General features: G+C 71.5%; 67 protein-coding genes and 1 riboswitch (1 of these 68 only partly in view). Of the genes, 42 read left to right on the top strand and 25 right to left on the bottom strand.

The window, feature by feature from the left end:
- Positions 1-136 precede the first annotated feature (136 nt).
- From ACFO60_RS28445 to ACFO60_RS28415, 7 genes are all read left to right on the top strand, one after another.
- On the top strand, positions 137-2,290 hold the full coding sequence (locus tag ACFO60_RS28445) for a putative cobaltochelatase (RefSeq protein ID WP_380845872.1): 2,154 nt from the start codon (positions 137-139) through the stop codon (positions 2,288-2,290).
- A gap of 1 nt (position 2,291) precedes the next feature.
- The gene (gene cobO, locus ACFO60_RS28440) at positions 2,292-2,894 is read left to right on the top strand and encodes a cob(I)yrinic acid a,c-diamide adenosyltransferase (protein WP_380845869.1); all 603 of its coding nucleotides are present in this window, start codon (positions 2,292-2,294) and stop codon (positions 2,892-2,894) included.
- A complete protein-coding gene (locus ACFO60_RS28435) occupies positions 2,888-4,546 on the top strand; it encodes a cobyrinate a,c-diamide synthase (protein WP_380845866.1) in 1,659 nt (552 codons plus the stop codon). The genes cobO and ACFO60_RS28435 overlap by 7 nt, the downstream gene beginning before the upstream one ends.
- Positions 4,533-5,921 (top strand): precorrin-6y C5,15-methyltransferase (decarboxylating) subunit CbiE, encoded by a 1,389-nt coding sequence (gene cbiE, locus ACFO60_RS28430; protein WP_380845863.1) that lies wholly within the window; start codon positions 4,533-4,535, stop codon positions 5,919-5,921. The genes ACFO60_RS28435 and cbiE overlap by 14 nt, the downstream gene beginning before the upstream one ends.
- Before the next feature lie 34 nt (positions 5,922-5,955).
- Positions 5,956-6,699, top strand: a complete 744-nt coding sequence (cobM, locus tag ACFO60_RS28425) for a precorrin-4 C(11)-methyltransferase (RefSeq protein WP_380845860.1) — start codon at positions 5,956-5,958, stop codon at positions 6,697-6,699.
- Positions 6,700-6,850: 151 nt separating this feature from the next.
- Complete coding sequence (locus ACFO60_RS28420) at positions 6,851-7,477, top strand: precorrin-8X methylmutase (RefSeq protein WP_380845857.1); 627 nt, start codon at positions 6,851-6,853, stop codon at positions 7,475-7,477.
- 274 nt (positions 7,478-7,751) lie between these two features.
- The gene (locus ACFO60_RS28415; protein WP_380845887.1) at positions 7,752-9,368 is read left to right on the top strand and encodes a precorrin-2 C(20)-methyltransferase; all 1,617 of its coding nucleotides are present in this window, start codon (positions 7,752-7,754) and stop codon (positions 9,366-9,368) included.
- Here ACFO60_RS28415 and ACFO60_RS28410 read toward each other — a convergent pair.
- Positions 9,343-10,272, bottom strand: coding sequence for a cobalt-precorrin-6A reductase (locus ACFO60_RS28410; RefSeq protein ID WP_380845854.1), 930 nt, complete (start codon positions 10,270-10,272; stop codon positions 9,343-9,345). The two genes, ACFO60_RS28415 and ACFO60_RS28410, sit on opposite strands and share 26 nt — an antisense overlap.
- Positions 10,273-10,319: 47 nt before the next feature.
- Here ACFO60_RS28410 and ACFO60_RS28405 point away from each other — a divergent pair, with 47 nt between their 5' ends.
- Positions 10,320-10,598, top strand: coding sequence for a cobalt-precorrin-5B (C(1))-methyltransferase (locus ACFO60_RS28405; RefSeq protein ID WP_380845851.1), 279 nt, complete (start codon positions 10,320-10,322; stop codon positions 10,596-10,598).
- On the opposite strand, the gene ACFO60_RS28400 is transcribed toward ACFO60_RS28405, so the two are convergent.
- Together ACFO60_RS28400 and ACFO60_RS28395 are read right to left on the bottom strand one after the other, a co-directional pair.
- Positions 10,532-11,080 carry a hypothetical protein gene (locus tag ACFO60_RS28400; protein ID WP_380845848.1) on the bottom strand — a complete coding sequence of 183 codons (549 nt, stop codon included), beginning with the start codon at positions 11,078-11,080 and terminating at the stop codon, positions 10,532-10,534. The two genes, ACFO60_RS28405 and ACFO60_RS28400, sit on opposite strands and share 67 nt — an antisense overlap.
- Positions 11,081-11,103: 23 nt before the next feature.
- Positions 11,104-12,822: a precorrin-3B synthase gene (locus tag ACFO60_RS28395; RefSeq protein ID WP_380845845.1), complete on the bottom strand. Its 1,719-nt coding sequence runs from the start codon at positions 12,820-12,822 to the stop codon at positions 11,104-11,106.
- Positions 12,823-12,866: 44 nt separating this feature from the next.
- Positions 12,867-13,040, top strand: a riboswitch (cobalamin riboswitch).
- A gap of 48 nt (positions 13,041-13,088) precedes the next feature.
- Between ACFO60_RS28395 and cobN the strand changes: the two genes are divergently transcribed.
- The 3 genes from cobN (at position 13,089) to ACFO60_RS28380 (ending at position 19,550) form a co-directional block, all read left to right on the top strand.
- Positions 13,089-16,901, top strand: a complete 3,813-nt coding sequence (gene cobN / locus ACFO60_RS28390) for a cobaltochelatase subunit CobN (protein WP_380845884.1) — start codon at positions 13,089-13,091, stop codon at positions 16,899-16,901.
- Positions 16,902-17,022: 121 nt separating this feature from the next.
- Positions 17,023-18,855 carry a glycoside hydrolase family 15 protein gene (locus tag ACFO60_RS28385; RefSeq protein ID WP_380845842.1) on the top strand — a complete coding sequence of 611 codons (1,833 nt, stop codon included), beginning with the start codon at positions 17,023-17,025 and terminating at the stop codon, positions 18,853-18,855.
- 104 nt (positions 18,856-18,959) lie between these two features.
- Positions 18,960-19,550 carry a nucleotidyltransferase domain-containing protein gene (locus ACFO60_RS28380; protein ID WP_380845839.1) on the top strand — a complete coding sequence of 197 codons (591 nt, stop codon included), beginning with the start codon at positions 18,960-18,962 and terminating at the stop codon, positions 19,548-19,550.
- A gap of 61 nt (positions 19,551-19,611) precedes the next feature.
- Here the strand turns inward: ACFO60_RS28380 and ACFO60_RS28375 are convergent, their stop codons facing one another.
- The 3 genes from ACFO60_RS28375 to ACFO60_RS28365 form a co-directional block, all read right to left on the bottom strand.
- Positions 19,612-20,709 (bottom strand): cation diffusion facilitator family transporter, encoded by a 1,098-nt coding sequence (locus tag ACFO60_RS28375; RefSeq protein WP_380845836.1) that lies wholly within the window; start codon positions 20,707-20,709, stop codon positions 19,612-19,614.
- Positions 20,702-21,106, bottom strand: coding sequence for an ArsR/SmtB family transcription factor (locus ACFO60_RS28370; protein WP_380845833.1), 405 nt, complete (start codon positions 21,104-21,106; stop codon positions 20,702-20,704). Before ACFO60_RS28370 ends, ACFO60_RS28375 begins: the two co-directional genes overlap by 8 nt.
- Before the next feature lie 81 nt (positions 21,107-21,187).
- Positions 21,188-21,772, bottom strand: coding sequence for a carbonic anhydrase (locus ACFO60_RS28365; protein WP_380845830.1), 585 nt, complete (start codon positions 21,770-21,772; stop codon positions 21,188-21,190).
- A gap of 724 nt (positions 21,773-22,496) precedes the next feature.
- Here ACFO60_RS28365 and ACFO60_RS28360 point away from each other — a divergent pair.
- The gene (locus ACFO60_RS28360) at positions 22,497-23,735 is read left to right on the top strand and encodes an esterase-like activity of phytase family protein (protein WP_380845827.1); all 1,239 of its coding nucleotides are present in this window, start codon (positions 22,497-22,499) and stop codon (positions 23,733-23,735) included.
- 7 nt (positions 23,736-23,742) lie between these two features.
- On the opposite strand, the gene ACFO60_RS28355 is transcribed toward ACFO60_RS28360, so the two are convergent.
- Entirely contained in the window at positions 23,743-26,031 is a 2,289-nt protein-coding gene (locus ACFO60_RS28355) for a sialidase family protein (protein ID WP_380845824.1), read from the bottom strand.
- Positions 26,032-26,230: 199 nt separating this feature from the next.
- Positions 26,231-27,346: a lytic polysaccharide monooxygenase gene (locus ACFO60_RS28350; protein WP_380845821.1), complete on the bottom strand. Its 1,116-nt coding sequence runs from the start codon at positions 27,344-27,346 to the stop codon at positions 26,231-26,233.
- Between the two features lie 439 nt (positions 27,347-27,785).
- Here ACFO60_RS28350 and ACFO60_RS28345 point away from each other — a divergent pair, with 439 nt between their 5' ends.
- Together ACFO60_RS28345 and asnB are read left to right on the top strand one after the other, a co-directional pair.
- A complete protein-coding gene (locus tag ACFO60_RS28345) occupies positions 27,786-28,415 on the top strand; it encodes a nucleoside/nucleotide kinase family protein (protein ID WP_380845818.1) in 630 nt (209 codons plus the stop codon).
- A 140-nt stretch (positions 28,416-28,555) separates the two neighbouring features.
- Positions 28,556-30,412 carry an asparagine synthase (glutamine-hydrolyzing) gene (asnB, locus tag ACFO60_RS28340; protein ID WP_380845815.1) on the top strand — a complete coding sequence of 619 codons (1,857 nt, stop codon included), beginning with the start codon at positions 28,556-28,558 and terminating at the stop codon, positions 30,410-30,412.
- A 150-nt stretch (positions 30,413-30,562) separates the two neighbouring features.
- Here the strand turns inward: asnB and ACFO60_RS28335 are convergent, their stop codons facing one another.
- Both ACFO60_RS28335 and ACFO60_RS28330 read right to left on the bottom strand, forming a co-directional pair.
- Positions 30,563-30,988: a hypothetical protein gene (locus ACFO60_RS28335; RefSeq protein WP_380845812.1), complete on the bottom strand. Its 426-nt coding sequence runs from the start codon at positions 30,986-30,988 to the stop codon at positions 30,563-30,565.
- 60 nt (positions 30,989-31,048) lie between these two features.
- The gene (locus tag ACFO60_RS28330; protein WP_380845809.1) at positions 31,049-31,501 is read right to left on the bottom strand and encodes a Fur family transcriptional regulator; all 453 of its coding nucleotides are present in this window, start codon (positions 31,499-31,501) and stop codon (positions 31,049-31,051) included.
- A 272-nt stretch (positions 31,502-31,773) separates the two neighbouring features.
- Here ACFO60_RS28330 and ACFO60_RS28325 point away from each other — a divergent pair, with 272 nt between their 5' ends.
- On the top strand, positions 31,774-32,259 hold the full coding sequence (locus tag ACFO60_RS28325; RefSeq protein WP_380845806.1) for a hypothetical protein: 486 nt from the start codon (positions 31,774-31,776) through the stop codon (positions 32,257-32,259).
- Positions 32,260-32,321: 62 nt separating this feature from the next.
- Here ACFO60_RS28325 and ACFO60_RS28320 read toward each other — a convergent pair whose 3' ends face one another.
- Positions 32,322-32,906, bottom strand: a complete 585-nt coding sequence (locus tag ACFO60_RS28320) for a DUF6461 domain-containing protein (RefSeq protein WP_380845803.1) — start codon at positions 32,904-32,906, stop codon at positions 32,322-32,324.
- Positions 32,907-33,053: 147 nt separating this feature from the next.
- Here ACFO60_RS28320 and lysS point away from each other — a divergent pair, with 147 nt between their 5' ends.
- The 12 genes from lysS (at position 33,054) to murQ (ending at position 50,806) form a co-directional block, all read left to right on the top strand.
- Complete coding sequence (lysS, locus tag ACFO60_RS28315; RefSeq protein WP_380845800.1) at positions 33,054-34,787, top strand: lysine--tRNA ligase; 1,734 nt, start codon at positions 33,054-33,056, stop codon at positions 34,785-34,787.
- A gap of 774 nt (positions 34,788-35,561) precedes the next feature.
- On the top strand, positions 35,562-40,916 hold the full coding sequence (locus ACFO60_RS28310) for a DUF4082 domain-containing protein (protein ID WP_380845797.1): 5,355 nt from the start codon (positions 35,562-35,564) through the stop codon (positions 40,914-40,916).
- Positions 40,917-40,981: 65 nt separating this feature from the next.
- Positions 40,982-41,608 (top strand): hypothetical protein, encoded by a 627-nt coding sequence (locus tag ACFO60_RS28305; RefSeq protein ID WP_380845794.1) that lies wholly within the window; start codon positions 40,982-40,984, stop codon positions 41,606-41,608.
- Positions 41,609-41,723: 115 nt separating this feature from the next.
- Positions 41,724-41,945 carry a helix-turn-helix domain-containing protein gene (locus ACFO60_RS28300; RefSeq protein WP_380845881.1) on the top strand — a complete coding sequence of 74 codons (222 nt, stop codon included), beginning with the start codon at positions 41,724-41,726 and terminating at the stop codon, positions 41,943-41,945.
- Between the two features lie 15 nt (positions 41,946-41,960).
- On the top strand, positions 41,961-42,767 hold the full coding sequence (locus ACFO60_RS28295; protein WP_380845791.1) for an SAM-dependent methyltransferase: 807 nt from the start codon (positions 41,961-41,963) through the stop codon (positions 42,765-42,767).
- 209 nt (positions 42,768-42,976) lie between these two features.
- Entirely contained in the window at positions 42,977-44,761 is a 1,785-nt protein-coding gene (locus ACFO60_RS28290; protein ID WP_380845788.1) for an ABC transporter substrate-binding protein, read from the top strand.
- Between the two features lie 3 nt (positions 44,762-44,764).
- Positions 44,765-45,802 (top strand): ABC transporter permease, encoded by a 1,038-nt coding sequence (locus ACFO60_RS28285; RefSeq protein WP_380845785.1) that lies wholly within the window; start codon positions 44,765-44,767, stop codon positions 45,800-45,802.
- Positions 45,799-46,707 (top strand): ABC transporter permease, encoded by a 909-nt coding sequence (locus tag ACFO60_RS28280; protein ID WP_380845782.1) that lies wholly within the window; start codon positions 45,799-45,801, stop codon positions 46,705-46,707. The genes ACFO60_RS28285 and ACFO60_RS28280 overlap by 4 nt, the downstream gene beginning before the upstream one ends.
- A gap of 3 nt (positions 46,708-46,710) precedes the next feature.
- Positions 46,711-47,904, top strand: coding sequence for an oligopeptide/dipeptide ABC transporter ATP-binding protein (locus tag ACFO60_RS28275; RefSeq protein ID WP_380845779.1), 1,194 nt, complete (start codon positions 46,711-46,713; stop codon positions 47,902-47,904).
- Positions 47,901-48,908: an ABC transporter ATP-binding protein gene (locus ACFO60_RS28270; RefSeq protein ID WP_380845776.1), complete on the top strand. Its 1,008-nt coding sequence runs from the start codon at positions 47,901-47,903 to the stop codon at positions 48,906-48,908. The genes ACFO60_RS28275 and ACFO60_RS28270 overlap by 4 nt, the downstream gene beginning before the upstream one ends.
- On the top strand, positions 48,905-49,837 hold the full coding sequence (locus tag ACFO60_RS28265; protein ID WP_380845773.1) for a GNAT family N-acetyltransferase: 933 nt from the start codon (positions 48,905-48,907) through the stop codon (positions 49,835-49,837). The genes ACFO60_RS28270 and ACFO60_RS28265 overlap by 4 nt, the downstream gene beginning before the upstream one ends.
- Positions 49,838-49,894: 57 nt before the next feature.
- Positions 49,895-50,806: an N-acetylmuramic acid 6-phosphate etherase gene (gene murQ / locus ACFO60_RS28260; RefSeq protein ID WP_380845770.1), complete on the top strand. Its 912-nt coding sequence runs from the start codon at positions 49,895-49,897 to the stop codon at positions 50,804-50,806.
- A gap of 5 nt (positions 50,807-50,811) precedes the next feature.
- Here murQ and ACFO60_RS28255 read toward each other — a convergent pair whose 3' ends face one another.
- Positions 50,812-52,059 (bottom strand): NAD(P)/FAD-dependent oxidoreductase, encoded by a 1,248-nt coding sequence (locus ACFO60_RS28255; RefSeq protein ID WP_380845767.1) that lies wholly within the window; start codon positions 52,057-52,059, stop codon positions 50,812-50,814.
- Positions 52,060-52,232: 173 nt separating this feature from the next.
- On the opposite strand from ACFO60_RS28255, the gene ACFO60_RS28250 reads away from it, so the two are divergent.
- Together ACFO60_RS28250 and ACFO60_RS28245 are read left to right on the top strand one after the other, a co-directional pair.
- Positions 52,233-52,877, top strand: a complete 645-nt coding sequence (locus tag ACFO60_RS28250) for a GNAT family N-acetyltransferase (protein WP_380845764.1) — start codon at positions 52,233-52,235, stop codon at positions 52,875-52,877.
- Between the two features lie 64 nt (positions 52,878-52,941).
- A complete protein-coding gene (locus ACFO60_RS28245) occupies positions 52,942-53,316 on the top strand; it encodes a DUF488 domain-containing protein (RefSeq protein WP_380845761.1) in 375 nt (124 codons plus the stop codon).
- Between the two features lie 171 nt (positions 53,317-53,487).
- Here the strand turns inward: ACFO60_RS28245 and ACFO60_RS28240 are convergent, their stop codons facing one another.
- A complete protein-coding gene (locus tag ACFO60_RS28240; RefSeq protein WP_380845758.1) occupies positions 53,488-53,937 on the bottom strand; it encodes a DUF4383 domain-containing protein in 450 nt (149 codons plus the stop codon).
- Positions 53,938-54,251: 314 nt separating this feature from the next.
- Here ACFO60_RS28240 and ACFO60_RS28235 point away from each other — a divergent pair, with 314 nt between their 5' ends.
- The 3 genes from ACFO60_RS28235 to ACFO60_RS28225 all read left to right on the top strand — a co-directional run bounded on the left by ACFO60_RS28235 (position 54,252) and on the right by ACFO60_RS28225 (position 56,546).
- Positions 54,252-54,665 carry a DUF2795 domain-containing protein gene (locus tag ACFO60_RS28235; protein WP_380845755.1) on the top strand — a complete coding sequence of 138 codons (414 nt, stop codon included), beginning with the start codon at positions 54,252-54,254 and terminating at the stop codon, positions 54,663-54,665.
- A gap of 130 nt (positions 54,666-54,795) precedes the next feature.
- A complete protein-coding gene (locus ACFO60_RS28230) occupies positions 54,796-55,365 on the top strand; it encodes a hemerythrin domain-containing protein (protein WP_380845752.1) in 570 nt (189 codons plus the stop codon).
- Between the two features lie 89 nt (positions 55,366-55,454).
- The gene (locus tag ACFO60_RS28225) at positions 55,455-56,546 is read left to right on the top strand and encodes an NAD-dependent epimerase/dehydratase family protein (protein ID WP_380845749.1); all 1,092 of its coding nucleotides are present in this window, start codon (positions 55,455-55,457) and stop codon (positions 56,544-56,546) included.
- A gap of 56 nt (positions 56,547-56,602) precedes the next feature.
- Here ACFO60_RS28225 and ACFO60_RS28220 read toward each other — a convergent pair whose 3' ends face one another.
- From ACFO60_RS28220 to ACFO60_RS28210, 3 genes are all read right to left on the bottom strand, one after another.
- On the bottom strand, positions 56,603-57,577 hold the full coding sequence (locus tag ACFO60_RS28220) for a YbgA family protein (RefSeq protein WP_380845746.1): 975 nt from the start codon (positions 57,575-57,577) through the stop codon (positions 56,603-56,605).
- Positions 57,578-57,699: 122 nt separating this feature from the next.
- Entirely contained in the window at positions 57,700-58,566 is an 867-nt protein-coding gene (locus ACFO60_RS28215; protein WP_380845743.1) for an alpha/beta fold hydrolase, read from the bottom strand.
- A complete protein-coding gene (locus ACFO60_RS28210; RefSeq protein ID WP_380845740.1) occupies positions 58,563-58,997 on the bottom strand; it encodes a helix-turn-helix domain-containing protein in 435 nt (144 codons plus the stop codon). Before ACFO60_RS28210 ends, ACFO60_RS28215 begins: the two co-directional genes overlap by 4 nt.
- 375 nt (positions 58,998-59,372) lie before the next feature.
- Between ACFO60_RS28210 and ACFO60_RS28205 the strand changes: the two genes are divergently transcribed.
- Complete coding sequence (locus ACFO60_RS28205) at positions 59,373-60,800, top strand: RICIN domain-containing protein (protein ID WP_380845737.1); 1,428 nt, start codon at positions 59,373-59,375, stop codon at positions 60,798-60,800.
- Between the two features lie 488 nt (positions 60,801-61,288).
- On the opposite strand, the gene ACFO60_RS28200 is transcribed toward ACFO60_RS28205, so the two are convergent.
- Positions 61,289-61,453, bottom strand: a complete 165-nt coding sequence (locus tag ACFO60_RS28200; protein WP_380845734.1) for a hypothetical protein — start codon at positions 61,451-61,453, stop codon at positions 61,289-61,291.
- A 213-nt stretch (positions 61,454-61,666) separates the two neighbouring features.
- On the opposite strand from ACFO60_RS28200, the gene ACFO60_RS28195 reads away from it, so the two are divergent.
- Positions 61,667-62,689, top strand: coding sequence for a hypothetical protein (locus ACFO60_RS28195; RefSeq protein WP_380845731.1), 1,023 nt, complete (start codon positions 61,667-61,669; stop codon positions 62,687-62,689).
- A 183-nt stretch (positions 62,690-62,872) separates the two neighbouring features.
- Positions 62,873-63,670, top strand: a complete 798-nt coding sequence (locus ACFO60_RS28190; RefSeq protein ID WP_380845728.1) for a pentapeptide repeat-containing protein — start codon at positions 62,873-62,875, stop codon at positions 63,668-63,670.
- A gap of 132 nt (positions 63,671-63,802) precedes the next feature.
- On the opposite strand, the gene ACFO60_RS28185 is transcribed toward ACFO60_RS28190, so the two are convergent.
- Positions 63,803-64,771 (bottom strand): ArsR/SmtB family transcription factor, encoded by a 969-nt coding sequence (locus tag ACFO60_RS28185; protein WP_380845725.1) that lies wholly within the window; start codon positions 64,769-64,771, stop codon positions 63,803-63,805.
- Positions 64,772-65,300: 529 nt separating this feature from the next.
- Between ACFO60_RS28185 and ACFO60_RS28180 the strand changes: the two genes are divergently transcribed.
- Together ACFO60_RS28180 and ACFO60_RS28175 are read left to right on the top strand one after the other, a co-directional pair.
- A complete protein-coding gene (locus ACFO60_RS28180; RefSeq protein WP_380845722.1) occupies positions 65,301-66,863 on the top strand; it encodes a phenylacetate--CoA ligase family protein in 1,563 nt (520 codons plus the stop codon).
- Positions 66,860-67,915: a hypothetical protein gene (locus ACFO60_RS28175; RefSeq protein WP_380845719.1), complete on the top strand. Its 1,056-nt coding sequence runs from the start codon at positions 66,860-66,862 to the stop codon at positions 67,913-67,915. The genes ACFO60_RS28180 and ACFO60_RS28175 overlap by 4 nt, the downstream gene beginning before the upstream one ends.
- A gap of 24 nt (positions 67,916-67,939) precedes the next feature.
- On the opposite strand, the gene ACFO60_RS28170 is transcribed toward ACFO60_RS28175, so the two are convergent.
- Both ACFO60_RS28170 and ACFO60_RS28165 read right to left on the bottom strand, forming a co-directional pair.
- Entirely contained in the window at positions 67,940-69,304 is a 1,365-nt protein-coding gene (locus ACFO60_RS28170) for a glycosyltransferase (protein ID WP_380845717.1), read from the bottom strand.
- On the bottom strand, positions 69,301-71,517 hold the full coding sequence (locus ACFO60_RS28165) for a glycoside hydrolase domain-containing protein (RefSeq protein ID WP_380845878.1): 2,217 nt from the start codon (positions 71,515-71,517) through the stop codon (positions 69,301-69,303). Before ACFO60_RS28165 ends, ACFO60_RS28170 begins: the two co-directional genes overlap by 4 nt.
- Positions 71,518-71,854: 337 nt before the next feature.
- On the opposite strand from ACFO60_RS28165, the gene ACFO60_RS28160 reads away from it, so the two are divergent.
- Positions 71,855-72,376: a TrmH family RNA methyltransferase gene (locus tag ACFO60_RS28160; protein ID WP_380845714.1), complete on the top strand. Its 522-nt coding sequence runs from the start codon at positions 71,855-71,857 to the stop codon at positions 72,374-72,376.
- 71 nt (positions 72,377-72,447) lie between these two features.
- Here the strand turns inward: ACFO60_RS28160 and ACFO60_RS28155 are convergent, their stop codons facing one another.
- From ACFO60_RS28155 to ACFO60_RS28140, 4 genes are all read right to left on the bottom strand, one after another.
- Complete coding sequence (locus ACFO60_RS28155) at positions 72,448-75,639, bottom strand: ATP-binding protein (protein WP_380845711.1); 3,192 nt, start codon at positions 75,637-75,639, stop codon at positions 72,448-72,450.
- 253 nt (positions 75,640-75,892) lie between these two features.
- Positions 75,893-76,852 (bottom strand): AraC family transcriptional regulator, encoded by a 960-nt coding sequence (locus ACFO60_RS28150; RefSeq protein WP_380845708.1) that lies wholly within the window; start codon positions 76,850-76,852, stop codon positions 75,893-75,895.
- Between the two features lie 300 nt (positions 76,853-77,152).
- A complete protein-coding gene (locus ACFO60_RS28145) occupies positions 77,153-78,445 on the bottom strand; it encodes a PepSY-associated TM helix domain-containing protein (protein WP_380845705.1) in 1,293 nt (430 codons plus the stop codon).
- Between the two features lie 268 nt (positions 78,446-78,713).
- A complete protein-coding gene (locus tag ACFO60_RS28140) occupies positions 78,714-79,358 on the bottom strand; it encodes a CHRD domain-containing protein (RefSeq protein WP_380845702.1) in 645 nt (214 codons plus the stop codon).
- Positions 79,359-79,822: 464 nt separating this feature from the next.
- On the opposite strand from ACFO60_RS28140, the gene ACFO60_RS28135 reads away from it, so the two are divergent.
- Entirely contained in the window at positions 79,823-80,512 is a 690-nt protein-coding gene (locus tag ACFO60_RS28135; RefSeq protein ID WP_380845699.1) for a type 1 glutamine amidotransferase domain-containing protein, read from the top strand.
- Here ACFO60_RS28135 and ACFO60_RS28130 read toward each other — a convergent pair.
- A complete protein-coding gene (locus ACFO60_RS28130) occupies positions 80,486-81,334 on the bottom strand; it encodes a GNAT family N-acetyltransferase (protein ID WP_380845696.1) in 849 nt (282 codons plus the stop codon). The two genes, ACFO60_RS28135 and ACFO60_RS28130, sit on opposite strands and share 27 nt — an antisense overlap.
- Before the next feature lie 603 nt (positions 81,335-81,937).
- Between ACFO60_RS28130 and ACFO60_RS28125 the strand changes: the two genes are divergently transcribed.
- The 3 genes in view from ACFO60_RS28125 to ACFO60_RS28115 are tightly spaced (at most 53 nt apart) and all read left to right on the top strand, a layout consistent with a single transcriptional unit that may run on beyond the window.
- Positions 81,938-82,804 carry a copper resistance CopC family protein gene (locus ACFO60_RS28125; RefSeq protein WP_380845693.1) on the top strand — a complete coding sequence of 289 codons (867 nt, stop codon included), beginning with the start codon at positions 81,938-81,940 and terminating at the stop codon, positions 82,802-82,804.
- Positions 82,805-82,857: 53 nt separating this feature from the next.
- Entirely contained in the window at positions 82,858-83,235 is a 378-nt protein-coding gene (locus ACFO60_RS28120; protein ID WP_380845690.1) for a cupredoxin domain-containing protein, read from the top strand.
- Between the two features lie 9 nt (positions 83,236-83,244).
- A protein-coding gene (locus ACFO60_RS28115) for a hypothetical protein (protein ID WP_380845687.1) crosses the window boundary here: on the top strand, positions 83,245-83,639 show its start. 925 nt of this gene lie beyond the right edge of the window; 395 of the gene's 1,320 nt are visible here — the first part of the coding sequence; it begins with the start codon at positions 83,245-83,247; its stop codon lies beyond the right edge, outside the window.

Here is an 83,639-nt window from a genome sequence, read left to right as displayed (position 1 = left end):
TCCCGGCCAACCAGCGGGGGCACTGTCTTTCGGCAGGACTCGAAGTCCAGGACACGCAAGTGCTCACCCACCGGACGGCTACCAACACCGAGTCTGCCGCAAGGCGACTCGCTAACACTGATTAGGACACCGAGACATGCCGGACCGGCGCGAGACGGCCGTACGCCACGTCCACTACCCGTTCACCGCGGTCGTGGGGCACGACGACCTCAAGCTGGCCCTGATCCTCAACGCGGTGTCCCCGCGCAGCGGCGGGGTGCTCGTCCGGGGCGAGAAGGGGACGGCGAAGTCCACGATCGTCCGCGCGCTGGCGGCGCTGCTGCCGCCTGTGGCCGTCGTCGCGGGATGCCGCTTCTCGTGCGACCCGGCCGCGCCCGACCCGGACTGCCCGGACGGGCCGCACGACACGGAAGGCCCGCACACCCTGGTCCGGCCGGCCCGGCTGGCGGAGCTGCCGGTCGGCGCCTCGGAGGACCGCCTCGCCGGATCGCTGGACCTGGAACGGGCGCTGACCGAGGGGGTCAAGGCGTTCGACCCGGGACTTCTCGCGGCGGCGCACCGGGGGGTCCTGTACGTCGACGAGGTGAACCTGCTGCATGACCACCTCGTGGACCTGCTCCTGGACGCCGCCGCGCTCGGCGTCTGCTACGTCGAACGCGACACCGTGTCCGTCCGGCACGCCGCCAGGTTCCTCCTGGTGGGCACGATGAACCCCGAGGAAGGCGAGCTGCGTCCTCAGCTTCTCGACCGGTTCGGCCTGACCGTCGAGGTCGTGGCGTCCCGCGACCCGGCCGAGCGGGCCGAGGTGATCCGCCGGAGGCTCGCGTTCGAGGACGACCCGGAGGGCTTCACCCGCCGGTGGCGGAAGGACGAGGAGGCCCTCGCCGCGCGCATCGCCGAGGCGCGCGCCGGCCTGGGCCGAGTGGTCCTGCCCGACGCCGCGCTTCACGTGATCGCCACCGTCTGCGCCGGGTTCGGGGTGGACGGGATGCGCGCCGACCTTGTCACCGCCCACGCCGCCGTGGCGCACGCGGCCTGGCGAGGAGGCACCCGGGTCACCGGGGACGACATCCGGCAGGCCGCGCGGCTCGCCCTGCCGCACCGCCGCAGGCGTGATCCGTTCGACGCTCCCGGTCTCGACGAGAACGAGCTCGACGAGCTGCTCCGCGACGCGGCCTCCGCCCTGGAGGAGGAACCGGACCTCGACCCAGACCCCGACACCGGGTCCGGCCCGTCCGGTGAGGGACCGGACGCCGAGCCGGGCTCCCCGGCGGACGGCAGTCACGACGGCACCCATGACGACACCCATGACGGTGCTCGTGACGACGCCCATGATGGCGCTCGTGACGGTGCCGCCTCGCCCGGCCCCGCGCGGGCCCAGGACGACGAGCCCCGCCAGGGGCCCGAGCCTGACCAGGAGGCGCGCGATGCCGGGACGGGCCCGGCGCCGCGGGACGAGGCCGCGCCGGCCCCCGGGCGGCCGACGCCGCCGGCCGGCGAGCCGTACCGGGTGCGGGCGCTGACCGTGCCGGGGCTCGGAGCGGGCGCGCCGGGGCGGCGGTCCCGGGCCCGCACCACCCACGGACGCGTCGCTGGGGCGCGGGCTCCGTCCGGGCGCCTCGGCTCGCCGCACCTGACGGCGACCCTGCGCGCCGCGGCCCCGTACCAGCGGGAACGTGGCAGGACCGGGCCCGGGCTCATCGTGCGGCCGGGCGACCTGCGCGAAGCCGTGCGCGAGGGGCGGGAGGGCAACCTCGTGCTGTTCGTCGTGGACGCGAGCGGATCCATGGCGGCCCGCCGGCGCATGGGCGCGGTCAAGGGGGCCGTGCTGAGCCTGCTGCTGGACGCCTACCAGCGCCGCGACAAGGTCGGGCTCGTCACCTTCCGCGGCGCGGGAGCCGAGCTGGTGCTGCCGCCCACCTCGTCGGTGGAGGCCGGAGCGGCACGCCTGCGTGAGCTGCCGACGGGCGGGCGCACGCCGCTGGCCGCAGGGCTGCGCAGGGCCGCACGGGTGGTGCGCGCCGAACGGTTGCGGGACCCCGCGCGCAGGCCGCTGCTCGTCGTCGTCACCGACGGGCGCGCCACCGCCGGCACGGACGCCGACGTGCGCCGCGCCGCCTCGACGCTCAAGGACGTCGCCGCGGTCGTGGTCGACTGCGAGACCGGCCCGGTGCGCCTCGGACTCGCCACGCGCCTCGCGGCGCTGCTCGGCGGCGAGGCCGTGGGGCTGGACCACCTGGCGGCAGGCGGTCTGCGTGATCTCGTCCGCGAACGACGGAAGGTGGCCTGAGGTGCCGCAGGGGAAGCCGGAGCTGGTGCCGGAGGACGGCCTGACCACGCGGCAGCGCCGGGCCAGGCCGCTCGTGCTCGTGCACACCGGCCCTGGCAAGGGGAAGTCCACGGCCGCCTTCGGGCTGGCGCTGCGGGCCTGGAACCAGGGCTGGCCGATCGGCGTGTTCCAGTTCGTCAAGTCCGCCAAGTGGCGCGTCGGCGAGGAGCACGCCCTCACGGTGCTCGGCGCGTCCGGCGCCGGGGGCACGGTGGCATGGCACAAGATGGGCGACGGCTGGTCCTGGGTCAGGAAGCCGGGCACCGAGGCCGACCACGCGGCCGACGCCCGCGAGGGCTGGGAACAGGTCAAGCGGGACCTCGCCGCCGAGACGTACCGGCTGTACGTGCTGGACGAGTTCACCTACCCGATCACCTGGGGGTGGATCGACGTGGAGGACGTCGAGGCCGCGCTGGTCGCTCGGCCGGGCACGCAGCACGTCCTGATCACCGGGAGGGACGCCCACCCGCGCCTGCGGGAGATCGCCGACCTGGTCACCGAGATGACCAAGGTCAAACACCCCATGGACGCGGGCCAGAAGGGGCAGAAGGGTATCGAATGGTGACCGGGCTTCCGCGCCTCGTGATCGCGGCGCCCGCTTCGGGGGCGGGCAAGACCACGGTGGCCACCGGCCTGATGGCGGCCTTCGCCGCCAAGGGGTTGTCGGTCTCGCCGCACAAGGTCGGGCCCGACTACATCGACCCCGGCTACCACGCCCTCGCGACGGGCCGCCCTGGCCGCAACCTCGACCCGTGGCTCGTCGGAGAGGAGCTGATCGCCCCTCTGTTCCTGCACGGCGCCGAGGGCGCCGACATCGCGGTCATCGAGGGGGTGATGGGCCTCTTCGACGGCTCCAGCACCCCGGACGACTCCACCGCGGACGCCTCCCCGACGTACGCCTTCACGTCGGACGCCTCCTCGACGGGTGTGTCCACGACGGACGCCTTCACCTCAGGCGCCTTCACCCCGGAGGCCTCCACGACGGGTGTCTCCATGAGAGAGGACTCCACGAGGGGTGCGTCCAGCCGGGCCGATTCCATCGAGGGGGACGTCGCGTCCACCGCGCATGTCGCCCGTCTGCTGGACGCTCCGGTCGTCCTGGTCGTGGACGTGTCCGGGCAGGGAAGGTCGGTCGCGGCGCTCGTCCACGGGTTCATGTCCTACGACACGCGGGTCCGCATCGGCGGGGTCATCCTCAACCGGGTCGGGTCCGCGCGCCACGAACGGATCTGCCGGGACGCGCTGGCCGAGACGGGCGTCGAGGTGTACGGCGCGATCCCGCGTACGGCCATGGTCTCGACGCCGTCCCGGCACCTCGGCCTGGTGCCCCCGGCGGAGCGGGCGGGCGCGGCCGTTGAGGCCGTCGCTGCGATGGCCGACCTGGTGGCCACGACCTGCGACCTCGCCGCCATCGCCCGCCTCGCCGACAGCGCGCCCCGGCTCGCCGCGCCCGCCTGGGACGCCGGCGAGGCGCTCAGCGGCCTCGGTGGCCTTGGCGGGCTCGGTGGCCTCAGCGGGCTCGACGGGCCTGACGGGCGCGACGGGCCTGACGCGGGTGGCGGGCGGCGGCGCGCCGGGCGCGGCAGGGACGTCGTGATGGCGGGCGACGGGCGGCGGCGCACCGGGCGCGGCGCGGACGTCGTGGTGGCCGTGGCCGGGGGCAAGGCGTTCACGTTCGGGTACGCCGAGCAGGCCGAGCTGGTCGAGGCGGCGGGCGGCACGATCGCCGTCTTCGACCCGTTGCGCGACGAGAGCCTTCCCGCGGGGACGCGCGCCGTCCTGCTGCCCGGCGGGTTCCCCGAGGTGTACGCGGTGGAGCTGTCGGCCAACGAGCCGCTGCGCCGCGAGATCGCCGCGTTCGGCGGGCCCATCGTCGCCGAGTGCGCGGGGCTGCTCTACCTCTGCCGCGAACTGGACGGGCGTCCCATGTGCGGGCTCGTGGACGCGAACGCGGCGATGACCGGCCGGCTGACGCTGGGATACCGCAGCGCCGTGTCGGTGCGGGACTCCGTGGTGACGCGCGAAGGCGAGAGGTACCGAGGACACGAGTTCCACCGCACCCAGGTCACCCCCGTAGGCGACCCCGAACCGCTGTTCCGGTGGCGGGGCGGCGCCGACGGGTACGGGGGCCCGAAGCTCGCGGCCTCGTACCTGCACCTGCACTGGGCCGGAAGCCCGTACATGGCCGCGAGGCTGGTGGACGATGCCGGCCTCTGACGCCATGCCCACCGGGCACGCGACCACGCCGTTGACCGGCGTCGACGCGGGCACGCCGGTGCCCCTCGCCGGCGCGGGCATGAGCGCGCCGACGGTCGGCGTCGGGGCCGGCGCGGGCACGTCCGCGCCGACGGCCGGCGCGGACGTGAGCGTGCCGGTGACCGTCGTCGGCGTCGGCGCGGACGGCTGGGACGGACTGTCACCCGCCGCGCGGGCGCGGATCGCCGGGGCCGACGTGCTCATCGGCGGCCCCCGGCAGCTCGCGCTCGTGCCCGCGGAGGCGGACGCCGAACGCGTCGCCTGGCCCTCGCCGCTGGTGCCCGCCGTCCGCGAGCTGCTGTCCCGGCACGCGGGCAGGAAGGTGTGCGTGCTGGCCAGCGGCGATCCCATGTTCCACGGCGTGGGCTCGACCCTCGTCCGGCTGCTCGGCCCCGAGCGGGTGCGCGTCGTGCCGCATCCGTCGTCGGTCTCGCTCGCCTGCGCCCGGATGGGCTGGCCGGTCGAGGACACCGCCGTCGTCAGCCTGGTGGGGCGGCCGGTGGAGCGGCTGAACCGGGTCCTGTGGCCGGGAAGCCGTGTGCTGGCGTTGAGCGAGGGCGCGACGACGCCCCGCCTGGTCGCGGAGCTGCTTCGCGCGCGCGGGTACGGCGCGAGCACGATGACCGTGCTCGAACGGCTTGGCGGCCCCGCCGAGCGTTCGGCGACCGGCACGGCGGACGAGGCGGACGCGTGGGCGGCGGACGCGGGCCCGCTCAACGTCGTCGCCCTGGAGGTCCGCGCCGACCCCGCCACGGTGCCGGCCCCGATGCCGCTTCCCCTGGTCCCGGGCCTGCCGGACGAGGCGTACGAGCATGACGGGCAGCTCACCAAGCGGGAGGTCCGCGCGGTGACGCTGGCGTGGCTCGCTCCGCTGCCCGGCCGGCTGCTGTGGGACGTGGGGGCGGGCGCGGGCAGCGTGGCGATCGAATGGATGCGCGCGGCCTCCGGCTGCCGGGCGATCGCGGTGGAGCGCCAGGCGGAGCGTTCCGGCCGCATCGCACGCAACGCCGCCGCGCTGGGCGTGCCCGAGCTGCGGGTCGTCACCGGCACGGCGCCCGCCGCGCTGGCGGGCCTCGACCGTCCCGACGCCGTCTTCATCGGCGGCGGCGCGACGGTCCCCGGCATGGTCGAGACCTGCTGGGACGCGCTGCGTCCCGGCGGCCGGCTGGTGGTCAACGCGGTGACGGTCGAGTCCGAGGCCGTCGTGGCGGCGTGGCACGCCAAGGCGGGCGGCGATCTGGCGCGCGTCGCCGTACAGCGCGCCGGGCGGCTGGGCGGGTTCACCACCTGGCGACCGGCGATCCCGGTGACCTTGTGGACGGCGGTGCGCCCATGACCCCGATGGGCGGGAGAAGAAGGGAAAAGACGGCGTGACCGTGCATTTCATCGGAGCCGGGCCAGGCGCGGCCGACCTCATCACCGTGCGCGGGCGCGACCTGCTGGCCGCCTCGCCGGTGTGCCTGTACGCCGGGTCCCTGGTGCCGAAGGAGCTCCTTGAGTACGCGCCCCAGGGAGCGCGGCTGGTCGACACCGCCAGGATGACGCTGGACGAGATCGTGGCCGAGATGCTGGAGGCGCACGCGGTGGCGTCGGACGTCGCCAGGCTGCAGTCGGGCGACCCGTCGATCTTCAGCGCGATGGCCGAGCAGATGCGCCGCCTGGACGCCGCCGGCGTGCCCTATGACGTGACGCCCGGTGTGCCGGCCTTCGCGGCGGCCGCGGCCTCCCTCCGCCGGGAGCTGACGGTCCCGGGGGTGGGTCAGACGATCGTGCTGACCCGCACGTCCGCCCGCGCCACGGCGATGCCCGAGGGCGAGGATCTGGCCGGCCTGGGCCGGAGCCGGTCCACGATGGTGCTCCACTTGGCGGTCCAGCGGATCGAGGCCGTGGTCGAGGAGCTGATCCCCAACTACGGGGCCTCCTGCCCCGTCGCCGTCGTCGCCCGTGCCAGCCGCGACGACGAGATCGTCCTGCGCGGCACCCTGGCCGGCATCGCCGAGCAGGTGCGCGAGGCGGGTGTCGTCCGCACGGCCGTGATCGTCGTCGGCGGCGTGCTGACCGCTTCGGAGTTCCCCGACAGCCACCTGTACTCGCCCGCCCGCGTCCGTGACTGACGCGGCGGGGTCCCTTCCTCAGGACGGGGCGCCGGCGGCGGGCGTCCATGGGGGAGTGGGGAGGGCGAAGGGGCCGGAGGAGAACGCGCCTGAGTACGTACGTGACGGGACGGAGATCGTGCCTGAGCACATACGTGACGGGACGGGGACCGTGCCTGAGTACATACGTGACGGGGCGGAGATCTACCGCAGGTCGTTCGCGACGATCCGGGCCGAGGCGCGGCTGGGCGATCTGCCGGACGACGTCGCGCGCGTGGCGGTCCGCATGATCCACGCGTGCGGCATGGTCGATCTCGTGGACGATCTGGCCTGGTCGCCGGGGGTAGTGGCGCGCGCGAGAGTCGCGCTGAACGCCGGAGCGCCGGTGCTGTGCGACGCGTCCATGGTCGCGTCAGGGGTGACGCGCCGGCGGCTGCCCGCCGGCAACGACGTGATCTGCACGCTCGGCGACGCGAGGGTGCCAGGACTGGCCCGCAGGCTCGGCACCACGCGCAGCGCCGCGGCGCTGGAGCTGTGGCGCGACCGGCTGGCCGGCGCCGTGGTGGCCGTCGGCAACGCTCCGACGGCCCTGTTCCGGCTGCTGGAGCTGCTGCGGGAGGGCGCGGGCCCGCCCGCCGCGGTGCTCGGCGTCCCCGTGGGGTTCATCGGCGCCGCCGAGTCCAAGCAGGCACTGGAAGAGTACGGCGGCGACCTCGCGTACCTGGTCGTGCACGGGCGCCGGGGTGGAAGCGCGATGGCGGCGGCCGCCGTCAACGCGATCGCTAGCGAGGAAGAGTGACCGACGCATGAACGACTTCGGCCAAGGGCGGAACACCGGCCCCTCGGTACCGGGGCACGCCGGCCGGTCGGCACCCGGGCAGGCTGGACGCTCGGTACCGGGGCACGCTGGATCCTCGGTACCCGGGCAGGCTGGACGCTCGGCACCCGGCCACGCCGGCCCGTCGGTACCCGGGCAAGCTGGACGCTCGGTACCGGGGCACGGCGGATCGTCGGTACCGGGGCATGCCGGGGCAGCGGGGGGCGGGGACGACGGCCCGGCGGGGGGTGGGCGCCTGTGGGGTGTGGGGCTGGGCCCCGGGGACCCGGAACTGGTGACGGTGAAGGCCGCCCGCCTGATCCGCGACGCCGGCGTGATCGCCTACCACAGCGCGCGGCACGGCCGCAGCATCGCGCGCGGCGTCGCCGAGCCTTACCTGCGCGGCGACCAGGTCGAGGAAGCGCTGATCTACCCGGTCACCACCGAGACCACCGGCCACCCCGGCGGCTACCGGGGCGCCATCGACGACTTCTACGCCACCTGCGCCGAACGGCTGGCCGCGCACCTCGACGCCGGACGCGACGTGGTCGTGCTGTGCGAGGGCGACCCGCTGTTCTACGGCTCCTACATGCACCTGCACAAGCGGCTCGCGCACCGGTACCCGACCGAGGTGGTCCCCGGCGTCACCTCGATGAGCGGGGCGTCGGCGACGCTCGGCCGTCCCCTCGTCGAGGGGGAGGAGACGCTCACCGTGCTGCCGGGCACCCTGCCGGAGGACGTCCTCGCCGAGCGGCTGGCCGCCGCGGACTCGGCGGCGATCCTCAAGCTCGGGCGCACGTTCACCTCCGTGCGCGAGGCGCTGCGCCGGGCGGGGCGCCTGGACGAGGCGTGGTACGTCGAGCGGGCGACCACCGACCGGCAGCGGATCGCGCCGCTCGCCGAGGTGGACCCGGCCGAGGTCCCGTACTTCTCGATCGCCGTCCTCCCCAGCCGCGCGGGCGCCTCCCTGACCCGGGTCGCCGGGACGGGCGGGGCCACGGGCGCCGGCATGGGTCGCCACGCCGCGGTGGACGGCGTCACGGCCGAGGGCGCCACGGCCGAGGGCGCCGCGGCCGAGGGCGGCCTGGTGGGGGGTGCCGCGTCTCAGGTGCCCGCGCCGGAGGGGGCCCGCGGGGAGGTGGTCGTGGTCGGGCTGGGACCGGCGGGCCGGCCGTGGCTGACCCCGGAGGCGCAGGACGCCCTGGCCACCGCGGACGAACTCGTCGGTTACGGCCCCTACCTGGACCGGGTGGCGCCCAACCCGCGCCAGAGGCGGCACCCCACCGACAACCGCGTCGAGGCCGAGCGGGCGGCGCACGCGCTCGAACTGGCCCAGGCCGGATCCCGGGTCGCCGTCGTCTCCTCAGGGGATCCAGGGGTGTTCGCGATGGCGAGCGCGGTGCTGGAGGTGGCGTGCGAGCCCCGGTTCGCGCGGGTGCGGGTGCGCGTGGTCCCCGGCCTGACGGCCGCGCAGGCGGTCGCCGCCCGGGCCGGCGCGCCGCTCGGGCACGACTACTGCGTCCTGTCGCTGTCGGACCGGCTCAAACCCTGGGACGTGATCGCCGGGCGTCTCACCGCCGCGGCGCGCGCCGACCTGGTCCTCGCGATCTACAACCCGGCGTCGCGCAGCCGTACGTGGCAGGTGGGCGCGGCACGCGATCTGCTGCTGGAGCATCGCTCACCCGACACTCCCGTGGTGATCGGGCGGGACGTCGGCGGACCGGGCGAGAGCCTGCGCGTCACCACGCTGGCCAAGCTGGACCCGGCCGATGTCGACATGCGCTGCCTGCTGGTGATCGGCTCGTCCACCACCCGCGCCGTGGAGCGGGACGGCCGTCCCGCGGTCTTCACCCCACGCCGTTACCCGGCGTGAGACCGGACGCAGGACGGGTCGCGGGGCCGGCGTGGGCGATCACGTCGACCCAGTCCAAGGCATCCTGCACGGTCTGGACGGTACAGAGCGTCCCCGGCCGACCGAGGGCGCACATCCCCGCAGGGCCGGCGCCGGCCGTCCCTGCGACCCCGGCAATGGACGTTCCTGCGGTGCGGATGGCGGGCGTGTGTGTCGGCTCTGTCGCCGGCTCTGGGACCGGACCGGGCAGGGGCGGGCGGCGTACCACCACGACGGGCAGGCCGAGTTCGCGGGCGGCCGCGAGCTTGGCCATGGTCATGCCGCCTCCGCTGTCCTTGGTGACCAGCATGTCGACGCGGTGCGCCCGCATCAGCGCGAGCTCGCTCGCGAGGGTGTAGGGACCCCGGTCGAGCAGGAGGTGGCAGTGTTGAGGCAGCGGAGGTCCGGGCGGGTCCACCGTGCGGATCAGGAACCACAGGCCGTCCAGGCCGGCGAACGCGGACAGCCCTTGGCGGCCGGTGGTCAGAAAGGCGCGCCGGCCGAGGGCGGGCAGGGTCGTGGCGGCCTCGTCGAGGGAGGCCACCCAGCGCCAGTCGTCTCCGGGGCCCTCGGTCCATCCCGGCCGCCGGAGCACCAGCAGCGGCACTCCCGCCGCCGCGCACGCCCGGACGGCCGAGGCCGTGATCCGCTCGGCGAACGGGTGCGTGGCGTCCACGACGGCGCGGATCCCCTGCTCCAGCAGCCAGGCCGCCATGCGCTCAGGCCCGCCGAAACCGCCGACGCGCACCTCTCCCTCGGGAAGCCGGGGGTCGGTCACCCGTCCGGCCAGCGACGACACCACGCGCAGCTCGGGCCGCTGGACCAGGGCCGCGGCCAGTCTCCGTGCCTCCCCTGTGCCACCGATCACCAGCACTCCGGCCTTCACGTGCCCTGCCTTCCCACTCGGCGTCCTGACTTGTCCATTCTTGACGCATGAGCACGGGGCTGCGGTACCGGTGGACGACCGGCGCGTGCGCGACGGCGGCCACCACGGCCGCCTCCACGGCGCTGCTGACCGGGACGTTCCCCGGCCCGGTGGAGATCAGGCCGCCGCGCGGACGGACGCCGGCGTTCGCGCCGCTCGTGGAGGAACTGGGAGCCGACCCAAGGGGGGAGCACTGGGCACGGGCCGGGGTGGTGAAGCTCTATCCGTGCTGGGAACCGGGCGTGAACTGCCAGCCGGGATACGCCTGGGACAGCCGGGAAACGTGACCGTCCCAGCTTGCGGCAGGCAGGCGCTGGGCATCGTGGAGGACGACATGGCTGGACCGGATCTCGAATCCCCAGGAGAAGCCCAGCACCGCGGACACTTCACGTGTCACCAACGTCGGGGAGAAGCACAGGAAGCTGTGCGCCAGCCAGATCATGTCATCGCGTGCGTCACGTGATGGGGCGTCGAAGAGGGTAGGGCAGATGCCGAACCAGGCGTAGGGCACGTCCAGGTCGCTGTAGAAGCCGAGAGGGTCGGGATCGAAGCCCTCTTCACCGGACTCGCCGTCGGTGCTGCTGACCAGTTGAACCCAGCCCATGGCTGCCGTGTACCCACGTCCGGGGTAGTCGATGACGGCGGTACAGACGGGCAGGTCTTGGGCGCCTTCCGGATGCCGGCATCCAAGCGCGACCGGGGCATCGTTGACCGCGACCTTCACGTCTACGGTGCCCTCGATTCCGCGCAACTGGAACGGTATCCGCATGGCTTAACCATATCGGCCCATAATCACCGGACCAGCGCGCTCCGCGCACTGGTGATCGCGGCGGCGGTCGCGTCCAGGTCGGTGTGGTGTCCGGCCTGGCCGGTGGAATCGATCCGGTAGCCGTCGCCCGTCGCGATCACCAGAACGGCCGGCCCGGCCGGTCGTCCGCAACGACGCTCGCAGCCGGCCCAGTGCACGGGAAGCGGATGGCCTCGATCAGCGGAAAGCGGATCGGTCTGGTCAGCGGGAACCGGATGGCCTTGGTCGGTGGGAGGCGGGTGGCCTTGGTCAGAGGGAAAGGGCTGGTCATGGGCGGCGGGATGTTGTCGGCTCTGGGCGGCGGGAAGCGGCCCGTCCTTGGCGGCGGGCGTCGGGCCGGCGTGGTGGGCGGCGCGCAGGGTGGCGTACGCGGCGTCGGCCTGGACATCGGCGAGGGACTTCGCGCAGCCTGGGCGGCCGGCGCAGGCGGTGACCCCGGCCCACGGGGAGCCGGGTTCGGTCCCGAGGCCCATGGCGGCCAGCCGGGACATCCACGCCCCGGCATCGGCCGCCGGTACGCCGGGGATGACGATGCCCCGCCAGGGGGACAGCCGGATCTCTCCGGTTCCTGCCGCTGCCACGTCCGCCACCGCGTGCGCCTGGGCGGAGGTCAGTCGGCCCAGCGGAGGCAGCACAACGAGCGCCGCCCGCCCGTCCGCCATGGCCACGACCCCGGGGCCGAGTGAGGGGACGAGGCGGGACGGAGTGGCCGGTGCGCGGAAGGCGGGTGCGCGGAGGGCGGGTGCGTTGGCGGCCAGGCGGGCGGTGATCCTGGCGGGGCCGTCGTCGAGTTCGGTGATGCGCCAGGCGCCGGATTTCTGGGCGGCGCGTTCGGCCAGGAAGGCCTCGGCGGCGGCGACCATCGCCGGCACGGCGTCCGCGAGGCCGGGGCGCAGCCCCGTGTCCTCGCCCGCCAGCAGCAACACCACTTCCACCGCTGTCCGGTCCTGCCGGTGGTTCTCGGGGGACTCCCGGGCTGAATGGGGGTTACCGGGTGATCCCTGCTTCAGGTGAAGGTCCGGGGGCGTTGCCCGGTCCTGCTGGGAGTTCCGCACCGATGCCTGGTTTCGCTGGGAGTCTCCGGGGGGTGCGGGGTCCTGCTGCTGGGAGTCTCCGGGAGGTGCGGGGGCGGGGGCGGACGCGGGAATTGGGAGGAGGGTGACGTCCGCGCGGAGCGGGACCATGTCGCCGCGGCCGTCGTCCAGGGCGAACAGGAAGCGGCCGGGCAGTTCCGCCAGGGCGGGGCGGGCCAGCACGGCGTCGTCCAGCTCGTCGACGAGTGGGGTGACGTCGGCGAGACCACGCCCGTCGACGCCGGACAGGGGGCCGGCGAGGATGTTGCGGACGCGTTCGTGGGTGGCCGAGGGCAGCAGCCCTATGGCGGCCATCCGCTCGGCGAACGCACGTCCTGTCTCGGCGGTGAGCCCGCGCACCTGCACGTTCGCGCGGGAGGTCAGCTCGATCACGCCGGACCCGTAGGAGGCGGCGGCGGTGGCGAGGGCGCGCAGACGTCCGGCGGTGAGCCTGCCGCCCGGCGTCCTGACCCGGGCGATGGCGCCGTCCGCCGCCTCGTGGGTCTGGAGCGCGCCGGGACAGGCGTCCGGCCGAGATCGCGTGAAGGAGGCGGGGGTGGGGTGAGCGTCGGCGGTGGTTTTGCCGTTGTGGGTAGGCTCGGGACGTCCGGAAAACTCGGCACTGGCCACGTTGAGGATCTTAACCCGACTTATCGCTATAAGTCGGGCGACGTGATCTGATGGACGGTGACGGCACATGGAGGAAGCCGGTGTGAATCCGGCGCGGTCCCGCCACTGTCACCGGGGAGTCAACCCCACCGAAGGCCACTGCCCGGCATGGGCGGGAAGGCCGGGGTGAGCGTCGATCCGGAAGCCAGGAGACTCCAGGCCGTCGTTGTGGACCCACGACGCGGGGCGCGGACCCCGAGTGAGGATGTGCCGTGCGCCATCTCCCCATGCTCCTGCTGTCGACCTCCGACACCGACCTGCTCAGCGCCCGCGCGAGCGGCCTGCCGTACCGGCTGGGAAACCCCGCCCGGCTGGCCCCCGACGATCTGCCGGGCCTGCTGGACGGCGTGGAACTCGTCGTCGTCCGCCTGCTCGGCGGGCGGCGGGTCTGGGAGGAGGGCCTGGACGCGCTGCTGTCCGGTTCCCTCCCGGTGGTGGTGCTCGGCGGTGAGCAGGCGCCCGACGCCGAGCTGATGGAGCTGTCCACCGTCCCGGGAGGGGTGTGCGCTCAGGCCCACGCCTATCTCGCGCACGGCGGCCCGGCGAACCTGGCCGAGCTGCACCGCTTCCTGTCCGACACCGTGCTGCTCACCGGCCACGGCTTCGCCCCGCCGGAGCCCACCCCGAGCTGGGGCGTCCTGGACCGCCCCGCGGTCCCCGGCGAAGACCACGCCGGCGCCCCGGACGAGCACCCGGAGATGTCCGCGAACGAGCGCTCCGGGGAGTCCGCGGATGAAGGCCCGGTGGTGTCCGCGGGCGATTCTCCGGGGGTGTCCGCGGAGAGCAGCCGCCCGGAGGGGGCTGCGGATGGGCGCTTTGGGGTGTCCGGGGGTGGGGGGCGGCCTGTTGTGGGGGTGTTGTACTACCGGGCCCACCACGTCGCGGGGAACACCGGGTTCGTGCACGCCCTGTGCGACGCCATCGAGGACGCCGGCGGGCGTCCGCTGCCGGTCTTCTGCGCCTCGCTCCGCACCGCGGAGCCCGAGCTGCTCGAGGTGCTCGGCCAGGCCGACGCGCTGGTCGTCACCGTCCTCGCCGCCGGGGGGACGCGCCCCGCGACCGCCTCGGCCGGGGGCGACGACGAGGCGTGGGACGTCGGCGCCCTGGCCCGGCTCGACGTGCCGATCCTGCAAGGGCTGTGCCTGACCGGCGGCCGGGACGCGTGGGAGGCGAGCGACGACGGCCTGTCCCCGCTGGACGCGGCGTCGCAGGTGGCGATCCCGGAGTTCGACGGGCGGATCATCACCGTGCCGTTCTCGTTCAAGGAGATCGACCAGGACGGGCTGACCGTCTACGTGGCCGACCCCGAACGCGCCGCCCGGGTCGCCGGGATCGCCGTGCGGCACGCCGTCCTGCGGCACGTCCCTCCGCGGGACAGGCGGATCGTGGTCATGCTGTCCGCCTACCCGACCAAGCACGCGCGGGTCGGCAACGCGGTCGGCCTCGACACGCCCGCCAGCGTCGTCCGTCTCCTCGCGGCCCTTCGCGCGGGCGGGTACGACATCGGGCCCGACGGCGAGGGCGGGTTCCCCGGAGTGGCCGAGCTGGACGGCGACGCGCTCATCCACGCGCTGATCGCCGCCGGCGGCCAGGACCAGGACTGGCTCACCGAGGAGCAGTTGGCGGGCAACCCGGTGCGGATCTCCGCCGCCCGCTACGGCGCCTGGTACCGGACCCTTCCCGAGGACCTGCGCGCCCGGATCGAGCGGCACTGGGGGCCGCCGCCCGGCGAGTTGTTCGTCGACCGTTCCCACGATCCGGACGGGGAGATCGTGCTGGCGGCGCTGCGCGCGGGCAATGTCGTGGTGATGGTGCAGCCGCCGCGCGGGTTCGGCGAGAACCCCATCGCGATCTACCACGATCCGGATCTGCCGCCGAGCCACCACTATCTGGCCGCCTACCGCTGGTTGCGGGACGGGTTCGGCGCGCACGCCGTGGTGCACGTCGGCAAGCACGGCAACCTGGAGTGGCTGCCCGGCAAGTCCGCCGGGATGTCGGCCTCCTGCGGGCCGGACGCGGCGCTCGGCGACCTGCCGCTGATCTACCCGTTCCTGGTGAACGACCCGGGGGAGGGCACGCAGGCCAAGCGGCGCGCGCACGCCACCCTGGTCGACCACCTGGTGCCTCCCATGGCCCGCGCCGACACCTACGGCGACATGGCGCGGCTGGAGCAGTTGCTGGACGAGCACGCCTCGATCGCCGCCATGGACCCGGCGAAGCTGCCCGCGATCCGCGCGCAGATCTGGACGCTGATCCAGGCCGCCCGGCTGGACCACGACCTCGGCCTCGCGGGCCGGCCGCACGACGCCGAGTTCGACGACTTCCTGCTGCACGTCGACGGCTGGCTGTGCGAGGTCAAGGACGTGCAGATCCGCGACGGCCTGCACGTGCTCGGCCAGGCTCCGCAGGGCCGGGCCCGGGTGGACCTGGTGCTGGCGATGCTGCGCGCCCGGCAGCTGTGGGCGGGCAACGATGCGCTGCCGGGCCTGCGCGAGGCGCTGGGGCTGGCCGAGGACGGCAGCGCCGGGCGCGTGAGCACCGACGAGGCGGAGACGCTGGCGGCGGCGCTGGTCGAGGGCATGGAGGCCCGCGACTGGGACCCGGCGGCGGTCCCCGAGGTCTGCGCGTCCGTCCTGGCCGGCCCGGACGGCGGGGCGTGGAGGACCGGCCCCGGGGCGGCGGCGGGGGTGGAGCGGATCCTGTCGTTCGCGGCGCACGAGATCGTGCCGCGGCTGGCCAGGACGGGGGACGAGATCGGCGCGGTGCTGCACGCGCTCGACGGCGGGTACGTCCCCGCGGGCCCGAGCGGCTCGCCGCTGCGCGGCCTGGTCAACGTGCTGCCGACCGGCCGCAACTTCTACTCCGTGGACCCCAAGGCGGTGCCGAGCCGCCTGGCCTGGGAGACGGGCCAGGCGATGGCGGACTCCCTGCTCGCCCGCTACCGCGCCGACACCGGCGACTGGCCGCGCTCGGTGGGCCTGTCGATCTGGGGCACCAGCGCCATGCGGACGGCGGGCGACGACGTGGCCGAGGTGCTCGCGCTGCTGGGCGTCCGGCCGGTCTGGGACGAGGCGTCCCGGCGGGTCACGGGCCTCGCGCCGATCCCGTCCGGCGAACTCGGCCGGCCCCGCGTGGACGTCACCGTCCGGATCAGCGGCTTCTTCCGGGACGCGTTCCCGCACGTGGTGGTGATGCTGGACGACGCGGTGCGCCTGGTCGCGGGGCTCGACGAGCCCGAGGAGGTCAACTTCGTCCGGGCGCACGCGGCGGCGGACCTGGCCGAGCACGGCGACGAGCGCCGGGCCACCACCCGGGTCTTCGGTTCGCGGCCGGGAGCGTACGGGGCGGGGCTGCTGCCGCTGATCGACAGCCGCAACTGGCGCGACGACGCCGACCTCGCCGAGGTGTACGCGGTGTGGGGCGGCTTCGCCTACGGCAGGGACATGGACGGCACGCCCGCCCGCTCGGACATGGAGGCCGCCTACCGGCGCATCGCCGTGGCCGCCAAGAACGTCGACACCCGCGAGCACGACATCGCCGACTCCGACGACTACTTCCAGTACCACGGCGGCATGATCGCCACCGTGCGGGCCCTGACCGGCCGCGCCCCCGCGGCGTACATCGGCGACAGCACGCGGCCGGACGCGGTCCGCACCCGCAGCCTGGCGGAGGAGACGGCGCGGATCTTCCGCGCCCGGGTGGTGAACCCGCGCTGGGTGGCGGCCATGCGGCGCCACGGGTACAAGGGCGCGTTCGAGCTGGCGGCGACCGTGGACTACCTGTTCGGGTACGACGCGACGACCGGCGTGGTGGCCGACTGGATGTACGACACGCTGGCGGCGACGTACGTGCTGGACCCGGAGAACCGGCGGTTCCTCTCCGAGTCCAACCCCTGGGCGCTGCACGGCATGGCCGAACGCCTGTTGGAGGCGGCGAGCCGCGGCATGTGGAGCCGGCCCGACCCCGACGTCCTCCGCGAACTGCAGGAGATCTACCTGAAGGTGGAGGGCGACATCGAGGGCGGCGCCGGCGACGCCTGATCGCTCACGCGGTCCCGATGCGGGTATGGAGCTAGGAGCGGGATGCGGCCGCGGACGGTCACCGGGGAAAGAGCCGGGCGGGGCCGCCCGGCCGTCGGGGGAGGGGTGGTGTGACGCGATCATGACCAGGACACCCATCGCCGGGTACGCGCTGCTGTCCGACCGGCACTCGGCCGCGCTGGTCGGCGCGGGCGGGTCCGTCGACTGGCTGTGCATGCCCCGGTTCGACAGCCCGTCCGTGTTCGCGGCGATCCTCGACGACAAGGCGGGGTCGTGGTCGATCAGCCCGGCCGGCCCGTGTGCCGTGACGCGGCGCTACGTGCCGCAGACCATGGTGCTGGAGACGACGTTCGAGACCGGCACGGGCGTCCTGGTGCTCACCGACGCGCTCCTGGTGGGCGAGGACCCGGACGTGCACCGGCTCGGCGCGGACGCCCCGCACGTGCTGGCCCGCCGCGTCACGTGCACGCGCGGCTCGGTGGAGCTCGCCGTCCGCTACGTGCCGAGGCCGGAGTACGGGCTGGTCATGCCGCTGCTCACCGCCGTGCCCGGCGGTGTGCGCGCCCGGGGTGGGCCCGACCAGCTCGCGCTCTCCTCGCCGGTGCCGCTGACCGTCGCGGACGAGGAGGCCGCCGGCGCGGCGACGGTCGCCGCGGGCACGACGCTGCGCTTCGCCCTGCACTGGAGCATGGCGGGCGAGCCGCCGCCGGCCATGTGGGACGAGGAGCGGATCACCGAGGGCCTGGACGTCACGGTGGACCGCTGGCGGGCCTGGTCACAGAGCCACCAGGCCTACGACGGGCCTTACCGCGACCTGGTCGGCCACTCCGGCAGGGTGCTGTACGCGCTGTCGTACCAGCCCACCGGCGCCATCGTGGCGGCGCCGACCACCTCCCTGCCGGAGACGCCCGGCGGGCGGCGCAACTGGGACTACCGCTACACCTGGGTGCGCGACGCGAGCTTCACGATGAACGCCCTGTGGGTGGCGGCCTGCCCGGACGAGGCGGACCAGTTCCTGGGCTGCATGACGACGGCCGCCGCGACGTACGCGCCGGAGCGGGCGCTGCAGATCGTCTTCGGCATCGGATGCGAGCACGACCTCACCGAGCGGGAGCTGCCGCATCTCGGCGGGTGGCGCGGCAGCCGCCCGGTCCGGGTCGGGAACGACGCGTGGCGGCAGCCGCAGGTCGACGTCTACGGGGAGCTGCTGGACGCCGTCCACTGCGTGTCCAGCCAGCTCGCGGACTTCGACCCGCCGGTCCGCGCCTTCTTGACCGCGCTCGCCGACGCGGCGGTGACGCAGTGGCGCGAGCCCGACCACGGCATCTGGGAGATCCGCGGGGAACGCCGCCACTACCTGCACTCCAAGGCGATGTGCTGGGTCGCGGCCGACCGGGCCGTCAGCCTGGCCCGGCGCCTCGGCGCCGAGCACCGCGTCGCCGAGTGGCGGGCGGCGGCCGAGGAGATCAGGGACACCATCCTGCGCGAGGGATGGAGCGAGAAGGCCGGCGCCTACACGCAGGCGTTCGGCTCGTCCGATCTGGACGCCTCGGTGCTGATGATGCCGATCATGGGCCTGCTCCCCGCGGACGACCCGCGGATGCTCGCCACCATCGACGCCATCGCGGCGCGGCTGGTCGACGAGCGGGGGCTGGTGTACCGCTATCGCATCGACGACGGGCTGCCGGGGGAGGAGGGGGCGTTCCTGCTGTGCACGTTCTGGCTGGCCCAGGCCCAGGCGCTGGCCGGGCGTCCGGAGGAGGCGCGGGCCGTCTTCGAACGGGCGGGGCGGTTCGCCAACGACGTCGGGCTGATGGCGGAGGAGGTCTGCCCGCGCACGGGGGAGTTCCTCGGCAACTTCCCTCAGGCGTTCAGCCACATCGGACTGATCAACGCCGCGTATGCGGTGTCCATGACCGAGCACGGTGGTCGCTTCGAGCCCGCCTGCCGATAGGCGCCGCCGGATTCTCCGAAGATCCCACGGCGCCGCTGCCCACACGCGAAGATGTCGGGATGATGCGCCGGGAGACGCCGTGGGGCATATGGGACCCCGCGTCGATGTCCGATGTCGTGAACCTCTTCTCCGCCGCGGGCGAACGCTGGTGGATCGCCGGAGGCTACGCCATAGAGCTCGCCGTGGGGCGCGCGTTCCGGGAGCACGGGGACATCGACGTCCTGCTGCTCCGCGATGATCAGCTCACGGCCCAGCGGATCCTGGCCACGTGGGAGTGGTGGTGCGCCGACCCGGCGGGCGTCCTGCGTCCGTGGAAGCGGGAGGAGATCCTCCCCGACACGGTGCACGACATCTGGTGCCGTCCCGGCCCGGACGAGCCCTGGCGGATCCAGGTCATGCTGGACGAGTCCGAGGACGCCGAGTGGGTCTCGCGCCGCGACGCCCGGGTGCGCCGCCCCATCGGCCGCCTGGGGCTGGTGTCGGCGCAGGGAGTGCCCTATCTGTGCCCGGAGGTGCAGCTGTACTACAAGGCCAAGCGTCCCCGTGCCAAGGACGAGCAGGACTTCACCGAGGCCTTGCCGATATTGGACGGCGAGCAGCGCCGCTGGCTGGCCCGCACCATCAGCATGGTGTACGGGGACCACCCGTGGCCGGACCGCCTGCGCGAGGGCGCGGGTGAGCGGGACGGCGGCTGACCGAGCCGTGCGCGAGCGCACCGGGAGGCCGCATGGTGGGAAGAGCGGCTGAGCGCCGGCCTCAGGAGGCGGGACGGTCGCTCCTGTGCGCGGGCCCGTGCGGGTCGGCGCAGTGGGACTCGGTGCGGCCGATGGTCAGCAGCTCCGGCGTCGCGTGGTCGACCTGCAGGGTGGTGTGGCCGATGTCGTACTCGTCGCGGACCATGCGCTCGGCGGCGACCCGCACCGCGTGGCAGTCGGCGCCCGGCACCACCAGGATGTGCGCCGACAGCGCCGCGTAGCCGGAGGTGACCTCCCAGATGTGCAGGTCGTGCACCTCCACGACGTGCTCCAGCGCGGCGGCCTTCCTGCCGATCTCGGCCGGGTTCATCCCGGCGGGCGCCGCCTCCATGAAGACCCTGCCCGAGTCGCGCACCAGCCCCCAGCCGGCCTTGAGCATCAGGGCGGCCACCACGAGCGCGGCGAGCGCGTCGGCGCGGTTCCAGCCGGTCAGCCAGATCACCAGGCCGGCGACCGTGGTGGCGACGAACGCGAACAGGTCGTTGAGGATGTGCTGGAAGGCGCCCTCGATGTTCAGGCTCGTCCGGTCGGCCCGGCTGAGCAGCCAGGTGGCGGCGAGGTTGACGACGATGCCGGCCAGGCCGGTCGCGACGACGTAGCCGCCCTGGACGTCCGGCGGCGTGATGAGCCGGTCGATGCCCTCGTAGATGAAGTATGCGCTCAGCAGCAGCAGCGTGATGCCGTTGATCTGGGCAGAGATGATCTCGGCGCGCTTGAGCCCGTAGGTGAACCCCCCTTGCGGGGGGCGCTGGGCGATGCGCATGGCGACAAGGGCGAACACGATGGCGATGGCGTCGGTCAGCATGTGGCCGGCGTCCGACACCAGCGCCAGCGATCGGGCGAGGAAGCCGATGACCACCTCGACGGCCATGAAGCCGACGATCAGCGCGAGCGCGCCGGTCAGGTAGCGGCGGTCGGTCTCGGCGGTGATCCCGTGCCCATGGCCGTGCCCGTGCCCGCCCCGGGCGCCGTGCCGGAGCCGGGTGCCGTGCCCGCCCTGGCTGTCGTGGCCGTGCCCGCCTTGGCTGTCGTGACCGTGGTCATGCTCGTTGTCGGGCCCGTGACCGTGGTCGTGCTCGTGGCCGGGACTGTCAGCCATCGCCGATCCCTTCCTCGGTGTGCCGGGCGTGGGTGATCGCCAGATCGAACAGCATGCGCACGTGGGAGTCGGCGAGCTGGTAGTAGGCCATGCGCCCCGACCTGCGCACCTTGACCACCCGGCGCATCCGCAGCAGCCGCAGGGCATGGGAGGCGCCGGACATGCTCTGGCCGGTGGCCGCGGCGAGGTCGCACACGCACATCTCGCCGCCCTCCAGCAGCGCCGCCATCATGCGCAGCCGGCCGGGATCGGCGAGCAGGCCGAACATCTGGGCCAGATCTTGCACGGTGTCCTCGGACGGCAGTGCCTGGCGCACCGAGGCCACCCGTTCGGCGTCGACCATGGGAACCGAGCAGGCGTGCGGGTCCATCACTGTGACACTTGAACGATCCTTCATACGTGCAAGTGTAGGAAGCGCCCCTCACGCTGTCGACCTCCCGGCCGGCCGGGAGGCCGGCAGCGGGAGGGCGGGGAGCGGTCACAGGGGGGTGAAGGCGCCGGTGTCGGGGTGGTAGTTGGACACGACGCCGGTCTCGACCTCGTAGAACCAGCCGTGCAGGCGCAGGCGGCCGGCGGCCAGGCGCCGGGCGACCCGAGGGTAGCGGCGCAGCTTGTCGAGCTGGGCGACCAGGTGGGCCCGCGCGGCGTCCTCCTCGGCGACCGCCGGGGCCTCCCGCCAGCGGTGCGTCTGGAGCAGCCACCACCGCGTGGTCGGCGCCGAGCGCAGCGTCCAGGAGCGCACCCGGCCCTGGACGGCGCCGCACCGGGTGTGCCCGCACACGATGACGTCCCGCACACCGAGGATGTTCACGGCGTACTCGATGGTGGCCGCCTCGGCCGTGAGCCGGCCCAGGCGGTAGGGCGGGATGACGTTGCCCGCCGTGCGCAGTTCGAACAGCTCGCCGGGGCGGGCGCCCGTGATCAGGGACGGGATGACCTGCGCGTCCGAGCAGGTGACGAACATCGCCTGCGGCGAGACGCCGTGCCGGGGGGAGGCCGCCTGTTCTCGGCCGCCGCTGACCTTCTGGTGGAACGTCCGGGCATGGTCGATCAGCGATTGCATGGGTGTGGACTCCTTCGTGCTGAGGTCGGGCGTGGAGCGTCGCCGGGCGCGCGCGACGCGCCCCCGGTCCCGCGCGGGGCGCGGGAGCCTTGCCGATCAGCAGCGGAAGATGGGCAGTCGCGGCCTCGCGGGCCGTGTCCATCGCAGGGCGGAGACGCCCGCTCTGGGAATGTCCGTCCGGAACGCCGCCTCCGTGACGGCTTTCGGTCTCTGCGACGGGTGCCCGCCGTGACGCGACAGCAGGGGTGGGGGCCCCGCGGCGGAAGGGCCCTCCCACGGCTTGGGGCAACCGTCGTGGTCGGCGTCCTCGGGGAGCGGCGTGGGCGCGGGCTCCGCCGATGTTCCGAGGAGCGGCGCGGCGGCCGCGGCCGGAGAGAGGCCCGGCGGGCCCTCGTGGGAGCCGGTGCCGTGGAGGAGCAGGATGACGGCGGCCGTGGCGAACAAGAGATGGAGAGCCGCCCGTACCGCTGATCGTCGCTCCGTCAACGCATCGCCCCACTACCTGTAGCATGCAGTCGATTACCGATAGTAGTCGAGGTGTGGTGCCCCGTACATGGAGAGTTTGGCAAAAGTGCTGGTCACACTATTGAGATGGGAGATCTGTGATGCGAAACGCCGATGCCGGCGGGGTTTGCGCGCCTTCGCTTCCCCGCTCACGACCTGGGCACCCGCGAGTCATCCGGTGTTGTGCGGCGCGTCATCGGGCGTCTCTAACGTGACGGCCATGAGAAAAACCATGATCGGGTTGGGCGCCATCGCCGTGGCGCTGAGCCTCTCCGCCCCCGCGCTCGCCGACGGGCACGACGGGCATGACGGCCAGGCCGACCACCAGTCGCACGGCGGTGGCGGGTTCGGCCGCGCCACGCTCACCGGCTGGGCCTCCCTCCCCGCGCAGACCTACGTACCGGGCAGCGAGCCGTCGGGCTTCAAGCTCGGCACGGCCCCGATCAACGGCATCACCCCGCCGTTCCCCGGCCAGCCCGTGCAGGGCTTCAGCGGCGTGGCCCGCCGCCACGACGGCACCTACGACGTGCTGTCCGACAACGGCTTCGGCAACAAGGCCAACAGCGGCGACTTCCTGCTGCGCATCCAGCGCGTCAAGCCCGACCTGCGCTCCGGCGAGGTCAAGGTCGTGGGCGGGCTGAACCTCAGCGACCCGGCCAAGCGCGTCCCCTTCCCGCTGACCCGCGCCGACCGCAAGCTCACCGGCGCGGACTTCGACGTCGAGTCGATCGTCCGGCAGCCCGACGGCACCTACTGGATCGGCGACGAGTTCGGCCCCTGGCTGCTGCACTTCTCCGCCTCCGGCTCGCTGCTGGAGAAGCCGGTCACGCTGCCCGGCGTCCAGGCCCCCGAGAACCCCTATCTCAACGGCGGCACGGCGAACCTCGGCAGCAGCAAGGGCTTCGAGGGCATGGCGCGCGGGCTCGACGGCCGCCACCTGTACCCGCTGCTGGAGGGCACCGTCGCCGGCGATCCCGCGGGCACGCTGCGCCTCAACGAGTTCGACCTGCGCGACCGCGCCTACACCGGGCGCCGCTGGGCCTACAAGCTGGACGCGCCGGGCAACTCCATCGGCGACATGATCACGGTCGACCGTGACCGCTTCCTGGTCATCGAGCGCGACAACGAGCAGGGGACCGCCGCGCGCACCAAGCGGGTCTACCTGGCCGACCTGCGCGACCGCGACAGGGACGGCGCCGTGGACAAGACCCAGGTGGCCGACCTGCTCGACCTGGCCAACCCGCGTGGCATCGGCGGCTTCGGCAGCACGTTCACCTTCCCGTTCCAGACCATCGAGGACGTGGTGATCCTGGACGACTCCACGATCGCGCTGCTGAACGACAACAACTTCCCGAACTCCGCCGGTCGCACGCCGGGCACGGCCGACAACAACGAGTTCATCACCGTGCGGCTGTCGCGTCCCCTCGGCGCCGACCCGCGCGCCTACCGCCGCTACTGATCCCGCGTCATCCGGGTGGGCTCGCGGTGACGCGGGTCCACTCGATGCGGGCCGCGGCGGCGTTTCCGCCCGCGGTGCCGGTCACCCAGTGCGTCACCTGCGGGCTCTCGCGGCTGTCCTGCACCACCCAGGTGGCCCCGGTGTCGGCGCCGTCGCGCCACAGGCGCGCCACGCCCGCGCTGTCGGTCGTCACCCTCCAGGTGGACGGGGCGGCGGCGGTGGCGGAGGAGTAGACCTTCTCCCACACGGCCGAGCCCTTCCGCATGGTCCAGACCCCGCTCTTCTGGACGGCCAGCATCAGCCTGCGCTGCCCGTTGGCGACCTTGGCGCCCATGCTGACGCCCTCGCCGGTGGCCGGGTTCAGGGCGCTGTCGTCCTCCACCCGCCCGCGGAACTCCAGCGTGAAGTCACAGCCGCGGGTGACGTCAAGGCCGAGCAAGGCGCTGGAGGCGCGGCGGGAGGCGCTGCGCAGCAGCAGGTCGCCCGCGGCCAACCGCGCCGTCCCGCCGGCCCCGTCGAGCGTCCAGTCGCCGAAGGCGTCGAAGGTGCTGCCGGCGACGTCGTCGACCACCTCCAGCAGGTCCACCACCGCCTCGGCCGGGGCGGCGGCCGTGCCCGAGCACCACAGAGCCACCTGCGGGGCCTCGCCGGAGGCGGCGACGGCCCACCCGGCCCCGGTCTCGGCGCCGTCGATCCGCAGGGTGGCGTCGCCGCGGGCGTCGACCGCCACCTGCCAGACGTGGGCCGCCGTGTCGCCGGGCGCGGCGTGCACCCGGCTCCACCCGCCCCCGCCCTGGACGAAGGAGTACACGCCGTCCGGCTGGAGTGCCAGCATGAGCCGGACGGAACCGGTGGCGACCTTCAGCGCGAGGCCCGCGCCCGCCTCGGTGGCAGGGTCCAGCCGGGAGTGGGCGGCCACCGTGGCCCTGATGGTGGCGACGAACCCGCCGGAGGGGCCGTACCGCCGGGTGACGCCGGAGAACCCGGGCGGGCCGCCGGGGGTGGCGTCCGCCAGGCGCAGCCGGCCTGAGGCGTCGACCTCGACGGCGCCGTCGCCGGCCGTCACCGTCCAGGCGGAAAGGTCGCCCCACCGGCCGCCGACCCCGGTGAACGACCGGGAGACGTCGAGCTCCGCGACCTTGATGGCGGTCTGGTTGTGCTCCCACACGACGAAGAAGCGGCCCGGCGCGTACTCGTCGGCGCTCGCGTACACGTCCCAGCCGCGGGCCGCGCCCTCGGTCAGCCGCGCGCCGTCGGCGAACAGCCGGCCCGGCCCCCACGGGGCGCCCGGCCGCTTGACCTTGTAATAGAGGACCTCGCGGTACTGGTCCGGTTTGCTCGCGCCCGCGCCGGTGAACGGCCCGGCCAGCGTGTTGTAGATCGTGAGGTAACGCCCGCCGGAGTCGCTGGTGAAGTACCCCTTCACGTAGTAGTTCGGCAGTTCGGGGTCCAGCGTCATCGCCGACCAGGTCAGCCCGCCGTCGGCGCTGGTCGCCGTCGCGGCGTGGGAGGCGTTGGCGCGGTAGAAGGCGTCACGGGCGGCGGCGGAGGAGCCGCCGGTCAGGTTCAGGGTGCGGGCCACCATGAGCAGCGTGCCGGGCGCGTCGTGCGACACCGCGAGCTGCGGCTCCTCGATCGACACGCCGGGCGGGCCGGCGGCGAGCGCCCCGGGCGTCCAGGTGGCCAGGTCCGCCGAGCGGAGCACCCCGGCCCTGGTCGTGCCGCCGGACGCCTGCCAGTAGGGGAGCAGCCAGACCCCGTCGTGCTTGAGCGGCCTGCCCGCCAGGACCACGCCCCGGCTGTTGGCCGGCACCTGGACGGTGACCGGGAAGTCGGCCCAGGTGCGCCCGGCGTCGGTGCTGCGCCTGGCCGTCATCGCCACGGGGAAGCCGTCCACCTCGCCTTCGCGGTCCCGGTCCGCGGACACGGTGATGCGGCCGAGGAACGCGTACAGGACGCCGCCGTCGTTCAGGAAGATCACATAGTGGTAGCGGTGCGCGGACGTCGCCGCGGCCAGCGTCCCGGTCGTCCAGGTGGCGCCCCCGTCGCCGGAGGTCGCGTACAGGATCGAGCCCTGGTCGGTCGGCGCCGGGTCGCGGTCGTCGCGCGCACCGGCCCGCCAGCCGACCACCAGCCGGCGGGCGTCGAGCGCGACGATGTCCGGCACGCGGTTGCCCTCGTGGGCCAGCTCGCCGCGGGAGTCGAACTCGGCCTCGCGGTAGACGGTCACGGGGGCGCCGACCGCGGCGCCGACGACGTCGGCGTCGGGCCAGGCGCGGGCGGGGGTGGGGCTCATGGCCGAAGCGAACACGAGCCGCGCGGCCCGGCGCAGCCGATCCTCCGTCCTTTCACCCGGTGTTCACCGGATCGTGCCCGCCGGCGGGACGGCTCCCCTCGCACGGCGAACGGGCGGCGCCGCGCCCCGGCCTCGCGGCCGGTGCGCGACGCCGCCCAGGGCAGTCGCTGTCACCCTCGATCGCCGTGAAGGCGTCCGGTTACGGGCTGGTGCAGGTCAGCGAGGGAGTGCCCGGCGAGCCTTGTGCGACGTACCCGAAGGTCGTGGAGGCGTTGCTTCCCAGACTGCCGTTGTGGGGGGCGTTCTTCACCGTGATGTTGGAGCCGCTCAAGGTGTAGGAGCCGTTCCACAGGCTGTTGATGATGGTGCCGCTCTGCAGCCCCCACCTGACGGTCCAGGAGCTGATCGCGCTGTTGCCCGCACGCACCGTCACCTCGCCCTGGTAGCCGTTGCCCCAGTTGCTGGTGGTCTTGAAGGTCGCGGAGCAGGCGCCGGTCCCGCCCGACGGGGTGGGCGTCGGGGTGGGCGTCGGGGTCGGGGTCGGCGTCTGGTTGCCGGTCGGGGTCGGGGTGGGGGTCGGAGTGGGCGTCGGGTCGGGGTTGCCCTCGCCCACGCCGGTCACCTGGCCGTTGCCGCCGTCGAAGACGACGTCGGAGCAGTTGTAGAAGGTCTCCTGGCTGTCGGACCGCTGCCACACCGAGTAGATGATGTGCCGGCCGCTCTTGCCGGACGGGAGCGTCGCGTTCCAGTAGTAGTAGGAGTCGGCGTTACCCGGGTTGCCGACGCTCGGCGGGTCCTGCGCGGTGTAGAACGGCTGGCTCTCCAGGTCGCTCCAGGCCAGGGAGCGGGTCGGGCTCCAGCTGTCCTTGGTGATGTAGGTGCGGAACGATCCGGGGTGCGCCGCCCACTTGTTGTACCGGAACTGGATGTTCGCCCCGGAGGTCAGGTGGGTCACCGGCCAGTCGTTGCGTGCCAGGTCGAAGCCGCTGAAGTTGTACACGACCGCGCCGCCGCTGCACAGCTTGCCGTCCGGGATGAAGCCGCTGGTGCGGCCGCCCCCGTCCGAGCGCAACACGGCGAACCAGTTGTAGATCGAGTTGGTCCCGCTCTGGGCGACCGCGGCGGCGCAGGCGGGGTTGTGCGGCTGGACCGCGCCGTTGCTGCCGACACTGTCCTTCCAGCACAGATAGGTGCGGCTGCCGGGGATCATCATCGCGCCGTGGGCCGAAGCCGACCCGGGCAGCAAGGCGACCAATAGGAGGGTCGCGATCGCGGCGGCGGCGCCGGCGATCGAGATCTTACGTCGCTTTCTCATGAAACACCTTTCGAGGGGTTACGACGTAGGTCCTCGGCGCAGCCGGGACGTCCATCGCGGCAGCGTGTCCGGCACGCTCGAGCAAGGCACGGACACTATGCACGTCAAGGAGTCACCGAGGACCTGGTGAAGTAACCGGTCGTCGCCGTGAGGCGAACAGCCGTCGACTGCCGACCAGCATGCGAAAGCGCTTACGCGTCAAGAACTCTAGGTCGCCGGTGCTGGGCGTGGGAAACAGCCGAAATTATCGGTCCCGTCCGTACCTCTTGATCACCTGTCCCCTAGCAGGTGAAGGCCATGACCCCCGAGGCGGGCGATTAATCGGCCGCTGAAACGCCATGAAACTTTCGTGTAACGCGGGCCCGTCGTGACGTCCGCTCGTGATGTCCGGTCGTGTGCGCGGTCGTCGCGTCCGTGCGCCATCGGCGAGGATGAACGAGTGGACGTACGCCCCATTTCGCCCTCGGCTCTGGTGGAGGAGCTCGCCGACCGCATCGCCGGCGCCTCCCGGTCCTCCTGGGTGCGCGTCGCCCTCGACGGCGCCCCCGCGGCGCGGCCGGGCGAACTGGCCGACGCGCTGATCGGCCCGTTGCGCCTGCGCGGACGCGAGGTCCTGCGGGTCCCGGCGGCCGGCTTCCTGCGCCCGGCCTCGCTCCGCTACGAGTACGGCCGCACCGACCCCGACGCCTTCTACGACGGATGGCAGGACTTCGGGGCGCTGTCGCGCGAGGTGCTCGACCCGCTGGAGCCGGGCGGATCCGGCAAGGTCCTGCCGTCGCTGTGGGACGCCGCAGCCGACCGGGCCACGCGCGCGCCGTACGTGACCCTGCCGCCGGGCGCGGTGCTGCTCATGGACGGCCGCCTGCTGCTCGGCCGCTGGCTGCCGTTCGAGATCACCGTGCACCTGTGGCTGTCGCCGGGCGCGCTGGCCCGCCGCACCCCCGAAGAGGAGCGGTGGACGCTGCCCGCCTACGCCCGGTACGAGGAGGAGGCCGCGCCGCGCGAGAGCGCCGACGTGGTCGTCCGCGTGGACGACCCCCGCCACCCCGCGGTCGTCACCGGCGCCTGAGGCGGGCGGCGCGAGGCCTCTTGCGGCGTGGCGGGGCATACATCTCTCGTAGAGGCCGTTGACCTGGAAAGACGCTACCCGCGCAGGGGGAGGCGGGGGCCGTCGCAATCCGTCCTCCGACGAGACGTGGGGTCGTCGCGATGTGTGGAATCTGTGGCTGGGTGGACTTCGAGGGCGATCTCAGAGAGTCCCGGGACACGCTGCTGGACATGACCGAGACCATGAGCTGCCGCGGACCCGACGACGAGGGGATGTGGATCTCCGAGCACGGGGCGCTGGGGCACCGGCGGCTGGCGATCATCGACCTCCTCGGCGGCCGGCAGCCCATGATCGCGGAGGAGGGCGGCGAGGTGCTCGCCGTGCTCACCTACAGCGGCGAGGTGTACAACTTCAAGGAACTCCACGCCGAGCTGGCCGCCCGCGGGCACCAATTCCGCACGCGCAGCGACACCGAGGTCGTCCTGCGCGCCTACCTCGAATGGGGCGAGGACCTCGCCGGGCACCTGAACGGCATGTACGCCTTCGGCATCTGGGACGCCCGCCGCGAGGAGCTCGTCCTCGTGCGCGACCGGCTCGGCATCAAGCCGCTGTACTACTACCCGACGCCGGGGGGCGTCCTGTTCGGCTCCGAACCCAAGGCGATACTCGCCAACCCCCTCCTGGCCGACCGGGTCGTCGACGGCGAAGGGCTGCGCGAGCTACTGGTCTTCGTCAAGACCCCCGAATGCGGGATCTTCCGCGGCATGCGCGAGGTGCGCCCCGGCGGCATCGTCAGGGTCACCCGGGAGGGGATCGTCAAGCGCCGCTACTGGCGGCTCGCGTCCGGCGAGCATCCCGACGACCTGCCGACCACCGTCCGGACCGTCCGTGGCCTGCTGGATGACATCATCGAACGCCAGCTGATCTCTGATGTGCCGCTCTGCACACTGCTGTCCGGCGGCCTGGACTCCAGCGCCGTCACCGCCCTCGCCGGGGAGGCCCTGCGGCGGCACGGCGAGGGCAAACTGCGATCCTTCTCCGTCGACTTCACCGGCTACACCGAGCACTTCAGCCCCGACGCGATGCGCGACACCCCCGACGCCCCCTTCGTCCGCGACCTCGTGCGGCACCTCTCACACCTGGGCGTCGAGCACGACGACATCGTCCTGGACTCGGCCGACCTCATGGACGCCGGGATCCGCGCGGCGGTGCTGCGGGCACGCGACCTGCCGACCGGGGTCGGCGACATGGACACCTCGCTCCACCTGCTGTTCCGCGCGGTGCGGGCGCACTCGACGGTCGCGCTGTCGGGGGAGTCGGCCGACGAGGTCTTCGGCGGCTACCGCTGGTTCCACGACCCCGCCGCCGTCAACGCCGGCACCTTCCCCTGGCTGGCCTCCGGCATCCGCCTGACCGCACTGGACCAGGTGCTCGCCCCCGACCTGCTGCGCGAGCTGGACGTCCCCGGCTACTGCGCCGAACGCTACCGCGAGGCCCTGGACGAGGTGCCGCGCCTGCCCGGCGAGAGCGGGATGGAGGCGCGGATGCGCGAGGTGAGCTACCTGCACCTCACCCGGTTCGTGCAGATGCTGCTCGACCGCAAGGACCGCATGAGCATGGCCGTGGGCCTGGAGGTGCGGGTGCCGTTCTGCGACCACCGGCTGGTGGAGTACGTGTTCAACGCGCCATGGTCGATGAAGACCTTCGACGGGCACGAGAAGAGCCTGCTGCGCGCCGCCACGGCCGACGTGCTCCCCGAGTCGGTGCTGGCGCGCAAGAAGAGCCCCTATCCCTCGACGCAGGACCCGGCGTATGAGAAGGCGCTCAGGGAGGAGACCGCCCGGCTGCTCGAAAGCGGGGACTTCCCAGCCGCCTCGATGATCGACGTGCCCAAGGTGCGGACGATGATCGACCAGCCGCTCGACGCGGTCAGCCGCCACGACCTGCGCGCCGCGCTGGAGGGCCTGCTCCAGTTCAACGCATGGCTGGAGCGCTACAAGGTGCGCGTCAGCCTGTAGGCCCCGGCGAGACCGCCCGGACGCGAGACCCCGCGCGGGGCCGACCCGCACGGCTACGGCCGAAGGTCGCCGAATGGACCGGGCCGGCGGCGGGCGGGGCGGCCGGACGAGCCGGGCCGGCGGCGGGCAGGAGCCGCCGGATGGGCCGGGTCAGCGGGTCACCCGGCTGAGCCCGTCGGTGATGCCCTGGCGCAGCATGTCGCCATAGGGGTCGGCGGGCAGGTCGCCGGCGAGGTCGGCCGCCAGGCGGAAGTAGCGCTCGGCCTCGGCCGGATCGCCGAGCAGCTCGTGCGAGGCGCCCATGTTCAGGTAGAGCGAGGGGTAGAACTCGGTGACGCGCCCGTCGCCCACGGCCCTGGCGTGATGCAGCGAGACGGCGTTCCACAGAAGGGTCTCTTCGGCGGAATCCTGCTGGCGGGCGACGTAGTGAGCGGCCACACAGGCCTCGAAGTCGTCGGTGCGCTCGGCCCACGCCTGGTCGAAGAGCCGGCGCGCCTGCTCGGGCCTGCCCTCGGACTCGGCGCGCATGCCCTCGGCGCACAGCCGGATGATCGGATTGTCGAGATCGAAGCACATGGCCGCCTCCTGTTCCAGAGACCACGAGCCTAGGCCCATGGTCTGACAATCGTGCCGCGGTCAGCTCTTGACGGCCGCGCAGGGCGGGCAGACTCCGAAGATCTCCACGGTGTGGTCGACGTCGACGAAACCCGCCTCGGCCGCGACGCGCTCGGCCCACCGCTCGACGTCCCTGCCCTCCACCTCGACGCTGCGCCCGCAGGCGCGGCAGGTCACGTGGTGGTGGTGCCCTCCGGTGGCGCAGCGGCGGTAGAGGGTCTCGCCGCTCTCGTCCCGGATGGCGTCGACCGCCTCGTCCTCGCTGAGCACCTGCAGGTGGCGGTAGACGGTGGTCAGGCCGACGCGCTCGCCCCGGCGGCGCAGCTCGGCGTGGATCTCTTGGGCGCTGTGGAACCCCGACAGCGTGCCGAGCACCGCCATCAGCGCCTCGGCCTGCCGGGTGCCCCTGACCCGGGTGCCTCGGGAAGGGGGCCGGTCGAGTGGCGGAGACGACTGGGCCGATCGCGTCGTCATGCTGAACCTCCCCGTATCGGCGTCCTCCGCGCACGGCCGCCTGTGCCTCGTCACGAAGTCTCGGCGTCCCCCGCGCACGGCCGCCTGTCCGTCATCACGAACACTAGCAATCGGCGCGGTCGCCGCCGCGTCATGCGGCATGCCCGTCCGCCGCGCATAATTGCCCTGCCCGCCGATCGTCCGCCCGCGTGATCGGCAGGCTCCGCCGCAGGCCCGGTCATCGGGCCGCGGAGGAGCCTGCGCCGCACCCGGGGGCCTCGCAGAAGGAGCCGATGAGCGTGTCCTGGCGTCACCTGCCCAAGCCCGCCCGGGCCGTCGCCGAAGCGACGGAGGGCGCGGTGGCCGCCGCCCGCGCCCGAGATCTGCCCGCCTTCGAAGCGTCCGCCGCGGCGCTCGCCGCGCTGGAGTCCGAGCACGTCGCCCTGGTGCTCGGCACGGTGACGCGCCTGCTGCTCGAGGACCTGCACCCGGGCGGGCTCGCGGTGGACGACGTGCGGGCGCTGGTCGGGCGCTGCGCGCGGGAGGCCGCGGGGTGGTTTCCCGCCGTCGACGCCGACGTCCTGGTGATGCTGGTGGCCGGCGCGCTCGGCGTGTACCAGCCGGAGGCCGAGGCGTTCCCGCTTCAGGCGGACGGCGTGGCGAGGCACGCCGTCGTGCTGGTCGCCGACCTGCTCGCCGTCTCGGGCCACCCGCTCGACGCCTGCCTGTCGGCCGCGTTCGCCGACATCGCCGTGGTCCAGACGTCGGACACCCCATAGGCCCTCCGCACGGAGCGCCCTCGCGGGACGGACCCCGCGGCCGCGATCGTCGCGGGCGAGGCTCAGTACAGGTGCGCGGCGGAGCCGGCGAGCGCGGGACCGGCGAGGTGGCCGCGGGTCACCCGGACGCCCGTGGCGCGTTCCGCGAGGGCCATCACGGTGAGGACGGGGTCGTACTCGTCGTCGTCGAGGGCGGCGTCGGCCTCCTCGTCCTTGGTGGGCATGCCGAGGTCCAGCATCTGGGGCAGGAGGCGGTCAGGGTCGGCGCCCCAGCGCTCGTCGGAGCCGTCGGGCTCGAAGCCGGTGACCAGCAGGCCGTCGGCGGCGAAGACGAACTGCTGGTCGGCGTTGACGTTGACGAACACGGCGGCCATGACGGTGCCTGCCGACAGCAGGCGGACCGCCTCGGCCAGCGTCCCGGCGTAGCCGTTGTACTCCAGCAGGGCGGCGCCGCCGATGGCGGGGTAGGCGGCGATCGGATGATCTCCGAAGGAGGCCCAGTCGACCTCGGCCGCCGGGCCGGGGGTGACGCCGATGCGGCGTAAGGCCTCCTCCGGGTCGACGTCCCTGACGAAGGTCAGGCAGAACGGCCGGCCGTCGTACTCCTCGTCGAACCACGCATAGTCGGCCGCGGTCGCACCGTTCATCGGGGGGTCCTCTCCAACGCGTCCCTAGGAACGTGATCTTGCCAGCGGCGACCGACATAATCGGCGGTTTCCACACACCGGGGGCGGCTGGCACGGGACACTGCGGCGGTCCGGGACAATGGAGGCGTCAGGCTTTCATGGAAGGAAGTGCCGATCGTGGCTATGAGCGCCGAGGCCGACTGGGTCTCACGGTTCGCGGACGAGGTCATCGCCGAGGCTGAGCGCCGTGCCCCCGGCAAACCGATCGTCTGCGCGTCGGGCCTCAGCCCGTCCGGCCCCGTCCACCTGGGCAACCTGCGCGAGGTCATGACGCCCCACCTGGTCGCCGACGAGATCCGTCGCCGCGGCCACGAGGTGGTCCACATCATCTCCTGGGACGACTACGACCGCTTCCGCAAGGTTCCCGCGGGGGTCGACTCCTCCTGGTCCGAGCACATCGGAAAGCCGCTGACCGCCGTGCCCGCGCCGCCCGGCAGCCACCACCCCAACTGGGCCGAGCACTTCAAGGCGCCGATGATCGCCGCCCTGGCCGAGATGGGCGTCGAGTACCACGGCATCAGCCAGACCGCGCAGTACACCTCGGGCGCCTACCGCGAGCAGATCCTTCTGGCGATGCGCGAGCGGGCGCACATCGACGCGATCCTCGACCGCTACCGCACCAAGGGCAAGTCCGCCAAGGCGCCGCGTCAGCAGGCCGGGCTGGACGAGGCCGACGCCGCCGCGGCGGAGGCCGCGGCCGAGGGGTCGGGCGCCGCCTCGGAGGACGACGGCTCGGCCGCCGCCGGCTACTTCCCCTACAAGCCCTACTGCTCGGTCTGCGGGCGCGACACCACCACGGTCACCGCCTACGACGACGACACCACCGAGCTGTCCTACACCTGCGGGTGCGGGCACGCCGAGACGGTGCTCCTGTCGGAGCACGACCAGGGCAAGCTCGTGTGGAAGGTCGACTGGCCCATGCGGTGGGCCTACGAAGGGGTGATCTTCGAGCCGTCGGGCGTCGACCACCAGTCGCCCGGGTCGTCCTGGACGGTCGGCGCTCCCATCGTCAAGGAGGTCTTCGGCGGCGAGCGGCCGATCGGCCCGATGTACGCCTTCGTCGGCATCAGCGGCATGGCCAAGATGAGCAGCTCCAAGGGCGCCGTGCCCACCCCGGCGGACGCCCTGGAGATCATGGAGGCGCCGCTGCTGCGCTGGCTGTACGCGCGGCGCAGGCCGAACCAGTCGTTCAAGGTCGCCTTCGACCAGGAGATCCAGCGGCTCTACGACGAGTGGGACGCCCTCGACCGCAAGATCGGCGACGGCACGGCCCTGCCCGGGGACGTGGCCGCCTACACCCGGGCGGTCGGCACCGCCTCCGGCCCGCTGCCGGTCACGCCGCGCCCGCTGCCCTACCGCACGCTGGCCTCGATCGTCGACGTCACCACCGGCCATGACGAGCAGACCCTGCGCATCCTGCGCGACCTGGACCCCGAGCACCCGATCACCTCTCTGGACGAGGCCCGGCCGCGGCTCGACCGCGCGGCGCGGTGGGTCACCACGCAGGTCCCGGCCGAGCAGCGCACCCGCGTGCGCGACGAGCCTGACACCGCGCTGCTGGCCTCGCTGGGCGAGCGCGACCGCGAGTCGCTGCGGCTGCTGATCGAGGGCCTTTCCGGGCAGTGGTCGCTCGACGGGCTCACCACGCTGGTCTACGGCGTGCCGAAGGTCCTGGCGGGGCTGGCGCCGGACGCCAAGCCGACGCCCGAGCTGAAGGTCGCCCAGCGCGAGTTCTTCGCCCTGCTCTACACGCTGCTGGTCGGCAAGGACACCGGCCCCCGCCTCCCCACCCTCCTCCTGGCCGTAGGCGCCACCCGCGCCCGCAACCTCCTGACCGCCTGACCGCGGGACGGACGACCCGCCTCGTGCCGGGGGCAGAGTGTGCGAGAACGGAAACGTACGCCAGTACCGTTCACCCAGCTCAGAAGCACAGGGCTGCGTTCGTCGGGCGTTGGCGTACGTTTCCGACCCATCGCACACGTGGGTCCGGCGGATGCGGCGCCCGCAGTGAGTTCGGTGTTCATCGCTGTGGTCCGTTGTCGTCTGTGACGTGCGGTCAAGATTCTGGACGCGCTCGGCGTCGAAGGCGAGCATTGGACGCAGATCCTCGTCATCGTCCGGGAGGCCGCCGAGCGGAGCTGGTGGAATCCAGCAAGCCGATGGGAATGCCAGGCGCTGTTCGCCGACCTGGAAGCGGGTGTGCCACCTCGTTCTGTGCCGCAGCGTTTGTCGACACACCAGCACGTTGCATGACGTGGCGGATCAACTGCATGATATGAAGCCCAACGACCTGGGGAAATTCGATGAGCAGCCCTGAGAATTCTCGGAGCGGCTCATCAGATGGTCGGTAGATGCGCGACCGCCACCTGTCGGGATCTTCGACCTGAGGGATGCGAAGTTCGGAAGTACGGCACGCGCAGTCCCCCTCACATCATGAGCTGGCCTCCTCTCAGTGATGCTCCTCACCTTGCCTGCATGATCACTTACTGCTTTGATCACATGGATCGTTACACCCCCCAATGATCATGGAGTCCAGTGATTCTGTCAGGAAGACCAACCCTTGCTTCGAGAGGTTGGCGACTACGCGGGGTCGCGCTGCTATCGGCGTCGACCACGGTGACCTCCTTACTGGTTGGGGCAGGATCTTCTCCCGCCGCTGCTGGTCCCTCTCCAGCACCTGCGCCTCAAAGCACTGTTGCTGCATCCGACATCTACGAAGAGGCCAAGCAGCAAGCCAAGAAACAGAACAAGCGCGTCGAGATTCCCGCCTACCGCTCGGAGAACTCGACCACTTTCGCCAATCCCGACGGCAAAACCCTGCGCGTGGAGATGTCCACCTCGCCAGTCCGAGTCAAGCGGAACGGCACCTGGGAGACGATCGACACGACTTTGGTCGTGCAAGACGGCGAGGTCAGGCCGCGGGTAGCGAAGTCGGACCTAGCTCTGTCGGCCGGAGGCAACCGTAACGTGCTTGCGGCCAGCGCCGACCCGTCACGACCTCAGAGCGGGAAGGCGCAGGTGCAGCTCCTCGCGCCGGACAAGCTTCCCGCCCCACACCTATCGGGTAACCACGCAGAGTACACCTCTGCCTACGGTGATGGCATCGATCTCGTTGTCACTGCCACGCCGACCGGATTCCGTCAGCAGATCATCATCCGGAAGCGTCCGGCGCAGCCACTGCCCTTGCGTATTCCGGTCGATCTGCCTGCTGACTTTGCCTTCGAGAAGGTCTCGGGCAAAGTCATGCTGGTCAAAAATACCAGCAAAGGGATGCAAGAGCAGATAGTTGACCTCTCCACCACCATGATGCTCGACGCGGTGGCCGCCGACGAGAGTAAGGACCCGGATGAGGGAAAGGTCGGCAAGGCCACAACAAACCTGGAGAAGGCCGGGGGCGGCGACTCGACCTTAGTACTTACTCCCGATGCCGCGTTCCTGGCCGACCCCGCAGTGACTTACCCGGTCACAGTGGCCGCCGCCGCCTCGGACTGGTGGGAACCTTCGCCAGACAACACCATCGACACCTTCGTCAACAACGATGCCTACCCCGACAGCCGTGACAACCAGCTTTTGGACCGGATTTTGGTCGGCAAGTCCAACGACGGCGCCGTCCGTTGGCGCAGCTACATTAAATTCCAGGATATCCCTGCGGACTCCTTGCTGAGAGGCGGCAAGGTCCAGAACGCGGACTTGGTGTTGTGGAACCACCTGTCCAACGCTTGCGGGACCAGTGTGGGATCCGGCATCACCGCCCGCCAGATCACCAGCAGTTGGACTCCTGGATCGCTGACCTGGACCAACCAGCCATCGGTGACCTCTACCGGCGCGAACACCGAATACGGCGCCTACACCCCCACCACCGCCTGCACGAGCGAATGGGCCAAGAAAGAGTGGGACCTGGTCCACTCGGTCAACCGCATTGTCCAAGCCTGGGCCGATGGCGAGGCCAACTACGGCTTCCAGCTCACCGCCGGCAACGAATCCGACCTCACCAACTGGCGTCGCTACCGGACCACCGAATACACCGTCTGCAACAACGGTACAGCCTGCGAAGGACGCGTCCACCAGCCGCTGCTTTTCGTCGACTTCGAACCTCTCATACTCGACAAGGCTACTTATATTCAATCCGAGAAGCCTTCGGACGCTCCTTCCGTCGCCGAGATGGAAGATATGAGGGTCAGGGAAAGTGACGCCATTCCCGAATTCCCGTACGTAAGTGATCAAGCTTCGGTGGCAAGCGCCCGCGAATCTGATGCAAGGGTCACAGTAGACGCTGATTCACTTGAGCCGCCTTCGGATCTTGCTCCTGAGCAGCTTGAATGGCTCAAAGACCCGAACGAAGGGCCGGGATATTACGAAGCAAGCGACGACTCTAACCCGCCTCCCGGGCCGGATACCACCGCTCCATCGATATACACGACGAATCCGATGGCCGATGCCGTCGACATTCCCGTGGATACCGACGTGAGGGCTATGCTCACTGAAGCCATTACAAATGCGAGTTTGAATGTCAAAAACGCCGATGGGAAAATCGTTCCCGGGCAAATAAACGCTAGCGCAGATGGAAAAGCAATAATCTTCACCCCTGAGCAGGCTTTGACCTTCTCGACAAAGTACTCAGTTCAGGTAGCCGATGCCAGAGATTCGGCTGGTCATGTGATGACCGCCTTCTCATGGTCCTTCACCACTCGAGCCGGACATGCGCCAGAGGGTGAACGTGCCCGCTGGAAATTCGACGAAGGAAACGGGACAAGCGCGGCGGACGCCACAGGCCACGGGTATGATGCCACCCTGAGCGACTCGACGACGTGGGTAACCGGGAAGAGCAGAAGTGCCGTTTCGAATACCGGCACCACAGGTGGGCAGGAGGGCGGCTCGCCGGTGTCAGGCATGACGTTCGAGGATCACTCCGACAACGGATACGTAGCGTTCACCGGCGCTGACGGCTCCCAACTCATCTATAAGCACCAGATCGACGGCGTTTACCGTCGCGACTCCGATCCCGCCGACGCCAGTAAAGTAGTGCGGAATTCTGCTACCCAGTTCACCCACGTCGCAGCGGATGGCGTCAAGACCGTGTTGAAGGCGGTAAGCGTCCCTGCGAGCGCACCCGCCCACCTTTTCGCCGATACGGCTGCCCCGCCGATCGCCGCGGTAGACGAGTCCGCCTCCCTGGAGTTGGGGGTTAAGTTCACAACTGACAAACCTGGTCTCATAACGGGAGTCAGGTTCTACAAGGGGCCGGGAAACACCGGAACACATGTCGGAAACCTGTGGAGCACCTCGGGGCAGAACCTGGCCACCGGGACCTTCACCGATGAGACCGAGTCAGGGTGGCAAAGGCTGGTCTTCGCCGCGCCGGTTCAAGTGGTTCCTGGTACGACATACGTGGCGTCGTACTTCGCCCCTGAAGGCCACTACTCATTCAGCGACGACTTTTTCAGCTCCGCTACCGACAACCCTCCCCTGCATGCTCCAGCCACCGCCGACGTATACGGCGGCAACGGTGTCTACGCCTACGGTCCTTCCTCCGCAATGCCGTCCGGCAGCTTTCGTGGAGGAAACTACTGGGTAGATGTCGAGTTTGTCCCGAACGAGGGTCAACCTGATCCTGCTTTGTCGACGGTGAGCACTATACACCTGTTCGACTCGGCCACCCCGGGGACCGATGCTTCTACGGACTCCAACTCACTGGAACTCGGAGTGAAATTCACCGCCGATAAGCCAGGCTTCATCACGGGAGTTCGCTTCTATAAGGGGCCCGGCAACACCGGAACACACATCGGCAACCTGTGGACTGCAGGTGGGCAGAAATTGGCGACGGGTACATTCCCAGAAGAGACTGAATCGGGCTGGCAGAGGCTTACTTTTGCCGCACCGGTTCGGGTCACTGCAGGAACGGCATACGTTGCCTCGTACTTCGCTCCCGGCGGTCGCTACGCGTTCGACAGCAACTACTTCGCCAACGCCACGGACAATCCACCGCTGCACGCTCCGGCGGCGACGGCAGTATACGGCGGCAATGGCGTGTACAGCTATGGTGCGGCTTCTCACTTTCCTGCCGGCACCTACGGGGCCAGCAACTACTGGGTGGATGTAGACTTCACCTCAGACTTGACGCGCTGGGTCATCAGTAGTATTGAACCGAGAATACAGCCGCTCGCCCAGACCAGTGGATCGGTCATACGTACTGATGCAAGCTTCACCGTGACTGCATGGCTACGTTGGACCGATAAGAACGGCGACTACTCGGTCATCGAGCAGCGGGGAAGTCGTAGGAATGCTTTCCGCCTGGGCAACGACCCTGCCCATGGACTGGTATTCACCTTCAGTGAGTCCGACACCGATGATGCCGCAGTTGAGGGAGTGCTATCGGATGTCGAAGCACCGGTGGGCGAGTGGTTCCACCTCGCAGGCGTCTACAGTGCCCCCGCTGAGACGGCATCCCTGTACCTGAACGGGAAGTTGGTTAAAACTCAGCCCATCAGCTTCTCTACCTGGACAGTAGAGGCACCCCTGGCGCTTGGCGCAAGCATGCAGGGTGACCTTGACGAAGTACGACTGTTCGACAAGCGGCTCACGAACGAAGAGATCGTCGCCCTTCGCGACGATGTTGTTACTCCGGCCGCTTCACCAACTGTGACCCGCAGCGAACCAAGATCCATAAACTTGTCCCATACGGCCCAGGAAGCGCGCAGCATGGCCAGCGCCGCTCCCTCTGACGATTGGTTCTATAACGCCTGCTGGCGCAACGAGACGCAAGCCCGTACACCCTCTCGACCTGTCGCTCCAGGTCTCTTCACTCCGGGCGGGTATCACCTCAGCCGACAAAACTGGTGTGGCATCCAGCATCTGGGGGCGGTCGAAGCCAACACGTTAACGAGAGAACGAACGAAGGGGTTCGACTCCGCCCTGACACTTCTCGGATACACTACCAATAGTAAAGTGTCCGATCCGCACGGCACCAGGGCTCGCATTTACTCCTTCGACGCTTATATCGATCATTTCGAATTCGTGGATCTCGGCTACAGGAGATGGGCCGAGATCGAACTCGGAATGGAGGACAGTCAGCCCGGTGACGGCTGTAACCTCATATCAAATGTCGAGTCGTACAAGGCCAAATGGTCTGAATGGGATGCAGGGAAGCATGTGAGTTGGACGTTTGCATCTCTTGAAGAGAACGGCAAGGGAGACGACAAGGTCCAGTTCTGCCACCCCCGCTTCTATTCGAAGATCACCACCCTGGCGTCGCAGCCGAAGTTCACAGAGTCGTCAGACGCCTACCCAGATGTGAGGTGTGACTCTGCGCCGTACATAGTCAGCACCGTGGGCAGCGGCTGCGTTTTTCATATGGCGCAAGCGATCTACCAGACTCGCGAGACACTTCCTGGGGACCCGACGAAATCTTCGGAGAAACCTGACCTCAAGGACGAAGTTCAGACTGCGTACCGGAACGTTCCTTCACATATATGGACTGCTCTTAACGCGCCGAGGCTGACACAACCCCGTGATCCCGGCAAGTCCATACCAGGGAAGATGGGGTTGGGACTCGTCCGATCCGTCGACAAAAAGTGGAACGAGAAAAACAACGACAAGGTGAGAGATATATGTCGTAACAACTTCAAGGAGTACGATGCCACTGTCGATCCCGTTCTCGGTAAGCCAGCTACAACGGGCAATCCTCCTATACCGGTACCGGTCAATCAGCGAAAAGTGTACGAGTGTGATGAATTCCCGTTCGAGTCCACCATGCAAGGGGCGTGGACGTCGGCCGAGCGTATCAACCGGCCGGAAGCCCGAAACTTCTCGGTTCGACCGGTTTGGTGGAAGAACAACGGCAACGACGGTCAACGGCTGAGACTCTTCTATGAATACAATCGCATTCTCGGTGTTGATCGAAACAACCGTAAAACCGAGTACGATCTGTTCCTCGTAGATCCTCAGGTGCCTCAGGCGCCTCCCGTTCCGTAGATCAAGGTCAGGGTGCTCCAGGGAATGATGGAGCACCCTGGCCAAACCCGCATCAGGAGATAGTGATGTTGAGCGAGCTCATCGACTTCTATCTGAGAGTCGCCGTGAACGATCTGCCGGATGACATCTGCTGGATAGTGGTTCAGCCTCTGTCCGGCGTGCTGTCGGTGAACCAAGCCGTAACGCGGATCGGCGGTCGGCCTGAAAACCTTCTCAACATGACTACGATGGAGGCATACTCCTTGTCTCCCGGTGACACGCTTTCTTTCGAGGAAAGCGAAACGGCGGTATCGATATTGCAGATCGGCGGATTTGCGGGCATGTTTCCAGAGATGATCGAGCCGCTCAGTCGCGGCGCCCGCGCCTGGGTCGCATACTGGGATGTCAATGCTGGCTTCAGCATGCTGCACTGGGTCGACGGTTCCTGTGTCGGTGGTTGGGATCCATATTCGCCGCGTGAAGGCTGGGTAACCGGGTTGGGGCCGCTGGCTCGGTACGCCGATTTCTTTCTTCGATACGATATCGACGATGAAGATCGGGATCCAAACCACCGCGAAGCTGTAACGCTTGCAGTGATAGAAGCCGAGAGCGGCGTACGCTTGGATCGGGCATGGATCGACCGGGAGCATCCCGCGATGCTTGTCACTCAGGGTCTTGATGGCGGCCTAGAATTTCCGCCATTCGATGACTGATGGGTGGGCGTTGACCATAGAATGCGAGTCGAGTTCAGCTGCCGTCGATTTGTCGCGTTCAACGCTGAACTGCATGGCCGGGCTGATGCGCCGGCACCGCAAGGCGATCGGTTAGATCTGGCGGCGGCTCTACGCGGGACGGCAGGCGTTGCCGGTGCCGGTCTACCTGCGCGAAGGGGAGACCTTCGAGCAGGCCGGGGCCGGTTTCGGGGTGTCGGCGGCGACCGCGTGGCGGTATGTGGAAGAGGCCGTGATGCTGTTGTCGGCGCGCTCGCCCAAGCTCGGCGGGCCACCTACCACTTGCGGAGATCGCTTACGATCCAGGCAGGACGAGTGAGCGGCGAGGAGCGTTGTGAGCGTTAACAAGGTGCCGGCGGGGGTGGATCCGTCTGTTCCCAGCGTCGCGCGGATCTACGACTACTACTTGGGCGGCAAGGACAACTTCGCCTCCGACCGCGAGGCCGCCGAGCAGATCATCGGGATCCTCCCGAACGTGCGCGACATCGCCAGGGAGAACCGCGAGTACCTGATCCGCACGGTGACCTACCTCGCCGGGCAGGGCGTGCGCCAGTTCCTCGACATCGGGGCGGGCCTGCCGACGCAGCGCAACGTGCACCAGGTCGCCCAGGAACTCGCGCCCGAGTCGCGGGTGGTCTACGTGGACAACGACCCCATCGTGCTGACCCACGCCCGCGCGCTGCTCGCCGAGAACGACCGGGTGATCGCCGTCGGCGCCGACATGCGCGACACCGAGGGCCTTCTCGCGATCCCCGAGATCCGCGAGCATCTCGACTTCTCCCGGCCGATGGCGATCCTGATGCTCGGCGTCCTGCACTTCATCCCGGACGACGCCGAGGCCATGAAGATCGTCACCGTGCTGAGGTCGGCGCTCGGGCGGGGCGGCCACCTGGTGATCTCGCACGGCTCGGTCGGTGACATCGACGAGGACAGGTCGCGTGAGGGGCAGCGGGTGTTCAGCCGCACCGCGATACCCGGCGTCACCTCCCGTTCGCCCGAGCAGGTGCGCGCCTTCTTCGAGGGACTCGAACTGGTCGATCCGGGTGTGGTGCCGCTGCGCGACTGGCGGCCCGAGCTGGAGCCGGTGATCGTCAAGGAAGGGGAGGCCGGGGCGGTCGGAGGGGTCGGCCGCGTGCGCTGACCTCTGGGTGCGACGAGCACGGCACGGCCCGAGGGCCCCGGCGTCACGCCGGGGCCCTCGGGCGTTCCAAGGGATGCTCCGGGCGACGTATCCGCAGGTAGAGGGCCATGTAAAAAGAAACTTCATGCTAACCTGTGGGGAAGAAAAATATTGACCACCTCGCCCTAGCGCCCGTACGGTCCCGGCAATCGGGACCTGGAGAGCACTTGATGAAGCGACTCGCAGCGATCGCCGCAGTGGCGGCCCTCGCCGCCGCCACCGCCTGCGGCACCACGGAGACGGCCGGCACGGCTGGAGCGGGCGGTGTCTACACCACGATCGACGGGGCCAAGCAGATCGACGCCACCGCGCCGATCAACCCGTTCAACCCGCAGGGGAGCACGTTCGTCGGCTACGACGCCATGTCGCTGGCCTGGCCGAAGAACAGCCTGACCGACCCCAACCAGTTCTATCCGGGCATCGCCCGCGGCTGGACCACCACGCCCGACCAGGGCGAGGTGGTGGTGCACCTGCAGCCGGCCGCCCGCTGGTCCGACGGCAGGCCCGTCACCAGCGAGGACGTCCGCACCTCGATCGCTCTCGCCTACACCCAGGGCGGCAGCGCCTACACCGTCAACGCCGGCGCGGCGGGCGCGGCGGCAGACATCCAGGTCGTGGACGCCAAGACCGTCAAGGTCACCCAGGGCGCCAACCGCAGCAACGTGTTCCTGCGCAACGTCCTGTCCACGGTCGTCGTCCCCGCCCACGTGTACGGCAAGCTGCTTCCCGGCGACTTCTGGACCACGCTCAAGGCCGCCAGGGGCACCGGCCCGGCCGCCGACAAGGCCAAGGCCGTGATCACCGGGCTGGCGCAGAAGGTCATCGCCTTCGCCCCGCCCGAGGACGTCTCGGCCGGCCCGTTCGTCCTGGAGCGGGTCAACCCCGGCGCCGCGCTCCTGAAGAGGAACCCGTACTTCTACGACGCCGCGAGGATCGTGCCCGACAAGGTGAAGGTGCTGAACTACACCGGCAACGAGCAGGTCTGGAACTACCTGGTCTCCGGCAAGCTGGACAGCGCGCCGTTCACCGCCGTGCCCGCCGCCGTCATGCGCAAGATCAAGGAGACGCCCGGCAACGCCATCCGCAAGGGGTACTCCCCGGTGGCGGCGTCCCTGGCCTTCAACCAGGCGCGCAAGCCGTACGACAACGTGCACGTGCGCCGGGCGCTCGCCTACCTCATCGACCGCGCCCAGGTCACCAAGATCGCCTCACCGGAGGCGGGGGCGCCGTCGCTCACCACGACCGGCATCCACGGCGATTCGGCCAAGGTGTGGCTGGGCGACCGGCTCGCCTCGCTGAACCCCTACAAGGTCGACCCGGCCAAGGCCGACGCCGAGCTCAAGGCGGCCGGCATGGTCAAGAAGAACGGCGTGTGGGCGATGCCGGACGGCAAGCCGTGGAAGGTCGAGGTCCAGGTGCCCGCGTCGTTCTCCGACTGGGTCGCCGCCGCCAAGTCGATCACCAGCCAGCTCGACGACCACGGCATCGACGCCAGCGTGACCACCTCGGCGGACTACATCCTCTACCTGGACGAGCTGGCGTCGGGCAAGTTCGACATCGGCTTCTGGCTGATGGCGCTCGGGCCCTCGCCGTACAACATCTACCAGCGCCTGTACGGCTCGGCCAACGGCTGGTCGCTGCTCGCCGGGCGGCTCACGCACTCGCCGCCGGGCAAGAACGGCAACTGGATGGGCGGCCCCGAGACGATCGGCGGGGTGAACCCCGGCGAGCTCACGAGCCGGCTCAACCTGGCCTCCCCGGACGAGCAGAAGCGCATCGTCACCACGCTGGCGACGCTGACCAACGAGCAGCTGCCGGTCATCCAGATCTACGACTACGTCAACACCCAGTTCGTCAACACGAACCGCTACACGGGCTGGCCTCCGGCCGGCAGCGAGGCGCTGCGCCTCCCCGCGGGCGTGTGGATGCAGCTCGGCATGATCAAGAAGAAGTAGCCTATGACGATCCTCACCGCCCGGGGCGCACCCCGGCTGAACGCAGTGACACGACGGCTCGGCGGGCACCTCGCCCGCGGCCTCGTCATGATCTGGGTGGTCACCACCATCAGCTTCGTGATCATCCGCAACATCCCCGGCAACCCGGTGCTCGGCCAGTACGAGACGCTGATCGAGAAGGGCATGTCCCCCGACGAGGCCGAGCGGGCCACCGCCGCCCTCTACGGGTTCCTGCCGACCGGCAGCCTGTGGGAGCAGTACACCGGCTACATGAAGGCGCTGCTCCACCTGGACCTCGGGCAGTCGCTCAGCACGCCGGGCACCGAGGTGGTGACCCTCCTCGGCTCGGCCGCCAAGTGGACCGTGCTGCCGGTGCTCGGCGGCACGCTGCTGAGCTTCCTGCTGGGCGTCACGCTCGGCGTGTACGCGGGCATCAAGCGGTCGGGCAAGCTGGGCGACCTGCTGTCGATCTCCGGCTCGCTGCTGCACGGCATCCCGCAGTACGTCATCGGCCTGCTCATGCTGGCGATCTTCACGACGCTGTGGCCGATCCTGCCGGCGGGCGGCCCGGTGGACGTCGAGTTCGTCCCCGGGTTCAACGCCGGCTACCTGGCCTCGCTGATCCAGCACGCCACGCTGCCCGTCCTGACGTACGCGCTGGCCAGCTACGGCGGCTGGGTGCTGGCGATGAAGTCGAGCGTGGCCACCGTGCTCGGCGACGACTTCATCCTCGCCGCGGAGCTGCGCGGGCTCACCCGGGGCGTGCTGTTCCGCTACATCGCCCGCAACGCCATCCTGCCGCTGTTCACGATCCTCGCCCTCTCGCTCGGCATGCTCTTCGGCGGCGCCATCTTCATCGAGCGGATCTTCAACTACCCGGGGCTCGGGCTGCTGCTCGTCAACAGCATCGGCGCCCGCGACTACGCGCTCATGGGGGGAACGTTCCTGGTGACCACGGTGGCCATCATCGTCGCCAACATCGCGGCGGACCTGCTGTACACCGTGATCGACCCGCGGGTGCGGACGGGAGGCGCGGCATGAGCGTGACCGTTCCCCAGACGGCGCTCGGCGACACCCGGGCGGCCCTGCGGCGCAACTTCTGGCGGGGCGTCGGCCGCGTGCTGCGCCGTAAGCCGAGCCGCCTCGCCGGCGTGGCGATCGTCGTGATGTTCCTGCTCATGGCCGCGTTCGGGCCGATGCTGTACCCGGCGCACCTGCCGCGCGACGACAACGCGCTTTACGCTCCGCCGAGCCTGGCCCACCCGTTCGGCACCGACTTCGAGGGCACCGACGTGCTCGCCCTGGTGGTCACCGGCGCCCGGTACGTCATCCTCACGGGCCTCGCCACCGCGGTCATCACGGTCGCGCTCGGCACGGTGCTCGGCCTGCTGGCCGGCTTCCACCGTGGCCGGTGGGACACCGTGCTCATGCGGATCACCGACCTGCAGCTCACCATCCCCGGCCTGCCGCTGCTGCTGGTGCTGTCCACCGTGTGGAAGTTCAACGGCCCCCTGGAGATGGGCCTGGTGCTCGGCCTGCTCGGCTGGGGCGGCATCGCGCGCGCCGTGCGGTCGCAGACGCTGTCGCTGCGCGAGCGCGGGTTCATCGAGGCGGCCCGGGGGCTCGGGCTGTCCACCGCGCACATCATCGGGCGCGAGCTGCTGCCCAGCATGGCGCCCTACATCGCGATGAACATGCTCATCGCCGTCACCGGCGCCATCTACGCCCAGGTGGGGCTGTTCTTCCTCGGCGTGCTGCCGTTCGACTCCAACAACTGGGGCGTGATGCTCAACCTCGCCGTCTTCGGCGGCGGGGCGCTGACCAGCGCCGCCGCGCTGCCGTACCTGCTGGCGCCGCTGCTGGCGATCCTGCTGCTCACACTCGGCATCGTGCTCATCGTCGACGCGATGGACGAGATCTTCAACCCACGGCTGCGTGAGGAGTAACCGGTGACAGCCCTCTCCCACGGGGCCGGGGAGCCCCCCCGCCCCGGCTCGGCCTCCGTCCCTGGCTCGGCCTCCGTCCCTGGCTCGGCCTCCGTCCCTGGCTCGGCCGCCGTCCCCGGCCCGACCTCCGTCCCCGGCTCGGCCGCCCTCCCTGGCTCGGCCGCCGTCCCCGGCACGGCCACGGACCCCGGGGCCGGCACGGCGCCCGGCGTGCGCGTCCGCGACCTCACCGTCGTCTACAAGACCCCGCTCGGCGAGCTGCCCGCCCTCGGCGGCGTCAGCCTCACGATCGCCCCCGGCACCGTCACCGGCATTGTGGGGGAGTCCGGCTCCGGCAAGTCCACGCTGGCGCTCTCGCTGCTGAACGCCGTCCAGCCGCCCGGTCGCATCGCCGGCGGCAGCGTGGAGATCGACGGGCTGGGCAACGTCGTGGACCTCGGCGGCGACCGGCTGCGCCGGGCGCGCGGCCGGCACCTGGGGTACGTCTTCCAGGCCGCGCAGAACTCCCTGAACCCGCTCAAGACGGTCGGCAAGCAGCTCCTCGACCTCGGGCGCTCGCACGAGGTGGACGACCTTCCCGCGCTCGTGCGGGACGCCAAGGACCTGCTGGAGCGGATGGGCCTGGACGGCGCCCGCGTGCTGGACTCCCACCAGCACGAGCTGTCGGGAGGCATGCGCCAGCGCGTGGGCATCATGCTCGCGCTCGTGCTCAACGCCCGCCTGGTCATCCTCGACGAGCCCACCACCGCGCTCGACATGATCACCCAGGCCACCATCCTGCGCATCGTCCGTGAGATCCACGACGAGCGCGGGCTCACCACGCTGATGGTGACCCACGACATGGGCGTGGCCGCCGAGGTCACCGACCGGCTCGCCGTCATGTACGGCGGACGCGTGGTCGAGCACGGCCGCACAATGGAGGTGCTCGGCTCGCCCGCCCACCCCTACACGCGGGCCCTGATCACGGCGATCCCGCGGCTGTCCGGCGACACCGGGCAGTCGCGCGCGCTGCCCGGCCGCCCGCCCACGCTCGGCACCCTGCCGGCGCGGGGATGCGTCTTCCAGGAGCGCTGCCCGCTGCGCATGGACATCTGCACCACCGTGGAACCGCCCTCGATCACCGAGAACGGCAGGACCGTCGCCTGCCACGCCGTCGAGGCGCCCATGACCGCCGAACGCCGGAAGGAACACGCGTGATCACAGGGACCGGCATCAGCAAGACGTTCAAACAGCGCGGCGACGTCCTCGGCTCCCGCGAGGTGCGGGCGCTGCGCGGCATCGACTTCACCGTCCCCAAGGGCGGCGCCGTGTCCTTCATCGGCGAGTCCGGATGCGGCAAGACCACGCTCGGCCGCATCATCGCCGGGCTCGAGACCTACGACGAGGGCGACATCGTCATCGACGGCACGCCGATGACGCCGCTCAGCCCGCGCCGGCGCCGGCCGTACTTCCGCCGCATCCAGCTCATCCACCAGGACCCGTACTCCGCGCTCAACCCGACGCGCACCATCCACCAGACCCTGCGGGCGCCGCTCGCGCTGCGGGCGTCGCAGACCGGCCGCCCGTCGTCCTGGATCGACGCGCGCGCCGAGGAACTGCTGTCGCTGGTGGGCATCGACCCGGGCTACGTGCTCGGCCGCTACCCCCACCAGCTGTCGGGCGGCATGCGCCAGCGCGTGGTCATCGCCCGCGCGCTCACCGTGGACCCCGAGATGCTGGTCGCCGACGAGTCGGTGTCCATGATCGACGTGTCGATGCGGCTGAGCATCCTCGCCCTGCTGAAGGACCTGCGCGAACGGCTCGGCGTGAGCGTGCTGTTCATCACCCACGACATCGCCACCGCCCGGTACATCGGCGACAACGGCGAGCTGTACGTGCTGTACCGGGGGCAGGTCGTGGAGCGGGGGCTGACCGAGACCGTCATCTCCGGGCCGCTGCACCCCTACACCCAGGCGCTGCTGTCGGCCATCCCCGTGCTGCACGGGCTGGAGCGGCCCGGGCGCGAGCGCGTCGTGCCGACCGAGGCGCTGGACGAGCGCCACACGGACGAGGGCTGCCTGTTCGCCCGCAGATGCCCCTTCCGCACCGAGCGGTGCGACAACGAACGGCCGATCCTGGCCGGCTGCTGGGACAGCACGCACGAGCACGCGTGCTTCCACCCGCAGCGCCGGGAGGTCATCCCCGTGGAGGCGGTGGCGTGAGCGGAGGCGGAGCGCCGGCCGGCGTCCGTCCCGTGCCGCCGGCCGAGCTGCCGGCCGTCGGGGAGCTGGCCTCCGACGCGCTCACCCTCGACGCCGCCGAAGCGCCGCTGATCGTGTCCCGGCTCGCCGCCCCGCCCGAGGGACGCGAGTGGACGGCGCTGACCACGTCCGGCCTCGACGGGGTCGTGTTCGCCTCCCTGTCGGCCGCCGAGGGGGTGGGCCACGTCGACCTGCTGGCCGTGCGGCCCGCGGCCCAGGGCAGAGGTCTCGGCAGGACACTGCTGCGCGCGGCCGAGGACTGGCTGCGCGAGCGGGGCGCCGGCGAGGCGCGCCTGGCCGGCAACCCGCCCTGCTACGCCTGGCCGGGCATCGACGTGCGCTACACCCCTGCGGCCTGCCTGGCCGAGAGCCTCGGGTACGAGCGCTACAGGACCGCCTGGAACATGACCGCCGACCTGTCGCCCTACGCGTCCGGAGCCGGGGCGGACCGTGATGACGGCACCCCCGCGGACACCGCCGCGGACCGGGAGGAGACCGGACGCCTGGCCGCGGCCGGGGTCGTCCTGCGAAGCGCGGCGGCCGGAGAACGGGGCGAGGTGGCCGCGTTCGTCAGGCGGCACTGGAACGACGCCTGGGCCTGGGAGGTCGAGCAGGCGACCGGCTGCCACTACGCCGTCCGGGACGGAGAGATCCTCGGCTTCGCCGCCTGGGGCGCCCGCCCCCGGTGGTTCGGCCCGATGGGCACCGCCGCCTCGGCCCGCGGGCTCGGCGTCGGGCGGGCCCTCCTGCGGCGCTGCCTCGCCGAGCAGGCCGCCGCCGGCCTGCGGAGCACCCAGATCGGCTGGGTCGGCCCGGTCCGCTTCTACGCGCGGGCCGTCGGCGCGCGCGTGGAGCGGGTGTTCTGGCTCTACCGCCGTGACCTCGGCTGAACGTCCCGCCGGGCGCCACGGCCCGGCCACCGCACGATCCACACAAGATGAGGAGTCATGATGCGACCATTGGCCACCCCGGTCACGACGGAGCAGAACGATCCGCGTTACCGCGAGATCGACCGCCTGCCGACCGCCGAGATCGCGTGGATGATGAACGCGGCCGACTCCACGGTGCCGGCGGCGGTCGCCAGGGCGGTGCCCGAGATCTCGGCCGCGATCGACGGCATCGTCGCCCGCATGCGGGACGGCGGGCGGCTGCTCTACGTGGGCGCCGGCACCTCCGGGCGGCTGGCGGTGCTCGACGCCTCCGAGTGCCCGCCGACGTTCGGCACCGACCCCGGGACGGTGCGCGGCATCATCGCCGGCGGGACGCCCGCGCTGACCCGGTCGGTCGAGGGGGCCGAGGACGACGCCGAGGCCGGCGCCGCCGCCATGCGCGAGCAGGGGGCGGGACCGCTGGACTCGGTGGTCGGCCTCTCCGCCAGCGGGCGGGCGCCGTACGTGGTCGCCGCCGTGGCGCAGGCCCGCCGCATGGGCGCGCTGACGGTGGGCCTGTCGTGCAACACCGGCGTGCCGCTGTCGGAGGCGGCCGACCACGCGATCGAGGTCATCGTCGGGCCAGAGGTCGTGGCCGGGTCGACGCGGCTGAAGGCCGGCACGGCGCAGAAGCTCGTGCTCAACATGATCTCCACCATCTCCATGATCAAGTGTGGGCGGACCTTCGGGAACTACATGGTCGAGGTCTCCGCGAGCAACACCAAGCTCCTCGCGCGGGCGGCGCGCATCGTGGCCGACATCACCGGCGCCGACATCACCGTGGCGCGCGACGCCCTGGAGGACGCCGGGCACCAGGTCAAGACCGCCGTCGTCATGGTGCAGCGCGGCATGGACGCCGACGGGGCCCGTCTGCTCCTCGCCGCCTACGACGACCGTCTCGACCTCGCCCTCGGCGTCCGCCACTCCTGAGCGCCTCAGGCGGCGCCCTCCCTCGCCGTCCGGCCGCCGCCGCTCTCTCGGCCGCTCGCGCGGCCGCCGGGGCGCGAAGGGCGGGCGCCGATCATGAGCGCGGGGACGGAGAAGCGGCGGCTGAGCCGGAAGGTGAGGGGCGGGCTCGCGCTCACCGCCTCCTTGTACAGGACGGCGAGCCGGCCCGCCAGGTACAGCCGGCGCGGCGTGTCGTCGGCGTGGGTGAACTGGATGACGGCGTCCTTGCGGCCCAGGCTGACCGGCTGGTGGATGTAGCCGAACCGGAACGGCGCGGCCTCCCGCCCGCGCAGGCGGCGGGCGATCGAGTCGGCCGCGTGCGCGCCGCTCGGGATGCCGCTCTGGCAGGTGCCGTGCAGCACGCCGAACTCCTGCCTGATCGCGGCGCTGTCGCCGACCGCGTAGATCGACGGGTGCGAGACCGAGCGCAGGGTGGCGTCCACCACGATCCGCCCGTGCCCGTCCACGGCGATTCCCGCGTCCGCCGCCAGCGGCGCGGCCTCGAAGCCGGTCGTCCACACGCAGGCGCCGGCCGGGACCAGCTCGCCGCCGGCGAGCTCCACGGCGTCGGGCAGGACCTTGGTGATCTCGGCGCCGCTCCGGCTCAGCACGCCCAGGCGGGCGAGGGCGCGGTCCAGGTGGGCGCGGGCCCGCTCGCCCATCATCCGGCCCGGCCGGTCGCGGCCGATCAGCACGACCCGCAGCCGGGGGTGGGACTCGGCGATCTCGGTCGCCGCCTCGACGCCGGTGAGCCCGTTGCCGCCCACCACCACGGTCCCGCCATCGCGGGCGATCTCGGCCAGCCGCGCCGAGAGCCGGGCGGCGGCCTTCGGGGAGTCCAGCGTGAAGGCGTGCGCGGAGACTCCTGGCACAGCGTCCATGCGGGTCACGCTGCCGATCGCGTACACGAGCGTGTCGTAGGCGAGCGTCCGCTCCTCGTCCGCGCCGGTCCGCACGGTCACGCGCCGCGCGCCCGCGTCGATGCCGGTGGCCCAGCCCTGGACGAACGCGATGCCCGTGCCCGCCACCATGTCCGGGATGGAACGCTCGGCCAGCCGCTGACCGGACGCGATCTGGTGCATGCGCAGCCGTTCGGTGAAGCGGTCCGCGGGATTGACCAGGACGACCCGCACGCCGAGGCGACGGGTGCGCCGGGCGAGGCGGATCGCGGCCATCAGGCCGGTGTAGCCGGCGCCGAGAACCAGGATGCTGTGCTGACCATGGGTGGCGGCCATGCCGTCCTCCTTCGCGAGGGCCCTCGTGTGGGGCGTTCACCACGCAAGGACGCATCCCGCCCCGGCGGCGTGACATGGCCGAGTGTGATCTGCGTCACTCTTACGCGCTCGACGGAAATCGGACTGAAGCCCGCCGGAGGACGGCGCGCGAGAGGTGGGCATAATTCACAGACATGTCTCCCCGCATCGACCTGACCTGGCCCGCCTTCGCCGACGACGCGCTCCGCGAGGAGGTCCACCGCGTGATCCACGCGGTCGTGGCGGAGGGCGGCGCGGTCGGCTACGTCACCCCGCCCGGCCGGCAGGAGACCGATCCCTTCCTTGACGACGTCCTCGCCGCCGCCCGGCACGGCCGCGCGGCCCTGGCCGTGGCGCGGGTGGACGGAGTGGCCCAGGCGATGGGCCTGTGGCGGCGCGCCTCGGCGCAGGTCTTCGCGCATTCCGCCGAGGTCGGCAAGGTCATGGCGCACCCGTCGGCGCGCGGCCTCGGTCTCGGCCGCCTGGTCGTGGCGGGCCTGATCGGCAGCGCCCGCGCCGCGGGCATCGAGACCCTGACCCTCGGGGCGCGCGGCAACAACCACGGGGCCATCGAGCTGTACGAGGGCTTCGGCTTCCGCGAGTGGGGGCGGCTGCCCAACGTCATCGAGGTCGGCCTGGAGCGCTTCGACGAGGTCCGCATGTACCTGGACCTGGGCACCAGGGACCCCCGGGTCGTGCTGAGGGGGTCGGCGCCCGGCGGCGCGGGCTCGTCGCCGCGGCGCAGGCTGCGGGCCGGTGGCCAGGGTGGCGTCCGCCGAAACGGGCATATCTCTCAATGACCCGCGGATGGACCTGACCTCGGTCCGGTCACACGTCCGATGCTCCGGCGAGGGGAGGGCGCGGATGTCCATACGGTTGCGCCGCGTCTACGATGATCCGTCCTCCGAGGACGGCGCCCGCGTGCTCGTCGACCGCCTGTGGCCGCGGGGAGTGGCCAAGGACGAGGCCCACGTGGACGAGTGGCTCAAAGACGTGGCGCCGTCCGGCGAGTTGCGCATCTGGTACGGCCACGATCCGGCGAGGTTCGCCCAGTTCCGCGGCCGCTACCTGGCCGAGCTGGAGGATCCCGTCCGCCGCCACGCCCTCGACCGCATAGAAGAGATGGCCCGGGAGGGCCCGGTGACCCTGCTGACCGCCACCAGGGACGTCGAGCACAGCCACGCCGCCGTTCTCGTGGACCGGCTCGGCGCGCACCGCGGGAGCGGGCACCCCCGGTGAGGGACGGGGCGGCTCATTCGGGTACCCCCGTCCCTCACGGCGGCCGTGGCCGCCAGGGTGGAGCGGAAGGCCGTGGCCTGACCGCTCAGGCGGCCGCCGTGGCCGCTGTGGGGTGAGCGGGACGCTTCGTGACGCCGTCCCGCTCCTTCGGAAGGTCTCGCCGCCGTGGGGTCACAGCCGGCCGCGGGTGGCCGACCGGCGGCCGAGCGCGACGCCCAGGGCGACCATGCCGAGGCCGAGGATCAGGTGCAGCCAGTTGTCGGCGCTGTTCACCGGGACGAAGTTCGCCGCGGTGTCATGCCCGACCAGCATGCCGTACACCCACAGCAGCAGGTAGATCGCGCCACCGCCGATGAGGAAGGTGCGCGCGCCCTGCCAGGTGCGGGCCAGGACGATGCCGGCGACGCCGAACAGCAGGTGGACGATGTTGTGCAGGATCGACACCTCGAAGACGCCGAGGAGCATCGCGTCGGACCGGTGACCGGCGAACAGGAGCTGGTCGACGTCGGTGGTGACGCCGGGGATGAAGCCGAGCACGCCGACGAGGAGGAACACCACTCCGACCGCGAGTGAGGCCGTCTGCAGCGGAGTGCGTGCGGTACGTGTGCGGATCGAGCCCATGGTGCCTCCAGAGGGGATGGGCGGCTGTGGTGGTTCAACGCCCCGGCTACCCTCCCGCGCCGCGCATATACGGGGTCGTTCCCCACCGCGTGGATCGGCGCGGCCCGCGAGGGCGTGAAGATCCTGGAAAACGGCGGTTCCCGGGATGCGAATTCTTTTTTCGAAATGTCGTGAATCGCTTTTCCCGGCCCGCGCCGCCCGGCCCCGGCCGTCCCGTCGTGCGAGGTCGGAGGGGATGGCGGGATCTACCTTGAACGGTGGTTTGCCGGCCGTCGACGGGGTACATGCTGCGATCCCGTGGAAAGGACATGCCAATGAACGCCGAACGCGGCAGCGCCAAGCACGGTCCCCGTCTCGACGACGAGATCAAGCACGAGACCGCCGTCATCGTCCGGGGCGGCCATGCCGAGGAATGGATGGAGCCGGAGCCCGTGCGAGACGCCGAGGACGACCTGCGGCCCCAGGGGTACGCCCCCGGGCACGAGCCGGGCGTCGCGCCCGGGATGACGCAGAACGACGTCGACCGGCGCAGCAACCTGGCCCGGTGGCTGTCCGACGTCCACTATCCGGCGGGCCGCGACACGATCCTCGCCCACGTGGAGGGCGACCCGGCGGTGCCGGACGCCGTGGTGGAGACGCTGCGCGGCCTTCCCGAGGGCACCTACCGCAATGTCGGCGACCTGGCCGAGGCGCTGGGGCTGGGCCGGGAACGCCGCTTCGGCGACTGAGGCGCGGGGCCGTTTCGAGGGGGACGCGGGCCTGTCGCCGAAGTTCTCCGTGGCCACGGCGGTTTCCCGTCGCCCGCGGAGGGTAACCGCCCGTCCGCGTCCCAAGTCGGTGCAGCACGAGGAGGAGCTCATGATCAAGCATGGCGGTGACGTCATCACCGTCCTCACCACCGATCACCGCGAGGTGGAGGAGGCCTTCGCGGAGCTGGAGCGCCTGCGGGGGACGGGTGACGACGATCGCCGTAGAGAGCTGACCGAGAGCGTGATCACCGAGCTGGTCAGGCACTCGGTCGCCGAGGAGGCCTACCTGTACCCCGCGGCCCGCGCGTTCATCCCCGACGGCGACCGGCTCGCCGACCGCGAGATCGCCGGGCACGCCCAGGCCGAGCGCCTGATGAAGGAGCTCGAGAAGGCCGAGGTCTCCGACCCGGCGTTCGAGGGCCTGCTGGACGACCTGATCACCACCGTCAGGGAGCACATGCGGGACGAGGAGGCCAACCTGTTCCCCGAACTGGTGCGGTACGCCGACGCGGAGGAGCTGCACAGCCTGGGCAAGAAGATCACGATGATGAAGAAGATCGCTCCCACCCGGCCGCACCCGGCCGCGCCGGACCGGCCTCCGGCCAACAAGCTGCTGGCTCCCGGCGCCGGCCTGGTGGACCGCATCCACGACCTGCTCACCGGCCGGGGCAAGGCCTGACCCAACCCGGTCAAAGGTCTGCTCCAACCCGGTCAAATGATCGCGTCTCCCCGCGTTTCCGGCGCGCATGCCTGGGGCAGCAGCGTTCTATGAGAGTCATCGTCGTGGGCGCGACCGGCAACGTGGGGACGAGCGTGGTCTCGGCGCTGGAGTCCGATCCCGACGTCACCTCGATCGTCGGGGTCGCCCGGCGGCTCCCCGCCCGCCGCCCCGGCATCGCCGCCGAACGCCCGGGCGTCGCCGCCGCACAGCCGGGGAAGACCCGATGGCATTCGGCCGACGTCACGACGAGCGACCTCACGGGCATTTTCGCGGGCGCCGACGCCGTGGTGAACCTCGCCTGGCTGTTCCAGCCCACCCGTGAGCCGGTGACGACCTGGCGGGCCAACGTCCTGGGCGGCATGCGGGTCTTCCGCGCCGTGGCCGAGGCGGGGGTGTCCATCCTGGTGCACGCCTCCTCCGTGGGCGCGTACTCGCCGGGACCGAAGGACCGCGCGGTGGACGAGCGCTGGCCGACCCACGGCTGCCCCGGCGCCGCGTACTCGCGCGAGAAGGCCTACCTCGAGCGGGTTCTCGACGTCTTCGAGAACGACCACCCGAGCATCCGCGTCGTGCGGATGCGCCCGGGGTTCATCTTCAAACGGGAGGCGGCCGCCGGGCAGCGCCGCCTGTTCGCCGGTCCCTTCCTGCCCGGGCGGCTCCTGCGCGCCGGCCGCGTGCCCTTCGTGCCCGGCATCCCGGGGTTGCGCGTCCAGGCCCTGCACTCCTCCGACGCGGGGGAGGCCTACCGGCTGGCCGTGACCCGCTCGGTCTTCGGCGCGTTCAACCTCGCCGCGGAGCCGGTGCTGGACGCCGCCACCCTGGCGGACCTGCTCGGCGCCCGCGTGGTGCCGGTCGCCCCGTACGTCGCGAGGACCGCCGTCGCGGCGGCCTGGCACCTGCGGCTGATCCCGGCCTCTCCCGGCCTGATGGAGATGGCGCTGCAGATCCCGGTGATGGACACCACGCGGGCGCGCACCGTCCTCGGCTGGCGGCCGCGCCACACCGCGATCGAGGCGGTCGGCGAGCTGCTGGAGGGCCTGCGCACCGGGGCGGGCATGGACACCCCGCCGCTGCGCGCCGACGCCGGCGGCCCGGCGCGGGTCGGCGAACTGGCGACCGGCGTGGGCCGGCGCCCCTGAGACCTGGCGACCGGTGTGGGCCGGCGCCTTCGAGGTCTCACCCCGGCGCCGCCCGGTCAGGCGACGTGGTTGCGCAGCCCGAGCTCGTCGGGGTAGAGCGAGAAGTACGACTGGCCGGCCAGGTACGTGACGCCCGTCCCCTTGACGTGGTGGCGCAGCAGCGCGAGCGGCACGCTCAGCGCGACCTGGTGCGCGCGGTAGGCGTCGATCACCTCCACCATGTCGGCGCGCCGCACCCGGTCCAGGCCGTCGCTCACCATGCCCAGGCAGTGCAGGAGCACGTTGGCGTTGCGGCCGACGGTGGCCCTGGTGGCCAGGGCCGCGCGGAAGGCCCGGCCATAGGCGGCGGCGAGCCGCTCCGGCGGGAGGGTGCCCGCCTCGGCCACCAGCCGGCCGATCTTCCGGTACGCCGCCGGATCGTGGGCGAGGAGCTGCATCTTGTGCCGGGCGTGGAAGGAGACCAGATCGCGGGCCCGCCAGTCGTCCTCCAGCAGCGCCCGCAGGCGGGCGTGGGCGAAGACCCGCTCCACGAACGCCTCGCGCAGGACGTCGTCGTGCAGCCGGCCCTCGTCCTCCACCGGCAGCAGCGGGTGCGCCTCGATCATCGCGCTCGCGTACAGCCCGCGGCCGCGCCGGCCCGAGCCGTGCACCGGGACGCCGTGCAGTCCGCAGGTCGGGCTCTTGGCCTTGAACACGTAGCCGTCCACCCGCAGCGCCGCGGCCCGCGCCTTGGCCAGCGCGGTCATCGGCTCGGTCAGATCTCTGCGCGAGGTGCGGGTGACCATGCGCGGAGCCTCGGGCGTCCCCTCCAGGTGCAGCGTCTCGCGGGGAGCGCCGAGGCCGATCTCGATCTCGGGGCAGATCGGCACCCAGTCGACCCACGCGGACAGGGCGCCGGACACGAAGCGGTCGCGGCTGTGGCCGCCGTTGAACCGCACGGGCTCACCGAGCAGGCAGCTGGACACCGCCACCCGTGGCCTGGCGGTGCTCCGCTTCTCGTCCGCCCGGTGCTCCGCGTGCCCTGCTGGCATAGGCCGTTCAGTCCTTAGGTGAGTGCCGTGTGCTTCTCTGCCCCTTCTGTCTCCTTTTCGGATGGCCGGCCCTCTCCGGATGCACCTGGCCGTCTCCAGCGGACGCGGACTCCGGTCGCGGATCAGCCGCCCTCCGGACGGTCGCGGAGGAAGTCCGCGATCTGCCGCGTCCGGCCGACGATCAGGTGACCGTCGTGCGGGTCGAGGTCGACCAGCACATGGGGCGCCGTCTCGCGCAGCCGCCGCCGGGTGTCGTAGCCGTCGATCAGGCCGTCGCGCCCGCCGACGATCACCAGCGCCGGCGTGGTGAGGCGCCGCAGGGCGTCGTCGTCCAGCACGGGCAGCGGCTCGCGCCGGTGCCGGAAGTGCTTGTTGATCGTCATCACGTAGTCGCCGAACGCGCGCGCCTCGGGGGTCCGCGCCGGAGGGATCGGGCCGAGGGCCACCCGCATCGACCTGCGCTGTCCCCAGCCGCCGAACGGCCGCAGCAGCAGCCACAGCAGCAGCGCGCCCACCTTCTGCCGGCCGATGCCGCCCGGGCACAGCAGCGCCATGCGGTCGACCCGATCGGGGTGATGGCTCGCGAACTGGAGCGCCAGCCACCCGCCGAGCGAGATGCCCACGAAGGACGCTCGTGGCACGGCGAGCGCGTCCATCACCTCCGCGAGCCACGCCACGTGCGCGCCGGAGGCGAGCGGCGGGCGCGACGGCGCGCTCAGCCCGGGCTCGCCGATCATGTCGACGGCGTAGACCCGGAAGTCGCGGGACCACTCGGCGACGTCGCTCATCCACATCGTGGTGTTGGCGCCGGAGCCGTGCAGGAGCAGCAGCGGCGGCGCGTCCGGGGGGCCGCACGTCACGACGAACGTGTCGCCCTCCCGGGTGGGCACGTGGAACCGCTCGCTCGGCACCGGCCACCGCGCAAGGTACGCCCGGTACTCCCGCTCGATGACGCGGGCGCCCTCGGCGGAGGTGTAGATCGCGGTCACGGCCCCTCCTCGGTCAGCACTTGAATGATCTTGAGCAGTCCGGCGGCGTCCTCCAGGCCGCCGACGACGATGACCTGCAGGACGGCGCGCTCCTCGTCGTAGACGGTCTCGACGCGCAGGCGCCGGCGGTCGTCGCGCCCGCCGATCGTGGCCATGACCGCGTTGCTCACCCGCATCGTGGCCTCGCGGCTGATCGCCTCTATGCGCACGACGGCGGACACCTCGGAGTGCCGGGTGCGCCTGGCGGTCTCGGCGGCCGGTGGCGCCACCGGGTAGCCCGCGAACGCGTCCAGATCCTCGCGCGCGATGCGGTACTGCTTGCCGACGCGGACGGCCTTGAGCCGCCCGTCCCGGACGTACCCGCGCACCGTCTTGGCGTGGAGGCCCAGCAGGTTCGCAGCCTGGTCGATCGTGTACGGCTGCTGAGACATCGGAATCCTTCCTTGTTGTTCCCTATCATTCCCTTAGGTGAAGGGTAACAGGGAAGAATAGGGAAGGAAAGGGTGATTCTGTGCGTGGCGCGGAGGATCTGGCGCCACCGGCGGCCCTCACGCGAGCGGGCCGAGGGGAGCGCGGGGCCGTGCCGGGCGAAAGGTTCACACGCGAGGCGGCGCGGCGGTGGTCCGCCCCGCCCGGCGACGTCCATGGCCTCCGGGGCGTATGCCCAGGTGGCGGCCGGTCCGTGCGCCTCATTCCGGCACGCGCGCCGGCGGCCGCGGCCCCGACCGGTGCTTGACGGCCGGTCAGAGCCGATCTAGCGTCCGCCGCGAACGAAGGCGACCCCGCGAAGACCAAGGAGCGGCCCGATGCCCCGGCGGATTCTCCTCGCACTGAGCGCGATCATCGTGGCCCTCGGCCTGCAGCCGCCCGGCGTCGCCCGCGCCGACGCCGTGACGGTCCCCGTCGGAGCCGCCTTCACCGACACCGGCGGCGGCGCCGTCCACGCCCACGGCGGTGGCGTGATCAAGGTGGGCGCGTACTACTACTGGTTCGGCGAGAACCGCAACGCCGATTCCACCTTCCGCTACGTGTCGGTCTGGCGCTCCACCGACCTGCGCGCCTGGGAGTTCCGCCGGCACGTGCTGACCCAGTCCAGCAACTCCGAACTCCAGGTCGCGAACATCGAGCGGCCGAAGGTCATCTACAACGCCTCCACCGGCCAGTACGTCATGTGGATGCACAAGGAGAACGGCAGGGACTACGGCGAGGCGCGGACGGCGGTCGCGGTCTCCTCCACCGTGGACGGGGACTACACCTACCTGCGCAGCTTCCGGCCGCTCAACCACATGTCCCGCGACCTCACCCTTTTCAAGGACGACAACGGCACCGCCTACATGATCTCGGCCGCGAACGAGAACGCCGACCTGCACGTCTACCGGCTCACCTCCGACTACACCTCGATCGCCGCCCGCGTCCAGCTGCTGTGGCCCGGCTCCTACCGTGAGGCGCCGGCCATGTTCAAGCGCGGCTCGGTCTACTTCCTGCTGACCTCCGGCGCGACGGGCTGGTCACCCAACCAGCAGAAGTACGCGACGGCGTCGAGCGTCGAGGGGTCCTGGAGCGGGTTGTCGAACGTGGGGGACTCGACGGCCTACGGCTCGCAGACCGCGTACGTCCTCCCGATCCAGGGAAGCGCGACCACCTCCTACCTGTACATGGGTGACCGGTGGGCGGGCGCGTGGGGCGGCCCGGTCAACGACTCCCAGTACGTCTGGCTGCCCCTGCAGTTTCCGAGCAGCACGACCATGACCATGGCCAACGCAACCTCGATCACCGTCGACACCGCAACAGGGACCCTCGCGGCGTCCGTCGCCGGCTTCGACCGGTTGACCGTGCGGCACTCGGGCAAGTGCGTCGACGTGCGGGACGGCTCCACCGCCAACAACGCGGCCATCATCCAGTACTCCTGCAACAACGGGGCGAACCAGCAGTGGAGCGTGCGCGACGCCGGCGGCGGGTACGCGCAGATCGTCGCCAGGAACTCCGGCCGGTGCCTCGACGTCACCAGCGGGAGCACGGCCGACGGCGCCTCGATCATCCAGTACGCCTGCGGCTCCGGCGCCAACCAGCAGTGGCGTCTGCAGGACGCGGGCGGCGGCTACGTGCGGCTCGTCGCCCGGCACTCGGGCAAGTGCATGGACCTGCCGAGCGGTTCCACGGCCGACAACGTGCAGTTCAAGCAGTATCCGTGCGGCACCGGCGCCAACCAGCAGTTCCAGCGCACCGCCCTGTGACCCGCCGGCCCCGTCGCCACCCCGGCCGCCACCCCGAACACTCCCTTGAGGCGCCGGCCCGACCCACCGGACCCGGCGCCTTCCTGAGGCGGAAACGGCGTCCGGGCGGGCCGTGACGACCCGCGCACCCGGCGCGCCACGCCCTGCGGGGTGAGCGCGGCCGACCGAATGGCGTTTCACTTCGTCGGGCTCGGCCCGAAATGAGGTGCCCCTTTTCCGTTGCCTTCCCTGCGCAATTGCGCGTGCCCCGCGACGTGGCCTTGGCGAACCTGCCGCCGTGATTCATGATGTGGGGGCGACGTGCCCTTGTACTCGCGCGGGGAGGTCAGGGTGGACGCTCCCCGACGCCGTTTCAGCGGCTTCAGGCGGCGACGACGTTTCGCGCTGCCCGTCGTGTTCGCGCTGCTCAGCATCTCCACTCCCGGCATCCGGTCGATGGGAACGGGAGGGTCCGATGACCGGCCGGTTTTCTGCCCGCGCAGCAAATGTCATGCGGAGGCGTCGGTGGCGTCGGGGATGATCTCCGGGAAGTGCACGTACTGCCGGCAGAAATTCCTCGTGGCCGTGTGCGCCATGGCCGCATCCCATGCGGACCATCTGGCGAGCAGCGACGGAAACGGATGGTTCTGTACGACGAAAAAGAGCCCGTTCACGGGCTATCTTTGCCCTGTGCGAGGCTGTAGGAAGTTGGCTGTGGAGTCGAAAGTCGTGGACGGGAGACCGCGGTGGAGGTGCGGAACATCGGGCCACCACGCTTTCCGTGTCAACGATTGCAGGCACTGCGACAAGCCCGCGCGAGAGACCACGGGCGTCTTCGTCTGCGAGTGGTGTGACCGGCACACCCCCGTTGTGACCCCCTGATGGCCGTGGACGCGCTGAGCGGCGCGACCCGGATAGGCCGGTACTTCACCGTCGTCAGCCTGGTGCCCACGACGCTCTTCGTGGCGTACCTGTACCTGCTCGCGAAGAGCGGTGCGTGGGGCGGGCCGGTCGACTGGTCGACGGTGCTGGACGAGTTGCGTCTCGGAGACATCGGGCTGGTCGGCGTGCTCTCCGTGGCCGGCGCCCTGGCGCTGCACCCGCTGCAATTCAGCCTCGTCCAGCTGTACGAGGGCTACTGGGGCGTCGCCGAACCGTTTCGCACTCTCGCTCTCGCGCGGATCGCGCACCATCGCCGCCGATGCCACTCGATGGAGAGGAATCACATCTCCGCCGTGCACGACCTCGCCCGCCGCCGGGCCGAAGGCGATACGCCCGCCCTTCCCCACGGCTCCGCGCACGTGGTCGCGACACACCATATGAAAGAGGAACTGCTCCGGCTCAAGGCCGCCTACCCGGAGAACCTGGAGGATATTCTTCCCACCCGGCTCGGCAACGTGCTGCGCCGGTACGAGCGGAGCGCCGGAGAAGTCTACGGATTGACCGCTGTACCCAACCTGCCCCGGCTCGCCATGGTGGCCCGGCCATTGGAGCTGGATTACCTGCAGAGCCAGCGGATGCAATTGGAACTGGCGGTCCGCACGTCCGTGCTGGCATTCGCCGCGACGCTGGTCACTGTGTTCTTCATGTGGGGAGAGGGAGGCTGGCTTCTTCTCGCCGCGGTTCCCTATGCGATGGGCTACGGTTGTTATCGCGGGGCGGTGACCGTGGCGCACGAGTACGGTGTCGCCATGTCGACGCTCGTCGAACTCAACAGATTCCGGCTGTACGAAAGGCTCCGCCTTCCGCAGCCGAGGAGTCTGCAAGATGAGCGAACCGCGAACTATAGGCTTGAACGGATCCTCGCCGGAGACACGGGGCTCGATGTCAAATACGCGGAGGCCGTCTCCCCGGCGGACGACGACGTATCCATGCTGGAACCACCCGCCGGTGACGAAACAAACGAATGACCCCCAGACCGCCATCCGTCATCTCACGTACCGCCGGTGCCGTGCCGCATCGGCGGCCTGCGGCGTCCCGGACGGTTCCCGGCGGGCCCCATGCCCGATGAGCCCCGGCCTCCGCATGAGGACGACGACCAAGACTGGGCGGTGCCCAATCCTGGGGCGGCGCCCGCCGGCGGATGGGGCCGAATGGGGGCGACGGCGCCGGAGCCCGTGGCCGGCGCGGGCGCCCGTCCCGATCCGACTGCTTTCGCCGGCCCGGCGGTCTCCGCCGATTCCCCCGAGGTGATCGGCCGAAGGGCGGCGGCCGTTCCCGGTCGTCGGTCGCAGCAGTTCCTGTGGCTGTGGCCGGTGGCCGTCCTGCTGCTCATGGTCGTCTCCGGCGGCTGGTGGGGATCGCTCGGGACGTTCGTCGCCGCGGTGGTCGGCACCTGCGCCTCAGTGCTCTTCGTCGGGCAGGAGGTCCTCCAGCCTTCGCATCGTCTCGCCGTGACCACGCTGTCGGTGCTCCTGGTCGCGGGCGCGCTCCTCGCTCACCAGTACAACCTCCTGGACACGCTGGCCCCGGCCGGTCGAGCGCGGCCTTCGGTCGCCAAGCCGTCCAAGACGCTCGATCTCCGCGGCAAGCGCGTCACCCCCCGCGACCTGAACGGCAGAAGCCTCCACGGCGCGTTGCTCGCCGGCGCCGTCCTCGACGGGCTCGACCTGCACAACATGGATCTCAGTGCGGTCCAGGCGCGTGGCGCGTCACTCCGGGGGACGATCCTCGACCGGGCGAACCTTCAGAACGCCGACCTCCGCGGAGTCGACTTCCACGGAGCGTACCTCTACTGCGCCGACCTCCGCGGGGCCAAGCTCTCGGGTGCGGAACTGGGCGAAGCCGACGTCAGCAACGTGCGTACCGACCGGAATGCCTTGAGAACGGCGTTCGGCAGGCCCAAGGTGGCCGCGACACGAGCGTCCGGGACCTGCGAGCGTTCCGGCTGACGCGGGTCACCCCGCGCACCGCCGGGTGACTCGCGCCTCCGGCCGAACGAGCGTCCACGATCCGCCCGGTCGTCCCCGCCGCGCGGGCGCCGGGTCGTTCACCGCGCCGAGGACGCCGTGAGTGGAGGTGCGCTATCCGCCGTCGTGGAGCAGGGCGTCGCCGGCCCGGGTGCGCTGGTAGCGCACCACCGGTCCCTGCCGGACGCGGCTCACCAGCTCGCTGTGGAGCAGCACGCTGAGGTGGTACGACACCGTCGACGGGGCGAGCCGGAGCCGCCGGCTCAGCTCCGTGGTGGAACGCGCGCCGCCCAGATCGCGCAAGATCGCGGCACGGCTGGCGCCGATCAGGCCGGGCAGCGCCGTCCGCGCCTTGGGGGGAGGGGCCGCCCCGCCCGCCGGGTAGGCGATGAACGCGTCGAGCGGGTCGCACACCTGCACGTGCAGGTTCGGCCACCCGAGGAGCGACGGTGCGAGAACCAGCTCGCTGTCACCGAGGTCGCTCGCCCCCTCGTACGGCTTGACGATGCGCATCTCCTCCGCGGTCCAGTCGAGGTCGGGATGCAGGGACTCCAGCATGTGGCCGACCCCGTGCGCGGCCATCAGACGCCCCCGACCCGCCACGTCCGCGGCGAGCCCGGCCTCCAGCCACGTGTGCTGACCGGCGAGCGCCGTCAGCCAGAAGCGGTGCAGACCGGCCGCGGCGCGCCTGGCGAACGTGCCGTTGTCGAAGGCGCGGCGCACGCCGTCCGGCATGCCCCCGTTGGGGAACCGCTCGACGAGCAGCTGTTCGGCGATCGTCTCGATGGGCGTCTCGCTGAGGGCGTCGAGCTGCCCGGCGAGCACCTGTTTCCACGGCCCGCTGCCCGGCCGTGGAGTGAGCAGGTCCAGGACGTAGCCATGCGGGCCCGGTGGCATCACCGAGGCGATCATCGCCACGTCGGGGTCGCGTAACGCGTGCCGGGCGCCCGCGTCGGCCATGCCGAAGACCGGATGGCGCCGGTTGGCGGCGGCCAGGCGCAGCCACGAGGTGATCTCGAAGGCGGGGGAGGGGGCGATCCTGGTGCGAGCCAGAGCGGAAACGTTGAATTTAACGGTGATCACGGACCAATGTAAATCACATTCGAGCCTGATCGAATATGTACCGGACGGCTTGATCCCGGTGATTCACTGAGTGCGGAAAGCCGACCACGACCAACATCCGCGACACGAATGCCACAGGAACGGGGGCCGGCCCGCGGGGACCTTCCCAGGGCGCCATTCCCGGTACGTGGACCGCGGGAGCCGGCCGTCCCATGCCGGCTCCCGCCGGTCCAGCCCGGCGTCACGTCACCCGCCGGCCGACGGCAGCACGTTCCACACCGGACGATCGTCTCTCGCATCCCCCGCCCCGTCTCCTCGTATCGACTTTCGGGGCGGACCGGATGCCGGGAAGGCGATCGGAAAGCCGTGATCGGCCACGCCCATCGACCCGTGGCCCGGAATCGGAAAGGAGGGAGACCATGGTCAAGCACTACTTCAAGTACGCGCTCAGCACGCTCACCGGCGCCATGTTCGTGTTCAGCACCTGATCCACCAGCCGCCCGGGGCCGGCCACGCCGGACCCCGGGCGCCGGCCCACGGAGGTCCCGTCATGTTCGCCAGCGCCGTCCACCAACTCCGGTACGCCGTGGGACTGCTGCGCGGCGACCGGATGCCCGTCGAGAGCCTGACCCGGATCGCCCGGGACCTCGTCGCCACGATCAGGGAGTTCGGCGAGCCCGGTGAGGACTCGGCGTTGCTGCCCGGCCAGCAGGGCACGCCCGATCCCGACGTACGCCGCACCGTGCTGACCCGCGGCCTGCGGCTGACCGCGCGGCGCGCCGCGGCCCGCACCGCGTACTACCGGGCGATGTTCGCCGGCCTCGACATACGTCCGGAGGAGCTCACCCTTGACTCCTGGACCCGGCTCCCGGTCACCCCCAAGGCGGCACTGCGCGGCATGCCGGCCGCCTTCGTCGCCGCCGGGATCGAACCGGCGCTGGTCGCGCTCACGACCGGCACCAGCGGCACTCCCACCTCCGTCTGGCTCAGCCGGCGCGAGCTGGACACGCTGGTGGCGCTGAACACGATCTCCGCGGTGCTGAGCCAGCGCCTGCGCCCGGGCCACGTGCTCGCCTACGCCGGGTCGTCGCGCGGCACGATCCCCGTCATCTGCGTCGGCACGGCCGTGCCGGCCGTCGGCGCCGCCTTCATGCACCTGGGCACTCTCGACCCTGCGGTGACCCTGGAGCGGCTGGCCGCCCCGCTGGCGCTGCCGGGCCCGCCGCGCCAGGTCACCCACCTGACCGCGAACACCTCCTACCTCGCCGCGCTCGTCCGGGCGGCCGAACGGGGCGGCTGGCGCCCGGCCGACTTCGGGCTGCGGTCCGTCCAGGTCGGCGGCGAGGCGCTGAGCGACGCCCTGCGCGTCCGCGCGCGGCGGGCGTTCGGCGTCGAACCCGAGATCGGGTACATGATGACCGAGTCGATGCCGGCCGGCGCCCGGCTCTGCTCGGCCGGGCACCTCCACCACACCACCGAGTTCGCCCACGTCGAGGTGCTCGACCCGGTGACGCACCTCCCGGCGGCGCCGGGCGAGATCGGCACGATCGTCGTCACGCCGCTGCTGCCGTACCGCGAATGCACCCTGCTCCTGCGGTACGTGACCGGCGACCTCGTCCGCCGGCTCGACACGCCGCCCACCTGCGAACTGGCCGCCGTCCCCGCCACGTCGGACATCCTGGGCCGCTACGAGGGGCCGCTGAGCCTCCAGGTGCCGCACCGGCAGGTGCTGGAGATCCTGGACGCCGAGCCGGACGTCGCCCTCCCCGCCAGGTACGCCCTGCTGCCCGAGCCCGGCGGGCCGGTCCTGCACGTCCTCGCCGAGCACCGGTCCCCCCGGCTGCTGGCGCGGCTGGAGGACGCCGCCACGGCCCGCGGGCTCGAGGTCGGCGGCATCGTCCTGCATGACGAGCCCGACCGCATGCCCCCCACCCCGCCCCTGCGGGCCGACCTGCGCGAACACTCCTTCGACCACTCCGTCGCCCGCCGCGGTCGCAGGCCCGCCGCCCTCGGTGCGGCGACCGCCGCGGAGACGACCGCGGGCCCCCTCAGGCCGCCCGCGAACGCCAACGGGATCGGGCCGGCCGCCAGCCCCGCCGGAGCGCCCCGATGACCGGCCCTTCGCCGTTCCTGTCCGCCGCCCTCGTCGTCCTGGTCGCGGCGCTGATCGCCGTCGCGGCGGTCTACTGCGCCCGGTTCCGGCTGCCCCGCCCTCCGGTAGGCACCTACACCTATCCCGACATGGTGGTCTTCTTCGTCGTCGTGGTGCTGGCCCCGCTCGCCTACCTGCAGCTGCCACGCCCGGTGGTGGCCGGAGTCTTCGGGCTGGTGCTGCTCTGCGCGGTCCAGCTCGCCCTGGCTCCGCTGATCGGCGGCCGGCCGGCGTGGGCGGTGTCGGCGGCGCTCTGCCTCGCCACCGGAGCGGCGTCGCTCACCGGCGCCACCGCCTTGGTCGCCGTGCTGACCGACGTCCTGCTCGCGGCGGGCGTCGTCGCGGTGACCTGCCTGTGGGCGCAGAGCGGCATGCGGTCCGGGCACGTCGCGCTGTTCGCGGCGCTGCTCGCCGGATACGACCTGGTGGCCACGGTGACCACCACGATCATGAGCCGGCTCTTCACCGAAGTGCGGGGCCTGCCGTTCGCCCCGCTGTTCACCCTCGGTGACGGCGCGGGCGGCGCGGTGCCGGTCGCCATGGGACTCGGCGACCTGATGATGCTGGTGCTGTTCCCCCTCGTCGCGCGGCGCTCGTTCGGCCGCCCCGCCGGGCTGGTCGCCGCGCTGGCCGGCGTCGCCGTCACGGCCGTGATGTCCGCGCTGTTCGTGACGGGCGTCCTCGCCGAAGGCGTACCGCTGCTCACCGTGCTCGGGCCCGTCGTCGTCGCCCAGCACCTGTGGTGGCGGGCGACCGGTCATGCTGAACGCCGCGCCGCGCATCACGGCCCAGAGCCCGTCGCCGCCGCTCCCGGCGCCGACGCGTCGCTCCTGGCCGCCCTGGCCGCGCCCTCCAGCGGCGAGGCGTGGGTGGCGGTCCACGAGGGACGCGTCGTCGGCACCGGCCCCACCCCAGGCCTTGCCCGCCGCTCGGCCAGGGAGAACGGCTGCCGGGCCCTGCCCCTGGTGCACGCGGGCGGCGACATGGCCCCGATCGGCCCCCTCGCCACCTGACCCCGCGCGAACAACTTCAACCTCTCACGCCGGAACGGTTCGTTCGTCGACTGACCCGTCCTCCGGGCGAACCCCGTCCAGCGGCGCCGCCGCCCGGGCATGCGGCACTTCCAGGGCGGTGAGACCAGCGGCGGGCGCCTCCTGCGGGAACAGGCCGTCGAACACCACGCCCCGGTCGAAGGACATCGCATAGGCGCGGGCGCGATGCTCCAGGTCCTGCCGCTCGGCGGCGGACATCTCAAGGACCACCCGGTCCACGGCCGCGGCCAGACCGGCGATGTCCCCGGGCTCGACGATGACGGCGGTGTCGCCGACCGCCTCGCCGGTGCCGCCCGTCAGGGTGGTGACGATCGGCCCGCCGCCGGTCAGCATCTTCTCGGCCAGGGCGATGCCGAACGTCTCGACGAAGTCGGGCTCGGGCTTGGTCGGCAGGGTGTAGGCGGCGCAGCCGCGCATGAGCAGCGCCTTCTCGTGGTCGTCGACGTCGGTGAGGAAGATCACCTGATCGTCCTCCTTGGCCATCGCCTGCACGTGCTCGAGCGCCGGCCCGGTGCCGGCGACGACCAGCTTCACGTGCGAGCGGCTGCGCATCTGACCGAAGGCGATCAGCAGGTCGTAGATCCCCTTGGCCCGGGCCACCCGGGACAGGAACAGGATGTACCCGTCGCGCTTCAGGCCGCGCCTCGCGAGGGCGGCGTCCACCTCCGCCGGATCCAGGTCGAGGAAGGCGGAGGAGTCGATCGGCGGGTAGCTGACGGTCACGCGGCGCCGGCACTGCTCGGCGAACGAGGTGCCCGAATGGGCGTCCACCTGCTCGGCCGAGGCGATGATCTCCTGCCGCGTGTACTCGGAGACCGCGACGACCTCGTCGTTGGCCAGGAACGTGGTGAACAGCACGGTCGCCGCGCCGAACCGGCCCTCCCGCAGGCACGACCGGATCACGTTGGTCACGTCGGAGCCGACCGCCTTGGCGATGGTGCGGACGTTCGGCGCGAACCCGGCCGCGCGCGCGGCCGCGACCGCGTCCATGACGACCGTGGTGTGCGGGACGAGGTACATCGACAGGCACGTCGTGGGGATCGGCTCGGCGAGCAGCTCGACGAGGCGGCCGGTGAGGCCGGCCTGGTGGCGCCCGTCCGGCACGCGGTAGTCCCCGATCGCCTCCGGCCGCTCGACGGTGATCCCGGGGCTGTACGGCAGCAGCCGGTCCAGCGGCTTGAGCGGCAGCCCGGCCGCCTGCAGCGTCGGAATCGGCCAGGTCAGCAGCCGGACGTCGTCGAACCCGCGGGTCAGCGCCACTTCGGCGAGGTTGCGGGCCTCGCCGGAATGGCCGCAGATGACCGGGTCGGCCCTGACCGCGATGACGAGACGGCGAGAGGGTTGGGTCATCGTGCTTCCTCCGGTGTCACGGGCGGATCGGAAAGGGACGGCGGGCGGATCGTCCGCCCCCACGCCGACGGCTCCGGCCCCAGCCGCAGGTGCAACCGCCCGCCGCGGTGCACGGTGGCAGCGCTCAAATGTGTCGTATGCAGGGGTTCGCCGTTGAGGGTAGCCGATTGAACATACTGCGCCGGCGGGTCGTGGTCGATGCCGTCGACGCCGATCGGCGTCTCGCGGTGCCCGCTGGTCTCGATGACGAACTCGTTGCCGCCCGCGTGGAGCACGGCCCGGGCGAACGCGGGCGTGTTGACCAGGAACAGGTTCTGCCCGGCGACCGGGAACAGCCCCAGCGACGCCCACACGTACCACGAGCTCAGCCCGCCGGAGTCGTCATTGCCGGGCAGCCCGCCGGGCCCGGTGCCGAACTGCCAGGTGAGCGCCGCCTGCACCACCTCGGCCGTGCGGTCGGGCCGGCCCGCGTAGTGGTAGGCCCACGGCGCCTCCATGTCGGGCTCGTTGTTCAACCCCTCGAACCGGTTCAGGGCGTATCCGGCCGCCATCTCAGCGAGCTGCGGGCGCCGGCCGGGCTGCCGCACCGGTTCGGCGCCGAAGCCGAAGAACCTGTCGAGCTTGCCGATGAAGGCCTCGTCGCCGCCGGCCAGGGCGATGCGCGCGGCCATGTCGTGCAGCAACCGGAACGAGTAGTTCCACTTGCCGCCCTCGTAGAACTCGGAGTCGCGCAGCAGCCCCGTGCCCGGGTCGAAGGCGTTCACCCACTGGCGGCTGCGTTCCTCCAGATCGTGGGCGAGGCGCCGGTCGTTCAGCGCCCGGGCGACCTGCGCCGTGCAGTGGTGGGCGTAGGCGAGGTCGAGCGTGTGGGTGATCGGATGCACCACCCCGTGCTCGAAGAAGTCCTCGCCGTACAGGCGGCGCAGGTCGTCGGCCATGTGCACGAGCGCCCAGTTCCAGTCCAGGGGCACCTGGCCCAGCGCGTGGGCGTCCGCCAGCGCGGTGTGCACCAGTGCGCTGGCCTGGCGGAAGAACCGGTCGGCGCCGCGAGCCATCCGGTAGCCGATCGGGAAGTTGCCCTCCTCCTCGCAGACCCGGATCAGCGACTCCAGCAGGTCCGCCGCCCGGTCGGGGGCGATGGCCGCGAGCAGCGGCAACTGCGTCTTGTAGATGTCCCACATGGTGCACACGTCGAACGCGTACGGCCCGGTGTTCGGCCAGAACGGGCTCTCGTCGTCGGCGATGCACGGCTTGATCAGCGAATGGTAGAGCGCCGTCGAGAACACGGTGCGGCGTGCCGGAGTGCCCCCCTCGACCTGCACGCGGCCGAGGTACTCGCCCCAGCGGTTCTGGGTGAGGGAACGCACCACGTCGAACGCCGGCCGCGCCGGCCCGCACTCGCGCTCGAGGTTCTGCCGCGCCTGGTCGCACCCGCGCAGCGAGAACCCGAGCCGCACCTCGATGGTCTGCCCCGCCGTGGTCGGCCCCATGAAGAGCATTCCGAACGGCCGCAGCGTGGTGTGCCGGATGCTGTCGAAGTCCAGGCGGGTGCCGCCGTCGACGAGCCGCCGGTCATACCAGAGCATCTGCCGCCAGCCTGGGCTGTCGACCTCCATGTACACCGACAGCGGGACGCCCTCCATCACCACCGTGCCCTGGGCCCGGCCGTGGCCCATGCTCTCCACCTGCGCCCGCAACGGCACGGTGCGGCCGAGCTCGATGGCCAGGCCGCCGCAGGACATGTCGACCACGACACGGGCACTGGGATGCTCGGGGAACGTGTACCGGTGCACGGCCACCTTGGCCCCCACGGTGACCTCGCACCGGACGCCGGTGTCCAGGGTGGCCGCGTAGTAGCCCGCCTCCGCCACCTCGTCGCGCAGCGGCCACGCCTCACCCAGCACGTCCAGCGGCTGCACCATCGGGGTGACCCGGACGTAGTTGTAGTACTTGCGGATCGCGCCGGTGCCGGACTGCTGGAAATGCGTGAACCCGGACGCCAGCAGCCGCTCGAACATCTCCTCAGGCACGCCCTCGGTGTTCTTGGCGTACCGCCCGTAACCGGTCGGGTACGCACCGGAGTAGGCGCAGGCCGACACCATGCCCAGCGGCGACGTGGCGCCCGGGTGGGTGTTGCCCACCTGCGGTTTCGGCCACCACCAAGTGGCGGCCAGACCCCGCGCCCGAGGCAGGTCTGTCGCCGCGCTGCCGATGAACGGGTCAACGTTGTCGAGGATGGCCGGACTCTACCCAGCATGACCCCCGCCTTAGGTTTCGGCCAGGTGAACTCCTTCGCCCGAAGACATTAAGCCCGGTACCCATCGGCCATTCCAGAGGCCAACGGCGAGCCGGCCCGCCAGGACCCGCGCGAGCGCACGCGAGAGGCCTGAGGCCAGGAGGCGACTCCTTGCGCGCGGGCGATTTCGCGCCAGGCGTCCGTCCTGTACTTTGGGAAGCGATCTGATCCGTCGATGGTCCGGGCGTGCCGCTGAAAGCGCTCATCGTCATGTGCCTTCATCTCCTCCGCGCCGGAGCGCTCCGCGACCTGTGGTGAGCGGGCGCGCCGTGCGGGTCCGCACCCGTCAAGACCTGCGAGCCGAGCGGCGGCGACGCCCGCCGCGCTGCCTCGGACATCTCACCGTCGCGCCGCTCTGGCCGCTGCACGGAGTCAATCTCGGCACCCTGCTCCGCACGTGTGACGCCGTCGGCGCCTGCCTGGCCGTACCGCGCCTGCCGTGGGTGCCGGAGGCGCTGCGCCGCGGGCACACCCTGCGCCACCCGGCGTGCGTGCACTGGGTGGGCGACCCGCTGACGTGGCTCGCCCGGCAGCGGTCGGCCGGATCCGCGGTGCTCGGCGTCGAACTGGCCGAGGACGCGATACGCCTGGCGGACCTGCCCATGGCACGCCGGCCGACCATCGCGGTCCTCGGCCACGAGAGCGACGGCATCCCGCCCGAGGCGCTCGACCTCCTCGACCAGGTGGTGGAGATCCCCATGATCGGCACCGGGGCCAGCCTCAACGTCGCGGTCGCCGGCTCCCTCGTCCTGTACAAACTGGCCGGCTTCGCCTGAAAGGCCGCCGCCACGTCGCTCGGCGGCAGGACGGGGGACGGGGGACGGGTCAGCCGACCCGGTGGCTCCGATCAGTGGACGGCCGGGCGGTCGTCCAGGGTGGCCAGGAACTCTTCGGCGCGGCGTGCGAACAGGTGGGTGCCGCGTTCGGCGGACAGCGTGCGGCACCTCTCCGCGACGGCCCTGACCTCGGCGTCGGACTCCCCTCTGGCCAGCAGCAGTCGCGCCCGCAGCAGGAGGAGCAGGCCTTCCGGGTAGCGCTGGCCGTAGAGATCGAGGCACGAGTCGGCCCGGTCGAGGGCGGCTGCGGCCTTGTCGAGCGCCCCGGCGACCAGCCACATCTCACAAAGATGGCCGTAGAACGTCGAGACGCTGGCTCGCGGCGGGTCGAGGAGGTTCGTGGCGATGAGCCGCTCGGCCTCCGCCGCGGCGCCGGCCGGGTCCCTGCCCGTCATGGCCAGGGCCCAGCAGCGGACCAGCCGCTGGTAGGTGCCGAGGAACACGAAGGAGAAGCCGGGGTCCGCGGCGATGCCCCGTTCCGCCGCGCGCGAGGCCCGGACCGGGTCGCCGATCACCGCTTCCGTCCTCGCCGCGTGGGCGGCCCACACCGTGATCGTGAACGGGTCGTCGCCGGCGGCCTCCAGGCCGTCGAGCAGCGATCGCGCGCCGTCGACGTCCTCGTGCATGGCGGTCGCCTCCGCGAGCATCCCGATCATGAGCAGCTTCAGGTCGTGCCGGACGGGATCCTCCTCGCGCCGGACGACGCGGGTCAGCAGGAATCGGCTCGCCTCGCTCAGGCGGCGGAAGGCCTCGCCCATGTCTCCATCGCTGAATCGCTGAAGTCCCCATGCCTGCAGGCCGTACGCGCGCAGGAGCGGTTCAGAGGATGCCTCGCCCTCTTCCAGCAACCGGCGCGCCAGCGGCGTGCTGCGGTCCCTGTCGAGGACTTGGGCATGCGCCATCCAGCGGGAGTAGAGGAAGACGGTGGTGTCGAGCTCCCGGCCGAGGCTCCGGGCCAGGTGCTCCGCGCGTTCCAGCAGATCCACCGTCGAGGTGCCGTACATCGAGCGCATTCCCACGACGGCGATCAGCTGGGACAGGGCGGACAGCTCCAGCTCCGCGAGATTCGCGGTCCGCGCGATCCGGACGGCCGGCCGGAGCCGCCTCTCGGCGGTCTCGAGCGCGGACTTGGCCGCCGCGTGACGGCCCGCGCGCACCAGCGCCGCCGCCGTCCGGCGCGGATCGGCGAGCGGGCCGGCGGCCCACAGGTGGTGAGCGACGCGCTCGGCCAGATGGTCGCAGGAGGATCCGGTGCGCTCAATCGCGTCGGCGACGCGCAGGTGCAGTTGGATCGCCCGTCCCCGGGGCGTGGTCTCGGTGACCGCCTCGCGGACCAGATCGTGCGAGAAGCGGAACGAGTAGGGGTCTTCGGGCGCGGGTTCGAGCAGGGCGAGCGTTTCCACGGGCTCCAGGCGGTCAAGGCAGGTCTGCACGTCGAGGCCGGCGGCATCGGCGAGCAGGCCGAGGTCCACCTCCCGTCCGATCAGCGCGGCGATCTGGAGCAGGTCCCTGGCGTGGTCGTCGAGCCCGGTCATCCGGTCACGGACGACATCTCGCACGGTGGAGGGCACTCCCGCTCGCGCCACGGCGTCCTCGGTGATCATGCCGCCGTCCGCGAGCAGCCGGGCCAGCTCCCGGACGAAGAACGGGTTGCCGGCGGTACGCGTGTGGATGCCGTGGACGGCGCCCGGATCCGGATCCCGGCCGGTCTCGCGGCGGACGAGCTCGGCCACGCCGGCCAGGCCGAGCGGACCGACCCGGACGCGGCAGTGACCGGGCACCCGGCTCGCCGCGGCGAGCGTCCGCGCCAGCGCCGTTCCGGGCACAGGCGCGCGGTCGCGGAGCGCTCCGATGATCGCGGTTCCGCCCGGCAGCCGGGCCGCCAGGTGACCGAACAATCGCAGCGACGCGATGTCGGCCCACTGGAGGTCGTCGATCACGAGCACCAGCGGCCGCCGCGCCGCCACCTGGCCGACGGCGGCGACGATCGCCTCGAACAGGCGGAACCGGGCACTGCCGCCGGGGGCCGCCGATCGGCTGAGGAGGTCGGAGTCCGGCCCGAGAAGGTGGCCGAGATCGCCGGCGAGCCAGGTCTCCCGCGCCGTGTCGGGAAGCTCGTCCAGCACCCTGCCGACCACCTGTGCCCACGGCCACATCGCCGGCGTTCCTTCGCCTTCCAGGCAGTGGCCCCAGACGACGCCGGCGTCGCGCCGGCCCGCCTCGGCGGTGAGCTCCTTCAGCAAGTGGGTCTTGCCTATCCCCGGCTCGCCCTCCAGGACGACGAACCCGGTGCCTCCGGTGAAGACCGGATCGATCGCCTGCCGCAGCACCGCCAGTTCCTCGCCGCGGCCGACCAGGACGTTCGCGGGCGGTGTTCCGGCCTCCGCGGGCGGTGTTCCGGCCTCCGCGGCGGCCGGCGGCGGCGCGGGCAGGTGTCCGGCCGGCCGCCGGACGGTCACCGCCCCGGCCGGCGCGAGGTCCTGGTCCAGCACCCGCTGATGCGCGGCGATCAGGGCCTGGCCGGGGTCGATGCCGAGATCGTCGGCGAGGCGAGCACGGACGGCGCGGAACACCGACAACGCCTCCGCCTGCTGACCGGCGGCGCCCAGAGTGGAGATGAGGCTCGCTTGCACGGGTTCGTGCAGCGGCGCCATCGTGGCGGCCAGCTGCAAGGACGGCAGCACGCGGTCCGGCCGGCCCAGCGACACCGCGAGATCGGCCGCCGCCGTGCACGCCTGGAAGAACTGGCCGTCCAGCCTCGCGAAGATCGCCGGTGCGGCCGGTCCCTGGTTCAGCCCGTCGCCCGCGGGGCCCTGCCAGAGTCCCAGCGCTTCCAGGTAGCGGTCGAGGGCCGCCTCGTGGCGCTCCTCCGCCAGGGCGGTACCGGCGGCCTGGACGAGATCCCTGAAGACGACGAGGTCCAGCGTCCCGGCGCCTGCCGTGAACAGGTACCCGTTGCCCGACCGCCGCAGGTACGAGCCGGAGCCTCGCGCCGAGAGCGTGGGCTCCAGCAGCCGGCGCAACGAGCCGACGTACTTGTGGATGACGTTGAGGGCACTGGCCGGCGGATAGCCGACCCAGATGAAGTCGATCAGCTCGTCGGTGCTGATCGGACGTCCTTCCCTGGCCAGGAGGAGGGCCAGCAGAAAGGCCTGCTGCCGCGGCCCGGCGTGCAACTCGACGCCGTCCCGCCAGAGCCGCATGGGCCCGAGAATCGTGAACATCATGGAACCGCCGGCAGCCGATCGGTCCTCGCCACCGCTACCGATGGGAAGGATTGGCACAGCCACGCATGGACCACCTTGTTCGTCGTGACGGCTCGCGAATCGCCTGGTCCGGTCAGTCAAGCGGACCGCCAAGCTCACAGGTACCGTGATCCTGCTCGATCAGTGCCCATTCCACGACGGCGGAGGATCCTGATCGATCTCGCCGGCGCGGAGGGCTCGCGTGAACGCCCTACTCGGCGCGCGAGCGCAACCTTCGCAGCTCGGCCTCCACGTCGCGCGCGTCGGCGTAGGCCTTCGGCGTGACGCCGAAGCGGTTGCGGAACTCCTTGATGAAGTGCGAGACGCTCGCGTAGCCCACGTGACGGGATGTCTCGGCGACGCTCCTGCGGTGGTCGACGAGCAGCTCGCGCGCCCGGTCGAGCCGGTACTCCTTCAGGAACCGGTACGGCGGGCGGCCGGTGATCTCGCGGAACAGGGTCGAGAACGCCGATGGGCTCAAGGCCGCCTGCCTGGCCAGGTCATTGACCGTCAACGGCTCCGCATAGTGCGCCCGTGCGAACGTGAGCGCGGCGGAGATCGAGCTGTGCGAGGTCTGCCTGGCCGCGATGTGCAGCATCCGGGAGAACTGCTCGCGGCGCAACACGCGGTAGACCATCTCCTCGACGCATATCGGCGCCATCACCCGCCGGTCGGCTCCGCTGTCGAGCGACCGAAGGAACCGCAGGACCGCCGCCATGAGCTCCGGATCGAGCGGAGAGACGACGCATCGGTCGGCCTCGCCGTGCTCCGCGGCCGGGTCGAACGCGCCCGACCGCCGGCCCAGCATGTCGGTGGAGACCTTCCGCACCAGCGCCGGGTCGATCTCCAGTACGAAGGCCAGGAACGGCTCGCGGGCGCTGGCCCGCAGGACCTCGGCCTGGAAATGCACGTTGCCGCTGAGCACCAGGTAATGGAACGGGTCATATAGGTACCGCTTGCCGTCCACGATCACCGCCTTGCTGCCCTGCGCGACGATCCCGAGAGACAGCGACTGGATCTCCTCCCAGGCGGGCGCCATCGGCTCGGTGAAGCGGTAGAGGGTCAGGCCGGGCCAGCCGCCGTCGTTGCCTCCGATCTCGGGCGCGCGGGCGGCCAGCGCCGAGATGAGATCCGCCGAGCTCACGCGGTGCTCGAGTTCCGAGCTCGTCATAGTGCACCCCCTGCGGCCACAGACGCCGATCTTCCACATTTCCGCGGCCCCCGGTGAGAAGCCGGCGCCGGCGCGGTCGAGGTGCGCCGCCGGCGGCTGGGACGCCGGGATCGCCCCGCCGGTAGGTCAGGCCGGTGGTCGCGCCCGGCAGAGTGCGGCGCCTGTGACGCCGCTTCTCGCCCCGGCGCTTCACGCGCCGGGCGCGTCCGCCGATGCGTCACGCGCTGATCCAGAGCCACGGGCCGGGCGAGGACCGGTTCTCGGCCAGCGTATCAATCGGGGTGACTCTCCGGCCGAGGCTCAGGGGTGACCGCCGCCGTGCCTCGCCCGAGCGAGTCTTCCGCGGAGAACGTCGACCACGAGGAACGCGGCCAGTGAGATGCCCATCAAGGGCAGGAGAACGCCGACGGCCACGGTGAGCAGCGCCGCCGACGCCGGCACCGTCCAGTGCGCCTGCCTCCAGGCGCCGCGCGCGGGCGTCGCGGCGGGACGGCGCCGCCACCACATCCGATAGCCCAGCACGATGAGCGTGACGAGCCCGGCGGCCACGGCCATCAGCACGAGCTGGTTGGCGAGGCCGAACAGCACACCCATGTGGGCGTCGATGCCCCATCGGGTCAGCTTGGCGGCCGGCGGGTAGCCGGCGAAGGGCAGTTCCGCGATCACCTGCCCCGTGGTGGAGTCGACCGCCACCTGGTCCAGGCGCACCGGCCAGTGACCGTCGATCTCCTTGACCACGTACGGGCCGCCGGCCTCCGCCGGCCAGACGATCTCCAGCGGGCCGGACAGGTTCTTGCTCGCGGCCGCCTGGACGACCTGGTCGGCGCTGATCGCGGAGGCGGCTCCGTGCTGGTGGCCGCCCGCGGTGTGCGCGGCGTGGTCGGCGGGAGAGGCGGAGATCGCCGGGGTCTCCCAGCCCCAGGCGGCGCGCAGCTCACCGAGGTTCGCTCCCGCGTACTTCGACCAGGTGAGGCCGGTGGCGGACAGGAAGAGCAGGCCCAGCGCCACCCACACGCCGACGGAGCCATGCCAGGACAGCGTGCGTCGCAGACCCGTGGCGCCGCGTTCCGGCAAGATCAGCCGGCGGCGCCTGCGTCGGCGCCGGGCGATCCACAGCAGCAGGCCGCCGAGCGCCACGACCCACAACCAGCTCGCCGCCAGCTCGCTGTAGACGCGTCCCGGCTCTCCCAGGTGCAGGCTCCGGTGGAGGCCGGAGATCCAGGCCCGCACGGGCAGCGCGCCCGAGCCGCCGTAGCTCTCCAGCTCGCCGCGTATCCGGGCGGTGTAGGGATCGACGAAGACGGCCAGCTTGGTGCTCTCCGCCAGGCCAGGGACGTCGAGCAGCACCTGGGTGGTCTGGTCGGCTTCGACGGCCGGCCGCACCGCGCTGACCTTGCCCTGAGGCTGTGCCGCGCGGGCCGCCGCGATCTGCTGGGACAAGGGCAGTCGCGTCTGGCCGGCCGCTGTGGTCAGCTCGTGCCGATAAACGATCTTCTCGATCTGGAACGAGGCGGCGTACAGGAAGCCGGTGACCGCGGCGACCAGCAGGAAGGGCGCGACGAGCAGCCCGGCGTAGAAGTGCAGCCGTCGCACAAGGGGGCGCAGGACCGCCCAGCTCGCACGACGCGGCGGGGGCTCTGTCCTGGGCGTGAATGCGATATCGACAGAGGAAGTCATGAACTGTTTCTCCGTTTGTCAAAACGCGTACACCCGGAAGGCGTGGCGTCTCGCGGGACGGTCCGAATACGCGGTCGCCTCGGCGGCCGCGTGGGGACGGCCGGCGGACGCCAGGGTCGCCACGGCCGCACGCGCGCCGGGCGGGCACTCCACTTTCGTGGAGTGCCCGGCCACGGAGGGCGCTTTACCAGCGGCCGCCCTTGTGGAGCTGGCCACGGACCGCGCCGTCGGGGAACTGGGCGGTGTGCAGGTTGGCGTACCAGTTCTTGGGGTTCTTCTTGATGCCCGCGAGCAGGCTGCTCTTGACGCGAACGGAGCCGAAGCTCGTGTTGCCGCGAATGGTGCCGTTGGACAGCAGGTCGATGACGACGGGACCGTTCACGCCCGCCTTGCCCCGGTGGATGTGGAAGGCGGTGGGCCTGCCGGTGTTCTTCCACTGGACGACGTAGTAGAAGCGGTTGCCGCTGATGCGGAACTTGGCGAGGGCCACGCCGTTCGGGTCGTCGACCTTCTTGCCCGGTTCGCGTACCTCGTTCCGGCCAAGGAGCCCGGCGGCGAAGTAGTACTTCCTGGTCGTGTGGGTGTGCTCATGCGCGCTGACCGTGCCGGTCGTCTGGGTGTGCTCATGCGCGCCGACCGTCCCGGTCGTGTGCGTGTGGTCGTGCGCGGCGGGGGCCGTGATCACCCTGACGGGCTGGGACGCGGCGGACGCGGGGGCGGCGCTCACCGTGCCGGCGGCCACCATCGCGACCGCTCCCGCCGCCGCCGCTCCTCCGAAAACGCGCTGCCACGACATTCGGCCCTTGCCCATCTGTGTCGACGTCTTCATCGTGACCCTTCTTTCTTGGTAGTCCCTTGCGGCATTCTTTGCCACAGGCAGACAGTAAAGACGACGATAGTGGGCATTCTGCGTACAAAGTCACATAAGGCGTGTGATCAATGCCACATGGCGCCGTAATGATGGATTCCCGGAAATCGCCTATGACCTGGGGATATGCCGGTCATGTCCGCGGGGCCGGCGACGAATCCAGTGATTGTTCACTCGTCATCAACAAATGCCACGTGATTTCCCGCGTGCGCTCCATCGCCGCGGCGACTTCGTTGAAGGATTTCCGCCACGGACCACAAAAGAACGCCTCCGGCCGGCGCGGGTTCACTTTTCATCCAGTGCATGTCAAGTACGCGCCCGTACCTTTCGCACATGAGCGATGAGGCGCCGCGCATGACCCGGCGTCCGGCGCGGGACCGCACCGGTGGTCACCGAAGACCACCGACGAGACGAGGAGCAGGACTTTGAAGGTTCTGATCGTGCTGACCTCGCATGACGAGCTGGGTGACACCGGACGCAAGACCGGGTTCTGGCTCGAGGAGCTCGCCGCGCCGTACTACCGCTTCAAGGACGCCGGGTGGGAGATCACCCTGGCCTCGCCGAAGGGCGGGCGCGCGCCTTTGGACCCGAAGAGCGACGAGGAGCTGTTCAAGACCGACCAGACCCGCCGATTCGAAGCCGACGCGCAGGCCGAGGCTCAGCTGGACAGGACCGTGCGGCTGGACTCTGTGTCCGCCGACGACTTCGACACGGTCTTCTACCCCGGCGGGCACGGCCCGTTGTGGGACCTCGCCGAGGACGAGACCTCCATCGGGTTGATCGAACGGATCGCCGCGTCGGGCAAGCCCCTCGCGCTGGTGTGCCACGCGCCGGGCGTGCTGCGTCACGCCAAGAATCCGGACGGCACCCCACTGGTGGCGGGACGAAGGGTGACCGGCTTCACCGACAGCGAGGAAGAGGCCATGGGCCTGACGAAGGTCGTGCCCTTCCTGGTGGAGGACGAGCTCGTCGCCAAGGGCGCCGACTTCTCCAAGGCCGGCGACTTCGAGTCGCACGTGGTGACCGACGGGCTTCTCGTCACCGGGCAGAACCCGGCCTCCTCCGGGCCTGCCGCGACCGAGCTGATCTCACTGGCCGGCCGGAGCACCGCCTAGCTCGGTGCTCAGGGTCCAATTGACGCGGGTGTACATCGGGACGAAGCCCGCCCTCGTCATGTTGTGCAAGGAAGTGTTGTGCGCACCCGGCTCCTCGGCCCCGGTCTCCGCGAAGATCACGCGGCAGCCGGCCGCGGTGGCGTCGTTGATTCGCGCTCGCAACATCGCGGTCTGGGCGCCGCGCCCCCGATGCTCCGGCAGCGTGGCGGCGCCCAGGAGCTGCGCGGTCTCGCCGCCGATGTACATGCCGGCCACCGAGACCACCTCCCCGCCGGTTCGGATGACGTAGGCGCGGAAGTCGGGGTGCACGGCGAAGCCGGCCGCCATCTCCACCAGCGGTCCCTCGGGCATGTCGAAACCGCGCATCAGCGCCGTCGCCCACTCGTGCGCGTCCTTCGCGTCGACTCGTTCGACACGCGGCCCTGTGTGCCCGGCCGGCACGTCCGTCGACAGGTCGCGAGCGAGCTTCACCGACGACCCCCCTTGCGACAGGCCGTGCTCGGCACAGATCTTCTCCCAGTCGGGGGGCAGCACCGAGGGCGCGAGCTGCAGCACGGCCGACGGGTCGTTCCTCGACCGGTAGAAATCGCAGATCTCGCCGATGAGGCCTGCGGTGACCGGCTCGGCGAAGCCGAAGCCGAGCGCCTTGCTCCAGTACTTCGCCGGATCCTCCCGCATCGACAGCAGCACGCCACCCGCGAGCCTGACGCACTCGATTCCGAGCGCTTCGCGCACCACGGTCGGCGCGTTCGACTCGAACTGGTACATGGCCTCGGCCTCGGACAACTCGGCCAGAGACGGCGGGGGCAAGAACGTGGACATGACACTCCATAGAAGATCCGGCCATGACGAGGCGCCATGGGCCGGCGGGTCGAGAACACGGATCGGCTCCGGATATCCCTCGCCGCCGTCAGGCAAAGATAATCGCGGTGACTGGAACGCTTATTGACGACGACTTGACCGTCTCGCGTGGGCACCTGCTCCTCCCTGCCGCCCGCCGCCCGCCGCCCGCCGCGCCCGCCCCGGACCACGGACGCGCCTCAAGACGCGAGGACCGCGTGGATCGAGCGAACGGCGATCGCGCCTTCGCCGTGGACGCCGGACGCTCCGCGCCGCGGGAACCCGTCGCGCCACCCGGCTTGCGCGGGCCGGCGTTGACGCTCGCCCGGGGGAGGGTTGACGCTTACCCGGGCTCATGACGACAATGTGGGCGCGGTAACGGTTGGGCGCGGTGGGGCGGCACCTCCGCGCGCCTGGTGTCTCTTATTCGCTATCGACGTGGTCGGCGCACGCGTTATGGAAAGGATTTATGCGCTTGCGCACGCCTTTTCGTTCTCATCTGATTGCGTCGCCGGCTTCTTGCCGCTCTGTTCCGAGCGCTTTCGCCGCGCGCCTTCCTCGACGGGGAGAGGACGGTCCACGGCCATGAACTGGTCGGTCCGGGTACTGCTGCTGATCGTCCTTGGGTCTCTGTTCGTGGTGGTGTCGGCGTCCCCGGCGGAGGCTCACGGGCAGCTCGCGCTTTCGGTACCGGCCAAGGACAGCAAGGTCGGCGAACCGCTGGAGGCGGTCTCGCTGTACTTCACCGAGAAGCCGGTGTCCCACACGTACTTCACCGTCACCGCGCCGAGCGGCGCCCGGGTCGACCGGCCGTGGTCGCACGGCGAGATCAAACGCCTGGACGATCCGGTCCGGGAATTCTTCCTCGTCAACGGCGTATGGGAGCCTCGGCTGTATCACGAGGGCTTCGAGGTGCGCATCCCCGTGGCGCACTGGCCGGAGAAGGGCGTCTACGTCGCCCACTACGAGACCGTCGCCTCGGACGGAGACGTGGTGCGGGGAGACATCCGATTCACCTACACCGGCCGGACCACCAGATCTCCCAAGGGCTGGACGAGCCCCACCGACACCCCCGAGCCCATCGCGCCCTCCCCCGCGAGCGAGGGCCGTGACACCGGTGAGGTGGCACCCGTCGGGCCGCGGGCCGACGCGTCCCCGGCGTGCACACCGAGGAGCATGCCGGAGACCGGTTGCGGCAACGGCTCCGAGTCGCAGGCCGAGGGAAGCCCGGCCGCCGCGCCGGGGACCCCGGGGGAGCCGTCCTCATCGTCGGGCTGGCTGGTGTGGCTGGTTCCCGTGCTGCTCGTCGCCGGGACGGCAGTCATGGTGGCGCGAGCCGCCCGCCCCCGGCAGGCCGGGGGCCCCACGCCGCGCGGGCGTTCCCGCCCGGGGCCGCGCCCTTCGCCCCGGCCTCCCGCGCCGCGCCGGAACTCTCCCGGCAAACGCCGGTGAGCCGCAGTTCAGAACCCATGACCGGCGCCCGTCCCCGTTTCAGGAGTACCACGGTGAGATTCCTCGCTGCCCGATCCCGTTTCCTGCTCATCGCGCTGCTCGGCGTGGCGCTGTCCGCGCTCGCCGGCTGCGGCGGCACGGACGCCGGCGCGAACACCGCCCCGGCCACCGTCAAGGAGATCACGGTGACGATCAGCGGCCGGACGGTGGCACCGCCTCCGTCCCGCATCGACGTCGCCAAGGGGCAGAAGGTGCGGATCACCGTGACCAGCGACGTGGCGGACGTGGCGCACGTTCACGGCTACGACAAGGCCGCGGATCTCAAGCCGGGCGCCGCGGGAACGATCGAGTTCGTGGCCGACCAGAGCGGCCTGTTCGAAGTGGAGACCCACGACCAGGAACTGCAGCTCTTCCAGCTCCTGGTGCGCTAGGGACCTGGGATGCTCGCACTGGCCCACGGTGTCGGAGGCCGCCAGGACCTGCCGATCCCCTTCGCCGCCGCGATGACCGGCGCCGTCCTCGCCCTGCTGGTGTCGTTCGCCGGGCTCGGCGTCCTGTGGACCGAGCCGCGGCTCGCCGGCGCCCTCGGGTACGCCCGCCCCGTGGCGGCGCGCGTCCAGGGCCTGGTGAGCGCGCCGGGGTGGCGGTGGTTCTGGCGGCTGGCCGGGCTTCTCGTCACGGCCTACTTCTGCGTCGGGCTGCTCTTCGGTCCCGACCGGGCCGCCAATCCGACGGCGGGAGTGTTCTACGTCCTGTTCTGGGTGGGCCTGATCCCGCTGTCACTTCTGTTCGGCCCGGTATGGCGCGCGGTGAACCCCCTGCGCACCGTACATCT

This window comes from Sphaerisporangium dianthi, assembly GCF_042654065.1.
Classification (GTDB): domain Bacteria; phylum Actinomycetota; class Actinomycetes; order Streptosporangiales; family Streptosporangiaceae; genus Sphaerisporangium; species Sphaerisporangium dianthi.
The sequence above is the reverse complement of the archived record's forward strand: the minus strand, read 5'-3'. Positions and strand labels throughout refer to the sequence as shown.

What these genes read in the sequence shown, in the direction of transcription:
- ACFO60_RS28445 (WP_380845872.1), top strand. Translation starts at nt 137, where the DNA reads ATGCCGGACCGGCGCGAGACGGCCGTACGCCACGTCCACTACCCGTTC.
- ACFO60_RS28435 (WP_380845866.1), top strand. Translation starts at nt 2,888, where the DNA reads ATGGTGACCGGGCTTCCGCGCCTCGTGATCGCGGCGCCCGCTTCGGGG.
- cbiE (WP_380845863.1), top strand. Translation starts at nt 4,533, where the DNA reads ATGCCGGCCTCTGACGCCATGCCCACCGGGCACGCGACCACGCCGTTG.
- ACFO60_RS28405 (WP_380845851.1), top strand. Translation starts at nt 10,320, where the DNA reads ATGAGCACGGGGCTGCGGTACCGGTGGACGACCGGCGCGTGCGCGACG.
- ACFO60_RS28400 (WP_380845848.1), bottom strand. Translation starts at nt 11,080, where the DNA reads ATGCGGATACCGTTCCAGTTGCGCGGAATCGAGGGCACCGTAGACGTG.
- cobN (WP_380845884.1), top strand. Translation starts at nt 13,089, where the DNA reads ATGCTCCTGCTGTCGACCTCCGACACCGACCTGCTCAGCGCCCGCGCG.
- ACFO60_RS28385 (WP_380845842.1), top strand. Translation starts at nt 17,023, where the DNA reads ATGACCAGGACACCCATCGCCGGGTACGCGCTGCTGTCCGACCGGCAC.
- ACFO60_RS28380 (WP_380845839.1), top strand. Translation starts at nt 18,960, where the DNA reads ATGTCCGATGTCGTGAACCTCTTCTCCGCCGCGGGCGAACGCTGGTGG.
- ACFO60_RS28375 (WP_380845836.1), bottom strand. Translation starts at nt 20,709, where the DNA reads ATGGCTGACAGTCCCGGCCACGAGCACGACCACGGTCACGGGCCCGAC.
- ACFO60_RS28370 (WP_380845833.1), bottom strand. Translation starts at nt 21,106, where the DNA reads ATGAAGGATCGTTCAAGTGTCACAGTGATGGACCCGCACGCCTGCTCG.
- ACFO60_RS28365 (WP_380845830.1), bottom strand. Translation starts at nt 21,772, where the DNA reads ATGCAATCGCTGATCGACCATGCCCGGACGTTCCACCAGAAGGTCAGC.
- ACFO60_RS28360 (WP_380845827.1), top strand. Translation starts at nt 22,497, where the DNA reads ATGAGAAAAACCATGATCGGGTTGGGCGCCATCGCCGTGGCGCTGAGC.
- ACFO60_RS28355 (WP_380845824.1), bottom strand. Translation starts at nt 26,031, where the DNA reads ATGAGCCCCACCCCCGCCCGCGCCTGGCCCGACGCCGACGTCGTCGGC.
- ACFO60_RS28350 (WP_380845821.1), bottom strand. Translation starts at nt 27,346, where the DNA reads ATGAGAAAGCGACGTAAGATCTCGATCGCCGGCGCCGCCGCCGCGATC.
- asnB (WP_380845815.1), top strand. Translation starts at nt 28,556, where the DNA reads ATGTGTGGAATCTGTGGCTGGGTGGACTTCGAGGGCGATCTCAGAGAG.
- ACFO60_RS28335 (WP_380845812.1), bottom strand. Translation starts at nt 30,988, where the DNA reads ATGTGCTTCGATCTCGACAATCCGATCATCCGGCTGTGCGCCGAGGGC.
- ACFO60_RS28330 (WP_380845809.1), bottom strand. Translation starts at nt 31,501, where the DNA reads ATGACGACGCGATCGGCCCAGTCGTCTCCGCCACTCGACCGGCCCCCT.
- ACFO60_RS28325 (WP_380845806.1), top strand. Translation starts at nt 31,774, where the DNA reads ATGAGCGTGTCCTGGCGTCACCTGCCCAAGCCCGCCCGGGCCGTCGCC.
- ACFO60_RS28320 (WP_380845803.1), bottom strand. Translation starts at nt 32,906, where the DNA reads ATGAACGGTGCGACCGCGGCCGACTATGCGTGGTTCGACGAGGAGTAC.
- ACFO60_RS28305 (WP_380845794.1), top strand. Translation starts at nt 40,982, where the DNA reads ATGTTGAGCGAGCTCATCGACTTCTATCTGAGAGTCGCCGTGAACGAT.
- ACFO60_RS28290 (WP_380845788.1), top strand. Translation starts at nt 42,977, where the DNA reads ATGAAGCGACTCGCAGCGATCGCCGCAGTGGCGGCCCTCGCCGCCGCC.
- ACFO60_RS28285 (WP_380845785.1), top strand. Translation starts at nt 44,765, where the DNA reads ATGACGATCCTCACCGCCCGGGGCGCACCCCGGCTGAACGCAGTGACA.
- ACFO60_RS28280 (WP_380845782.1), top strand. Translation starts at nt 45,799, where the DNA reads ATGAGCGTGACCGTTCCCCAGACGGCGCTCGGCGACACCCGGGCGGCC.
- murQ (WP_380845770.1), top strand. Translation starts at nt 49,895, where the DNA reads ATGATGCGACCATTGGCCACCCCGGTCACGACGGAGCAGAACGATCCG.
- ACFO60_RS28255 (WP_380845767.1), bottom strand. Translation starts at nt 52,059, where the DNA reads ATGGCCGCCACCCATGGTCAGCACAGCATCCTGGTTCTCGGCGCCGGC.
- ACFO60_RS28250 (WP_380845764.1), top strand. Translation starts at nt 52,233, where the DNA reads ATGTCTCCCCGCATCGACCTGACCTGGCCCGCCTTCGCCGACGACGCG.
- ACFO60_RS28245 (WP_380845761.1), top strand. Translation starts at nt 52,942, where the DNA reads ATGTCCATACGGTTGCGCCGCGTCTACGATGATCCGTCCTCCGAGGAC.
- ACFO60_RS28240 (WP_380845758.1), bottom strand. Translation starts at nt 53,937, where the DNA reads ATGGGCTCGATCCGCACACGTACCGCACGCACTCCGCTGCAGACGGCC.
- ACFO60_RS28235 (WP_380845755.1), top strand. Translation starts at nt 54,252, where the DNA reads ATGAACGCCGAACGCGGCAGCGCCAAGCACGGTCCCCGTCTCGACGAC.
- ACFO60_RS28230 (WP_380845752.1), top strand. Translation starts at nt 54,796, where the DNA reads ATGATCAAGCATGGCGGTGACGTCATCACCGTCCTCACCACCGATCAC.
- ACFO60_RS28225 (WP_380845749.1), top strand. Translation starts at nt 55,455, where the DNA reads ATGAGAGTCATCGTCGTGGGCGCGACCGGCAACGTGGGGACGAGCGTG.
- ACFO60_RS28220 (WP_380845746.1), bottom strand. Translation starts at nt 57,577, where the DNA reads ATGCCAGCAGGGCACGCGGAGCACCGGGCGGACGAGAAGCGGAGCACC.
- ACFO60_RS28210 (WP_380845740.1), bottom strand. Translation starts at nt 58,997, where the DNA reads ATGTCTCAGCAGCCGTACACGATCGACCAGGCTGCGAACCTGCTGGGC.
- ACFO60_RS28205 (WP_380845737.1), top strand. Translation starts at nt 59,373, where the DNA reads ATGCCCCGGCGGATTCTCCTCGCACTGAGCGCGATCATCGTGGCCCTC.
- ACFO60_RS28190 (WP_380845728.1), top strand. Translation starts at nt 62,873, where the DNA reads ATGGGGGCGACGGCGCCGGAGCCCGTGGCCGGCGCGGGCGCCCGTCCC.
- ACFO60_RS28180 (WP_380845722.1), top strand. Translation starts at nt 65,301, where the DNA reads ATGTTCGCCAGCGCCGTCCACCAACTCCGGTACGCCGTGGGACTGCTG.
- ACFO60_RS28175 (WP_380845719.1), top strand. Translation starts at nt 66,860, where the DNA reads ATGACCGGCCCTTCGCCGTTCCTGTCCGCCGCCCTCGTCGTCCTGGTC.
- ACFO60_RS28170 (WP_380845717.1), bottom strand. Translation starts at nt 69,304, where the DNA reads ATGACCCAACCCTCTCGCCGTCTCGTCATCGCGGTCAGGGCCGACCCG.
- ACFO60_RS28155 (WP_380845711.1), bottom strand. Translation starts at nt 75,639, where the DNA reads ATGCGGCTCTGGCGGGACGGCGTCGAGTTGCACGCCGGGCCGCGGCAG.
- ACFO60_RS28150 (WP_380845708.1), bottom strand. Translation starts at nt 76,852, where the DNA reads ATGACGAGCTCGGAACTCGAGCACCGCGTGAGCTCGGCGGATCTCATC.
- ACFO60_RS28140 (WP_380845702.1), bottom strand. Translation starts at nt 79,358, where the DNA reads ATGAAGACGTCGACACAGATGGGCAAGGGCCGAATGTCGTGGCAGCGC.
- ACFO60_RS28130 (WP_380845696.1), bottom strand. Translation starts at nt 81,334, where the DNA reads ATGTCCACGTTCTTGCCCCCGCCGTCTCTGGCCGAGTTGTCCGAGGCC.
- ACFO60_RS28125 (WP_380845693.1), top strand. Translation starts at nt 81,938, where the DNA reads ATGAACTGGTCGGTCCGGGTACTGCTGCTGATCGTCCTTGGGTCTCTG.